The 111044-nt window shown below is 73.1% G+C and carries 112 protein-coding genes and 1 pseudogene (2 of these 113 only partly in view); 68 read left to right on the forward strand and 45 right to left on the reverse strand.

Translation table 11 applies throughout. The annotated features are described in order from the left end of the window. Positions 1–291: the 5' portion of a nuclear transport factor 2 family protein gene (locus tag ACQPZ4_RS27375; protein ID WP_433041084.1), read on the reverse strand. 117 nt of this gene lie to the left of the window's left edge; the window shows 291 of its 408 coding nt (coding positions 1–291); it begins with the start codon at positions 289–291; its stop codon lies beyond the left edge, outside the window. Between the two features lie 69 nt (positions 292–360). Between ACQPZ4_RS27375 and ACQPZ4_RS27380 the strand changes: the two genes are divergently transcribed. The 4 genes from ACQPZ4_RS27380 to ACQPZ4_RS27395 are packed head-to-tail and all read left to right on the forward strand — an operon-like array spanning position 361 to position 3323. After that, positions 361–693, forward strand: a complete 333-nt coding sequence (locus ACQPZ4_RS27380) for a PadR family transcriptional regulator (protein ID WP_433041086.1) — start codon at positions 361–363, stop codon at positions 691–693. Beyond that, a complete protein-coding gene (locus tag ACQPZ4_RS27385) occupies positions 690–1634 on the forward strand; it encodes a permease prefix domain 1-containing protein (RefSeq protein WP_433041089.1) in 945 nt (314 codons plus the stop codon). Before ACQPZ4_RS27380 ends, ACQPZ4_RS27385 begins: the two co-directional genes overlap by 4 nt. Then, a complete protein-coding gene (locus tag ACQPZ4_RS27390; RefSeq protein WP_433041091.1) occupies positions 1631–2617 on the forward strand; it encodes an NAD(P)-dependent alcohol dehydrogenase in 987 nt (328 codons plus the stop codon). The genes ACQPZ4_RS27385 and ACQPZ4_RS27390 overlap by 4 nt, the downstream gene beginning before the upstream one ends. Beyond that, positions 2610–3323 (forward strand): esterase family protein, encoded by a 714-nt coding sequence (locus ACQPZ4_RS27395; protein ID WP_433041094.1) that lies wholly within the window; start codon positions 2610–2612, stop codon positions 3321–3323. Before ACQPZ4_RS27390 ends, ACQPZ4_RS27395 begins: the two co-directional genes overlap by 8 nt. Before the next feature lie 4 nt (positions 3324–3327). Here ACQPZ4_RS27395 and ACQPZ4_RS27400 read toward each other — a convergent pair whose 3' ends face one another. After that, positions 3328–3867 (reverse strand): DinB family protein, encoded by a 540-nt coding sequence (locus ACQPZ4_RS27400; protein ID WP_433041097.1) that lies wholly within the window; start codon positions 3865–3867, stop codon positions 3328–3330. A 51-nt stretch (positions 3868–3918) separates the two neighbouring features. Here ACQPZ4_RS27400 and ACQPZ4_RS27405 point away from each other — a divergent pair, with 51 nt between their 5' ends. The 4 genes from ACQPZ4_RS27405 (at position 3919) to ACQPZ4_RS27420 (ending at position 15371) form a co-directional block, all read left to right on the forward strand. Then, positions 3919–4725, forward strand: coding sequence for a hypothetical protein (locus tag ACQPZ4_RS27405; protein ID WP_433041100.1), 807 nt, complete (start codon positions 3919–3921; stop codon positions 4723–4725). Positions 4726–4814: 89 nt separating this feature from the next. Continuing rightward, positions 4815–12272, forward strand: a complete 7458-nt coding sequence (locus tag ACQPZ4_RS27410; protein WP_433041103.1) for a hypothetical protein — start codon at positions 4815–4817, stop codon at positions 12270–12272. Beyond that, on the forward strand, positions 12269–14599 hold the full coding sequence (locus tag ACQPZ4_RS27415; protein WP_433041105.1) for a right-handed parallel beta-helix repeat-containing protein: 2331 nt from the start codon (positions 12269–12271) through the stop codon (positions 14597–14599). Before ACQPZ4_RS27410 ends, ACQPZ4_RS27415 begins: the two co-directional genes overlap by 4 nt. Beyond that, positions 14583–15371, forward strand: a complete 789-nt coding sequence (locus ACQPZ4_RS27420) for a ricin-type beta-trefoil lectin domain protein (protein ID WP_433041108.1) — start codon at positions 14583–14585, stop codon at positions 15369–15371. Before ACQPZ4_RS27415 ends, ACQPZ4_RS27420 begins: the two co-directional genes overlap by 17 nt. A 1-nt stretch (position 15372) precedes the next feature. On the opposite strand, the gene ACQPZ4_RS27425 is transcribed toward ACQPZ4_RS27420, so the two are convergent. Continuing rightward, positions 15373–15600, reverse strand: coding sequence for a hypothetical protein (locus tag ACQPZ4_RS27425; RefSeq protein ID WP_433041111.1), 228 nt, complete (start codon positions 15598–15600; stop codon positions 15373–15375). Between the two features lie 249 nt (positions 15601–15849). Beyond that, positions 15850–16176 (reverse strand): nuclear transport factor 2 family protein, encoded by a 327-nt coding sequence (locus ACQPZ4_RS27430; protein ID WP_433041114.1) that lies wholly within the window; start codon positions 16174–16176, stop codon positions 15850–15852. Positions 16177–16335: 159 nt separating this feature from the next. On the opposite strand from ACQPZ4_RS27430, the gene ACQPZ4_RS27435 reads away from it, so the two are divergent. The 3 genes from ACQPZ4_RS27435 to ACQPZ4_RS27445 all read left to right on the forward strand — a co-directional run bounded on the left by ACQPZ4_RS27435 (position 16336) and on the right by ACQPZ4_RS27445 (position 19802). Next, the gene (locus ACQPZ4_RS27435) at positions 16336–17739 is read left to right on the forward strand and encodes a glycoside hydrolase family 6 protein (protein ID WP_433041117.1); all 1404 of its coding nucleotides are present in this window, start codon (positions 16336–16338) and stop codon (positions 17737–17739) included. Positions 17740–17846: 107 nt separating this feature from the next. After that, a complete protein-coding gene (locus ACQPZ4_RS27440) occupies positions 17847–19250 on the forward strand; it encodes a calcium-binding protein (RefSeq protein ID WP_433041120.1) in 1404 nt (467 codons plus the stop codon). A 39-nt stretch (positions 19251–19289) separates the two neighbouring features. Beyond that, a complete protein-coding gene (locus tag ACQPZ4_RS27445; RefSeq protein ID WP_433041123.1) occupies positions 19290–19802 on the forward strand; it encodes a VOC family protein in 513 nt (170 codons plus the stop codon). Here the strand turns inward: ACQPZ4_RS27445 and ACQPZ4_RS27450 are convergent. From ACQPZ4_RS27450 to ACQPZ4_RS27465, 4 genes are all read right to left on the reverse strand, one after another. After that, entirely contained in the window at positions 19786–20352 is a 567-nt protein-coding gene (locus ACQPZ4_RS27450; RefSeq protein ID WP_433041126.1) for an AAA family ATPase, read from the reverse strand. The two genes, ACQPZ4_RS27445 and ACQPZ4_RS27450, sit on opposite strands and share 17 nt — an antisense overlap. Positions 20353–20362: 10 nt before the next feature. Continuing rightward, on the reverse strand, positions 20363–21397 hold the full coding sequence (locus ACQPZ4_RS27455; protein ID WP_433041129.1) for a hypothetical protein: 1035 nt from the start codon (positions 21395–21397) through the stop codon (positions 20363–20365). Continuing rightward, a complete protein-coding gene (locus tag ACQPZ4_RS27460) occupies positions 21394–21888 on the reverse strand; it encodes a SigE family RNA polymerase sigma factor (protein WP_433041132.1) in 495 nt (164 codons plus the stop codon). The genes ACQPZ4_RS27455 and ACQPZ4_RS27460 overlap by 4 nt, the downstream gene beginning before the upstream one ends. A 73-nt stretch (positions 21889–21961) precedes the next feature. Continuing rightward, positions 21962–22603, reverse strand: a complete 642-nt coding sequence (locus ACQPZ4_RS27465; protein ID WP_433041135.1) for an NADPH-dependent F420 reductase — start codon at positions 22601–22603, stop codon at positions 21962–21964. A 76-nt stretch (positions 22604–22679) separates the two neighbouring features. Here ACQPZ4_RS27465 and ACQPZ4_RS27470 point away from each other — a divergent pair, with 76 nt between their 5' ends. Next, a complete protein-coding gene (locus ACQPZ4_RS27470) occupies positions 22680–23246 on the forward strand; it encodes a PadR family transcriptional regulator (RefSeq protein ID WP_433041138.1) in 567 nt (188 codons plus the stop codon). Next, on the forward strand, positions 23243–24514 hold the full coding sequence (locus ACQPZ4_RS27475) for an MFS transporter (RefSeq protein ID WP_433041141.1): 1272 nt from the start codon (positions 23243–23245) through the stop codon (positions 24512–24514). Before ACQPZ4_RS27470 ends, ACQPZ4_RS27475 begins: the two co-directional genes overlap by 4 nt. Here ACQPZ4_RS27475 and ACQPZ4_RS27480 read toward each other — a convergent pair. Then, positions 24496–25413: an SDR family NAD(P)-dependent oxidoreductase gene (locus ACQPZ4_RS27480; RefSeq protein ID WP_433041144.1), complete on the reverse strand. Its 918-nt coding sequence runs from the start codon at positions 25411–25413 to the stop codon at positions 24496–24498. The genes ACQPZ4_RS27475 and ACQPZ4_RS27480 overlap by 19 nt on opposite strands. Before the next feature lie 114 nt (positions 25414–25527). Here ACQPZ4_RS27480 and ACQPZ4_RS27485 point away from each other — a divergent pair, with 114 nt between their 5' ends. The 7 genes from ACQPZ4_RS27485 to ACQPZ4_RS27515 all read left to right on the forward strand — a co-directional run bounded on the left by ACQPZ4_RS27485 (position 25528) and on the right by ACQPZ4_RS27515 (position 34281). Further along, positions 25528–26193: a TetR/AcrR family transcriptional regulator gene (locus tag ACQPZ4_RS27485; protein ID WP_433041147.1), complete on the forward strand. Its 666-nt coding sequence runs from the start codon at positions 25528–25530 to the stop codon at positions 26191–26193. Between the two features lie 131 nt (positions 26194–26324). Further along, positions 26325–29066 (forward strand): hypothetical protein, encoded by a 2742-nt coding sequence (locus tag ACQPZ4_RS27490; protein ID WP_433041149.1) that lies wholly within the window; start codon positions 26325–26327, stop codon positions 29064–29066. Beyond that, entirely contained in the window at positions 29063–30274 is a 1212-nt protein-coding gene (locus tag ACQPZ4_RS27495; RefSeq protein WP_433041152.1) for a hypothetical protein, read from the forward strand. Before ACQPZ4_RS27490 ends, ACQPZ4_RS27495 begins: the two co-directional genes overlap by 4 nt. Before the next feature lie 59 nt (positions 30275–30333). Beyond that, positions 30334–30939, forward strand: coding sequence for a hypothetical protein (locus ACQPZ4_RS27500; RefSeq protein ID WP_433041155.1), 606 nt, complete (start codon positions 30334–30336; stop codon positions 30937–30939). Positions 30940–31130: 191 nt separating this feature from the next. After that, positions 31131–32720, forward strand: a complete 1590-nt coding sequence (locus ACQPZ4_RS27505) for a serine/threonine-protein kinase (RefSeq protein WP_433041157.1) — start codon at positions 31131–31133, stop codon at positions 32718–32720. A 77-nt stretch (positions 32721–32797) separates the two neighbouring features. Continuing rightward, positions 32798–33610: a hypothetical protein gene (locus tag ACQPZ4_RS27510; RefSeq protein ID WP_433041160.1), complete on the forward strand. Its 813-nt coding sequence runs from the start codon at positions 32798–32800 to the stop codon at positions 33608–33610. Further along, the gene (locus tag ACQPZ4_RS27515; RefSeq protein ID WP_433041163.1) at positions 33607–34281 is read left to right on the forward strand and encodes a class F sortase; all 675 of its coding nucleotides are present in this window, start codon (positions 33607–33609) and stop codon (positions 34279–34281) included. Before ACQPZ4_RS27510 ends, ACQPZ4_RS27515 begins: the two co-directional genes overlap by 4 nt. Positions 34282–34285: 4 nt before the next feature. On the opposite strand, the gene ACQPZ4_RS27520 is transcribed toward ACQPZ4_RS27515, so the two are convergent. Then, the gene (locus tag ACQPZ4_RS27520) at positions 34286–34879 is read right to left on the reverse strand and encodes an alpha/beta hydrolase (protein ID WP_433041166.1); all 594 of its coding nucleotides are present in this window, start codon (positions 34877–34879) and stop codon (positions 34286–34288) included. Positions 34880–34965: 86 nt separating this feature from the next. Between ACQPZ4_RS27520 and ACQPZ4_RS27525 the strand changes: the two genes are divergently transcribed. From ACQPZ4_RS27525 to ACQPZ4_RS27580, 12 genes are all read left to right on the forward strand, one after another. Next, a complete protein-coding gene (locus ACQPZ4_RS27525; RefSeq protein WP_433041168.1) occupies positions 34966–36201 on the forward strand; it encodes an NAD(P)/FAD-dependent oxidoreductase in 1236 nt (411 codons plus the stop codon). Further along, entirely contained in the window at positions 36198–36875 is a 678-nt protein-coding gene (locus ACQPZ4_RS27530; RefSeq protein WP_433041171.1) for a DUF1365 domain-containing protein, read from the forward strand. Before ACQPZ4_RS27525 ends, ACQPZ4_RS27530 begins: the two co-directional genes overlap by 4 nt. Further along, a complete protein-coding gene (locus ACQPZ4_RS27535; RefSeq protein ID WP_433041174.1) occupies positions 36872–38125 on the forward strand; it encodes a class I SAM-dependent methyltransferase in 1254 nt (417 codons plus the stop codon). The genes ACQPZ4_RS27530 and ACQPZ4_RS27535 overlap by 4 nt, the downstream gene beginning before the upstream one ends. After that, on the forward strand, positions 38122–39396 hold the full coding sequence (locus tag ACQPZ4_RS27540) for a class I SAM-dependent methyltransferase (RefSeq protein WP_433041177.1): 1275 nt from the start codon (positions 38122–38124) through the stop codon (positions 39394–39396). The genes ACQPZ4_RS27535 and ACQPZ4_RS27540 overlap by 4 nt, the downstream gene beginning before the upstream one ends. Then, positions 39393–40181 carry a DUF1295 domain-containing protein gene (locus ACQPZ4_RS27545; protein WP_433041180.1) on the forward strand — a complete coding sequence of 263 codons (789 nt, stop codon included), beginning with the start codon at positions 39393–39395 and terminating at the stop codon, positions 40179–40181. Before ACQPZ4_RS27540 ends, ACQPZ4_RS27545 begins: the two co-directional genes overlap by 4 nt. An 80-nt stretch (positions 40182–40261) precedes the next feature. Beyond that, the gene (locus tag ACQPZ4_RS27550) at positions 40262–40903 is read left to right on the forward strand and encodes a fasciclin domain-containing protein (RefSeq protein ID WP_433041183.1); all 642 of its coding nucleotides are present in this window, start codon (positions 40262–40264) and stop codon (positions 40901–40903) included. A gap of 56 nt (positions 40904–40959) precedes the next feature. Beyond that, a complete protein-coding gene (locus ACQPZ4_RS27555) occupies positions 40960–42468 on the forward strand; it encodes a molybdopterin-dependent oxidoreductase (RefSeq protein ID WP_433041186.1) in 1509 nt (502 codons plus the stop codon). 191 nt (positions 42469–42659) lie between these two features. Continuing rightward, complete coding sequence (locus tag ACQPZ4_RS27560) at positions 42660–43271, forward strand: STAS domain-containing protein (RefSeq protein WP_433041189.1); 612 nt, start codon at positions 42660–42662, stop codon at positions 43269–43271. A gap of 13 nt (positions 43272–43284) precedes the next feature. Beyond that, positions 43285–43524, forward strand: a complete 240-nt coding sequence (locus ACQPZ4_RS27565; protein ID WP_433041192.1) for a hypothetical protein — start codon at positions 43285–43287, stop codon at positions 43522–43524. Continuing rightward, complete coding sequence (locus tag ACQPZ4_RS27570; protein ID WP_433041195.1) at positions 43511–44908, forward strand: alpha,alpha-trehalose-phosphate synthase (UDP-forming); 1398 nt, start codon at positions 43511–43513, stop codon at positions 44906–44908. The genes ACQPZ4_RS27565 and ACQPZ4_RS27570 overlap by 14 nt, the downstream gene beginning before the upstream one ends. 33 nt (positions 44909–44941) lie before the next feature. Then, positions 44942–48406 carry a ricin-type beta-trefoil lectin domain protein gene (locus ACQPZ4_RS27575; RefSeq protein WP_433041198.1) on the forward strand — a complete coding sequence of 1155 codons (3465 nt, stop codon included), beginning with the start codon at positions 44942–44944 and terminating at the stop codon, positions 48404–48406. A 63-nt stretch (positions 48407–48469) separates the two neighbouring features. Then, on the forward strand, positions 48470–48754 hold the full coding sequence (locus ACQPZ4_RS27580; RefSeq protein ID WP_433041201.1) for a DUF427 domain-containing protein: 285 nt from the start codon (positions 48470–48472) through the stop codon (positions 48752–48754). Here ACQPZ4_RS27580 and ACQPZ4_RS27585 read toward each other — a convergent pair. After that, positions 48702–49079, reverse strand: a complete 378-nt coding sequence (locus ACQPZ4_RS27585) for a S26 family signal peptidase (RefSeq protein ID WP_433041207.1) — start codon at positions 49077–49079, stop codon at positions 48702–48704. The genes ACQPZ4_RS27580 and ACQPZ4_RS27585 overlap by 53 nt on opposite strands. A gap of 46 nt (positions 49080–49125) precedes the next feature. Here ACQPZ4_RS27585 and ACQPZ4_RS27590 point away from each other — a divergent pair, with 46 nt between their 5' ends. Beyond that, positions 49126–50892 (forward strand): ABC transporter ATP-binding protein, encoded by a 1767-nt coding sequence (locus ACQPZ4_RS27590; RefSeq protein WP_433041210.1) that lies wholly within the window; start codon positions 49126–49128, stop codon positions 50890–50892. A gap of 404 nt (positions 50893–51296) precedes the next feature. Next, positions 51297–51989, forward strand: a complete 693-nt coding sequence (locus ACQPZ4_RS27595; RefSeq protein ID WP_433041212.1) for a hypothetical protein — start codon at positions 51297–51299, stop codon at positions 51987–51989. A 237-nt stretch (positions 51990–52226) separates the two neighbouring features. Here ACQPZ4_RS27595 and ACQPZ4_RS27600 read toward each other — a convergent pair whose 3' ends face one another. From ACQPZ4_RS27600 to ACQPZ4_RS27625, 6 genes are all read right to left on the reverse strand, one after another. After that, entirely contained in the window at positions 52227–52682 is a 456-nt protein-coding gene (locus tag ACQPZ4_RS27600; RefSeq protein WP_433041215.1) for a VOC family protein, read from the reverse strand. Positions 52683–52724: 42 nt separating this feature from the next. Continuing rightward, complete coding sequence (locus ACQPZ4_RS27605; RefSeq protein WP_433041218.1) at positions 52725–53528, reverse strand: oxidoreductase; 804 nt, start codon at positions 53526–53528, stop codon at positions 52725–52727. Between the two features lie 23 nt (positions 53529–53551). After that, on the reverse strand, positions 53552–55015 hold the full coding sequence (locus tag ACQPZ4_RS27610; RefSeq protein ID WP_433041221.1) for an FAD-dependent oxidoreductase: 1464 nt from the start codon (positions 55013–55015) through the stop codon (positions 53552–53554). A 31-nt stretch (positions 55016–55046) separates the two neighbouring features. After that, positions 55047–55445 (reverse strand): YybH family protein, encoded by a 399-nt coding sequence (locus tag ACQPZ4_RS27615; protein ID WP_433041224.1) that lies wholly within the window; start codon positions 55443–55445, stop codon positions 55047–55049. A gap of 98 nt (positions 55446–55543) precedes the next feature. Next, on the reverse strand, positions 55544–56461 hold the full coding sequence (locus ACQPZ4_RS27620; protein WP_433041227.1) for an NADP-dependent oxidoreductase: 918 nt from the start codon (positions 56459–56461) through the stop codon (positions 55544–55546). 35 nt (positions 56462–56496) lie between these two features. Continuing rightward, positions 56497–56706, reverse strand: coding sequence for a hypothetical protein (locus ACQPZ4_RS27625; protein ID WP_433041230.1), 210 nt, complete (start codon positions 56704–56706; stop codon positions 56497–56499). 52 nt (positions 56707–56758) lie between these two features. Here ACQPZ4_RS27625 and ACQPZ4_RS27630 point away from each other — a divergent pair, with 52 nt between their 5' ends. From ACQPZ4_RS27630 to ACQPZ4_RS27640, 3 genes are read left to right on the forward strand one after another with little or no spacing between them, the layout of a single operon-like run. Continuing rightward, positions 56759–57397, forward strand: coding sequence for a helix-turn-helix transcriptional regulator (locus tag ACQPZ4_RS27630; protein ID WP_433041233.1), 639 nt, complete (start codon positions 56759–56761; stop codon positions 57395–57397). Next, positions 57394–58512 carry an alanine racemase gene (locus tag ACQPZ4_RS27635; RefSeq protein WP_433041236.1) on the forward strand — a complete coding sequence of 373 codons (1119 nt, stop codon included), beginning with the start codon at positions 57394–57396 and terminating at the stop codon, positions 58510–58512. The genes ACQPZ4_RS27630 and ACQPZ4_RS27635 overlap by 4 nt, the downstream gene beginning before the upstream one ends. A 2-nt stretch (positions 58513–58514) precedes the next feature. Further along, entirely contained in the window at positions 58515–59429 is a 915-nt protein-coding gene (locus ACQPZ4_RS27640) for an ornithine cyclodeaminase family protein (RefSeq protein WP_433041239.1), read from the forward strand. Here the strand turns inward: ACQPZ4_RS27640 and ACQPZ4_RS27645 are convergent. The 3 genes from ACQPZ4_RS27645 to ACQPZ4_RS27655 all read right to left on the reverse strand — a co-directional run bounded on the left by ACQPZ4_RS27645 (position 59426) and on the right by ACQPZ4_RS27655 (position 60813). Continuing rightward, positions 59426–59626: a hypothetical protein gene (locus ACQPZ4_RS27645; protein WP_433041242.1), complete on the reverse strand. Its 201-nt coding sequence runs from the start codon at positions 59624–59626 to the stop codon at positions 59426–59428. The genes ACQPZ4_RS27640 and ACQPZ4_RS27645 overlap by 4 nt on opposite strands. Before the next feature lie 61 nt (positions 59627–59687). Then, complete coding sequence (locus ACQPZ4_RS27650) at positions 59688–60434, reverse strand: STAS domain-containing protein (RefSeq protein ID WP_433041245.1); 747 nt, start codon at positions 60432–60434, stop codon at positions 59688–59690. Positions 60435–60633: 199 nt separating this feature from the next. Beyond that, positions 60634–60813 carry an antitoxin gene (locus ACQPZ4_RS27655; protein ID WP_433041248.1) on the reverse strand — a complete coding sequence of 60 codons (180 nt, stop codon included), beginning with the start codon at positions 60811–60813 and terminating at the stop codon, positions 60634–60636. A gap of 424 nt (positions 60814–61237) precedes the next feature. Between ACQPZ4_RS27655 and ACQPZ4_RS27660 the strand changes: the two genes are divergently transcribed. From ACQPZ4_RS27660 to ACQPZ4_RS27675, 4 genes are read left to right on the forward strand one after another with little or no spacing between them, the layout of a single operon-like run. Continuing rightward, positions 61238–61957, forward strand: a complete 720-nt coding sequence (locus tag ACQPZ4_RS27660) for a tetratricopeptide repeat protein (RefSeq protein ID WP_433041251.1) — start codon at positions 61238–61240, stop codon at positions 61955–61957. Then, positions 61957–62286: a hypothetical protein gene (locus tag ACQPZ4_RS27665; RefSeq protein WP_433041254.1), complete on the forward strand. Its 330-nt coding sequence runs from the start codon at positions 61957–61959 to the stop codon at positions 62284–62286. Before ACQPZ4_RS27660 ends, ACQPZ4_RS27665 begins: the two co-directional genes overlap by 1 nt. Positions 62287–62289: 3 nt before the next feature. After that, positions 62290–64527, forward strand: a complete 2238-nt coding sequence (locus ACQPZ4_RS27670; protein ID WP_433041257.1) for a CHAT domain-containing protein — start codon at positions 62290–62292, stop codon at positions 64525–64527. Next, the gene (locus ACQPZ4_RS27675; RefSeq protein ID WP_433041260.1) at positions 64524–65351 is read left to right on the forward strand and encodes a tetratricopeptide repeat protein; all 828 of its coding nucleotides are present in this window, start codon (positions 64524–64526) and stop codon (positions 65349–65351) included. The genes ACQPZ4_RS27670 and ACQPZ4_RS27675 overlap by 4 nt, the downstream gene beginning before the upstream one ends. Here the strand turns inward: ACQPZ4_RS27675 and ACQPZ4_RS27680 are convergent. The 4 genes from ACQPZ4_RS27680 to ACQPZ4_RS27695 form a co-directional block, all read right to left on the reverse strand. Beyond that, the gene (locus ACQPZ4_RS27680) at positions 65342–66322 is read right to left on the reverse strand and encodes a hypothetical protein (protein ID WP_433041263.1); all 981 of its coding nucleotides are present in this window, start codon (positions 66320–66322) and stop codon (positions 65342–65344) included. The two genes, ACQPZ4_RS27675 and ACQPZ4_RS27680, sit on opposite strands and share 10 nt — an antisense overlap. A gap of 63 nt (positions 66323–66385) precedes the next feature. Beyond that, a complete protein-coding gene (locus ACQPZ4_RS27685) occupies positions 66386–68101 on the reverse strand; it encodes an ABC transporter ATP-binding protein (protein ID WP_433041266.1) in 1716 nt (571 codons plus the stop codon). Further along, positions 68098–69792 carry an ABC transporter transmembrane domain-containing protein gene (locus ACQPZ4_RS27690; protein ID WP_433041269.1) on the reverse strand — a complete coding sequence of 565 codons (1695 nt, stop codon included), beginning with the start codon at positions 69790–69792 and terminating at the stop codon, positions 68098–68100. The genes ACQPZ4_RS27685 and ACQPZ4_RS27690 overlap by 4 nt, the downstream gene beginning before the upstream one ends. Positions 69793–69825: 33 nt before the next feature. After that, positions 69826–70041 (reverse strand): hypothetical protein, encoded by a 216-nt coding sequence (locus ACQPZ4_RS27695; RefSeq protein WP_433041271.1) that lies wholly within the window; start codon positions 70039–70041, stop codon positions 69826–69828. A gap of 53 nt (positions 70042–70094) precedes the next feature. Here ACQPZ4_RS27695 and ACQPZ4_RS27700 point away from each other — a divergent pair, with 53 nt between their 5' ends. From ACQPZ4_RS27700 to ACQPZ4_RS27730, 7 genes are all read left to right on the forward strand, one after another. Continuing rightward, a complete protein-coding gene (locus tag ACQPZ4_RS27700; protein ID WP_433041274.1) occupies positions 70095–70487 on the forward strand; it encodes an SRPBCC family protein in 393 nt (130 codons plus the stop codon). Between the two features lie 13 nt (positions 70488–70500). After that, positions 70501–70905, forward strand: coding sequence for a hypothetical protein (locus ACQPZ4_RS27705; protein WP_433041277.1), 405 nt, complete (start codon positions 70501–70503; stop codon positions 70903–70905). A 44-nt stretch (positions 70906–70949) separates the two neighbouring features. Further along, positions 70950–71747: a hypothetical protein gene (locus tag ACQPZ4_RS27710; protein ID WP_433041280.1), complete on the forward strand. Its 798-nt coding sequence runs from the start codon at positions 70950–70952 to the stop codon at positions 71745–71747. 35 nt (positions 71748–71782) lie between these two features. Beyond that, a complete protein-coding gene (locus tag ACQPZ4_RS27715) occupies positions 71783–72220 on the forward strand; it encodes a hypothetical protein (RefSeq protein WP_433041283.1) in 438 nt (145 codons plus the stop codon). 65 nt (positions 72221–72285) lie between these two features. Beyond that, the gene (locus ACQPZ4_RS27720) at positions 72286–72972 is read left to right on the forward strand and encodes a hypothetical protein (RefSeq protein ID WP_433041286.1); all 687 of its coding nucleotides are present in this window, start codon (positions 72286–72288) and stop codon (positions 72970–72972) included. Continuing rightward, entirely contained in the window at positions 72969–73400 is a 432-nt protein-coding gene (locus ACQPZ4_RS27725) for an SRPBCC family protein (protein ID WP_433041289.1), read from the forward strand. Before ACQPZ4_RS27720 ends, ACQPZ4_RS27725 begins: the two co-directional genes overlap by 4 nt. A 39-nt stretch (positions 73401–73439) precedes the next feature. After that, complete coding sequence (locus ACQPZ4_RS27730; protein WP_433041292.1) at positions 73440–74471, forward strand: DUF4034 domain-containing protein; 1032 nt, start codon at positions 73440–73442, stop codon at positions 74469–74471. Here the strand turns inward: ACQPZ4_RS27730 and ACQPZ4_RS27735 are convergent. Next, entirely contained in the window at positions 74461–75342 is an 882-nt protein-coding gene (locus ACQPZ4_RS27735) for a LysR family transcriptional regulator (RefSeq protein ID WP_433041295.1), read from the reverse strand. The two genes, ACQPZ4_RS27730 and ACQPZ4_RS27735, sit on opposite strands and share 11 nt — an antisense overlap. A 72-nt stretch (positions 75343–75414) precedes the next feature. On the opposite strand from ACQPZ4_RS27735, the gene ACQPZ4_RS27740 reads away from it, so the two are divergent. Continuing rightward, positions 75415–76302: a DMT family transporter gene (locus ACQPZ4_RS27740; protein WP_433041298.1), complete on the forward strand. Its 888-nt coding sequence runs from the start codon at positions 75415–75417 to the stop codon at positions 76300–76302. Between the two features lie 14 nt (positions 76303–76316). On the opposite strand, the gene ACQPZ4_RS27745 is transcribed toward ACQPZ4_RS27740, so the two are convergent. Then, on the reverse strand, positions 76317–77108 hold the full coding sequence (locus ACQPZ4_RS27745; protein ID WP_433041301.1) for a hypothetical protein: 792 nt from the start codon (positions 77106–77108) through the stop codon (positions 76317–76319). A gap of 24 nt (positions 77109–77132) precedes the next feature. On the opposite strand from ACQPZ4_RS27745, the gene ACQPZ4_RS27750 reads away from it, so the two are divergent. After that, positions 77133–79316, forward strand: coding sequence for a CHAT domain-containing protein (locus ACQPZ4_RS27750; RefSeq protein ID WP_433041304.1), 2184 nt, complete (start codon positions 77133–77135; stop codon positions 79314–79316). Continuing rightward, complete coding sequence (locus ACQPZ4_RS27755; protein WP_433041307.1) at positions 79313–80566, forward strand: hypothetical protein; 1254 nt, start codon at positions 79313–79315, stop codon at positions 80564–80566. The genes ACQPZ4_RS27750 and ACQPZ4_RS27755 overlap by 4 nt, the downstream gene beginning before the upstream one ends. Positions 80567–80940: 374 nt before the next feature. On the opposite strand, the gene ACQPZ4_RS27760 is transcribed toward ACQPZ4_RS27755, so the two are convergent. Continuing rightward, positions 80941–82935, reverse strand: a complete 1995-nt coding sequence (locus ACQPZ4_RS27760; RefSeq protein ID WP_433066677.1) for a heavy metal translocating P-type ATPase — start codon at positions 82933–82935, stop codon at positions 80941–80943. A gap of 90 nt (positions 82936–83025) precedes the next feature. On the opposite strand from ACQPZ4_RS27760, the gene ACQPZ4_RS27765 reads away from it, so the two are divergent. Continuing rightward, complete coding sequence (locus ACQPZ4_RS27765) at positions 83026–83418, forward strand: ArsR/SmtB family transcription factor (protein WP_433041310.1); 393 nt, start codon at positions 83026–83028, stop codon at positions 83416–83418. Positions 83419–83433: 15 nt separating this feature from the next. Here the strand turns inward: ACQPZ4_RS27765 and ACQPZ4_RS27770 are convergent, their stop codons facing one another. The 5 genes from ACQPZ4_RS27770 to ACQPZ4_RS27790 all read right to left on the reverse strand — a co-directional run bounded on the left by ACQPZ4_RS27770 (position 83434) and on the right by ACQPZ4_RS27790 (position 87179). Further along, positions 83434–84714, reverse strand: a complete 1281-nt coding sequence (locus ACQPZ4_RS27770; protein WP_433041313.1) for an MFS transporter — start codon at positions 84712–84714, stop codon at positions 83434–83436. After that, on the reverse strand, positions 84711–85148 hold the full coding sequence (locus ACQPZ4_RS27775) for a MarR family winged helix-turn-helix transcriptional regulator (RefSeq protein ID WP_433041316.1): 438 nt from the start codon (positions 85146–85148) through the stop codon (positions 84711–84713). Before ACQPZ4_RS27775 ends, ACQPZ4_RS27770 begins: the two co-directional genes overlap by 4 nt. An 18-nt stretch (positions 85149–85166) precedes the next feature. Next, positions 85167–85727, reverse strand: a complete 561-nt coding sequence (locus tag ACQPZ4_RS27780; protein WP_433041319.1) for a DUF6892 domain-containing protein — start codon at positions 85725–85727, stop codon at positions 85167–85169. A gap of 308 nt (positions 85728–86035) precedes the next feature. Beyond that, entirely contained in the window at positions 86036–86779 is a 744-nt protein-coding gene (locus tag ACQPZ4_RS27785) for an STAS domain-containing protein (protein WP_433041322.1), read from the reverse strand. A 136-nt stretch (positions 86780–86915) separates the two neighbouring features. Then, complete coding sequence (locus tag ACQPZ4_RS27790; protein WP_433041325.1) at positions 86916–87179, reverse strand: hypothetical protein; 264 nt, start codon at positions 87177–87179, stop codon at positions 86916–86918. 107 nt (positions 87180–87286) lie between these two features. Between ACQPZ4_RS27790 and ACQPZ4_RS27795 the strand changes: the two genes are divergently transcribed. Both ACQPZ4_RS27795 and ACQPZ4_RS27800 read left to right on the forward strand, forming a co-directional pair. After that, a complete protein-coding gene (locus ACQPZ4_RS27795) occupies positions 87287–87598 on the forward strand; it encodes a hypothetical protein (protein WP_433041328.1) in 312 nt (103 codons plus the stop codon). A gap of 310 nt (positions 87599–87908) precedes the next feature. Beyond that, positions 87909–88913 (forward strand): chemotaxis protein CheB, encoded by a 1005-nt coding sequence (locus ACQPZ4_RS27800; protein WP_433041331.1) that lies wholly within the window; start codon positions 87909–87911, stop codon positions 88911–88913. 55 nt (positions 88914–88968) lie between these two features. On the opposite strand, the gene ACQPZ4_RS27805 is transcribed toward ACQPZ4_RS27800, so the two are convergent. From ACQPZ4_RS27805 to ACQPZ4_RS27815, 3 genes are all read right to left on the reverse strand, one after another. After that, positions 88969–90336: a carbohydrate-binding protein gene (locus ACQPZ4_RS27805; protein WP_433041334.1), complete on the reverse strand. Its 1368-nt coding sequence runs from the start codon at positions 90334–90336 to the stop codon at positions 88969–88971. A gap of 148 nt (positions 90337–90484) precedes the next feature. Beyond that, positions 90485–91159: a substrate-binding domain-containing protein gene (locus ACQPZ4_RS27810; protein WP_433041337.1), complete on the reverse strand. Its 675-nt coding sequence runs from the start codon at positions 91157–91159 to the stop codon at positions 90485–90487. 133 nt (positions 91160–91292) lie between these two features. Then, complete coding sequence (locus ACQPZ4_RS27815; RefSeq protein ID WP_433041340.1) at positions 91293–91532, reverse strand: zinc-ribbon domain-containing protein; 240 nt, start codon at positions 91530–91532, stop codon at positions 91293–91295. Between the two features lie 112 nt (positions 91533–91644). Here ACQPZ4_RS27815 and ACQPZ4_RS27820 point away from each other — a divergent pair, with 112 nt between their 5' ends. Next, positions 91645–92646: an intradiol ring-cleavage dioxygenase gene (locus tag ACQPZ4_RS27820; protein ID WP_433041343.1), complete on the forward strand. Its 1002-nt coding sequence runs from the start codon at positions 91645–91647 to the stop codon at positions 92644–92646. Positions 92647–92710: 64 nt separating this feature from the next. Here the strand turns inward: ACQPZ4_RS27820 and ACQPZ4_RS27825 are convergent. After that, a pseudogene (locus tag ACQPZ4_RS27825) lies at positions 92711–93585 on the reverse strand (phosphotransferase). A gap of 35 nt (positions 93586–93620) precedes the next feature. Between ACQPZ4_RS27825 and ACQPZ4_RS27830 the strand changes: the two are divergent. Further along, positions 93621–94256, forward strand: coding sequence for a hypothetical protein (locus tag ACQPZ4_RS27830; protein WP_433066680.1), 636 nt, complete (start codon positions 93621–93623; stop codon positions 94254–94256). A 40-nt stretch (positions 94257–94296) separates the two neighbouring features. Continuing rightward, on the forward strand, positions 94297–95412 hold the full coding sequence (locus ACQPZ4_RS27835) for a cellulose binding domain-containing protein (RefSeq protein ID WP_433041346.1): 1116 nt from the start codon (positions 94297–94299) through the stop codon (positions 95410–95412). 40 nt (positions 95413–95452) lie between these two features. Here ACQPZ4_RS27835 and ACQPZ4_RS27840 read toward each other — a convergent pair whose 3' ends face one another. Further along, positions 95453–96046, reverse strand: a complete 594-nt coding sequence (locus tag ACQPZ4_RS27840; protein ID WP_433041349.1) for a TetR/AcrR family transcriptional regulator — start codon at positions 96044–96046, stop codon at positions 95453–95455. 126 nt (positions 96047–96172) lie between these two features. Between ACQPZ4_RS27840 and ACQPZ4_RS27845 the strand changes: the two genes are divergently transcribed. Further along, the gene (locus ACQPZ4_RS27845) at positions 96173–97009 is read left to right on the forward strand and encodes an SDR family NAD(P)-dependent oxidoreductase (protein ID WP_433041352.1); all 837 of its coding nucleotides are present in this window, start codon (positions 96173–96175) and stop codon (positions 97007–97009) included. Positions 97010–97016: 7 nt separating this feature from the next. Further along, positions 97017–97355: a hypothetical protein gene (locus ACQPZ4_RS27850; protein ID WP_433041355.1), complete on the forward strand. Its 339-nt coding sequence runs from the start codon at positions 97017–97019 to the stop codon at positions 97353–97355. A gap of 74 nt (positions 97356–97429) precedes the next feature. Here the strand turns inward: ACQPZ4_RS27850 and ACQPZ4_RS27855 are convergent, their stop codons facing one another. Next, positions 97430–97705, reverse strand: a complete 276-nt coding sequence (locus ACQPZ4_RS27855; protein ID WP_433041358.1) for a hypothetical protein — start codon at positions 97703–97705, stop codon at positions 97430–97432. Positions 97706–97986: 281 nt separating this feature from the next. On the opposite strand from ACQPZ4_RS27855, the gene ACQPZ4_RS27860 reads away from it, so the two are divergent. The 3 genes from ACQPZ4_RS27860 (at position 97987) to ACQPZ4_RS27870 (ending at position 100007) form a co-directional block, all read left to right on the forward strand. Continuing rightward, complete coding sequence (locus tag ACQPZ4_RS27860; RefSeq protein WP_433041361.1) at positions 97987–98151, forward strand: hypothetical protein; 165 nt, start codon at positions 97987–97989, stop codon at positions 98149–98151. A 224-nt stretch (positions 98152–98375) separates the two neighbouring features. Then, positions 98376–99245, forward strand: coding sequence for a hypothetical protein (locus tag ACQPZ4_RS27865; protein ID WP_433041364.1), 870 nt, complete (start codon positions 98376–98378; stop codon positions 99243–99245). A 105-nt stretch (positions 99246–99350) separates the two neighbouring features. Then, entirely contained in the window at positions 99351–100007 is a 657-nt protein-coding gene (locus ACQPZ4_RS27870) for a DUF402 domain-containing protein (protein WP_433041367.1), read from the forward strand. 85 nt (positions 100008–100092) lie between these two features. Here the strand turns inward: ACQPZ4_RS27870 and ACQPZ4_RS27875 are convergent, their stop codons facing one another. Together ACQPZ4_RS27875 and ACQPZ4_RS27880 are read right to left on the reverse strand one after the other, a co-directional pair. Then, a complete protein-coding gene (locus ACQPZ4_RS27875; RefSeq protein ID WP_433041370.1) occupies positions 100093–100785 on the reverse strand; it encodes a DUF6193 family natural product biosynthesis protein in 693 nt (230 codons plus the stop codon). Next, positions 100782–101546 carry a class I SAM-dependent methyltransferase gene (locus tag ACQPZ4_RS27880; protein WP_433041373.1) on the reverse strand — a complete coding sequence of 255 codons (765 nt, stop codon included), beginning with the start codon at positions 101544–101546 and terminating at the stop codon, positions 100782–100784. Before ACQPZ4_RS27880 ends, ACQPZ4_RS27875 begins: the two co-directional genes overlap by 4 nt. Positions 101547–101600: 54 nt before the next feature. On the opposite strand from ACQPZ4_RS27880, the gene ACQPZ4_RS27885 reads away from it, so the two are divergent. After that, a complete protein-coding gene (locus ACQPZ4_RS27885; RefSeq protein WP_433041376.1) occupies positions 101601–102869 on the forward strand; it encodes an MFS transporter in 1269 nt (422 codons plus the stop codon). Here the strand turns inward: ACQPZ4_RS27885 and ACQPZ4_RS27890 are convergent. The 5 genes from ACQPZ4_RS27890 to ACQPZ4_RS27910 are packed head-to-tail and all read right to left on the reverse strand — an operon-like array spanning position 102802 to position 106643. Then, positions 102802–103326 carry a DUF3500 domain-containing protein gene (locus ACQPZ4_RS27890; protein WP_433041379.1) on the reverse strand — a complete coding sequence of 175 codons (525 nt, stop codon included), beginning with the start codon at positions 103324–103326 and terminating at the stop codon, positions 102802–102804. The genes ACQPZ4_RS27885 and ACQPZ4_RS27890 overlap by 68 nt on opposite strands. Before the next feature lie 11 nt (positions 103327–103337). Beyond that, on the reverse strand, positions 103338–104147 hold the full coding sequence (locus ACQPZ4_RS27895; protein ID WP_433041382.1) for an ABC transporter ATP-binding protein: 810 nt from the start codon (positions 104145–104147) through the stop codon (positions 103338–103340). Further along, positions 104147–104914 carry an ABC transporter permease gene (locus ACQPZ4_RS27900; RefSeq protein ID WP_433041385.1) on the reverse strand — a complete coding sequence of 256 codons (768 nt, stop codon included), beginning with the start codon at positions 104912–104914 and terminating at the stop codon, positions 104147–104149. The genes ACQPZ4_RS27895 and ACQPZ4_RS27900 overlap by 1 nt, the downstream gene beginning before the upstream one ends. Next, on the reverse strand, positions 104911–105678 hold the full coding sequence (locus ACQPZ4_RS27905) for an ABC transporter permease (RefSeq protein WP_433041388.1): 768 nt from the start codon (positions 105676–105678) through the stop codon (positions 104911–104913). The genes ACQPZ4_RS27900 and ACQPZ4_RS27905 overlap by 4 nt, the downstream gene beginning before the upstream one ends. Further along, positions 105675–106643, reverse strand: coding sequence for an ABC transporter substrate-binding protein (locus ACQPZ4_RS27910; RefSeq protein ID WP_433041391.1), 969 nt, complete (start codon positions 106641–106643; stop codon positions 105675–105677). Before ACQPZ4_RS27910 ends, ACQPZ4_RS27905 begins: the two co-directional genes overlap by 4 nt. A gap of 155 nt (positions 106644–106798) precedes the next feature. On the opposite strand from ACQPZ4_RS27910, the gene ACQPZ4_RS27915 reads away from it, so the two are divergent. The 5 genes in view from ACQPZ4_RS27915 to ACQPZ4_RS27935 are tightly spaced (at most 8 nt apart) and all read left to right on the forward strand, a layout consistent with a single transcriptional unit that may run on beyond the window. Next, positions 106799–107491, forward strand: coding sequence for a 4-carboxy-4-hydroxy-2-oxoadipate aldolase/oxaloacetate decarboxylase (locus ACQPZ4_RS27915; protein ID WP_433041394.1), 693 nt, complete (start codon positions 106799–106801; stop codon positions 107489–107491). After that, positions 107488–108546, forward strand: a complete 1059-nt coding sequence (locus ACQPZ4_RS27920) for a PrpF domain-containing protein (RefSeq protein WP_433041397.1) — start codon at positions 107488–107490, stop codon at positions 108544–108546. The genes ACQPZ4_RS27915 and ACQPZ4_RS27920 overlap by 4 nt, the downstream gene beginning before the upstream one ends. Next, positions 108543–109508: a VOC family protein gene (locus ACQPZ4_RS27925; RefSeq protein WP_433041400.1), complete on the forward strand. Its 966-nt coding sequence runs from the start codon at positions 108543–108545 to the stop codon at positions 109506–109508. Before ACQPZ4_RS27920 ends, ACQPZ4_RS27925 begins: the two co-directional genes overlap by 4 nt. After that, the gene (locus ACQPZ4_RS27930; RefSeq protein ID WP_433041403.1) at positions 109505–110452 is read left to right on the forward strand and encodes an amidohydrolase family protein; all 948 of its coding nucleotides are present in this window, start codon (positions 109505–109507) and stop codon (positions 110450–110452) included. Before ACQPZ4_RS27925 ends, ACQPZ4_RS27930 begins: the two co-directional genes overlap by 4 nt. Before the next feature lie 8 nt (positions 110453–110460). Further along, positions 110461–111044 carry the beginning of a tannase/feruloyl esterase family alpha/beta hydrolase gene (locus ACQPZ4_RS27935; protein WP_433041406.1) on the forward strand. It continues 1000 nt past the right edge of the window, so 584 of the gene's 1584 nt are visible here — the first part of the coding sequence; its start codon is at positions 110461–110463; its stop codon lies off the right edge, out of view.

The raw sequence follows: 111044 nt of genomic DNA on the forward strand, positions 1-111044 counted from the left end.
GCTCACCTCGGCCCCGTCGCGGTCCCGGACGGTCGCCCAGTACTCGACCCAGGCGCGCTCACCGTCCACGACCGGAGTGTTGAACCAGACGCCGGCCACCGCGGACTCGTCGGCGAACGCGTCGCGCACGTAGGCCAGCACGCCCGCCCGGCCGTGGTGGGGCGCGCGGAACGGCAGCGAGCGGTGCACGCAGTCCGGCGCGTACAGGGCGGCGACCGCCTCGGCGTCATGGGAGCGCCAGGCCGAGACCCAGGTGTCGGCCCAGCGACGGGCGGCGGTACGGGTGTCCACGCATTCAGTATCGCAGACGCAGTGTTGTGCCAGTTGCAATAGTGTGCGTCGCACAGTAATGTTTCACGCATGCCCGACGATGAGTTGCTGGCCGCGCATCTGCAGGAGTTGCGGCGCGGGACGGTGGTCCTGGCGTGTCTGGTCGTGCTCGGGCGGCCGAACTACGGGTACGCGCTGCTCGACCAGCTCGAACGCGGTGGCTTCGCCGTCGATGCGAACACGCTGTACCCGCTGCTGCGCCGGCTCGAGAAGCAGGGGCTGCTCACCAGCGACTGGAACACCGAGGAGTCCCGGCCCCGCAAGTTCTACCGCACCAGCGCGCAGGGCGCCGCGCTCGCCGAGGCGCTGCGTGACGACTGGAGCGCCCTCGACCGCGCCTTCCACGCGCTGGACGAGCGATGACCGCCCCGCTCACGCTCACCGACCGCTACATCGACGCGGCGCTGCGACGGCTGCCCGAGCACCAGCGCCCCGACCTCGAGCAGGAGCTGCGCACCTCGATCGCCGACGCCGTCGACGCTCGCGTCGAGCGCGGCACCGAGTTCGCCGAGGCCGAGCGGGCCGTGCTCACCGAGCTCGGCGATCCTGCCCGGCTCGCCGCCGGGTACGCCGACCGGCCGTTGCACCTGATCGGGCCGCAGCTCTACCTGGAGTACACCCGGCTGCTCACCACGCTGCTGGCCGTCGTCGTGCCCGCCGTGGCGGGTTTCGTCGGCCTGCTGCGCACGCTGTCGGGCGAGTCGACGGCGTGGGAGATCGCGCTCGCGACGGGCGGGGCGGTGGTCACCACGGCGGTACACGTGGCGTTCTGGACGACGTTGCTGTTCGTCCTGCTGGAGCGGGCCGGATCGCGCGGCCGCGCCTGGACGCCGGCGGCACTGCCCGAAGAGCCTCCAAAGCGGCTACGGTACTTCGAGCTGACGGCCGAAACCCTCCTGCTCGTCGTGATCTCGGCGTTCATCCTGCTCTCCCCGTACGTCAGCCCGCAGTCCACTGCGGACGGTGCGCCGATCGGCCTGTTCGCGCCGTGGCTGTGGAAGACCGGCGTGGTCTACCTGTTCATCGCGCTGGCGGGCGCGAACCTCGCGGCGTCCTTCGCGAAGTACCACATCCGCTGGAGCGTGCCGCGAGCGCTGGCCGGCTCCCTGGTCGGCGTCGCGGGCGCCCTGGTGCTGGTCTGGCTGGCGGCCCGCGACCGCCTCGTCAACCCCGACTTCGCCGCCGCGGCCGGGTGGGGCGCCGGCGTGACCCGATGGATCAACCTGGGCCTCGTGATCGCCGGCACCCTGTCCGTGCTCAGCGCGGTCCTCGAGCACCTCAACCTCGCGAGGAGACGCTCATGAAAGCCATGACCCAGCATCGGTACGGTGACGCGAGCGCCCTGCACTACGCCGACGTCGACCGCCCGGAGCCCAGCGCCGGCGAGGTGCTCGTCAAGGTGGCGGCCGCCGCCCTCAACCACGCCGACCGCGTCGACGTGCACGGCCTGCCCGCCATCGCCCGGCTGGCCTTCGGCGTCCGCCGCCCCCGCCGGCCGATCCCGGGCCGGGCCGTCGCCGGCACGGTCGAGGCCGTCGGCGCGAACGTGCACGCCTGGACACCGGGCGCCGCGGTACTGTGCGAGACGAGCAAGGGCGGGTTCGCCGAGTACGCGACGGTGCCGGCGAACCGCCTCGCCGCCAAGCCGGACGGCGTCACGTTCGAGCAGGCGGCGACGCTCCCGGTGGCCGCGACGACCGCCCTGCAGGCCGTCCGCCTGGCCGGCCTGGAGCGCCGCCCCGGCCTGTCGCTGCTGGTCAACGGCGCATCCGGCGGCGTCGGCACGTTCGCCGTGCAACTCGGGCGGCTGTTCGGTGCGCGCGTGACCGCGGTGTGCAGTGCGCGCAACGCCGAACGCGCACTCGCGCACGGCGCGACGACCGTCATCGACTACACCCGCGAGAACGTCACCCGCGGCCCGGAGCGCTACGACGCCATCATCGACCTCGCCGGCGGTCACCCGACCGGGGCGATGCGCCGCCTCCTGCGCGCCAACGGCGTGTACATCGCCTCGTACGGCGCCGGCGGCCGCATCCTCGGCCCGCTCCCCCGCCTGCTCCCCCTGGCCGCGAGCTCCGCCACCCACGGTGGCCGGCTCAAGCTCCTGGTGGCCAGGCCCGACCCCGCCGACCTGGTCACCCTGGCCGCGATGGTCGCCGACGGCCGGCTCACCCCGCACATCGAGCGCGTCTTCCCCCTCAGCGCCACCGCCGACGCCCTGCACCGGCTCGAAACCGAACACGCCCGCGGCAAGACCGTCATCGCCGTATGGTCACCGGATGCGTGAAGTACAGCTGTCCGCGGGGCGGATCGTGCAGTACGGGCACTGGGGCCGCCCCGTGCTCGTGTTCCCGTCCGAGGGCGGCGACGCCCACGAGTACGCCGAGCGCGGCATGGTGCACGCCCTCACCCCGCTGATCGAGGCCGGGCGGATCAAGGTGTACTGCGTCGACTCCCGCGACGCCGGCTCGTGGTCCGCCCGCCACCTCCCCCTCGAGGAGCGGGCGCGGCACCACGAGCGGTTCGAGGCCTGGATCGTCGGCGAGGTCGTCCCGTTCGTGCACGACGACACCGGCCCGGACATCATCGCGACCGGCTCGTCGCTCGGCGCGTACCACGCCCTGAACCTCGCCCTGCGCCACGCCCACCTGTTCCCGCAGGCGATCTGCCTGTCCGGCAACTACGACGCCGGCTCGTGGGCGGCGTGGGGCGAGCGCGGCGACGCGACGTACTTCAACAACCCGGCCGACTACGTCCCCGGCCTGCACGGCGCCCACCTCGACTGGCTGCGCTCCCGGCTGTCGCTGGTCCTGGTGTGCGGCCAGGGCCAGTGGGAGGACACCACCGGGTCGCTGGAGCAGACCCGCCGGATGGCCGCGATGCTGCACGACAAGGCGATCCCGTGCGAGCTCGACGTGTGGGGCCCGCAGTGGCCGCACGACTGGCCGTCATGGCAGGCGCAGATCGCCAAGCACCTGCCCCGCTTCTGCTGAAAGCTCAGCCGGTGTACCCGCGGTCGCCGGGCATGGCCCGCACCCTGACCCCGCCGGCGGTGAGGAACTGCCGGATCTGGGCGGCGTGCTCCACGACGTGCAGCGGCAGGCTCCCGACCAGAACCCCGAAGAGCATGCCATGGTACCGGTGGGAGCTTGGCAGTTCCCGAGCCGCCAGTTCCTCGGTGAGCCCGTCGAGGGACTGGCGCGCGCGGTCGCGGCAGCACTGGACGTACCGGAGAAGCTCTGGCTTGGAAAAGGCGCGGTTGGGAAAGCCCCAGGTGTTGTCGTCAAACGGCGGCGGGGGCGCCCACGGCTCGAACTCGCCGGCCAGGTCGTAGTCGAGCGTGCTGAGCGCGTGATAGCCGAGGAACCAGGGCGCCGAGCCGTGCAGTCCCCCGTGCGGCGCGGGCGCGGTGGGCGCCTCGTCCGGCCACAGGTCGACCTCCCACAGCTCGTCGGGGCAGTCGTGGAGGCCGGCCTCCATCAGCCGCAGCGCCTGCTCGAAGTTCTGGGCCATGCTCTGCACGAACACATTCGACACACTGCCGGTATACCGCACGGCGGCACGGGTGGCATGTGCTGGACTGGCGGCATGCAGATGCGTCCCGTGGAGTTGGCGGCGATCCGGGCCGGCGAGGTCGACCTGGCGTTCCGGCGGTGGGACCGGCCGCGGGTCAAGGTCGGCACCCGGATGCGGACCGCCGTCGGGCTCGTCGAGATCACCTCCGTCGACCGGGTGGCGCCGAGTTCGCTGACCGCCAAGGACGCGCGCCGGGCCGGAGCGGGGTCCCTCGCAAAGCTCCGGGAAGGGCTGGACCGGGTGCACGCCGAGCGGCCGGTGTACCGGATCGGGCTGCGGTACGCGGGCGACGACCCCCGGCTCGCGCTGCGCGAGGCGGTGCCGGACGCGGCGGAGATCGAGACGCTCGTCGCCTGGCTCGACCGGCTCGACCACGCCTCGCCGACCGGGCCGTGGACCCGGGCGACGCTGCTGCTCATCGACGCGCAGCCGGCCCGGCGGGCGCCCGACCTCGCCGAACAGGTGGGGCGGGACACCGCGTCGTTCAAGATCAATGTGCGCAAGCTCAAGGAGCGCGGGCTGACCGAGTCGCTCGACATCGGGTACCGGCTCTCGCCGCGGGGCGCCGCCGTGCTCGACCACGAGGGGCATCCGCGGGCGAGCGCCGGGCGGCCCGAGCCGGAGCCGGGCATCCCGCTGCCGCGGATCGGGGCGGCCGCGAACCGGGCGCTGACCGCGCACGGGGTGGTCCGGCTCGAACAGGTCGCCGGGCTCACCGAGGCCGACCTGCTCGCCCTGCACGGGGTCGGGCCCTACGCCGTCCGGCAGCTGCGGGCGGCACTGGAGGCGGCCGGGCTGGCGTTCCGTCACGGCGCGTGAACGCAGGACGCAGGTGAACCGGACAGGGGCCTCGATCGTGGACGTGCTGAGGCCGGACAACCCGGGGCACATGCGAAGGAGGCGAGGCCGTGGCTCGCCCGACCGACTGGGACAAGGTCGGCCTCGGATCGGACCCGACGCCGGGGGACCCGGGGCGGATCGACGAGGTCATCGCGTCCATCCGTGAGCTGGGGCAGGTCGCCCGGGACGTGGACGACGGGCTCGCCGGGGTGCTGGAGACCGCCGGGCCGAACGCGTTCGTGGGGCAGACCGCCGACGCGCTGCGGGAGAAGATCTCGGATCGGCTGCGCGGGTTCGTGCAGAGCCTCGCCGAGGCGTTCGAGTGGTCGGTCACCGCGCTCACGACCTACAACACGACGCTGCGGGATCAGCAGTGGCGGGCCGACAACGCGCTGAACCAGGGCCGCGGGATGGCCGAGGACGACCCGGCGCGGCAGAGCCTGACCGACACCGCCAAGAACGCGGGCACCGCCGTGTCCGATGCCGCCGGTACCGCATCCAGCAGGATCGTCGAGGCGTACGAGCACATCAAGCAGCCCATCTCCGGCTGCGAGGAGTTCTGGGAGATCTTCAAGTGGATCGCGATCGCGCTGATCCTGCCCGCACTCGTGTTCGGCGGACCGATCGCCCTGGTCGCGCTCGGCGTCAACATGGTGCTGTTCATCAAGACGGCGGTCGACTTCGCCCAGGGCAAGGCCTCGGCGCTCGAGTTCTTCCTCTCGGCGCTGGGCATCCTCGCGCCGACGACCCGCGCGGTGCCGATCTTCCAGCTGATCAAGACCGGGGCGCAGCTGGCCTGGAACGGGCTCAAGGCCGGCGCGTTCGCGGTGTTCAAGTTCTTCGGCAACACCTTCAAGGGGATCGTCTCCCACCCGTTCGTGCTGTTCCCGGGCCTGCACGACATGGTCGCGCTCAGCGGCAGCTGGGTGAAGGGCGCCGGGCTGTGGGTGCAGGCCGGCATCAAGGACCTGCCGTCGTTCATGGCGACCACCCTGAGCAAGGGCGGCCTGTTCGTCGTCAACGGCGTCAAGGGCATCGGCAACGTCGTCGCCGCCACGCCGAGCTTCCTGGCCAAGATCGGCAGCTCGACCTGGGCGTTCCTGGGCCGCGAGTTCGGCGGGAACCGGTGGCTGCGGCTGTTCCTGCCGGCCGAGGCCGACGAACTGCACCTGGGCGTCTGGCAGGCGACCAAGCTCGCGGTCTGGGACCGCGGCGTGCTCGGCAAGCACATCTTCGGCCTGCCCAAGCCGCACCCGGTGCTGCCGGAGCGCGGCGTCGACATCCCGTCGATCAAGTTCGCGGAGATGCGGGCCGGGGATCTGGCGGTACCGCCGCGGCTGCAGTTGCCGAAGATCACGGACTTCGGCGGCCTCGGGCACCTCGGGCAGCACTTCACCCCGCCGACGATGCACATCCCGACCACGTTCGGCGACTCGCTGCACTTCAGCGGCGATGCGGTGCGCAACCTCGACGCGCTGCTGCTCTCGCCGATGGACACGATCTCGAAGGTGCGCATCGAGGCGTGGGCGGAGCGGGCCGTCAATCCTGTCCTGACCAACGTGGACCACATCACGGGCATCAGTTCCGCGGTACACCTCCAGCCCCCGACCGTCGCGCACCTCGCCGGCGGGACGGGCTTCTCCAGTACCGTCCACGCGCTCGACCTGCCCAATCTGCACATGCCGCCGATGGCCAACGGCGTGAACCACCTCAACACGCTGCACGCCCTGGACCTGCCGAACGTCCACGTGCCCGCCGCGACCAACGGCGCGATCGGCGCGCACGCGGTGACCATGCCGAGCGTGCATCTGGACACGCCGGCGCTGGGCAACGTCGGCTCGCTGCACGTGGGCGCGGTCCCGCCGGCGCCGGTGCACGCCATCGACGCGATCGGGTCGGCCGCCGTCACGCCACCCGCGTTGCATCTCATGAACGGGATGCCGACCTCGGCGCTCAACGGGGCCGGGGCGCGGATCGCCGACCACACCAGCCTGGCCATCAACGCGCAGCACGTCTCCATGGACCTCGGTACGATCGGCCGGCACCTCGACACGCCCGCCGTGCACGTCGAGGCGCCCGCGGTCAACGCAATCGTGACGCCGCCGCCGGTCGCCAGCATCGCGTCGACCGCTCCCCCGGCCCCCGTGGCGCCGATCGCGTCCATCGCCCCGCCGGCCCCCGTCTCGCACGTCGGGGCGGTGACGCCGCCGGCGTCGGTGAACCACATCGCGACCACGGCGCCGCCGCCGGTCACGCACCTGGTCCAGACCCCGCCGGCGATCATGCACAGCGACATCGCGGCGCACGTGGCGGTGACGCCGCCGGCCGTGCACGCGAACCCGACGCCGGTCAGCGCGATCCAGACGCCGCCCGCCATCGCGCACACGGACATCACCGCGCACGTCGGGGCCACGCCGCCGGCGGTGCACGTCAACCTGCACCCGATCGAGCGCACGCCCACCATCGGCGCCGGCCACATCGAGACGGTCGCCCACCCGGCGCCGTCCCACCCGGCCGCCATCCACGCGATCGACACGCCGACCTTCAGCGCGGGCACCGTGCCCACCATCCACACCGGCAACGTGCCGACCGTCCACACGGGATCGGTCCCGACCGTCCACACCGGATCCATCAACGCGGTCCACACCGGCGACTTCAGTCCCGCGCACATGGCCGGGGCGCCGAAGGTGGACGAGCTCGTCGTCACCGCGCCCGGGGCGGCGATGCCGAAGACGGTCGACCGTACGCCGCCGACCGTCAACCCGGCCCACAACGCCGGCGCCGACGTCCACGCCGGGGCCGGCCCGCTCGACCCGATCAGCGCGACCGCCGTCGTCGGCCTGGTGCAGACCCAGCTCGCCGGGGCCGGGCGCCTGGCCAGGGCCGAGACCGGGCTCGACAACGCCATCCACGCCGCCGGCAGCCCCGGCAAGGCGGTCAGCCTCCCGGGCAGCGGCCTCGAGGCGGCCTGGCGGCGCGACAGCGACCGGATCGGCGAGCTGTTCGGCGGCGCCGACGACCCGCTGCGCAGCAAGAAGATCGAGACGTGGGCGCAGTACACGCGGGCGCGCCACGAGCTCGGCCGGATCGAGCAGGCCTGGAACGACCTCATGGACCGCCCCGGCGGCTCGTCGAAGGGTCCGACGGCGGTCGAGGTGCGGGCGGAACGCACGTACGCGGCGGCCATCACCCGGGTCGACCGGATCGTGCGGGACCTGAAGACCCTGGGCGTCGACCCGGTGACGATGGACCTGCGCATCGCCGAGCTCACCGCCGAGTCGGTCAAGGCCCGGCCCCGGCTGCTCGGCGGCGGCCAGCCGTTCTCCAAGCCGGTCCCGGAGGCGTTCGACCCGCACGTCCCGCTGCGAAACGCCGACGGTTCGGCCTCCGACCTGCGGGTCGAGATCCAGCTGACGCACGGCACCGAGTCGTTCCGGGTCGTCGACGCGCTCGACGCGCCGATCCCGCACTTCCAGGCCACGGCCCACGGCGACATGGGCTTCCAGATCACGGACCTCCGCACGGCCGGGGATTTCCGCCGGTACGACGATGCCGGCAATCTGCTCGCGACCGGCCGCCCGATCCAGGGGCACCCCGGCTGGTCCCATGTCGACCCGGCGGGCGGCCAGCCACACCTGGAGGTTCCGGCCGGCTACCAGGCGAATCCCCACGCCGCTGGATTCCAGGTCGACAACCTCAACAACGCCGGGCATTTCGAACGCTTCGACGTCAACGGCACCCTCACCCACACCGGCCGCCCGATCCAGAACCACCCCGGCTGGTCCCACGTCGACCAGGCCGGTGGCCAGCCCCACCTGGAGGTCCCCGCCGGCTACCAGGCGAATCCCCACGCCGCTGGATTCCAGGTCGACAACCTCAACAACGCCGGGCATTTCGAACGCTTCGACGTCAACGGCACCCTCACCCACACCGGCCGCCCGATCCAGAACCACCCCGGCTGGTCCCACGTCGACCAGGCCGGTGGCCAGCCCCACCTCGAAGTCCCGGCCGGCTACCAGGCGAATCCCCACGCCGCTGGATTCCAGGTCGACAACCTCAACAACGCCGGGCATTTCGAACGCTTCGACGTCAACGGCACCCTCACCCACACCGGCCGGCCAGTCCAAGGCCACAACGGCTGGTCCCACGTCACACCCACCGGCGGCGGCCAGCCGCACCTGGAGGTCCCCGGCGGCTACCAGGCCAATCCCCACGCCGGTGGATTCCAGGTCGACAACCTCAACAACGCCGGGCATTTCGAACGCTTCGACGTCAACGGCACGCTCACCCACACCGGCCGCCCGATCCAGAACCACCCCGGCTGGTCCCACCTCACCCCGACCGGCGGCGGGCAGCCACACCTGGAGGTCCCCGGCGGCTTCCAATCCAACGCCCACGCGGGCGGAGGGTTCCAGGTCGACGACCTCACCAACGCCGCGCACTTCGAGCGGTTCGACGTCAACGGCACGCTCACCCACACCGGAGTTCGCGCCGACGGGCTCACCGGGGCCGTCGAGCACAACCTGGTCCAGCCCGCCGGCGGGGCCTGGCACGCCGAGGACCTCGCGACCGGGGCGCAGATCCCGCACCTCAACGTCCAGCGCCTCGGCAACAACGACTTCCGGGTCACCGACACGCGCGGGCTGCACAACGGCGAGTACAAGGTGCACACCCCCGACGGCGCGGTCCGCTCGCAGGCGTTCAACGTGATCCGCGACGGCGCGCCGACCACCCGGCAGTTCGTCGTCGACGTGCCGGGCGGGTCGTGGCGGTTGCATGACGGCGGCGCCGCGGTACCGAATCCGGGCCCCTTCCAGCGCGGCTCCGCGGACCTCACCGGGGCCGGGAACGGGCAGATCAAGCTGCTCACCGACACCAAGGCGGAAATGTTCAACCGGCGGGTCGTGCCCGGCACCACCCAGACCCTCGACGTGTTCCGGACCGTCGGCCACGACCTGCGCGGCGGGCAGCGTCCACAGTGGGCGAAGTTCGACCAGAACGGGGTGCTGCTCGACCACGGCATCCGGCGCTTCGACAACTCCGCGGTCCAGTGGCGCGACATCAGCCACACCGGCGCCCCGAAGCACACCATCCGCACGTCGCTCGGCGGTGGCGAGGTCATCGCCACCCGCGACGCGCTCGGGCAGTGGACCTGGACGCGGCTCGACCCCAACGGCGCGCCGCTGGGCAACGGCACCCGCACCCTCGACCTCGACGGCGGCTGGACCGACACGGTGGCGGGCGGCGGCATCGCCCAGCGCCAGTTCGGCAAGTGGCACGGACCGGACAACGCCGGGATGTACAAGGAGTACGACCTCGGGAACGGCACGTGGAAGTCGCAGTCGCCGCACGGCAAGGACGCCGGGAAGCTGCAGAACCTGCCCGGCGGCGGCACCCTGGAGACCGCCCGCTGGTCCGAGCAGCGCCCGCCGCAGTGGGTACGCCGGTTCGTGACCGGGGTGCCGGACGCGGTGTTCGGCGCGCACGGCAACCAGTTCCTGCGCACCGACACGAAGTTCCAGCTGTTCACGTGGACGAAGGTGGACGCCGCCGGGGTGCGCACCGACGGGTTCCGGTTCGTGTCGATGAACGAGGCCGTGTACGACGTGGCGCGGGACGGGCGCTTCGTGCGGTACCAAGGGAAACTGGAACACGGCAACGCGCTCAGCGTCGGGCATGACCTGCACGCACCCCCGCCGGGCGCGCACGTGCCGTGGTCGGAGGGGCCGGGCAACCTCAGCGGCACCCGGGTGTTCTTCGGCCGGGGCGCGCACGCCGACGGGCGGGTGTGGGAGGACCAGTTCATCGACGCCGGCAACGTGCGGGTGGCCCGGGCCGGGTTCGCCGACGGGTCGGTGCGCGAGTTCCAGCGCCCGCCGGCGGTCGGCAACGCCACCGGGGCGCAGGCGTCCCGGCTCGACGCGTTCGAGGCGCCGAACCGGCCGTGGGTGCAGCGCAACATCCACGGCGAGATCGTCGGGCGCTCCGACGACTTCCCGGCGATGGCGCCCGGCGGCGGCCCGGACGTGCACGTCCAGGCGACCGGCGGGGCCACGACGCGCAAGTGGACCTGGAACGACGGCACGAACTCCGGTACCCGCGACTGGGGCCGCAACTTCAACGGCCCGCACGCCACGTTCGACGACAGCTTCCGGGACTTCCAGCGCATCAACGGCGTCGACCAGCTCGTGCGGGAGCGGCGGATGGTCGACGGCGGGTCCTATGTGGACGCGTGGCGGGTCGACAACGCGGCCGGCGGGCACACCTGGGAGTGGCGGCGGGTCGACAGGCACGGCAACGTCACCGCCCCGGGCGGCGCGACCCGCGAGTGGTGGAACGGCAACGCGTGGCAGGCGCAGTGGACACCGGGCGCGGTTCGCTTCCGCGACCTGACGCCGTCGGCCGCCGGGCCGGTGCTGACCCGGGAGGTGCCCGCCGGCGACATCGCCCGGGTTCGCGAGTTCCGCGGCGGCGACCGGGGCGTGTGGAAAGAGTTCGACATGGGCGCCGTGGTCCGGGAGCGCAAGCCGCTGCCCGGGGTCGGCTTCCTGGAGACCGACGCGTGGCGCGGGCAGTGGCGGCAGTACGACAACCTGGGCAACATCGTCGCCGGCCGCGACGACGCGGGCTGGGTGCACGTGCCGGGCGTCGGGCGGGGCATGGACCTGGCCGGGCGGGAGCTGGACTACCGCGGCTGGGCGTCGGAGATCCGCGGCTGGAACCGGCGCATCCGGGAGAGCAACCGGATGGCCTGGGGCGGCGAGCTGCACGTCGGCAATCTCAACGAGGCGCTGTACAAACCGTACTGGCAGCACGCCCTGCAGAAGATCGCGCTGGAGTTCGCGCAGGAGTTCCTGCTGGAGTTCACGGCGAACCTCATCGTCAACGCGATCGTCGACGCCATCGCCGGCAAGCAGTTCAACGGCCAGGACGCGCTCAAGGCGTTCGCGAACGCGGCGGTCGGCTCGGCGGTGAAGAGCGCGGTCGGCTCGCTGATGCACGAGAACCGGTTCGGGCCGCTGCAGCGCACCGCGGACTTCAAGGCGGGCCTGGGCAACATCGACGGCGGCAAGTCCTGGTTCCGCAAGCCGATCAACCACGACAAGCACTGGAGCAACGAGTGGGCCGGCAACGAGACGGCGACCCGCTGGCGCGGCGGCACCTATGACTTCGCGTTCAACGTCCCGGTCGCCGGGCTCACCGGCTTCGTCAACGGCGCGATGAACGCCTCGGTGTTCGGCATCACCAACGCCAACGGCGACACCATCTACCTGTCGGGCGGGGCGGCGGCGTTCGACGGGCTGCTCGCGGCCGCGTCCGGCGTGACCGGCGCGGTGACCACAACAATCGGCAAGACGCTGTTCAACTCCGGCCTGGGCGGGCGGGCGTTCCACCGCCAGGGCCTGGCCGAGTTCGGGTTCCAGCTGCCGTGGAAGGTCGTCGAGAAGGTCGTCACCTCGGAGCTGCTCAAGGCGTTCCGGGCCAGCGACAACCCGTGGTACTACCAACCCGGAGGCTGGGCATGACCGTCCATCTCGTGGCTCCCGGCCGCCGCGGCGCGCACCGCGACCTGGCCACGGCGCTCAAGGCGGCCGCGCCGGGCGACACGGTCGTCGTGGCCCCGGGCCGGTACGCGGAGTCGCTGCGCCTGGACAAGCCGGTCACGCTCCAGCCGGAGGCGGGCACCGGGAGCGTCGAGCTCACGCCGCCGGGGGCGGAGCCCGTGCTGACGGTGACGGCCGACTGCGTGGTGCACGGCTTCACGATCCATGGCACCAGTCCGGCGCAGGTCCTGGTGTCCACAGTGGATGGCGGCGGTCTCGCATTGCATGACGTGTCAATCAAGTGCGGCCGCGTCGAGGCCCGCGACGGTGCCGCCCTGCTGCTGCAGGACTGCGCCATCGAAGGGGCCAAGGGCGCCGCCCTGCACGTGGCCGGCCCCGCCCGCGCCGAGGCCACCGACGTGCGCATCGGCGACGGGGCCGGCGTGGTGGTGTCCGGCGACGCCCAGTTCTCCGCCACCCGCCTGCGCCTGTTCGCCACCGAGGGCTCCGCAATCCGCCTGCGCGGCACGGCCCGCCTCGCCCTGACCGACTGCCGCATCGACCGCGCCGGGCGCACCGGCCTGCTGCTCGAGGACGCCGCCACCGCCCTGGCCGACCAGAGCAGCATCGCCGAGGCGGGGACTGCCGCGGTACAGGTGAATGGCGCTTCAAGGGCGAAGCTGACGGAGTGCCGGATCACCGGACCGGGCGCCAGCGGCCTGGTCGTGGCCGACGACGGCGAGCTCGTCGCCGAGGACTGCACCGTCCGCGACGCCGGCGCCAACGCGCTGCTCGTCACCGGCGCGGCCAAGGCGCTGCTCACCGGCTGCCACCTGGTCGGCTCGGCGTTCGGCGCGGTGCACGGGGCCGGCACCGCGGTCCTGAGACTGGAGCGCTGCCGGGTGCTGCGCGGCGCCGAGCACGGCGTGCACGCGGCCGACGACGCCGCCGTCGAGCTGTCCGGCTGCGACCTGTCCGACCTGGCCCTCAGCGGCGTGCACGCCACCGGCCAGGCGCGACTGTCCGCACGGGACTGCCGCGTCGACGGCGCCGACATCGGGGTGCAGCTCGCCTCGGCCGCGGCGGCGACCGTCACCAACTGCACCGTAGTACGTCCAACAAAGGTTGGATTCGAGGTCACCGGCACCGGCGCGGTCGCCCTGGCCGACGTCGCCGTCCGGGACGCGGGCGCGGCCGGGATCGTCGTGCAGAGCGCGGCCGACGTGCGCATCGACGGCGCCACGGTGACCGGCGGCGGCGGCTCCGGCCTGGTCGTGTGGACGGGCGCGAAGCCGGTCGTGTCGGGGCTGCGGGTGCACGGGGTGGCCAAGAACGGGGTCTTCGTCGCCGACGACGCCGCGGCCACCATCGACGACTATCGCATCACCGAGCCGGGGTTCACCGCGGTCCACGTCGGCGAACGCGCGACACTGGCTGAAAAAGCGGCCGTTGTACCGCATGATGCTCCGACCCCGGACGAGGAGAGCCTCGACGACCTGCTCGGCGAGCTCGGCGTCCTCGTCGGCCTCGACCGCGTGAAGCGTGACGTGCACACCCTCGTGAAGCTCATGCAGACGGTCAGGATGCGCCAGGAGGCCGGGCTGCCCGCGCCGCCGCTGAGCCGCCACCTCGTCTTCGCCGGCAACCCCGGCACCGGCAAGACCACCGTGGCCCGGCTCTACGGCCGGCTGCTCAAGGCGCTCGGCCTGCTGCGCCGCGGGCACCTCGTCGAGGTCGACCGGTCCGCGCTCGTCGGCGAGTACGTCGGGCACACCGGCCCGAAGACCGCCGCCGCCGTCACCAAGGCCCTCGGCGGCGTGCTGTTCATCGACGAGGCGTACTCCCTCGTGCCCCGCTTCGGCGACGACTTCGGCCACGAGGCGATCGCGACGCTGGTGAAGATGATGGAGGACCACCGCGACGACGTGGTGGTCATCGTGGCCGGGTACCCCGACGAGATGGCCCGGTTCGTCGGCGCCAACCCGGGCCTCGCCTCCCGCTTCACCCGCACCCTGCACTTCGACGACTACGACACCGCCCAGCTGGTGGCGATCGTCGAGCACCAGGCCGGCGAGCACCGCTACGAGCTCACCGGGCCCGCCACGGCCGGCCTGTCCGCGTACTTCGACGCCCTGGAGCGCGGCGAGGGGTTCGGCAACGGCCGCCTCGCCCGCCAGGTGTTCCAGGAGCTGACCGAGCGGCAGGCGCAGCGCGTCGCCGAGCTCGACGGCGCCGGCCCCGACGACCTCGTGCTGCTGCTGCCCGAGGACCTGCCTTCTGTGAGGAGCGACCGTGCCCCAGTCCGATGACACCTTCGCCGCCGCGTACGCGCGCAAACCGGCGACCGCGGCGCGCGGGCTGCTGCCGGACCGCCGCGTGTGGATCGCCGCCGGCGGGCTGGCCGTGCTGGCGGTGCTGGTGGCGGTACCGCTTTCGTGGAGCCGCCCCGCCGATCGGCCTCAGGTGGCCGAGCCGCCGCAGTACGCCTTCCCCGCCGCGGTCACCCAGGCGGTGCCGTCGCCGAGCGCGACCACCGCCGTCCCGACGTCACCCGCCCCGGGCAAGTCGGCCACCCCGACCGCCGCCAAGCCTCCGGCCAAGACCGGCGGTGCGGGCGCTCCGGCGACGACGAAGGCCGCCCCGACCACCGTCGGCGCCCAGGGCCAGAAGCCGCCGCCGGCCACCACGAACGCCCCCACCATCCCGGGCCGCGCCATCGTCGGCGTCCAGTCGGGCCTGTGCCTGAGCGCGAACGCCGGCAAGGACGGCAGCGCCCTGACGATCGCCCGCTGCGACGGCTCCGCGGTGCAGCACTGGGAGCAGCTCGGCGACGGCACGATCCGCACCGTGTCCCTGTGCATGGACGCCGCCTGGGCCTCGACCGACGACTACACCCAGATCCAGGTCGCCGGGTGCAGCGGCAACCAGGCCCAGCAGTGGCGCCTCAACGGCTCCAACGACCTGGTGGGCAAACAATCCAACAAGTGCGCCGACGTCTTCGGCGAGAAGACCGCACCGGGCAGCGCCATCAAGCTGTGGCCGTGCAACGGCAAGAACAACCAGAAGTGGTACTGGAAGTGACTCAAGCGTGGCAGCGCACCCTCACGAGGACCGTCTCGGGCGGGACGGCGTCGATGTAGGCCGACAGCGCCGCGGCGTGCACGTCGGCGCCGCGGTCCCCGGTCGCCTCGCTGAGCCAGTCCCCGTCGAGCGTGACGTACACGTACGTCGACAACGCCTGGGCCGCGGCCCGGGCGAGATGCGCGTCCCGGCCGCCGGACCACAGCCGCCGCAGACCCCGCGGCCGCACCGGCAGCGCCGCCCCGCCGCCGGCCGGCTCCCAGCGGTCCCAGGTGGCCGCAGGATCGTACGGCCCGCGCGTGTAGTCCGGTCGTACGGCGCGAGCGCCGCACCGACGGCCGCCGTCACCTCGTCAACGGGCGTCGGCGGCAGGAAGACGGTGGCGTAGAAATGCACAGCGCGGCATCCTACGGCCGGCGCGCGCCCGCACGCCGCAGGCATTGCCGCCCGGCCGGGTGTCGATCGGCGGGCTGGCCGCTCAGGGCTCGATGACCAGCCGGGCGATGGCCGGGCCGCGCAGCGTGAAGCGGTAGTGCAGGTCGACGACGCCGCCGGGGAAGTCGCCCTCGAGGTGCTGCACCACGTCGTACCGCTCGTCGTCCAGCCGCGTGGCCGAGACCAGTTCGGTGGTGTACGTGTATTCCGACGCGGCACTGCCGAGCCATTCGCGGATGGCGTCCGTGCCGTGGTGGCTGTGGCCCTCGTCGACCACCTCGGCGTCGGGCGTGAACCAGGCGATCGCCCGCTCGGTGTCGCGGGCGTTGTGCGCGGTCAGGTAGGTCGCGATTGCCGGAGAAAGATCCATACGCCGACCGTAGAAGCTCTCCCGGGGAGAGGGTCAACACCGCGTGCATGTTCACGCGCGCGACGCGGCCGGGGCCTCGCGCCGGGCGCTGTGATGGACCGTTCGGCGGGACGGTGGCGATGATGGGCGCCATCCATCCCGTTCGACGAAGGAGTTTCCGTGTCCATTCGCCGTCATCGGCGCCGGGTCGTGGCCGCCGTGGCTGCGGCGGCGGGTGTCGCCTTCGCCGCCGGCTGGTACGTGGTCGGGTCGGCGGCGGCGGGCACGCTGTCCGGCACCCTGTACCGCGACCCTGACTCGCAGGTCGTCCGCTGGGTCGCCGCGAACGCGAGCGACTCGCGCATGCCGGTCATCCGGGACAAGATCGCCAGCCAGTCGCAGGCGCGGTGGATGGCGAACTTCAACATCTCGACTATTCAGTCCGAGGTTTCCTCGTTCGTGGGCGCGGCCAACGCCGTGAACCAGGTGCCGGTGCTGACGAGCTACGCGATCCCGAACCGAGACTGCGGCGGGGCGAGCGCGGGCGGGGCGCCGGACCTCAACCAGTACCAACAATGGATCAGCGGTTATGCCAGGGGCCTCGGCAACCGTACCGTCATCGTGATCATGGAAACCGACGCGCTGGCGCTGCAGACGTGCCTGAGCTCGACCGAAATCCAACAGCGGGCGCAGGCGATCAGCACGGCGGTGCAGACGCTGAAGTCGGGCAACCCCAACGCGAAGGTGTACCTCGACGGCGGGCACTCGGCGTGGAACTCCGCGTCGGAGCAGGGTTCGCGGCTGGTGGCGGCCGGCGTGCAGTACGCCGATGGATTCTTCACCAATGTCTCGAACTTCCAGCCGCTGGGCAACGAGCAGGCCTACGGCCGGTCGATCATCTCGTACCTGCAGAGCCGGGGGATCAGCGGCAAGCGCCAGGTCATCGACACCAGCCGCAACGGTGGCGCGGCCGGCGACTGGTGCGCCGACGACAACACCGACCGGCGCATCGGCAACTACCCGACCCTGAACACGGGCGACGCCAACATCGACGGGTATCTGTGGATCAAGCCGCCCGGTGAGGCCGACGGCTGCAGCTACGCCGCCGGCAACTTCGTCCCCGCCCTGGCCTACAGCCTGGCTTCGAGCGCCCCGTACCCGCCGGCCGGCTCCCCGACCCCCTCGGCGTCGGCGTCCCGTTCGCCCAGCGCGAGCGCCTCGCCGTCGGCGTCCCGATCCCCCAGCGCGAGCACCTCGCCTTCGCCGAGCCGCTCGACCGGCGGCGGTGGCGGGGCGTGCAGCGCGGCGTACCAGACGACGAGCTCCTGGCAGGGCGGCTTCCAGGGCAACGTCACCGTCACCGCGGGCGCTTCGGCGATCAGCGCGTGGACGGTGACCTGGACCTTCGCGGGCGGCCAGTCGATCACCCAGCTCTGGAACGGCACCCTCACGACCAGCGGCGGCAACGTCACGGTGCGGAACATGCCGTACAACGGCGCACTGGGCGCGGGCGCCTCGACGCAGTTCGGCTTCACCGCGAACGGCAACGCCACGACGCCGACGGTGAGCTGCACCGCTTCCTGACCCGCCGGCCGGCGCGCGGGCGATCGTCGCCCGCGCGCCGGTGGTTGGCGCATCGGGTTCCTGACTCCGGTGGTCCGCACGCCTCGGGCCCGTGGCACCGTGCTGCCATGGGACGCCTGGCGAGGATGACGGTGGCGGCGGTGGTCGCGGCGAGCGGGGCCGTGCTCGGCATGTCCGGGCCGGCCCACGCCGCGGTGCCCGGCACGGTCGCGATGGACTATCCGTGGCGCCTGCAGTACCTGGCCGCCGCCCACCAGACCAACACGATCACGGTGACCGAGTCCGGCGGCTGGACCTACGTCGACGACGTCTACGCCATCGCCGCCGGGGCCGGGTGTTCGGCGGTACCGATGGATGCCACCAGGGTGCGGTGCGCGAGTGCCCCGATCACCGCGATCGTCGTCAACGCCGGCAACGGCAACGACACGATCACGATCGGCGGCAGCGTCGACGAGTCGGTGACCACCAGCCTGCTCGGCGGCGACGGCAACGACACCATCAACGGCGGTGCCGGGCTCGACGGCATCTGGGGCGGTCCGGGCGCCGACACCATCAACGGTGGCGGCGGCCTCGATGCGGCGATGTACAACGAGCCCACCCGCGCCGCCGGCGTCCACGTCGACCTCGACGGCGCGGCGGGCGACGACGGCGAGCCGGGCGAGGGCGACACCGTCGGCGCCGACGTGAAGAGCGTCTACGGCACCGCCCACGACGACGTCCTGACCGGCAACGCCGCCAACAACCAGATCGTCGGCGACGGCTATCTCCCCGGCGCCACCGGCAACGACACGATCACCGGGCTCGGCGGCGCGGACACGCTGCAGGGCGGTCCGGGCAACGACCTGATCAACGGCGGGACCGGCGCGGACGTCATGCACGGCGACGAGGGGCTCGACACCGTCACCTACGCCGGGCGCGCCGACGCGGTCGTCGCCGACCTCGACGGGGTGAACGGCGACGACGGCGCGCCCGGCGAGGGCGACACCATCGACGCCGACGTGGAGAACCTGACCGGCGGCCGCGGCGACGACACGCTGACCGGCAACGCCGGCACCAACGTCCTGATCGGCGGCCAGGGCGTCTGCACCCTGCTCGGCCCGTGCACGACCGGCGGCGACGACATCCTCGACGGACAGGGCGGCAACGACCGGCTCGACGGCGGGCTGGGCGCCGACGTCCTGATCGGCGGTACCGGCATCGACTTCGCCGACTACGCGGGCCGCACCGCCGCGGTCACCGCCGACATCGACAACGCCGCCGACGACGGCCAGCCCGGCGAGGGCGACACCATCACCACGTCGGTGGAGGGCATCCTCGGCGGCAGCGGCGACGACGTGCTCACCGGCAGCGCCGGGGACAACCTGCTGTCGGGCGGGGACGGGTCGGACTCGCTGTACGGGCTGTCGGGCAACGACATCCTCGACGGCGTGGCCGGGGCGGCCGACTTCGCCGACGGCGGCCCCGGCGTCGACACCTGCGTCCACACCGACGCCGCCGTCAACTGCGAGTGAGGACAGGAACTGACCGCAACCGGCCGTAGCCTTGCCGGCATGGACACCTACGCACCCAGTGGATACACGACCGTCGCGCCCTGGATCGTCACCCCGGACACCGGGCGGCTGCTGGACTTCATCACCGCGGCGTTCGGCGGCGTCGAGCTGGGGCGGGTACCGCTGCAGGACGGCACGATCGGGCACGCCGAGATCCGGGTCGGTGACACCGTCGTGCTCGCCTTCGACCAGCGGCCCGACTGGCCGGCCATGCCCTCGCTGGTGCGGGTCTTCGTCGCCGACGCCGACGCGGCGATCGAGCGGGCCGTGGCGGCCGGGGCCCGCGTGGTCACCGCGCCGGCCACGCAGGCGTTCGGGCAGCGCGGCGGGCGGGTCCGCGACCCGTTCGGCAACATCTGGTGGGTCAGCGCCGTCGTCGAGCAGGTCGACCCCGAGGAGGGCATGCGCCGCCTCGCCGAACCGCGGTACGCCGAGGCGATGCGCGACGCCCAGGAGACCTACGACCGCGAGATGACCGGCCGCCCCGGCAGCGCCGTCAGCGCGCCTCGCTGAGCGGCCCGAGCAGCCACCGGCGGATCTCCGCCCGGCTGCGCAGCCGCACGACGGGCAGGTCGGGCCGCCGTACGGCGAGGTCGCGCACCCGGGCCGCGCTCGTGCCGTGGGTGGTCCACGCCCACCGGATGATGTGCTCGGGGTCGTGGAAAATCGTCCAGAGCGGCGGCTCCACGTTGCCGTTCCACAGCCGCCGCCGGTTGACGCTGCGGTCCACGGTCCGCCGCACGACCTGCCGCATGACCCGGTGCCGGGGCAGGTCGAGCCACACCAGCAGGTCGGCCCGCTCGGCGAGCAGGGCCCGGACGCTGCTGTACTGCCATTCCGTCACCCACCGCGGCCCGGCGCTGAACCGGTCCACGTCGTCCTCGAACGAGGGCCGCGGGGTCCAACCGCTGCCGTGGTACAGCCCGTCGATCTCGATGTGCGGCACGTCCAGCGCGGCCCCGATCCGGCCGGCGAGGGTCGTCTTGCCCGACCCGGACGTGCCGGCGACGAGGATCCGCCGCGGCCGGCCCGGCAGCGCGTCGAGCGGGCGGAGCAGCGGCATGCCGCCCACCCTACGGCGTCGCCGGCAGCCAGCGGTCCGATGCCGTGGCATCCGCGGTGAACCGGACGGCCTCGCCCATGTCCAGCACCTCGGCCTCGGTCGCATTGCGGGAGGTCGTCAGGCTGACGCTCAGCCCGCCGACCGCCTCCAGTTGCAGCTGCATCCCGTCCTCGGCCGGCACCAGCGCCGCCCGAAGGCCGGCGACGCGGCGGTCCTTCGGGGCGCCCAGCCGCTCCGCTGGGTCCTCCCCGGCGACGATCAGGATGATCCGGTGCGCGGTGCCCGCCTGGCCGTAGTCCACGGTCGCGCCGACCAGGGCGGCCCCCGGCTGCCCGGGTGACAGTTGCAGCGCCACGTCGCAGTCCTGCACCGCGTACCCGGCCGGCAGGGTGACGGGCGCGGCCGGGGTCGCACAGTGGGTACGCCGGTCGAAGCGCACATGCCCGGCCAACTCCTCGGCGAGCGCGTCGCTGCCGGCCGTCACGTGCATCCACACCCCGTCGCCGACCTCCCACACGATCCGGTGGAACTGCTCGAACCGGTACAGCGTGGCCGGCCACTGCCCGACGCTGAGCGCCTCGGTGCTGTCCGCGGGCTCGATCGGCTCCCGGTGGTCGAGCAGCTGCAGCTGTGCGCCGGCCCCGCCGCCGTCCCGCAGCAGCAGGCCCTGGCCGGCGCCGAATCGTGCGTCGATCAGGCTGTACACCTGGGGGATGCGATCGAGCGCGTAGAACAGTTCGTCGGGGTCCCCGGCCGTCACCTCGGCCCGGGTCGGCAGGCGGTCGGCGGCGGTCGTGGGCAGGCCGGGCACCCCGGGCACGGCCTCCAGCGGCGAGACGGCCACCGGCGGAGCCGCCCCGGGCCGGTTCAGCGCGATCCCGGCGACAAGAACAAGTGCCACGACCGCCGCGGTACCGCCAGTGATGACCCGCCGCCGCACGATGCTCCGCCGCCCGCGCACCACGGCCCGCTCGGCGAGCACGGCGAGGTCGGCCCGGTGCTCGGCCCGCTCGCGGAAGGTCTCGGTCAGCAGCTCGTCGATCACGTCGCGCTCCTCGAGGTCGCATTGGCCGGGAAGTGCGCCCGCAGCGTCGCCAGCCCGCGCATGGCATGGGTCCGGACGGTCACCGCCGAGCAGGACAGGATCTCCGCGATCGCCGCGTCGCCGAGGTCCTCGTAGTACCGCAGCACGAGCACCGCGCGCTGCTTCGGCGGCAGGGTGCCGACCAGGCGCCACATCTGGTCCCGGTCGGCCACGGCCTGCTCGTGCTCGTCACCGCCCCGCCGGTCGGGGACGTGGTCGGTGCTCACCTCCCGGTTGGTGAGCCGCCGCCACCACGAGATGTTGGCGTTGACGAGCATCCGCCGCACATACACGTCGGGCCGGTCGGCGCTGCTGATCCGGCCCCACTTGGCGTACGCCCCGGCCAGCACCTCCTGCACGAGATCCTCGGCGCGGTGCGGGTCCCCGGTGAGCAGGCTGGCCAGCCGCAGGAGCGCGGGCCCGCGGGCGTACACGTACTCGTGGAAGTCCATCTCCCGAACAGACGCATCCGGTCACCGCGAACGTTGACCCGCACGGCCGCGATTCGTCGCGCGCCGCCCGGCGTCAGATCGTGCGGGGTGCTTGCGCGAGGTTCGCCTCGAGGGCGGCCTTGTCCTGCTTGCTGACGTACGCCGGGCGGTCCCGCTCGACCCGCCAGGACTCGCTCAGCGGACTCACGTCGACCGTGTCGAACCCGATCCGGTCGTACAGGTCGGCGGCGAACGCGGCCGCCTCCGGATAGTCGGAGGACACCGCCAGCGCGCGCCGGCCGGGCGTGCCGGACGGGGAACCGCCGGCCGTGATGTCGGCCGCGCCGATGTGGTTGAACGCCTTGACCACCTTCGACTCCGGCAGGTGCGCCTGCAGCAGCCCCGACGTGGTCGCCTCGCCGCGGTCCAGCTCGCCGAACCGGCCGTCGCGCTCCCAGTAGTAGTTGTTGGTGTCGAGCACGATCTTGCCCGCCAGGGGCTCGACCGGCACGTCGCGGAACCTGCCGAACGGGACGGTCACGACCACCACGTCGCCCGCGGCGCCCGCCTCCTGGGCGGTCGCCGCGCGGGCGGACGGGCTGAGGTCCTCGATGAGCGCGGACAGCGTCTCCGGCCCGCGCGAGTTCGCGATCACCACGTCGTGCCCGAGCGCGATGACCGCCCGGGCGACCTGGCTGCCGATGTTGCCTGCCCCGATGATGCCGAATGTCGTCACGGTCGGCCCAACCGGGCCGGCGATCTGGGTATTCCACTGGGCTTGCGTTTTCACATAGCTTCAATACATTAGATTCATGAATCTAACCCGACTGGTCGTCCTGGGACTGCTGGCCGAGCGCGGCGCCCAGCACGGTCACCAGCTGCGCCACGACATCCGGCTCGCCAAGGCCGACGAATGGGCCGGCGTCGGGGCCGGATCACTCCATCGCGAGCTGCGCAAACTCGCCGACGAGGAACTGATCGAAGCGGTGCGCGTCGAACGGGTGGAGCGGCGGCCGGAACGGACGATCTACCAGATCACCGACGCCGGGCGCACCGAGCTGGACCTGCTGCGGGAGCAGGCGTTCACCTCGCTGCAGGCGGCCACCGATCCGGTGGCCGCCGCGCTGGTCTTCACGGGCACCACCGCGGCCGCAGCGCTCGGCGACCTGCTCGCGCGGCATCGGGCCGCGGTCGAAGCCGAGCTCGCCCGGCTCGCCGCCGAGCGGGCCCGGGGCGAGGCCGAGGGCTTCCTGCGGCCCGAGGTGTCCGCGCTGCAGGCGGCCGCGTTCCGCCGCAGCGAACTGCGGGCGCAGGCCGAACTGGCCTGGCACGACGAGTGGGACCGCGTCTTCGGCCCGGCCTCCGGAGCCCCGAGATGATGGCGCCGCCCGCGCTGCGGCATCCCCTCTTCGTCCGCGTCTGGGCCGGAGGCATCGTGTCCGCCGTCGGCACGCAGATGAGCAACGTCGGCAAGGCCTGGGTGCTGTACGCGATCACCGGCTCGGCCGTCGCGCTCGGCATCGAAGGGCTCTGCTTCAGCCTGCCGATCATGCTGCTGCCGCTGCTCACCGGCCCGCTCACCGACCGCCTGCCGCGCGCCGCGGTGCTGCAGACCACGATGGCCGCCGAGGCGGTGCTGGCCACGGCCCTCGCCGCCACGGCCGCGACCGGCACGCTGCGGCCCTGGATGCTGTACCTCACCGCCGCGCTGGAGGCGAGCCGGCTCGCGCTCGACATCCCGGCCCGCAACGCCCTGATCGCCGGCCTGGTCCCGGCGGCCGACCTGCACAGCGCCCAGTCGCTGTCCTCGGTGGTCTACAGCTCCTCCGCGCTGATCGGGCCCGCCCTCGGCGGCGTCCTGCTGGCGGTCGCCGGCCCGGCGCCGGTGTTCGCGCTCAACGCGGTGAGCAGCCTGCTCGCGCTGATCGCGTTCCGCCCCGTCTCGGCCCGGCTCCGTCAACCGGCAACGGCGAAGGCGACGGCACCGGCAACGGCACCGGCAACCGTCGACAGCCCGTCGAGGCCACCGCGGCTGTTCGACGGAGCCCGGTTCGCCGGCCGGAACCCGGCGATCCTCCGGCTGCTCGTGGTGCTGTTCAGCACGAGCACGCTGGTGATCGGCACCGAGACGTTGCTGCCCGTGCTCGACCAGACCCGCTGGCACGGCGGCCCGATCGGCTACGGGCTGTTGCGCATGGCCCCCGGCATCGCCGCCCTCGTCACCGGGGTGTTCCTGTCGCTGCGCCCGCAACCCGCCTCCCCCGGCCGGGCCATCCTGCTCAGCGGCGTCGTCGCGGGCGCCGCACTGGTGGCGTTCCCCCTGGCGCCCCGGCTGTGGATCGCCTTCGCGCTGCTGGCCATCGGGTCGGTCGCGGTCAGCGCGGCCCAGGTGTTCATCCTGACCGGCCTGCAGCAGCGCACCCCGGACCGGGTTCGCGGCGCGGTCGGCGGCTTCACCGCGATGACCCAGAGCGGGTTCGCCGGCATCGCCGCCGCCGGCATGGCCCTGGGCGCCGGCGGCATCCCGGCCCCCGCGGTCATCATCGCCGTCGCGGCCGCCACCGCGGCCACCGCCGTCCTCGGCAACCGGCTCCAGCGCGTCGCCCCACAGGATGCGGAGCCGACCAGTCACGCCGACGCGGGCTGAAGCGCCGGGAACGTCACCCCGGTGAGGTCCTCGGAGACGCTCCACAGCCGCTGCTGTACCGCAACGTCGTACGACTCCGGGCTGGAGGTGACCAGCCGCGGGTACCCCTTGATCTCGTTGCGGCCGCCGGGCCCGTAGTACTGGCCGCCGAGCACGGCGGGGTCGGTCGCCGCGCGCAGGGTCGGCAGCGCGCCCATCGCCGGCGTCTGGGTGATCACCGGCGCGACCCAGGTCAGCGGCAGCCGTACGGCCGCCGGGGTGTTGCGGGCCAGCTCAGTGCTGGACATGCCGGGGTGCGCGGCGACCGCGACGGTGGTGCCGTGCACGGCGAGCCGGCGCTGCAGCTCGTACGTGAACATCAGGTTGGCGAGCTTCGACTGGCCGTAGGCCCCGGCCCGGCTGTACGAGCGCTCCCACTGCAGGTCGTCGAAGTGGATCGCGGCCCGGATCCGGTGGCCGGTGCTGCTGACCGTCACCACGCGGGAGCCGGGCACCGGCAGCATCAGGTCCAGCAGCAGCCCGGTGAGCGCGAAGTGGCCGAGGTGGTTGGTGCCGAACTGCAGCTCGAAGCCGTCGCGGGTGGTCCGCTTCGGGGTGTACATCACGCCGGCGTTGTTGATGAGCAGGTCGATCCGCTCGTACCGGGACCGCAGCGCCTCGGCCGCCGCCCGGACCGAGTCGAGGGCGGTCAGGTCCAGCGCCTGCACGGTCACGTCGCCGGGCATGCGGGCCGCGGCCTGCGCGCCCTTCTCGACGTCGCGCACGGCGAGCACCACGGACGCCCCGCGCGCGGCGAGGGCCTTGGCGGTCTCGTATCCCAGTCCGGTGTTCGCCCCGGTCACCACGGCCACCCGCCCGGCCTGGTCCGGAATGCCTGCCGCAGTCCACGTCGCGCTCATGTCGTGCCTCCAACATCATTAACGTACCGTCGGTATCTTGCACCTCCAACGCTAAGGTACCTGCGGTACGTTGTCAACGTACCGGGGGTACGTAAGGTGCGGTAGGCTGGCCGCGTGACGTTCCAGCGGGCCCGGACCGACGAGCAGCGCGACCTCCGCCGGCGGGCGATCCTCGACACGGTGTCGTCCATGCTCGGCGAGATGCCCGTCGCCGCCGTCACCCTGAACGAGCTCAGCCGGCGGGCCGGCCTGGCGAAACCCAACGTCCTGCGGTACTTCGAGTCCCGCGAGGCGATCCTGCTCGAACTGCTCGACCGCTTCCTGCAGGACTGGCTCACGGAACTGGCCGGCGAACTGGCCGCCGGCGTCGACGAGGCACTCCCCCTGGCCGGGCGCGCGTCCGCGGTGGCCGAGATCCTGAGCCGCTCCCTGTCCAGCCGCACCACGCTGTGCGAGCTGTTCGGCGCGCAGTACAGCGTGCTGGAACACAACGTGTCCGTGGAGGTCGTCGCACGGTACAAGCGCGCCTCCCTGGAGCGCCTGACCACCATGGCCGCCCTGCTCCAGCGGTACCTGCCGGAACTGGGCGAGCAGGCGGTGCTGTTCAGCCTGCAGACCATGGCCACGGCCGGCGCGGTGTCGGCCTACAGCACGCCCCCGCCCAGCCTGCAGGCGGCCTACGCGGCCGAGCCCGACCTGGCCCGCTTCCACCTGGAGCCGGACGCGTACCTGAGGCTGGCCGTCACCGCGACGCTCCTGGGCGTGCTGCCGCGCCCCTGACCGACCCCGCACGCTTTGTCACCATCCGAAATCGCGGGGTCACCAAGACATCGATGCGCGTGGCACAATGTCGGCTGTCGTGATCCTTCGGCAGGACGCCCGCGGGGGGCAGGATCAGGGGTGCTTTCGGCATGAGCTCGTTCGCTCAGGAGTGGCTGGTCGCCGCGGCCGGGGTCGATCCGTGGAAGCTGCGGGACCAGTTCGCCGCCGGTGATCCGGAGGAGATCTACGCCGTGGCGCGCGGGTTCAACGCGGCCGCGGCGCAGCAGGGCGACGCCGTCACGCTCGCCACCAAGGGCCTCGAAACGGCCGGCGACGGGTACAAGGTGAACAACGCGACGCCGATCGACGTCGACGCGCAGGTGAGCCAGGTCAGCAGGTCGCTGGGCAACGACGGCGAGAAGCTCGGGAAGATCGCGAAGCTGCTGTCGGAGACCGCCAGCGACCTCGCCCAGCGTACGGCGACGGCGAACGCGCAGGTCACGCAGCTGGTCGGGGACGTCAACGGGATCATCGCGGAGTGGAACGCGCTGGCCAGGAAGCACTCCTACGACCCGGACTTCCACCAGCAGTACGAGACGACCAAGGCGAAATATGTCGCGCGGGCGGTGCGGAAGGTCCAGGACTACTCGGGCCCGCTGAGCAGGTCCATCACCGAGTACGAGCAGTTCCTCGCCGGCCACATCAAGGCGATGGCCGACCTCGGGTACCTCCCGCCGACCGAGCTCGACGAGGGGCCGGGCGGCATCGTCGTGCCCGACCCGACCCAGGCGGCCTACGGGACCCTGGCCGCGACGAAGACCGCCGACCAGCAGCTGGCGCTGGCCATGTTCAGGTCGAACACCGAGTACCTGGACCTGCTCAACGCCAAGCAGCAGGCGGGCGGGCAGCTCACCGAGGCGGAGAAGAACTGGCTCAAGCAGTACTACGAGCAGCTGACCCCGCACTTCGGTGAGATCAAGGACTGGGCCGACAAGCAGCTCGGGCTCCATCCCGGCGAGAAGCCCCGCCAGGACCATCCGCTGGTGAAGCTGGTCGACCGGGTCGGCGACGGGTTCCTGACGCTGTCGCAGAGCGTGCCGTACGAGGAGCTGCCGAAGTCCGCGCAGGACATTCTGGCCCTGAACCTCGGCGTCACCGACCCGAACGACCAGCCCGGCCTGTTCCGCACGCCGGGCGAGCGGCACATCGCCGAGCCGTGGCCGCCGCAGACCGACCCGAACCTGATCAGGGCGGCGGGCTTCGTCGGGCTGCTCAACGACTACTCCAGCGACTACGCGGCGCCCAGCGACGGGCTCGCGACCCACCTGAAGGACGCGTCGCTGCGCTGGAAGCACCAGCTCAACGTCATGTACGCCAACTACCAGGCGGACTACCCGATCGCGAAGGGCTACTACGCCGACCACGGGCCGCAGCTGACCGAGGCCGAGTGGAACAAGCTCATGCCGGACGAGCTGGCCTCCGACGCGCTCGGCGTGGTGGCCCGCAACCGCGACTTCACCAACCACTGGATCACCGACAACGCGGCCGAGCGCCGCCAGGTCATGGGCATGAACTGGCAGTCCGGCCAGGGCGCGGCCGACGTCATCCTCGCGGCCACCATGCGCGGGCACGGCCTGTCCGACGAGCAGGCCGCCCGGGCGGGCCTGGCGATCGTGCAGGACGCCGCCACCGACTACAACGGCCTCGCCGGCATGGCCAACAGCAAGGTCAAGGGGGCGATCGCCGACGTCGGCATCTTCTACCTCGACTCGTTCGCGCGTCACGACAACGCCACGCCCGGCACCGAGGGGTACATCACGATCACGCTGCCGGACGGGTCGCAGATCTCCGGCTTCTCGATGGACGCTGAGACCCGCGGCAACTTCCTGAAGTTCGTCGCCGCCAGCGACAAGGACATCTACGAGCACTTCCGCGAGGCGACGCTGGTACGGGGCACCCAGTACCTGGAGATGGCGCTCGAGCACGGGCACGCCGACCCGAGCGACCCGGCGTACGCGAAGGCCCTGGACAACGCGATCCGGCTCACCGCCGCCACCGACGGAGCCGCCGCCGGCGTCCTGCTCGACGCGGTGAAGGAGGGCGCCGGGGACAAGGAGATCACGAAGATGCGGGAGGACCTCGCCTACGCCCAGGCGATGTCCGACTACAACGTCAAGAAGGGCAACATCGACACCATCAACCGGATCCTCGGCGTGGCCGGCATGGTCGAGATGTCGTTCGACGCCGGCGTGGGGTACCAGGTCGGCTCGACCGCGTTCGGCCTCATCACCGGCGCGGTGCTCGAAGCGCCGACACCCCCGAGCCAGGACGAGTACATCAGCGGCCTGCTGGGCTACGTGCAGGACCTGGCGGGCGCGCAGACGGCCGAGGCGGCGGCCCAGTCACGCGGCATGAGCAACGTCCTCACCATGACCATCCAGGCCCATCAGTACGCCAACCAGCCGATCATGTACACGGACGAGCACGGCAACCAGGTGCAGGTGACGACGAACGACGCCGGCCAGTACCCCGAGGAGGTGAAGCGGCCGCTGCTGAACCAGCTCGGGGTGTACGACACCGAGCTCATCCACGAGTCCGTCAACGCCATGGTCGGCAGTTCGGCCTCGCACCCGGACAAGCACGGCGGCGGGTACGACACGCAGTTCAGCCAGTACGCGCCCGGCACCGGACCGGAGCAGATCGGCTCGCTCGGCGACGCGGGCGGCAACTGGTCGAACACCGACGACCAGTACCGCATCTACTACGGCGACGAGGTCCGCTGGCGCTACATCGAGCCGACGAACACCGAGGGGGGATACCTCAAGACCGACGTGCCGGACGACAAGGGTCCCACCCGCACCGCCGATCCGAAGGTACCGAAAGCCGGATGAACCGCACCGTCGCGCTCCTCGCGAGCGTCCTGCTGCTGGCCGCCTGCACCCCGTCCGGCCCGCCACCCAAGCCCGAGCCTGTGCCGAGCACGGCACCCGCGCCCTGCCGGACCGAGGTCCTCGCCGGCTGGAGCAGCGCCGGGCTGGCCGTCCTGTGGGTCGCCCGCCCGATCTGGGAGGACCCGACCAGGATGGGAACGGTCCGGCTGCCCACCGCGGTCACCGCGATCGACGTGCGCACCGGCCAGGTCCGCTCGTACTGCCCGCTGCCCGCCCCGCCGACCGGCCCGGTCGTGCAGGAGGATCACAAACTGGCCATGCGGCAGGGCGGGACGGCCTACCCGCCGTACCTGACCGACACCGACCTACTGCTGCGCACCCAGTACTTCTCGCCCGACTTCCGTTGGTTCGCCGCGCCCGGCCTGCCGCTCATCGACGTCGCCACCGGCCGGCCCGTCCCGACCGACTGGCCCGGCACCGCCGTCGGCCTGAGCCGCGACCTGGCCCTGATCAAAACCGGCGCCTCCGCGCCGACCTGGTGCACCCGGTCCCTGCCCCCGAAGACCGGCGAACCCTGCACCCCGCTCACCGTGCCCGCGAGCGAGGGCGCCTTCGTGATCGGATCCGCCGGTACCCCCACCTGGGTCCCGGCCGCCACCCAGCCCTACGTCTTCGGTGCCGTCACCGGCTACGCCATCACCGACGGCACCCGCATCTACGGCGCCGAGGACATGCCGGCCGCCGAACGCGCGCTCCAGACGGACGGCCCCAGCCCGGCGAACGCCCCCATCGACATCGACCCGGCCGGCCTCGGCGGCTTCATCACGATCGTGGCGGAGCAGCCCCCGGCTATCCGCCGCGCCGACGACTGGTTCACCGTGGAGTCGGTCGGCGACGGGCAGATCCGCACCCGCTACCACCACACCACGGCCCGGGGCGTCTCGGCCGGCTTCTACTGGATGTGGGGCGACCCGACCAGCGCGTCCCGGGCGATCGCCGACGGTGGCAAGGTGGCCGTCACCACCAGCATGGAGTTCCAGAACGGCCACCGCAGCACCCGCTTCGGCGCGCTGGTCGACGGCACCGACCAGGTCATCGACCTCACCCAGGACCGCGGCCTGCACTGCCCGCAACCGGACGCGTTCTGCCACATCCTCGCCTGGCCCGACGGCAGCATCGGCACCACCGATGACCCGCCCCAGCTATAGCGGCCGACCGATACGCTGGGCGATCGGGCCCGACGGGGGGAGACGAATTGTTCGAGGTCATGACGCGGCTGCACCGGCACCGGGCGCTGCTTGCCACCGTCGGTGCGGCAGCTGTACTGACGGTCGCGACCGCGTGCTCCGGCTCACACCCGACGGCGGAGGGCACGACTCCCCCGCCCGCCTCGACGGCTCCCACCGCGGCACCCAGCACGGCCGGCCCCTCCCCGACACCGGCGGCGAGCTACACCAAGCCCCCGCCGCGCAACCTCACCCGCCCGCCGGGCGTCGGCACGATCTCCGGTTCCACGTGCACGTACGCGGTCAGCTCCATCCACATCTTCGCCGCCTCCTGGGCGTCGAATCAGGTCAGCGTCGTGCAACGCGGCCGGCAGGTGCCCGACGACGTGTGGGCCGAGACCGCGCGAGTGACCGACGACTACCACACCGGCATCGCCACCACGCGGTCCCGGCTGAAGGACGCACACATCCCGGAGAGCTTCCCGTTGTACGCCGACCTGGCCGACGCGGACGCGGCCATCACGGAGGCAATCACCGCGGCCCAGGCCAAGGACAGCTCCCAGGTGATGCCGATCTACTTCAAGGCCCTCACCGCCGAGGACCATCTGGTGGAGTCCTGCTCGGCCCTCGAGACAACAGCGCGCTGACACAGCCCATGACCGGGCTGGACATCACTGACCTGGCCAGCCGCACCCTCGCCGCGGCGAAACTGGCCCACGACGTCGACCCGGCCACCCAGGCGGCAGCGCGCCGTGGCCATTCCCGCGCCGATTGACATTCTCTCCGCACAACCTCACGCGCCACCCATCCGCTCGCCGTCCGGCTCCGAATCCCCGTCATGGCAGTCGACGGCGGGGCGGAGGAAGGGGTCGTGGCCGGCCGGTACCGGCTCCTGCGGGTGGTCGGCCGGGGCGGCATGGGCCGGGTCTGGCAGGCGCGCGACGAGGTCCTTGACCGCGAGGTCGCGGTCAAGGAGATCCTGCCGATCGCCGGGGTGGCGCCCGGCCGGACCGACATCTGGGAACGCACGATCCGCGAGGCGCGCACCGCCGCGCGGCTGCGGCATCCGAGCCTGATCCGGGTGTACGACGTGCAGTTCGCCGACGGGCGCCCGTGGATCGTCATGGAGTACGTCGAGGGCCGTTCCCTGCACGCGACCGTGCGCGACGACGGGGCCCTCCCGGTGGCGGCCGCGGCGAAGGTCGGTCTGGCCCTGCTCGACGGGCTCGCCGCCGCGCACGCCGCCGGGGTGCTGCACCGCGACGTCACGCCGCGCAACGTACTGCTCACACCCGATGGGCAGGTGCTGCTGGGCGACTTCGGCGTGGCGGTGTTCGCCGAGGAGAGCTTCCGCACGAACGCGACGCGGGAGGACGTGCTGCTCGCCTCCCCCGCCTATGTCGCGCCCGAGCGGGTGACGGCCGGCGAGTCGAGCCCGGCCACGGACCTGTGGTCCCTCGGCGCCACGCTGTACCTGGCCGTCGAGGGCCGGCCGCCGTACACGCGGCCGAATCCGGTCGAGCAGCTGACCGCGCTGATGCGGGAATCACCCGACGTGATGCTGCAGGCCGGGCCGCTCGAACCGGTCATTCTCGGGCTGCTGGGCCGGGAACCGGGCAAGCGGCTGACCGCCGCGCAGGCCCGCCCGCTGCTCGAGGCGGCACTGCACGGCCCGGACCCGGCGTGGCAGCCGCCGAGGCCTCGCCTCCCGCTGGACGACGCCGAGCGCACGGTGGCCTGGAAGCTCCCGCGCCTGCCGGTGCTGACCGCGCGCCGGAGGCTGCTCGTGGCGGGGACGGCCGCGGTGATCCTGGGCGCGGGCGGCGTGGGTGCCTGGGCCGCCGCCCGCCCGCCGGACCGGAGCACCAGCGCCCCGGCGGTCGCGCCCTCGGCGTCGGCATCGGCGCCGGTGTCCGCGCGCCCCGTGTTTCCGGCGCCGCTGCGGTGCTCCGATGCCGTCGATGCCGGATCCGGCCGGGAGGACGGCGGGTTGCCGGCGGGGTGGCTGCGGTACGACCTCGACGGGTTCAGCACGCCGGCGCCCGGGAGCTTCGCGCGCGCCGCCGAGGGCAAGGTCGTCTGCTTCCTCAGCGAGGCCGGGCGGCAGGGCTTCACCGTCGATCCGACGCCGCCGCCGGACGAGGACCGGGTGGCGTACTGGACGGAGCAGGAACGGCAGCTGCTGGCCGGGCCTTCCGCGCCGGCGGGCTACCGGCGGATCTCCATCAGCGTCGCGCTCTATCAGCAGGGGGCGGCGGACTGGGAGTACACGTTCGACGAGGACGGCACCCGCTGGCACACCCTGCGCCGCAACTTCGCCACCGCCAACGGCCACGGTTTCGTCGTCTCCTGGACCGCGCCCGACGCCGGCTGGGACGCCGCACTCGACGGCCTCCGCACCGTCTTCACCGGCTTCGACCCGCACTGAGGAAAAGTCGTTCCCATCCGAACGGTCGGCCGCCCCGAATCACTCCTGTCACAACCCCATCCGAACGGAGACCCCTCATGAACCTCAAACGAGCCGCCATCGCGGTCCTGCCCGTCGCGGCGATCGCGCTGACCGTGCCGCTCGTGACGCCGGGGCCCGCGTTCGCGGCCGAGGCCGTCGCGGTGGACCTGCAGGAGATGGGCAACACCGGCGCCAAGGGCACCGCGACGCTCACCGCGATGGACAACGGCGACCTGAAGATCGCCATCAAGTCGACCGGGATGACCCCCAACTCCCCGCACGCCCAGCACCTGCACGGCTCCGCCGCCGGCATGGACTTCCACTGCCCGACCATGAAGGACGACAAGAACGGCAACGGGTACATCAGCGTCGAGGAAGGTCTGCCGATGTACGGCGACATCTTCGTCTCGCTGACCACCTCCGGCGACACCACCAAGGCCAGCGGGCTCGCGGTCGACCGCTTCCCGACCGCCGACGCGCAGGGCAACCTGTCCTACGAGCGCACGATCCCGGCCGCGCAACTGCCGGCCGGCACCATCGCGCACCTCAAGGACCTGCACATCGTCCAGCACGGCATCGACGCGAACAAGAACGGCAAGTACGACCTGGACGCGCTCGGCGAGTCGACGTTCGCCAAGTCCCTCGGCGTGCCGAACATCCCCGAGGAGGCCACGGACGTGGCGACCTGCGGCATGGTGTCCGGTGCGGCCGCCGGCTCGGTCCCCGCGGGCGGCGTCAACACCGGCGACGGTTCCTCGCTGCAGCAGAGCGGCCCGGACCCGGCGCTGATCTACTCGATCGGCGGCGCCGCGGTGGTCGGCACCCTCGGGCTGGCCTTCTACCGCCGCCGCAAGGGCGCGCAGGCATGAGCCGTCGGGCCGCGGTCGCCGCGGTGTCTGCGGCCCTTCTGGTGGCGGGGTGTTCGGCCCCGCCACCGGCGGCCGGCCCGGGTGCGGGCCAGTCGGCGGCGGCGAGCCCGTCGGCGGCGGCGGCGCCCGGGGCCGGCCACCCGGCCGAGCTGACCTCCGGGCCGCTCATGGAGTCCTCACCGCCGCAGAACGTCAGCATCCCCAGGCTCGGCGTGACCAGCAAGCTGGTCGACCTCGCCACGCAGCCCGACGGCGCCATGCAGGTGCCCGACGACGCGAGCACCGTCGGCTGGTTCACCGGCGCCCCCACCCCGGGCGCGCTGGGACCGGCCGTGCTCGCCGGCCACGTCGACTGGAAAGGCACCAAGGGCGCCTTCTACCACCTGGCCGACCTCGCCCCCGGCGACGAGGTCAGCGTGACCCGCCTCGACGGCAGCCGCGCGGTCTTCGCCGTGACCAAGGTCGGCCGGTACCCGAAGAACGCCTTCCCGACCGACGCCGTCTACGGCCCGGTCGACCACGCCGCCCTCCGCCTGATCACCTGCGGCGGCGAGTTCGACGCCGCCACCGGCCACTACCGGGACAACATCGTCGCGTTCGCCGACCTCAAGCAGGCCCAGCCCGGCCCCGGACCGCAACCGTCCTGGCCGTCGGCGGCCGCATCCCGCTGAGGCGTCACAGCGATGCCGCGACGAACGCCGTGACGAGGCGGTTCCAGGTGCGCCAGCGCCGCAGCATCGTGTGATCGTCGCCGCGGACCAGCTCGAAGCGGCCGTCGTGCGCGGCCGCGAACCGCGCCGACTCCACCGGGTCGGTGATGCGGTCGCGGTCGCCGTGCGCGATCAGCAGCGGGCGGCCTGGTTTCGCCGGCAGGCCGCGGTCGGGCGGCTCGATCCACGGGGCGAGGGCGCAGATCCCGGCCACGCCCGGGTCGGTGGCCACGTGCAGCGCGACCCGGCCGCCCATCGAGTGCCCGACCAGGATCACCGGCACGCCGGGGTGCCGGCGGGCGGCCCGCTCCAGCGCCCACCGGGTGTCGGCCACCGGGTGCCGTTCGGGCTCGTTCCAGCCCCGGTAGCGGTACCGCAGCCGCCACACCGCCACCCCGGGCCCGGCGGCCGCGGCGGCCCATCCGAACGGGAGCATGCGCAGGTACGCGACGCCGCGTGGCGCGGCCGCGAGGCTGTCCGCGCGGCCGCCGTGCAGCAGCAGGACCAGGGCGCGGGGAGTACGGGCACCGCGGGTGACCAGGTGGGGCCGGTTCGCCATGTCCGCGATTCGCTGCCGGCGGCGACCCGGACGGGTGAGAAGTGGATCACACCAATCCGGCGGCCGGGCGGGACCGAATCACCGGTATGAAATCCGTAGTCGTGATCGGGGCGGGCGTGGCCGGCCTCACCGCCGCGTACGTGCTGCGCGACGCGTACGACGTCACGCTGTTCGAGGCCGAACCGCGCCTCGGCGGGCACGCGCACACCCACGACGTGGCCGACGGGCCGGCGACGCTCGCCGTGGACTCCGGGTTCATCGTGCACAACCGGCGGACGTACCCGCATCTGCTGCGGCTGTTCGACGAGCTGGGTGTGCCGACGCAGGAGACCGAGATGAGCATGTCGGTGCGCTGCCTCGGGTGTGGGCTGCAGTACGCCGGGGCCAAGGGCGCCCGGGGCCTGTTCGCCGGGCCGCCCCGGCCGGCCTACCTCGCCACCCTGGCCCAGGTCCCGCTGTTCCACCGCCGGGCCCGGGCGCTGCTGGCCGGCGAGGACAACCCGACGCTCGGGGAGTTTCTGCGCCGCGGGCGGTACTCCGCGCATTTCGTGCGCCACTTCGCCGTGCCGCTGGTGTCGGCCGTCTGGTCCTGCGGGACCGGCACGGTGTCCGACTATCCGGCCCGGTACCTGTTCGCGTTCCTGGCCAACCACGGCATGCTGTCCGTCACCGGCTCCCCCACCTGGCGTACCGTCGTCGGCGGCTCCCGCACCTACGTCGAGCTCCTCGCGAAGGAGCTGCGCACGGTCCGGGCGGGCGTGCCGGTCCGGGCCGTGCACCGCGGGCCGGACGGGGTGCGGGTCCGCGACGACGCCGACGCCGAGCAGCGCTTCGACGCGGTCGTGCTGGCCACCCACGCCGACGACGCGCTGCGGCTGCTGGCCGACCCGACCCCGGACGAGCGGGCCGTGCTCGGCGCGTTCACGTACAGCGTCAACGACACCGTGCTGCACACCGACGCCGCGGTCCTGCCCGACCGGCCGGGCGCCCAGGCGAGCTGGAACTACCTGCTGCCCGGCTGCGACCCGGCCGACGGGCCCGCCCGCGTCACCTACGACATGAACCGCCTGCAGCGGCTCGAGGCGCGGCGACGGTACCTCGTGACGCTCAACGGCGACCGCGTGCCGGACGAGGCCGTGCTCGCGCGGATGCGGTACACCCATCCGATCTACACCCCGGAAGCGATCGCCGCGCAGCGCCGCCTGCCCGATCTGCACGACGGGACGACCGCGTTCGCGGGGGCGTATCACGGCTGGGGCTTCCATGAGGACGGCTGCCGCTCCGGCGTGCGGGCCGCCGAGTCGCTCGGGGTGGCCTGGTGAGCGGCGCCGCGCTCTACGAGTGCACGCTGCGGCACATCCGCACCGCGCCGGTCCGGCACGCCTTCGCGTATCGCACGTACCAGTGGCTGGTCGATCTCGACGACCGCCCGGACCGGCGGTTCCGGGCCCGCGACCACTTCGGCGACCCGGCCGCGACCATCCGGTCCAACGTGGAGCGTTTCCTGGCCCACCGCGGCGTCGTCGCCGACGGCCGGATCCTCATGCTCACCAACGCCCGCGCGCTCGGGCACGTCTTCAACCCCCTCACCGTGTACTGGTGCCACGACCGCTCCGGGCGCCTGACCGCCGTCATCGCGGAGGTGCACAACACCTACGGCGAACGGCACTGCTACCTGCTGCACACCGATCCCGACGGGCGGGCCGAGACCGGCAAGGCGTTCTACGTCTCGCCGTTCTTCGGCACCGGCGGCCGCTACCGGATGCGCCTGCCCGAGCCGGCCGACCGCCTCGCGCTCACCGTCGCCCTCGACCGCGACGGCGGCCCGGTCTTCACCGCCACCCTGCGCGGCGTCCGGCGCCCGGCCGGCCGGCGGCATCCGTTCACCGCGCTGGCCGTCAGCGCGCGAATCCGGCTCCAGGGCATCCGGCTGCTGCTGCGCGGCCTGCCCGTGCTCCAGCGCCCCCGGCACCACCTCCAGGAGGACGTCCGATGACCTCGACCGTGTCCCGCCCGGCGATCGACCCGGCCCGCTGGCCGGACGTGGCCGCCGTACCGGACGCGCGGCTGCGCGCCCGCATCGCCGCGGCGCTGCTGCACCGGGTCGCCGCCCGGCTCCCGCTGCGCGTGCGCTACCCGGACGGCACGACGCTCGGCACCGCCGGCCCGCAACTGCTCCTGCACCGGCCGGGTGCGTTCCTGCGGCGGCTCGGCGCCGCCGGCCTCATCGGGCTCGGCGAGTCCTACCAGGCCGGCGACTGGGACACCGACGACCTCACCGGCCTGTTCGCGGTCTTCGCCACCCACGTCGGCACGATCGTCCCGCGGCCGCTGCAGGTACTGCGCCACGTGCACGGCGCCCGGGCGCCGCGGGCGACGCTGAACACCGCCGAGGGCTCCCGGCGCAACATCCACCACCACTACGACCTGTCCAACGAGCTCTTCGCCCTGTTCCTCGACGAGACCATGAGCTACTCCGCGGCCCTGTTCGACGCGGACCCCGCCGCCGCCACGTGGGAGTGCCTGCCGGCCGCGCAGCACCGCAAGATCGACCGGCTGCTCGACGCGACCCGGGTCGGCCCCGGCACCCGGCTGCTGGAGATCGGCACCGGCTGGGGCGAGCTGGCGATCCGGGCCGCCCGGCGGGGCGCGACCGTCCACAGTGTCACCCTGTCCGTCGAGCAGCGCGACCTCGCGCTGCGCCGGGCCAGGGCGGCCGGCGTGGCCGACCGGATCGACGTGCGGCTGTGCGACTACCGGGAGATCGCGCCGCTGGCCGGCGGCTACGACGCGGTGCTCAGCGTGGAGATGGTCGAGGCGGTCGGCGAGCGGTTCTGGCCGGACTACGCGGCCACCGTCGAGCGGCACCTGGCACCCGCCGGGCGGGCCGGCCTCCAGCTGATCACCATGGCGCACGAGCGGATGCGGGCGACGCACTCGACGTACACCTGGATCCACAAATATGTCTTCCCTGGAGGGCTCATCCCGTCGGTCCGCGCGATGCGGGAGGCGTTCGCCGCCCGCGGCCTCGGCGTCGCCGACGACCTCGCCTTCGGCCGGCACTACGAGGCCACCCTGCGCCTGTGGCGGGAGCGGTTCACCGCCCGCGCCGGCGAGCTGGCCGCGCTCGGCTTCGACGACACGTTCCGCCGCACCTGGGACTTCTACCTGGCGTACTGCGAGGCCGGGTTCCGCACCGGCTACCTCGACGTCCACCACCTCATCCTCGAAAGGGGCTCCCGATGACGGTCGCCGAACGCCTCGGCTCCCTGGTCAGCGACGTCGCCGGCGGCGCGCTGCCCGTGCGGCTGCGCGCCTGGGACGGCAGCGAGACCGGCCCGGCCGGCGGGCCGACCCTGGTCGTACGGGATCGCACGGCTCTGCGGCGGATGCTGTGGCACCCCAACGAGCTGGGGCTGGCCCAGGCGTACATCACCGGCGAGATCGACGTCGACGGTGACCTCGCCGACGGGCTGCGCCAGGTGTGGCAGCACGCGCGCACCACCGGCCTGGCCGGTCGGGGCGTCAGGGTCGGGACGGGCGACCGGCTCCGGGCCCTGCGCACCGCCGCCCGGCTCGGCGTCATCGGGCCCCGCCCCAAGGCCCCCGAGGCGCAGGCCAAGCTCGACGGGCGGCTGCACACGAAGACCCGCGACCGGGCGGCGATCAGCTACCACTACGACCTGTCCAACGAGTTCTACGCGCTGCTGCTCGACGAGAACATGGCGTACTCGTGCGCCTACTGGACCTCCGACGCCCCCGGCTACGACCTGGCCGCCGCCCAGCGCGACAAGCTCGACCTCATCTGCCGCAAGCTCGGCCTGCGCCCCGGCATGCGGATGCTCGACGTCGGCTGCGGGTGGGGCTCGCTCACCGTCCACGCCGCCCGGCACTACGGCGTCGACGTCACCGGCGTCACCCTCTCGGCGCAGCAACGGGACTACGCGGCCGCCCGCATCGCCGCCCTCGGACTCGGTGCGCAGGCCCGGATCCGGCTGCAGGACTACCGCGACGTCGCCGACGGCCCCTACGACGCCGTGGCCACCGTGGAGATGGGCGAGCACGTCGGCGACGCGCAGTACCCGGCCTTCGCCGCCGCGCTGCACGGGCTGCTCGCCCCGCAGGGCCGGCTCCTCGTCCAGCAGATGTCCCGCGGCCGCCGGGCGCCCGGCGGCGGCGCGTTCATCGAGGCGTACGTCGCCCCGGACATGCACATGCGGCCGGTCGGCGAGACGGTGACCCTGCTCGAGTCGGCCGGCCTGGAGATCCGCGACGTGCACGCGCTGCGCGAGCACTACGTGCGCACCGTCGCCGCCTGGCTGGAGACCCTCGAACGGCGCTGGGACGAGGTCGTCGACCTGGTCGGCGAGCCGGTCGCCCGGGTCTGGCGGCTGTACCTGGTCGGCGGGGCCCTCACCTTCGAGGAGGGCCGGATGGGCGTCGACCAGATCCTCGCCGTCCGCCCCGGGCCGGCCGGCGCGAGCGGCGTGGCCCCGCTCGGCGAGGCGTGGCGGTGAACCCGCCCGCCTTCCTGGCCGCGACCCTGGGCGCCGCGCTCGCCGTCGTCCTGGTCTTCTTCGCCGTCGGCACCGCCACCAACCGGCACCGGGTGGTCGACGTGGCCTGGGGCACCGGGTTCGCCGCGGTCGCGCTCACCGGGCTGCTGCTGTCGCACGGCCGCGGCGCCGACGGCACCCGCTGGCTCGTCACGGCCCTCACCGTCGGGTGGGGCCTGCGCCTGTCCATCCACATCGGACGCCGCAGCCGCGGTGCCCCCGAGGACCCGCGCTACGACGAGTTGCTGGCAAAGGCGAAGGGCAGCCGGATGTGGTACGCCCTGAGGTCGATCTACCTCCTGCAGGGCCTGACCCTCTGGTTCGTGTCGCTGCCGGTGCAGGCCGCGCAGTACTACGGCCGCGGCCTGACCCCCTGGGCCGCGATCGGCGCCGCGCTGTGGCTGCTCGGCTTCGCCTTCGAGACCGTCGGCGACCGGCAGCTGGACCGGTTCCGGGCCGACCCGGCCGGCCGCGGCCGCGTGCTGGACACCGGGCTGTGGCGCTACAGCCGCCACCCGAACTACTTCGGCGACGCCTGCGTCTGGTGGGGCCTCTACGCCCTCGCCGCCCTCGCCTGGCCCGGCCCGCTCACCGTGCTGTCGCCGCTGCTGATGACCTGGCTGCTGGCCGCGAAGACCGGCAAGCCGCTGCTCGAACGGCATCTCACCGAGCGCCGGCCGGGATACGCCGCCTACGTCGCCCGCACCAGCGGCTTCGTCCCCTGGCCGCCCCGGCGAAAGATCTAGAAATATCCGGAAAATTCGACCCATCCGGACCTCGCGCGACCCCGAATCACCGGTGACCGAACCGAATGAGGGGATCACCCATGTACCGCACCAAGCTCGCCGCCATCGCCGCCTCCGCCGCCCTCGCGCTCTCCCTCACCGCCTGTGGCAGCAGCGGCGACGACAGCACCACCGCCGCACCCGCCACGTCCGTCGCACCGATGACGACCGCCCCGGCCATGTCCAGCGCGCCCGCCATGTCCGGCGACCAGTTCGGGGCCGGATGCGCGTCCGTGCCGAGCGATCCGTCGAATCCGGGCAGCTTCGACGCGATGGCCAAGGTGCCGGTCGCCACCGCCGCCTCCGGCAACCCGCTGCTGTCCACCCTCGTCACCGCGGTCAAGCAGGCCAACCTGGTCGACTCGCTCAACTCGGAGCCCGCGGTCACCGTGTTCGCGCCGACCAACGACGCCTTCGGCAAGATCCCGAAGGCCGACCTGGACAAGGTCCTCGCCGACCCCAAGACCCTGACCTCGGTCCTCACCTACCACGTGGTCTCCGGCAAGCTCACCCCGCAGCAGCTCGCCGGCACCCACAAGACCCTCCAGGGCACCGACGTCACGGTCACCGGCTCCGGCACCAGCTTCACCGTCAACGGCACTTCCATGGTCGTGTGCGGCAACGTCCAGACCGCGAACGCCACTGTCTACATCGTCGACACCGTCCTCATGCCGAAGATGTGATCCCTTCGCCGCGGGCCGGGCATGCACCTGCCCGGCCCGCGCTTGGAGGTGATCCGGTGCCCAACCGCCTTCGCGCCGCCCTGACCGGGCTGCTCGCCGCCGCGACCGGCATCGCCGTCGCCGAACTCGTCGCCGCACTGATCAATCCGGCCGCCGGCCCCGCCGTCGCGGTCGGCTCCGTCCTCATCGACGCCGCACCGACGCCGGTCAAGACCTTCGCCGTGCGCACCTTCGGTACCGCCGACAAGCCCGCCCTGCTCGCCGGCATCGCCGCCGCCCTCGCCGCGGTGGCGATCGCGGTCGGCCTGCTCGCCGCCCGCCGCCGCGCCTACGGCCTGATCGGCGCCGCCCTCTTCGCGGCCGCGGGTGCCGCGGCCGCGCTGTCCCGCCCGGCCGCCGTCCTCTCCGACCTCATCCCGTCGCTGACCGGTGGCGCCGTCACCGCCGTGGCGCTGATACTGCTCAACCCGCGCCCGGCCGTCCGCTCCCCCGAGGCGCCGGCTCCGGCCACCTTCGATCGCCGCCGGTTCTTGACCGCCGCCGCCCTGGTCTCGGCCGCCGCTGTCGCCGGTGGCAGCGCGGTGGCCGTACGCCGGGCCCGCGGTGGCGCCGCCAAGCGCTCCCGCGACGCCGTACGGCTGCCCGCTCCCGCCGACCCCGCACGACCGCTACCCACCGGACAGGACCCCGGTTTCGTCACCGCCAACCGCGACTTCTACCGCGTCGACACCGCCCTCACCGTGCCCCGGGTCGACCTCGACAGCTGGCGGCTGCGCATCCACGGCCAGGTCGGGCATCCACGCACCCTGACCTTCGCCGACCTGCTCGACCGGCCCCTCACCGAACGGCACATCACCTTGAACTGCGTCTCCAACGAGGTCGGCGGCCCCTACATCGGCACCGCCCGCTGGCTCGGCGTCCCCCTCGCGCCACTCCTGCGCGAAGCCGGCATCCGCCCCGGTGCCGACCAGGTCGTCGCCCGCTCGGTCGACGGCATGACCATCGGCACCCCGCTGACCACCGTCCTGGAGACTCCCGACGTGATGCTGTGCGTCGGCATGAACGGCGAGCCGCTGCCGCTCGAGCACGGCTTCCCCGTCCGGATGCTCACCCCCGGCGTCTACGGCTACGCCGGCGCCTGCAAATGGCTCACCGAACTGGAACTCACCACCTTCGACGCGTTCGACGCCTACTGGGTCGTCCGCGGCTGGGCCGCCCGCGCCCCGGTCAAGACCGCCTCCCGCATCGACCGCCCCGCACCCCTGTCCCACGTCCCCGCCGGCCGCGCCACGATCGCCGGCGTGGCCTGGGCTCAGGGCCGCGGTATCACCGCCGTCGAGGTCCAGGTCGACGACGAACCCTGGCAACGCGCCGAACTGCTCCCGGTGCCGTCCCACGACACGTGGGTCCAGTGGCGCACCACCCGGACCGTTCAGCCCGGGCTGCACACCATCCGGGTCCGCGCCACCGACGGCACCGGCGCCGTGCAGCCCGACCAGCGCGCCACCCCGTTCCCCGACGGCGCAACGGGCTGGCACACCATCACCATCACCGCAGACCCGTGACCGGACGAACCGGTCCGGGCGCCGTCCAGGTGGACGACGAGGTCGTGAGCCTGGCCGGTGTGCTCGAGGCGACCGCCGTCAGCGACGGGGCGCTACTCCGGGATCGTCATGGAAACGTCATGCGGCTGCGGGCGGATCGTCGTACGCGCGACAGATAGTTGCATGATGCACATGGTTGTATGGAAGCAAGTATGACGGCACTGGTCAGCCGGGACGGGACGGACTTCAGCCTCGTCTGCGACGCCTGCGGGGCGATCGTGGGGAATCTGGCCGCCTCGACCGGCGGCTGGGACGTGGCCTGGCGGCTGTTCGGCCTCGACGGCTGGACGGGCAGCGAGCTGGCGATCGGGCCGCACGCCTGTGGCCGGTGCGGGCCGCCGACCTCGCTGAGCGGGATCGTCGCGCGGTCGTTGGACGCACCGTCCGTACAGCCGGCCGGTCGTGGATCGTCGCGCCTGGTGGTGCAGCTGCTGGCCGATGTCCGGGCGGTCTACCTGCGCGGCGAGCTGCTCTGCGCGGACGATGCCCGGCTCTGGAACCTGCTCAGCGGGGACCCGGGGCCGTGCCGGCACCTCATGGTCGACGTCAGCCGGATGCACCGGCTCTCCTCCGCCACCGTCGACGTCCTCGTCCGGGCGGCCGGACGCGCGGCGGAGCGGGGCGGCCGGACGTGTCTCGTCGGCCCGGCGGCGGCGGTGTCCGCGGCGCTGCGGCTGCTGTGCCTGGACGACGTCCTGCCGGCGCACGCCGACCAGGTCAGCGCGCTGGAGTGGCTGCGCGCGGCGCAGCCCGTGGCCTGCTGAGCGGAGGACGGACATGACCGCGATGTACGCGCACGAGCGCACGGATTTCAGCCTGGTCTGCGACGAGTGCGGCCTGATCGTCGGCCGGCTGGCCGCGAACCTGCACAACTGGGAGCTCGCGTGGAGCTTCTTCAGCCGGCACGGCTGGGTCGGCGAGCGCGCCCCGGAGGGACCGCACCGGTGCCCGCGCTGCCTGCTGGACCGCTCGCCGGTGGCCGCGGCCGGAGGCGGGGCCGCGGTTGCGTCCCGCTGACCCCGGCGCCACCTCCGGCCGGCACGCGCTGGTGGTGGTGACGAGCCTGCTGCCGGCCGATGACGCCGCGTGGGCCCGGGCGCTGCGGCCCGTCCTGGCGGACCGGGGCGGGGCGTGGGTCGGCTGGGACGGCGGGACCGGAGCACCGCCCGGCGCGTTCGAGGGCGTGGCGCTGCGGCCGGTCGGGCTCTCGGCGGCCGAGGTCGCCGATCACCTCGAGGGGCAGTGCGCGTCGACGATCGTGCCGCTCTACCACGACGCCGTCGAGCGTCCTACGTTCCACCGGCGGTGGCGGCGGGCCTATCGGGCCGTGAACGAGCGCTACGCGGCGGCCGCGACCGGCCTCGCCGCCCCGGGCGGGACCGTCTGGGTGCACGGTCACGAGCTGCAGCTGGTACCGGCCGTGCTCCGAGCCGTCCGCCCGGACCTCACCATCGGCTGCTACCTGCCGCTGCCGATCCCGCCGGCCGAGCTGTTCGGGCGGATGCCGATGCGCAAGGAGATCGTCGACGGCCTGCTCGGGTCGGACGTCATCGGCGTTCCCGACCGGCGCAGCGCCGACAACCTGCGGCGCCTGGCCGCCCGGCACGGCGGCCCCGAGCACGACGGCCGGGTGCGCGTCGAGGCGCTGCCGATGGGCGCCGACGCCGGCCGGGTCGAACGCCTCGCCGGAAGCCCCGATGTCGCCCGCCGGCTGGAGGACCTGCGGCGCGAGCTGCGCGGGCCGCGCGCCGTCCTGCTCGCGGTGGACCGGCTCGACGCGACCAGCGGCGCCGAGCAGCGGCTCGCGGCCTTCGGGGAGCTGCTGGCCGACGGCCGGCTGCGGGCCGACGACTGCGTGCTCGTCCAGGTCGTCGTGCCCGCCGCCCGGCAGTCGGCCGGGAAGGCCCGGATCCGCATGCGGGTCGAGCAGCTGGTCGCGCGGATCAACGGCGCGCACAGCGCGGTCGGCCGGCCCGCCGTGCACTACCTGCACCAGCACCTCGACCCGGTCGATCTGGTCGCGCTGTACCGGCTGGCCGACGTGTTCCTGGCCACCCCGCTGCGCGACGGCGTCAACCTCACCGCGAAGGCCTTCCTCGCCGCCCGCCTGGACGACACCGGTGTTCTCGTCCTCAGCGAGTTCAGCGGCATCGCCGACGAGCTGCCGGAGGCCGTCGGCGTCAACCCGTACGACGTCGAGGATCTCAAGCGGGCGATCGCCGAAGCCATCGATCCGCACCGCACCGCCGCCGGCGACCGCGCCGCGATGGCCCGGATGCGCCGCACCGTGCGCCGCCACGACGTGCACTGGTGGACCGGCAGCGTCGTGGCGACCCTCGACGGGGCCGCCGGAAACCACACGCCGGCGCGTTCTGTCAACAATTCCCAAAACATCCATTGACAGGTTTCATTTCGAAAGCGTTCCCTGGGAAGCGTGCCCAGACGCCGCCATCTGCCGTACGCATCCGCCCTGGTCGTCGTGGCCGGGGCGCTCGTCGCGCTCGCCGCCGCCGCGAGCCCCGCCCAGGCCGCCACCAACGTCGTCACCGACGGCAACGCCCGCTTCGAGGTCCTCTCCCCCACCCTCGTCCGCCTCGAGTACGCCGGGGACGGCGCCTTCCAGGACGCGACGTCCTTCAACGCGGTCAACCGGAACTTCCCGGTGCCGTCCTACACGACGAGCGCGACTTCCGACGGGTACCGCGAGATCCGCACGAGCGCGCTCACCCTGCGGTACAAGCAGGGCAGCGGCGCGTTCACGGCCGCGAACCTCTCCGTGGCCCTGTCCACCGGCGTCACCGCGCAGCCGGCGTTCCCCTCGTACTGCGCGTACAACACGGCGTGCGAGGGCGAGAACGCCCTGCTGACCGGGAACGCGACGCCCGCCTACGACCACAGCGGGTACACGGGATCCGCCTTCGTCGCCGGGATCGAGAAGACCGGATCGGGGCTCGCCGTCGACGTCAGCGGGGTGCCGGCGGCCGGGAACTACAAGCTGCAGGTGCGCTACGCCAACGCGACCGGCGGGGACGGGCAGAACACCACCCGGACACTGTCCACAAAGGTCAATGCCACCGCCGGGCCGGCCCTGAGCCTGCCCAGCACCGGCAGCTGGGACACCTGGGGCACCGCGTCCACCACGGTCAGCCTCCCGGCCGGGACGAGCACCGTCACCGTGGTGCAGAACGCCGGCAACTCCGGCCGCGTGAACATCGACAGCATCGCGCTCACGCCGACGTCCGCCACCGCGTTCCCGGCCGCCTCGACGGCGCTGCTCACCACCGGCTACGGGGCCGGGCCGAAGGACGCGCTCGGCGGCTGGTCGCGCTCGCTGGACAACCCGCGCACCATTCCGGTGCCCGAGCACCCGGGGATTCTCGCCCGGTCCGGCTGGTACCTGCTCGACGACTCGCGCACCGCGCTGTTCAGCGCCGCGCACGTGCTGAGCGACCGGCCCGCGCACGGCAGTCAGCCGTACCAGGACGGGTACTTCTTCGGCTACGGGCAGAACTACAAGCAGGGCCTGGCCGACCTCAACACGCTCACCGGCGGCTCGGCGCTGCTGCCCCAGTCGGCCTACGGCGTGTGGTACTCGCGCTACTACGGCTACAGCACCGCGGACTACCAGAACTCGCTGCTGCCGACGTTCCGCAGCACGTTCACGCCGATCGACTGGCTGGTCATCGACACCGACTGGAAATCCCCGAGCCAGTGGAACGGCTGGAACTGGAACACCGGGCTGTTCCCCGACCCGCAGGGCTTCCTGAACTGGACGAAGCAGCAGGGGCTCAACGTCTCGTTGAATATTCACACCAGCATCGCCGGGAACGACCCGAAGTTCGCGACGGCCAACAGCCAGGCCGGCGGGCTCGCCTCCGACGGCAGCAACTACGTGTTCGACTGGTCGAACCCGGCGCAGCTCAGCGCGTACATGAACCTGCACAAGCCGTTCGAGCAGCAGGGCGTGCGCACCTGGTGGCTCGACTACTGCACGACGTGCGGCGCCTCGATCGCGTCGAACCCGCACGTGTCCGCCGACACCTGGATCAACCAGGCGTACGCCGACGCGGCCGCGGCGCGGGGGCTGCGCGGGTTCTCGTTCGGCCGGATCGGCGGCGCGGAGTACGGCAACGACGACTCGAACTTCGCCGTCGGGCCGTGGGCCGAGCGGCGCAACACGATGCAGTTCACCGGCGACACCCCGGCCACCTGGGACATGCTCGCCTTCGAGGCCCGGTTCACCCCGGACGCCGCGGCCGCCGGGTTCTCCAACGTCAGCCACGACATCGGCTCGTTCCACGGCGGGCACCTCGCCGACGACCTGTACGCCCGCTGGGTCCAGCTCGGCACGTTCCAGCCCGTCGACCGGCTGCACTCCGACCACGGCGACCGGCTGCCGTGGAACTACACCGGCGCGGCGCAGGCGAGCGCGGAGTCGTTCCTGCGGCTGCGCGAGGCGCTGGTGCCCTACACGTACACCCTCGCCAAGCAGGCCAACGCGACCGGGGTGCCGATCACCCGGCCGCTGTACCTGAACTACCCGGGCAGCAGCGAGGCGTACACGAACCCGACGGAGTACCTCTACGGCGACAACGTGCTCGTCGCGCCGATCACCAGCAGCACCGGGTCGCGCTCGATGTGGGTGCCGCCGGGCACCTGGACCGACTACTTCACCGGCCAGGTCTACAGTGGACCGTCCACGGTGACCGTCTCGGCCGGGCTGGACCGGATGCCGGTGCTCATCAAGGCCGGCGGGATCATGCCGACCCGCACCGACTACGTCGACAACGCCGGGCAGCGGCCGCTCAACCAGCTCACCCTGGACGTGACCGCGGGCGCCGACGGCAGCTTCGCGCTCTACTCCGACGCCGGCGAGGGCACCTCGACCGCCTCCACCACGGCGCCGCTGGCCTGGACCGAGGCGTCGCGCACGCTCACCATCGGCGCGCAGACGGGCTCCTTCACCGGGGCGCCGACCTCCCGGCAGTACACGCTGCGGCTGTCGAACTCCAACGCGCCGACCGCGGTCCTCGTCGACGGCGTGCAGGTGCCCGAGACGGCCTGGGCGTGGAACGCCAACCGCCGGGTGGTGACGGTCACGACGGCCGCGCTGCCGCTGAATGCCGCGCACACCGTGTCGCTGAGCGGGTCGGCGACCGCGAATCCAACATCCGGTGAAATTCTCGGCGCGGGCGGGCTGTGCCTGGACGTGCGCGGCGGGACGGCCACCGACGGGACCGCGATGCAGCTGTACGGGTGCAACCACACGGCCGCGCAGACGTTCGCGTACGGCGCCGACAACACGGTGCGGGTGCTCGGCAAGTGCCTGACCGCCGGCCCCGGCGTCACGATCAGCACCTGCAGCGGGGCCGCCACCCAGCAGTGGGGGCATCAATCCAACGGGGCACTGACGTCGGGCGGGCAATGCCTCGACGTGCCGAATTCCAACACCACGCCGGGCGCGGTGCAGCTGCAGCTGTACGCCTGCAACGGCAGCGGCGCGCAGGTGTGGAAGCTGCCGCCGGGGCCGCTGACCGGGCCGGGCGGGCTGTGCGCGGACGTGGCCAACGCCTCGCCGGCGTCGGGGACGGCGGTGCAGCTCTACGGCTGCAACGGCAGCGACGCCCAGCGCTGGTCGGCCCCGGGCGACCAGACGATCCGCACGCTGGGCAAGTGCCTCGACGTCGTCAACGGCGGGACCGCCAACGGGACCGCGGTGCAGCTGTGGGACTGCAACGGCACCGGCTCGCAGACCTGGACGACCCGGGCCGACGGCACGCTGTTCAACCCGCCGTCGGGCCGCTGCATGGACGACCCCAACAACAACCAGAAGGCCGGTGACCTGCTGCGCATCTGGGACTGCAACACCACCGCGGCACAGAGGTTCCGGCTGGGCTGACGCGGTGCGCGCACGGGGCCCGACGCCGCCACAACCGGGCCCCGTGCGCGTTACGGTGGGATCATGCCCAAAGCAGTCTGGAACGGAACGGTCATTGCCGAGAGCGACGACACCGTCGTGGTCGAGCGCAACCACTACTTCCCGCGCGCCGCGGTGCGCGAGGACATCCTGCGCGAGTCCGACACCCACACGGTCTGCCCGTGGAAGGGCACGGCCTCGTACTACTCGCTCGAACTGGACGGCATCCGCAGCCCCGACGCCGTCTGGTACTACCCGGAGCCCAAGCCGGACGCCGCTATGATTCGCGACCGCGTCGCGTTCTGGAAGGACGTCCAGGTCGTCGACTGACCGCAACGCCGACGGTGCTGCTGACGGGGACCGGGCCGAAGATCCGGGAGTCGTACCCGGGGCTGTCCCCCAGCACCACCATCGACTCCGGGTCGACGAGTTCCGCCACGCGTTTCACGAGCAGCCCCGAGCGCTGCGGGGCGACGGGACCCGCCTCGACGTGCACGCCCGGTGGAAGTTCCACGGGCCCGGTCGGCCGGCGCAGCACGACGATGTCGCCGACGTGCAGGGGCTGGCCGCGGTACCGGCGGGCCAGCAGCAGCGCACCGTCACGCAGCGCCGGCTCCATCGAGCCGCCCGACACCCGGACCAGAATCCAACGCACGCCGACCGATGTACCACATCGACGATGATCGCGATACCGTCCGCGGATGATCGCTGACGCCTGGCACGCGGTCCGCCTCGGGGTCCGGGCCGCCGCGGGGCGCCTCGCCGGCGGGGTGGCCGTCACGCTGCTCGCCGCGGCCGTCCCGGTCGCGACCGTCTGGCTCCTGCGCGGCCTGCTCGACGCGCTGTCCGGCGGCGGCGGTACCGCCCGTGCCCTGGCCTGGTTCGTGCCGGTCCTCGTGCTCGCCGCCGCCCTGCCGTCGCTCGCCACGTTCCTGGAGCACGAGGTCGGCCGGGTGGTCGGCCGGCGCGCCCAGTCGGACCTGTACCTGGCCACCGCCCGCCTCACCGGCCTCGCCCGCCTCGAGGACCCCGCCTTCCACGACCGGCTGCGGATGGCCCAGTCGGCCGGGCGCACCGGGCCCGGCCAGGTCATCGCCGGGCTGCTCGGCACCGGCCAGCTCGTGGTCACCCTGGCCGGCCTGGTCGCCGTGCTGGCCGCGATCAGCCCCGCGATCGCCGCCGTCACCCTGCTGGGCCTGGTCCCGGCGCTGGTGGCCGAGATCCGGCTCAGCCGCGAGCAGGCCGCGATGCTGTGGAGCATCAGCCCGCACGAGCGCCGCGAGTTCTTCTACGCCGAGCTGCAGACCAGCCTCCCGGCGGCCAAGGAGGTCCGGCTGCTGGGCCTGTCGGAGCTGTTCCGGCTGCGGATGCTCGACGAGCTCGCCGCGGCCGACGGGCAGCGCCGCCGCCTGGACGCCCGCACGCTGCGGGTGCAGTTCGCGCTGGGCGTGCTCTCGGCGCTGGTGCTCGGCGGGGCCCTCGCCTGGGCGGCGCTGTCCGGCACCTTCTCCGTCGGCGACGTCTCCGCGCTCGTGGCCGGGATCGCGGCGCTGCAGGCCACCCTCGCCTCCCTGGTCGCGCGGGTGGCGTTAATCCATCATGCGTTGCTGTTGTACCGCCATTTCCGCGCGGTGTTGGATTCCGAGCCCGACCTGCCCCTGGCCACGGCGCCGGTGCCCCCGCTGCGGCGGGAAATCCAACTGCGCGACGTGTGGTTCCGCTACTCACCCGAGCACGAGTGGATTCTGCGCGGCGTGAACCTGGTCATCCCGCACGGCTCGGCGGTCGGCCTGATCGGGCTGAACGGCGCCGGCAAGAGCACGCTGGTGAAGCTGCTGTGCCGGTTCTACGACCCGGACCGCGGCGCGATCCTGTGGGACGGCACCGACATCCGCGAACTGTCCCTGCCCGGCCTGCGCGAGCGGATCGGGGCCCTGTTCCAGGACTACATGTCCTACGAGCTCACCGCGGCGGAGAACATCGCGCTGGGCGATATCCACGCCCCGTTGGATTCCGTGCCGGCGGCCGCCACGCGCGCGGGCATCGACCCGGTCCTGCGCGCCCTGCCCCACGGCTACGACACGATGCTGTCGAGGCTCTTCGCCGAGGAGGATGCCGCGGGTGTACTGCTCTCCGGTGGCCAATGGCAGCGCCTGGCCCTCGCCCGCACGTACCTGCGGGACCGGCGCGACCTGCTGATCCTGGACGAACCGAGCTCGGGCCTGGACGCCGAGGCCGAGCACGCCATCCACCACGGCCTGCGGGCCCACCGCGCGGGCGCGACGAGCCTGCTGATCTCCCACCGCCTCGGCGCCCTGCGCGACGCCGACGTCCTCGCCGTCCTCTCCGGCGGCGTGGTCATCGAGCGGGGCACGCACGCGGAACTGCTGGCCCTGGACGGCGAGTACGCGCGCCTGTTCCACCTGCAGGCCGACGGCTACCGCCCGGAGTCCGAGCCGGTCGGCTGACGCGCGCTGCTCGGCTGACGCGCGCCGCAAGGTTGACGCGCACCGCGCGATTGAGGAACGCCTCCTCGAGCTCGGCGCGCGGCGGGCCGAGCACCAGCCGGGCGAGGGCCGCTGGACCGTCACGCGCACCGCCCGATTGACGCGCACCGCCCGGCTGACACGCCACTCGGTTGACCGCGCGCCACTCGGTTGACCGCGCGCCACTCGGTTGACCGCGCGCCACCCGGTTGACCGCGCGCCACCCGGTTGACCGCGCGCCACCCGGTTGACCGCGCGCCACCCGGTTGACCGCGCGCCACCCGGTTGACCGCGCGCCACCCGGTTGACCGCGCGCCACTCGGTTGACCGCGCCGCTCCGTTGACGCGCTCCCCCGTCGGTTGACGCGCGGCCGTACCGTGCGGGCATGCGATCGTTGGTCAACCGGGCCGGATTGCGCTACCTCGCCGTGTTCGTCGCGACCGCGCTGCTCGGCACGGTCGTCGCCACCGTCTGGGTCCCGCCGCCCGCCGTGGTGTTCGTCGGCACGCCACTGTGGATCGGCGCGCTCATCGCCGCCGCGCTGCTGCCCCGCCCGGGCGGCGACCTGCGGGTGGGCCTGCTCGCCGCCGCCTGGCTGGTCTCGGCGCTGCTCATGTTCCTGGCCCCGGCGATGCTGTGGGCGACGGTCCTAGGCGTCCGCGGCGAGCGGGTCGAGGCCACCGTGACCTCGATCGAGGGCGCGACGAAACGCAACCGCCACCTGTACTACCACCTGACCGACCCCGCCGGCACCCCGATCCCCGGCGTGCTGGGCCGCTGGCCGGACGAGAACGCGGAGGGCACGGTCGGCGCCCGGGTCACCGTCGTGCGCGATCCGGGCGGCCTCGTCGACCCGCGGCTGCCGGCCGAGCTGGACGAGATCCGGGTGACCGCGCCGCTCGTCACCCCGATCGTGCTGGCCGCCCTGGCCTGGCTGTGCGGCCTCGCCGGGCGGCCGCGAAAAGTGCCCGACGCCGTGTCGCACGCGTTGCGCGCCGTCGAGTCCGAGCGACCCCCGTCCTGGCAGCGGCCGGCCCGCCGACGCCGCCGCCCGGGCCGCCCCCCGCGACGCCGCTGACCCGGCCATCCACCGCGACGCCGCTGAGCCGCCATCCAACCGCGACGCCGCTGAGCGCGGGCCGCCCACCACGACACCGCTCACCGCGCGCCACCCACCGCGACACCGCTCACCGCGCGCCACCCACCGCGACACCGCTCACCGCGCGCCACCCACCGCGACACCGCTCACCGCAGGCCACCCACCGCGACACCGCTGAGCCCGCCGGTCACCGCGGCGCCGTTGAGCGTCGGTCCGCTAATCCAACCGCTGTGAGATTTCGAAGAAGTTCCCCCACGGGTCGCGGAAGAACGCCAGCCGCGCGCTGATGTCGTCGAGCTCGAACGGCTCGCCGACGACCTCGACCCCGCGCGCCCGCAGCTCGGCCACCGTCGCGTCGACATCGGACACCGACAGGCAGACGTGGTTGAGCCCACTCATCAGCAGGCTCTCGCCGACGTCGGTGAACTGTGGCTGCGGCACCGCGCCGGGCCCGGCCAGGATCTCCAGGTGGAAGTCGTCCTGGTCGGGCGGCATGACGTAGGCGAGGGTGAGGCCGCCGTACGGCCAGATCTGCAGCACGCGCCAGTCGAGCTTGTCCACCCAGAACGACAGCGCGTCCTCGAAGCGCGGGTACCGGATGCCCGTGTGGTGCCCGCGCATCGAGGCGAACGGCGACCCGGGACTGCGCGGCGGATCGGCGGGAAGTGGCATGCCCGCGACGCTAACCGCCGCGAAGGTGAGCGCATGGCCGGATCAGCCGAGTTCGGCCAGGTCTTCCTCGGTGAGGCCCAGGCCGGCGGCGGCGATGTTCTCCTCCAGGTGGGCGAGGGAGCCGGTGCCGGGGATGAGCGCGATGTTCGGCGACCGGGCCAGCAGCCATGCCAGCGCCACCTGCGCCACCGTGGCGCCGTGCCGGGCGGCGACCGCGTCGAGGGCCGCGCCGACCAGCGGCTGGAAGCCGCCGACCGGGAAGAACGGCACGTAGGTGATCCCGGCGGCCGCGCAGGTGTCGACGAGCGGGTCGTCGTCGCGGGCACTGATGTTGTACAGGTTCTGCACGCAGACGATCGCGGCGGCGGCCCGGGCCCGGGCGACCTGGGCGGCGGTGACGTTGGAGACCCCGAGGTGCCGGATCAGGCCCTCGTCGACCATGGTCTGGAGGGTGGCGAGCGCGGTCTCGAGCAGTTCGTCGGACGGGCCGCGGTCGCTGAGGCGCAGGTTGACCACGTCGAGCCGGTCGACGCCGAGCGAGCGCAGGTTGGCCTCGACCCCGCCGCGCAGCTGCTCGACGTCCGCCGGGTTGACGAGCGCCACCTTGGTGACGATCACCAGATCCCTCTGGTACGGGTACAGCGCCGACCGGATCAGCTCGTTCGCGGCCACCCCGTCGCGCGCGTAGTAGTCCGACGTGTCGAGGTGGTTCACGCCGAGCTCGACGGCCCGGCGGAGGATGGCCAGGGCCGTGTCCCGGGGCGGTGCCTCGCCCCGGGGCCAGCCAGTGAGTTTCATCGTGCCGTACCCGATGCGGTTGACCCGCAGGTCCCCAAGCGTTCCCATGATGCGTCGAGGGTACTGCGCGCTCAGTGGGCCACGGCGACCCGCTGCGGCCCGGCGTGCTGGGCGATGCGCTGGAAGACCTCGGCCTGGGTCGGGTAGCAGTGCACGGTGTCGGCGAGCGCCTGCAGGGTGAGCCGGTTCGTGATCGCCAGGGTCAGCTCGCTGATCATCTCGCCGGCGTGCGCGGCCACCAGGGTGGCGCCGACGATCTCGCCGCTGCCGCTGCGGGTGTGGATCGCGCCGAAGCCCTCCTCCTCGCCGTCGATGAAGGCGCGCTCCACATTGGACAGGTCGAGCCGGTACGTGTCGACGGCGACGCCCTCGGTGCGGGCCCGGCGCGGGGTCAGGCCGACCTCGGCCACCTCGGGATCGGTGTAGGTGCAGTGCGGGATGACCAGGTCCTTGGCCGGGCGCTGGGCGCCGTAGAGCGCGTTGGCCACGCTGAGCTGCGCGGTCGCGTTGGCCGCGTGCGTGTACTTGAACGGGAACGTCGCGTCGCCCGCGGCGAAGATGTCGGGGTTGCCGGTGCGCAGGTACGCGTCGGTCTCCACGCCGTCGGGGCCGGCGTGCACCCCGGCCGCGTCCAGGTCCAGGCCCTCCAGGTTCGGCTTGCGGCCGGTCGCGATCAGCAGCGCGTCGTACGGCAGCTCGCGCGTCCCGGCCGGGCCCAGGGTCAGCAGGCGGCCGGCGTGCGCGCGGGCCGCGGTGTACCCCAGGTGCAGGCTGATCCCCTCCTGCTCGAACCGGCGGCGGATCAGCTCGCCCGCCTCCGGCTCGTCGTTGGGCATCAGGCTCGTCGGGTGGCTGACCAGGTCCACCTCGCTGCCGAGGCGGCGGAAGGCCTGCGCGAGCTCGCAGCCCATCGGGCCGTTGCCGACGACGACCAGCCGCGCCGGCAGTTCGGTCAGCGCGAACACGGTCTCGTTGGTCAGGTACTCGCCGTCGCGCAGCCCGTCGATCGGCGGCACCGCGGGCCGCGATCCGGTGGCGATGATCGCCTTGCGGAAGCGCAGCTCCCGGCCGTCGACCGTCGCGGTGTTCGGCCCGGTGAAGCGCGAGTGCCCGAGGTAGACCTCGACCCCCGCCTGCTCGGCGGCCTCGACCGCGTCGATGGAGCTGCTGCGCGAGCGGATGCGGCGGACCCGGTCCATCACCGCGCCGAAGTCGACCACGGGTGGGGCGTCGAGCCGGAAGCCGAACTCGTCGCCCCGATTCGCCTCGTGTACCGCACGTGCGCACCGGATCAGCGCCTTGCTCGGCGTGCAGCCGAAGTTGACGCACGTGCCCCCGGTCAGCCGCTGCTCCGTCATCGCGACGCGGTGCCCGGCCGCGGCCGCGGTCGTGGCGGCGGTCAGGCCGCCGGGTCCGCCGCCGAGCACCACCAGGTCGTAGTCCCCGCCGTCGCGGTTGACCCACTCGGGTGGATGGCCCTGCCGGATCGTGCGCCGGTTGTGCGCGTCGTCGGGGTACAACTTGATCGTCGTCATGGCGCATCCTCCCTTCGGGAGCTGCCGCGGGTCACACGGGCCGGCGCACCGCCGTGCCAAGACGGTTGTCGATCAGGTAGCGCCAGCGGCCGTCCGAGCCGCGCCGGGCGACATCGGCGGCCGTGCCGGCGACGTGCACGTGCCGGCCGTCGGGGCCCTTGCCGTCGATCGCCCAGTCCACCACGATCTGGGCGATGTCGCCGTTGACGTTCACGTGGCGGGCCTTGGCCTCCAGCGGCAGGCCGAGCTTGATGTCGCGCTCCAGCGCGGCGGCCACCTCGCCGCTGTCGGTGATGGTGTGTCCGTCGTCCTCGACGAGCACGGCCCCCTCGTACAGGGACATCATCTCGCTGACCTGGCCCGAGTTGAACCGCTCGACCAGCGCCGGGATGACGCCGGAGGCTTCGGTGGGGAGCGTGAAGGTCGGCATCGCGGGCCTCCTGTTCGTTTCGGTTGAGCCGCAACGGGTCCCAAGCTACTGCGGGGGTGACGTCCCGGCCGGATGAGGGCGCGGGTGATGGCCGGGCGTCAGGGGCGGACGCGGACGATCGTCTTGCCGCTGATCCGCTTGGTCGGGTTGAGCGCGGCGACGGCGTCGTCGAGGGACGCGACGTCGCCGATGTTCGTGCGCAGCCGGCCGTCGCGCACCCGCTGGACGAGCTCGCGCAGCTGGGTGCGGTCGGACTCGACGACGAAGTCGACGGCCAGGCCGTCGGCGGGCTTCGCCTCGGCCGGTCCGACGACGGTCACCAGGATGCCGCCGGGGCGGATCAGGCGGGCGGAGCGGCGCTGAATGTCGCCGCCGATGACGTCGAAGACCAGGTCGACGCCGCCGATCTCCTCCAGGGCGTCGCCGGCGAGGTCGACGAACGCGTGCGCGCCGTAGTCGAGCGCCTTCTGCTTGTCGGCGGCACGGCCGGTACCGATGACATAGGCCCCGGCCTCGCGGGCCAGTTGCGTCACGACGGTCCCGACCGCACCGGCCGCGCCGTGCGCCAGGACGGTCTGCCCCGCCCGAAGCCGGCCGTGGTCGAAGAGCCCCTGCCACGCGGTCAGGCCGGAGATCGGCAGGCTCGCGCCCGCCGCGAAGTCGACGTCGCCCGGCAGTGGTGCGAGGTTGCGCGCCTCGACGGCCACGAACTCGGCGAGGGTGCCGTCGCGGTGCCAGTCCGTCAGGCCGAAGACCCGCTGGCCCACCGAGAGCCCGGTCGTACCGTACCCGAGCGCGTTGACCACGCCGGCCACCTCGTGCCCGGGGATCGACGGCGTCCGGTCCTTGCCGGCGCGATCGGTCCACGTCGAGGGCCACTCGATCTCGGTCGGGACGTATCCCGAGGCGTGCACCTCGACGACGACATCGTTGATCGCCGGCGCCGGCTCGGGCCGCTCCGTCAGCGTCATCCCGCCCGGTCCGGCGGCCTGGTCGGTCACCACGATCGCCTTCATGTCCGGCTCCTCCCGCTCCACGGCAATCAACGACGCTACCCGGGCGGGCCGGACACAAACGGCTCGGCCCAGCCCGGTGGCCGCGCGTCGGACCCGTGCGCCGTTTCGCCCACGGCGACCGCCTCGGCCGGGCGGCCCAGGGCGACCAGGGCCCGCGCCACCAGGCGCAGCGCCGCCCCCGCGCGATCCGGGTGGGCCTCGAGGCGCAGGGCCGGATCGTCCACGCTCGCGGTGTCGCGCGCCACGGCACGTGGTTTGGACTTTCCGTCCAGGCTCTGGACGGTTACTATCGGCGGCGTGGCTGATGCGATCCTGGACGCGCTGCGGCCGGTCATCGAGGGCATCGCGGCCACGTTCGGGCCGACCTGCGAGGTGGTGCTGCACGACTACCGGCTCGGCGAGCAGTCCGTCGTGGCGGTGGCCGGCGCGGTGACCGGGCGGGCCGCCGGCGGGGCGATGAGCGAGATCGGGCTGGCGATGCTGGCGCGCGGCGACGCGGCGGACAACGACCTCAACTACCTGTCGCGCACCAGCGACGGGCGGGTCGTGAAGTCCTCGACGATGCCCCTGCGCGACGCGGACGGCCACGTCTTCGGGGCGCTGTGCATCAACGTCGACGTGACGGCGCTGCGCCAGGCGGGGGATCTGCTGATCGCGCTCGCCGGTGCGGTACCGTCGCAGCCGGTCGACACCACGTTCAGCAACGACTTCGACGACGTCGTGGACGCCCTGGTGCGGGGCGAGGAACTCGCGCGCGGCCGGCCCGCCGCCGGGCTGGGACGGGCCGAGCGGATCGCGTTGCTGCGCGCCCTGGACGAACGGGGCGTGTTCCGCGTCCGCAATGCCGTGCCCCGGGTCGCCGACCGGCTCGGGGTGTCCCGCTCCGCGGTGTACGCGGACCTGGCCGAGAGCCGCAAGGAGGCACCGCGCACATGAGCACACTCGAGCATCCGGAAACACCGTTTCTCGCGCTCGACCCGCACCGCGTGGACACGAACGTGCGGCGGCTGCGCCGGCACCTCGACCGGCTCGGGGTCACGCTGCGCCCGCACGTGAAGACGGCGAAGTCCCTCGAGGTGGCGGCGCTCGTCGACGGCGGGGCGCGCGGTCCGATCACGGTGTCGACGCTCGCCGAGGCCGAGGCGTTCGCCGGCGCCGGGTACCGCGACATCCTCTACGCCGTCGGCATCGCCCCGCAGAAGCTCGGCCGGGTGCGCGCGCTGCGGGAGCGCGGGGTCGACCTCGTCGTGCTGCTCGACAGCGTGGAACAGGCCTCGGCGGCGGGGGCGGCGGGCGTACCGGCGCTGATCGAGGTCGACTGCGACGGCCACCGCGGCGGGGTGCCCGCCGACGACCCGGCGCTCGTGGACATCGCCCGCGCCCTGGAGCACCGCGGCGGCGAGGTGCGCGGGGTGCTCACGCATGCGGGCGAGTCGTACTTCGCCGACGGCGACGAGCAGCTGCGCGCGGCCGCCCAGCACGAGCGGGCGGTGGCCGTCGAGGCCGCGCAGGCGCTGCGCGCGGCGGGCCTCGCGACGCCGGTGGTGAGCGTCGGGTCGACGCCGACCGCGCACTTCGCGACGGATCTGACGGGCGTCAGTGAGGTACGAGCGGGGAACTTCGTCTTTTTCGACCTGGTGATGGCCGGCATCGGCGTGTGCACGCATGCCGACCTGGCGTTGTCCGTGGTCGTCACGGTCATCGGGCACCGGCCCGACAAGGGCTGGATCATGACCGACGGCGGATGGATGGCGACCTCGCGGGACCGGGGCACCGGACGGCAGCGCGTCGACCAGGCGTACGGGCTCGTCTGCGACCTCGACGGCACCCCGTACGACGACCTGCTCATGGCCGACGCGAGCCAGGAGCACGGGATGCTCGCGCTGCGGCCGGGCAGCACCGCGAAGCTGCCCGATCTGCCGGTCGGCGCGCGGGTGCGCATCCTGCCGATCCACGCGTGCGCGACGGCGGCCCAGCACGACCGGTACCACGTGCTCGATCCGGGCTCGCGCGGGCTGACCGCCGAGTGGTCCCGCGTGCGGGGGTGGTGAGCGTGCGGTTCCTGTCCGAGGCGGAGTCGGCCGCGCTCGTCGACGAGCAGCTCGCCTACACGGCGGTGCGCGCGGCGCTCGTCGCGGCCGTCGACGAGCGGGCCGAGGTGTTCCCGGCGGTGCTCGCCCACGGTTCGGACCCGCGCAACCGCTTCACCGTGAAGTCGGCGGCGTCGGCGGACCTGGCCGGGCTGAAGGTCGGCAGCTACTGGCCGGCCGGCGAGCCCCGGCACAACTCGATCGTGCTGCTGTTCGACCAGGACACCGGCCGGATCGCCGCGGTCGTGGAGGCGGGCGTGGTCAACGCCTACCGCACCGCCGCCGCCGACGCGGTCGCCGCCGACGCCCTGTCCCGCCCGGACAGCGCGACCCTGGCCGTGTTCGGAACCGGGCACCAGGCGCTGTACGAGTGTGCGGCGCTCGCGCGGGTCCGCCCGATCAGCAGCATCCTGGTCGTCGCGCGCAGTCCTGAGCGCGGCGAGCAGTTCCTGGCCCGGCTGGACGCGAAGGGACTGCGCGCGACGGTCACCTCCGCGCGGGAGGCGTGCGGCGCGGCCGACATCGTCGTCACCGCCACGACGTCGACGGCGCCGCTGTTCGACGCCGCCTGGGTGCGTCCGGGCACGCACGTGGCGAGCATGGGGTCGGACGCGCACGGCAAGCAGGAGCTCCCACTGGCATTGCTCGCCACGGCGCGCTTGTACTGCGACCTGCCGTCCCAGTCGCTGCGCATCGGCGAGTTGCAGCACGTCGCGGGGTTGGTGGAGGCTGGGACGGCACACGTGACGGCGCTTGGAGCGGTTTTGACCGGACGTGCCGAGGGCCGCCGGTCCCCCGAGGACATCACCGTCTTCGACAGCTCCGGGATCGCGCTGCAGGATCTGTTCATCGCGGACGCGCTGCTGCGCGTCGGCTAAGCGGCGGCGTGCAGCGGCTCGGCGGCGGGCACGGGAGCGGCCGCCAGGACGAGGTCGGCGTGCCGGGCCGCCGGGCACGGGGCGGGCCAGCCGCACGCGGTGCAGATGCCGCCGCTGTCGGAGTCGGCGCTGTGCCGCGCGAGCAGCTCGGCGGCGGTGGTGGCAAGGACGCTGTCGGAACGTACGATGTGAGGCACGGCGCGCCTCATACCCCGCGCTGACCTGCGCCAATCAATCTTGCCCGGCGTCGTTGAGCGCTCACGGCACTCGCGGCGGCCGCCGGACCGTGGCCCAGACGATCTTTCCGGTGGCGGTGGGCGCGCTCCCCCATGACGTGCTGAAGCCCTCGACGATGAACAGGCCGTGACCGCCGGTGTCCGGGTCCGGGAGCCGCATGCGGGGCAGCTCATGGCTGCCGTCGCGCACCGCCACGATGACGTAGAAGCGCCCGAGTTCCACGGAGAGGCCGATTTCGGTGCCGGCGTGGTGCACGGCATTGGACACCAGTTCCCCGGTGATCATGAGCAGCGGGTCCAGCACCGCCGCCACGTCCCAGGCCAGGCACGCCTCCTCGACGATCGAGCGGGCCTGCTGGACCGACGTCGACAGCGGCAGCAGGAACGCGTGCCGCCGCCGCGGCGCCGGGTGCGCGGCGGCCCCCGCGAGCGCGACCCGGATCGACGGCGCCGTCGGCAGCCCCCGGCACACGGCGACCCGCTTGAGCGAGGCGGCCAGCGACGGCGTCGCCCCGCACAGCACGAGCACGGTGCCCTCGTGCTCGCAGCGCCGCTTGAGCGCGGCGAACACGGCCAGCACGAGATCGCCGTCGACGCGCAGCCCCGACACGTCGACGAGCACGAGATCGGGCCGGGCGGTGAGCGCCTTGCGCAACGCCTGGCGCAGCACGGGCGCCGTGGCCCGGTTCAGCAGTCCGTGGGGCTTGAGGACGGCCAGCGGGAAGTCCTCGACGACCGGGCATCGGAACCCCTCGCGGCCGGCATGCATGCCTGCCCCCTCACGACGGACAAACTCCGTAAGCCCCTTTTCTCAGCAGATGATCGGTAAACATCCCGCTCCACAATGCGCACATCGCGGACGTCCCGCACGCGAAACGACGGTGCCGTGCTGATGTTCGCACAGGCGGCAGGGCCGGCCGCCTCAGCGACCGGCCCTGCGGAGATCCAATGTGGAACGTGCGTGGCACTCAGCGGCTGGTGTCGCCCTGCCCGGTGCGCTCCTGGGCCATGTCCACGCCCTTGTCGATCTGGTCGGAGTACTTCTCACCGGTGCGCTTGTCGACCTGCTCGCCGGCCTTGTCGAGGCCCTGGTCCACCTTGTCGTCGTGCTTCCCGGCGAATTCCTTGGCCTTGTCGATGAGACCCATGCGCTTGCACCTCCCGCTGCTTCTTTCGTTCTCGGGACCTTGATCGTCTACCCGCCCTGCCCCGGGGTACTCCACCAACCTGCAAGATCCTGTTCGACGCGCGCCCGCGCTGTCGTCATCACCGGCGCGGGGCCCAGATCGAGGTGATCCCTGCCGGATAGGTGGTCCGCACTGATCTCCTGGGCGCGGCAGCCGTGGCCCGGGTGGCTCTGCGGCAGTTCCGCGCCCAGCACCGAGGCGTACTCACCTTCGCCGGGTCGCCGCCGGGCGTCGGACCGCAGCACCTCGCCCGGAAGGCGGTGACCGTTCGGCATCCGGAGCCGTTCGTATGTACGACCTCGTGTGTCCGGTTTGCGGTTGTTCGCGCCTGCAACCATGTGCCAGCGTGCATGTGCCGCCAGGGGCAGGGAGGACGCGAGGCCTGATGGACGAAGCTCGCGCACAGCCTGTGGCCGGCATCGCCCAGGCGGTGGAGGTGCATCGCCTCGCGGTGGCCGGGCGGGAGGCTGACATTGCCCGGCAGGTCGGTCGCCGGGTGGCGCGGGTCTGGTTACGCACGTCCCGGTTCGCGGATGTCGATGCGCTGACGAGCGCCACGCTGCATCTCGGCCCGGATTCCCGTGCGTTCTACGACCGCGGTCGGGCCCGAAGCGCCACTGGCCGGCCGCACCTCGCGCTGGCCGACTATGAGCAGGCATTGTCCCTGTACCGCGACGCCGGCGACCGCCGCAACACCGCCGCCAGCCTCAACAACATCGGCCTCGGGTTCAGCGGGCTCGGCGATCACCAGCGGGCCCTGGCCCACTTCGAGCAGGCCCTGGCCATCCTTCGGGACGTCGGCGACCGCGCCGGCGAAGCCACCACCCTCAACAACATCGGCGGCATCAAGTTCGGGCAGGGCGATCTGGACGGCGCGTTGAAGACCCTGCATCAGGTCTTGGACCTCGTGCGCGCCGTCGGCGATCGCGGGACCGAGGCGGCGACAAACTTCAACATGGCAGCGGTACTCGCGCGGATGGCACGGACACGCGATGCCATCGACATGCAGCTTCGGGCGATCTCGCTGGCCGAGGCGACCGAGCACCCGGACCTGCCGGCGATGCGGGCATATCTCAAAGAACTTCAGGACCAGAAGGGACATTGATGGGTACTGCCACAGTCGAGGTGTCGGGCGCGCAAGCCACCCAGTGGGCGGCTGAGCTGCACGGCGTGCTCGCGGCCAACGCCGAACCCGGCGAGCGGGTGTCGCCGGTCGAGGTGGAGCGATCCGCGGCCGTCGTCATCGCCGTCATCGGGCTCGTGTTCTCCGGCGTCGGCACGGCCAAGACCATCTGGGAGTGGTGGCACCCCAAGCGCGACAAAGGCGGCACCGTCAAGATCCAGCTCGCCGACGGTATGTCGGTCTCCCTGTCCAATGTGAGCCTGGAGCAGCTGGAGATCGCGTTCCAACGGGCCGACACGCCGCAGGGGTGAGGGGTGCAGCCGTTGGGCACGTTCGAGTTGGAGATCTTCGAGCAGACCTCCACCTACTGCGAGCTGCGCCTGTCCGCCGACGGGGCCGCGCCCAAGACCCGCGGCCTGGATCGGGCGGCGGTCGAGCAGCTGATCGAGCTGGTGGAGCGGGACTACACCCAGAACGTGCATGCCCAGCGGGTGCACAGTTCGCCGCGGCTGCGTGAGCTCGGCGCGCAGCTCGCAAAGTTCGTCGACGGGGACGAGCGCTGGCTGGATTCGATCCTGGGCAGCCCGCCGGGTGTGACCCTGCGGATCACGGCGGAGCAGCGGCTGCGGCATCTGCCGTGGGAGTTGCTGTTCCAGCAGGACTCGTTCCTCGCCGTCGCCACGCCCACGCCGCTACTGCCGGTACGGGCCGTCGGTAACGGTGCGGCGGCCCAGAATCCGGGGAACAGGCCGTTGCGGGTGCTGTTCATGGCAACCTCGCCCGAAGGCGTCCAGCCGGTCCTCAACTACGAGGGCGAGGAGGCGGCCATCCTCGCGGCGACCGCCCGCACCGGCACCGACCTGGTCGTCGAGGAGAGCGGCACCCTCGCAGGCCTGCGGTTCCTCGCGGAGGACTACGGCGCCGGCTATTTCGACGTACTGCACCTCAGCGGCCACGCCACCACCGCCGGCGGCGAGCCGACGTTCGTGGTCGAGAGCGAGTTCGGCGGGCTCGCCACCGCCACCGCCGGGCAGATCGCGCAGGCCATGGCCGGGCACTGGCCGCGGCTCGTCTTCGTCTCCGGCTGCCTGACCGGCAACGCCCCCGACCGTGGTGCGTTTCCGTCGATGAGCGAGAGTCTCGTCAAGGCCGGGGCACCCGCAGTACTGGGCTGGGCGCTGCCCGTCGGTGACGTCTCCGCGACCGAGTTCGCCGCGGCGCTCTACCGCGCTCTGGCCGCCGGGACGGCGCTCGACCGGGCCGTCATCGAGGCCCGCCAGCACCTCTACACCAACCAGCTGGGCAGCTGGCACCTGCTGCGCGTCTACGCCGACCGCTCGCCGCTCGGCCCGCTGGTCACACCGCTGCGTACGCCGGGGCGCAAGCGGATCCAGGTACGCCCGGCCGAGCAGGAGTTCCTCGACCCGCAGACGCGGCTGTCGCGGGTCGCGGGCCGTGCCGCGTTCGTCGGGCGGCGGCGGGTCATTCAGCGCTGCCTGCGTACGCTCAAACAGCCCCTGCACGAGGCCGGCGGCGCCGAGGCGCTGGTCCTGCACGGGATGGGCGGGCTCGGCAAGAGCAGCCTCGCCTCCCGGCTGCTCGAGCGCATGCCCACGCACCAGCGCGCCGTGTGGTTCGGGCGGGTCGACCTCATCAAGTTCCGGGAGCTCACCACCAAGGTCCGGTTCCCGGCGATCGAGCAGCAGGTCGAGGCGGACCAGGTGCTCGGCAACGACCAGGTTCCGCTCGCGAGCCGGCTGCGGTACCTCCTCGACGTCGACGGGCCGCTCGGGCAGACGCCGTGCCTGTTCGTGTTCGACGACTTCGAGGACGGCAACCTCGACGAGCGCGACGGCGGGCACGTCCTCGCGCCCGCGATGGCCGAGATCCTGCCGGCCCTGCTCACCGCCATCCGTGAGACGGACAGCCCGAGCCGGGTCATCGTCACCAGCCGGTACCTGTTTCCGACCCCCGCCGGTGCGCAAGTCGCCCGGGAGGCGCTGGAGACGCTCATCGACGTCGAGCAGGCCAAGAAGATCGCCAACCTGCCGAACCTGCGGTACGGCTCGCTCCTCGACCCCGGCATCCGGGACCGGGCGATCGCGGCCGCGGCCGGGAATCCCCGGCTGCTCGACTGGCTCGACCTGATCGTCGCCGACGCGAGCCTCGACGTCGACGGGCTCATCGCCGCCATCGAGCACGGGGCCGAACGGTTCCGCGAAGCGATCTTCGCGGCCAAGCTGCTCGAATCGCAGGACGCCGAGCTGCAGCGGATGCTCGCCAAGGTCAACGTCGTCGAGCTGCCGGTGCCCGCCGCGACCGTGCACGCCGTGCACGGCCATCCGGACACGGACCGGCACATCGCCCGGGCGACGCAGCTCGGGCTGCTCGAAGCCGGCACCGACCCCGAGACCCGCGAACCCCGCTACTACGTGTCCAACATCCTGCGGCCGCTCGTCCGCCCGCTGCTCACCGAGGACGAGTACGTCGAGGCCTGCGCCGCCGCCGCGCGCTCCCTGCACGCCATCTGGATCGCCGGGCCCGCGTCATGACCACCGTCGCCCAGGCCGTGGAGGTGCACCGGTTGGCGGTGGCCGGCCGCGAGGCGGTCATCGCCCGGCAGCTCGGCCATCGGGTGGCTCGCTTCTGGCTGCCGAGGTCCCGGTTCGCGGACGTACTGGTGCTGGCCAGTGCCACGCTCACGCTGGGCCCCGATGCCGGCGCGCACTACGACCGCGGCTGGGCCCTCAACTCCACCGGGCAGCCGCTGCCGGCGCTCGAGGACTATCAGCAGGCCCTGGCCTTGTACCGCGCGGCCGGCGATCGCGGCAACACCGGCGCCTCGCTCAGCAGCATCGGACTCGTGTACGACGGGCTGGGGGACCACGAGCAGGCCCTGACCTACTATGAGCAGGCGCTGCCCATCCTGCGGGAGGTCGGCGACCGGCTCGGCGAGGCCGCCACCCTCAACAAGATCGGCAGTGTGTACCACGACCGCGGCGACTACGAGCGGGCCCTGGCCTACTGCGGGCAGGCGCTGTCCATCCAGCGTGAGGCCGGCGACCGGGCCGGGGAGGCCGCCACCCTCAGCAACGTGGGCGTCGTCCATCACACGCTCGGGGACAACGAGCAGGCGCTGGTGTACTTCCTGCAGGCGCTGCCGATCCGGCGCGAGGTCGGCGACCGGGACGGCGAAGCCACCACGCTCACCAACCTCGCGACGGTCCACCGCGCCGCGGGCAACCTCGACCAGGCGATCGTCGAACTCGAGTGCGTGGTCGAGCTGGATCGGCAGGTCGGCCGCCCCGGCCTCGCGTCGGACGCCGCCTTCCTCGAGCAGGTACGCCAGGAGCGAGCCAGCCGGGATCAGACGTAGTGCTGGAGCTGGCGTTGCAGGGCGCTGATCGCCGCCGCCAGGTCGGCCAGGGCGCGGGCCTCCGGCGAGCCCGGCGGGCACTGCCGGCGCAGCTTGGCCACATCCCCGGCCAGCGGGGCGAGCGAGCGCCGCGCGTTGCTCGCCTCGAACGAGGAGATGGGCCTGCCGGTGTACGTCGACACGATCGCGTTGTGCCGCCCGATCAGCTCGCGGGCGCGATGCACGCGCAGGTCCGCGGCGACGCGGCGGGACAGGTGGTCGATCGAGGCGCGCAACGCGAGGGCCCGGTCCCGGAACTCGGGGGCGTCGTCGAGGCGTTTCAGCAGCTCGGAGGCGCGGCGGAGATCCGCCAGCACCGGGCGCAGCGCCACGCCCGAGCGCGGCGGGCCGGTGACGACGGCGCGGTGGATCGCGTCGGCCTCCAGCAGGGCGGCGTGCCGGCTGCGGGAGTCGATGGCGTTCGCCCGGTCGAGGGCCGCGCGGGCACCGACCGCGTCCGCGCGCTCCAGCGCTGCCGTGGCCTCCTCCAGCTCCTCGCGCAGCAGCCAGTCGAGCACCTCGCCTGACGGGTCGCGCCCGCTCACGTACGCGCAGATCAGGACGAACAACCGGTCCTGGGGACCGAGTTCGGCCACCCCGCGCAGGATCGTCCAGGCCGTGCCGCGGTCGTGGCGGCGCAGCGCCGACCGGGCCGACTCCACGCGCGCGGCCGCCACGGCGCGGAGGCACTCCCCCAGCACGTCCTGCGCGAGGGAGCCGTCGGACGGGCGCGCCAACCGTGCGGCCGAACGCGCCGCCTCCAGGCCGAGCTCCGGGTCGCCGGCGAGCAGCAGGCACCGGGCGCGCAGGGCCAGGGCGGGCACGGAGCCGGGGGCGTCTCGAAGCGCGGCGCCGATCAGCGTGGCGGCGGCCGAGAACTGCCGGGCATCGAGCAACGACGAAGCCCGGTGCAGCAGCTCCGCAAGCGACATCGCGGCCCCGTCATCGGGGCCGCGGGCGCGAAAGGGGAGCTCAGGCATCACCAGCCACCGATGTTAACGCGTTTCCCAGGCCCTCCACAGCCGCGCGTACGCGCCGTCCGCCGCGACCAGCGCGGCGTGCGTCCCCGACTCCGCCACCCGGCCGCCGTCGAGGACCACGATCAGATCGGCCGCCGCGGCCTGGGTCAGCCGGTGGGCCACGATCAGCGTCGTGCGCCCCGCGGTCGCGGCCAGCGCCGACTCCTCCAGGTCCCGCGCGCCCAGCGAGCCCGCCTCCGCCGTGGCCTCGTCGAGGATCGCCACCGCCGGATCGGCGAGGACGACGCGGGCCAGGGCGAGCTGCTGCGCCTGCGCGGCCGTGAGCGGATGCCCGCCCTCCCCCACGACGGTCGCCAGGCCCTCCGGGAGCGCTGCGGCCCAGGTCAGAGCACCGACGGTACCCAAGGCGGCCGCTGTTTCTGAAACAGTTGCAGCGGGACGGGCGAGCCGCAGGTCCTCCACGAGGGGGCCCGCGAAGACGTGCGTCTCCTGCGTGACGATCGCGACGTGCGGCGGACCCGGTGGCATCCCGCCCACCGTGACCGTGCCCGACGCGGGCCGCAGCAGCCCGGCGGCGATCGCGGCGAGCGTCGACTTCCCCGCCCCGGTCGCCCCCACGAGCGCCACCCGCGCCCCGGCCGGGACGGTCAGCGACACGCCATGCAGCACGTCCTCCCCGTCGTCGTACGCGTAGTGCACCCCGGAAAGCGCCAGCTCGACGGGGCCCTCGACGGGCGCCCCCGCAACCTCCCCCGCGGAAGGCACTCCCACCACGCCGACCAGCCGGGCCAGCGCCGCACCCGCGGCCTGGATGTCGGCCGCGCTGAACAGCAGGCCCCCGATCGGGTTGAACAGCCGGTGGAACAGCACGGCGGCCGCCGCCGTCTCGCCCACCGTGACCGCGCCCGCGCGGACCAGGTAGAAACCGGCCACCACGATCGCCGCCACGCCGAACAGCTCCGCGCGGTTGACCCGGCCGACGAGGCGCGTGAACAGCTTGAACACCGAGTACTCCACGTCCCGCGCCCGCGCGGAGGCGACGTCGATGCCGCGCAGGTGCCGGTCCTCGAGCCGGTACGCGTGCACGGTCGCGCGGCCGAGCATGCTCTCCACGAGCAGCCGGGCGCGGTCCGCGATCGCGACGCGCTGTTCGCGGTACCCCGGCGCCGAGCGCGGGAGGTACCAGCGCAGGCCCAGGACGTACAACGGCAGCGAAACGGCGCCGGCGAGCCCCAGCCGCCAGTCGATCCCCGCCATCGTGACCAGGCTGAGCACGGCCAGCAGCACGGAGGAGATCATGGTCGGCAGGATCTCGGCGACCACGCGGTGCACGGCGGCCACGTCGGGGCCGACCCGTGCGAGGAGGTCGCCGCGGCCGGCGCGTTCGAGGGTGGCGGTCGGCAGGCGCAGCGCCCGCTCGACGGTGGCCTCGCGCAGGGTGGCGAGGAGCCGTCCGCCGGTACGGGCGACGAGGTACGCCGCCAGCCCGCCCGTCAGCCCGGCCACGAGCGCGGCGACCCCGATGACCGCGCCGATGCCCACGATCGTCGACGGCGCCGCCCCGGCGCGGACGCGGTCGACGAGCACGCCGAGCGCGGAGACGGGCACGATCGCGGCGCCCGCCCCGACCAGCCCGACGGCGACCGTTCCGGAGACCTCCCACGGCCGCGCCCGCAGCTGCCCGCGCACCCAGCGCCACGTGTCGCGCGGGGTCGCGGTCGGCAGCGTCATCGCAGGACCGCCCGCGCGTAGCCGGCGTCCGTCGCGCCGAGCGAGGCGTGGGTGCCGGTGGTGTGCACGCGGCCGGCGTCGACGACCACGACCCGGTCGGCCACGGCGAGCAGGGCCGGGCTGCTGGTGACGACGAGCGTGGTGAGGTCCTTGCGCAGCGCGCGCACGCCGAGCGCGACCGACTGTTCGGTGACCGCGTCGATCGCCGTGGTCGGGTCGTGCAGCACCAGGATCGGCGGCCGGGCGAGCAGCGCGCGGGCCAGGGCGAGCCGCTGCCGCTGGCCGCCGGACAGTCCCGCCCCGCGCTCGTCGACGGCGTGCTCGAGGCCGGCCGGGTGCGCGGCCACCACCTCGTCGGCGGCCGCGGCCCGCAGCGCCGCGTCCACCTGCTGCGGGCCGGCGCCCTCGGGGGCCAGGTTCGCGGCCAGGGTTCCGGCGAACAGGTCCGTGTGGTGCGGTTCGACGTGCAGGAGTTCCCGCGCGGACTCCAGTTGCTGCAGGTGTACTCCACCAAGCCGCACGGTCCCGCCGAACTCCTCCGGTGCCACGCGGCCCGCGAGGAGCCGGACGAGGGCCTCGGCGTCGGCCGGACGGTAGGCCACCAGCCCGACGAACTCGCCGGGCCGCAACACCAGATCGAGGCCGTCGAGGCTGCCGTGCCGCGCATCCGCGACTTCCAGGGTCGTGTCCCCGGCCGCCGCGAGCGTGGGCTCGGGCACCACGTGCGGCGCGTTGACGACGAGGGCCACGCGCTCGGCGGACCCGCGGGCCTCGGCGATCCAGCTCGGTACCGCGGCGAGCATGGCCAGGGGCTCCATCAGGAACTGGGCGAGCCCGATGACCGCGATGAGCTCGCCGACGCTGATCCGCCCGGTGAGCGCGAACCAGCCGGCGAGCACCGCCACGCCGCAGGCGAGCAGGCCGCTGGTGGCGGTGGACGCGGCCAGGTACGCGCCCTGGGTGCGGGCCGCCCGCAGCGACGCGCCGAGCGAGGCTTGGCTGACCGCGTGGTACCGCCGGGCGGCGGCGCGCTCGGCCCCGATGCCGCGCAACGGGCGAATCCCGGCGACGAGGTCGGTCGCGAGCGACGAGGCCCGCCCGGCGAGGTCCTGCTGGGCCTCGACCCGCCGCGCGATCCGGGGCCCGGCCAACTGCAAAACGCCGAGGACCACGGGTGTACCGGCGAGCACGGCCACCCCGAGCCGCCAGTCGAACGACACGAGCGCCACGGCGCAAATGAGCGTGGCGGTCACGGCGCCGGCGATGCGCGGTACGTAGTCGAGCAGGTACGACACGTTGTCGGCGTCGGTCGAGGCCACGGTGAGCAGCTCTCCCGCCCGCAGCGGCGTCCGCAGGCCGCGCGGGTGCAGGATCTTCGCGGCGAGTTCGTCGCGCAGGTAATAGGCCTCGTCGGTGATCGCGCGCATGAGGTGCCGCCCGCCGAAGCGGTACGCCATCGACAGCAGCCCGAACAGCACGGCCAGGGCCGCGACCCAGACCAGCAGCGCCCGCCCGTCCCCCGGCGCGACCGCGCGGTCGATGCCCACGCCGATGAGGATCGGGACCAGCGACTCACAGATCTGGTGGCAGCAGTACAGCAACGTGCCCAGGCCCAGGTGCCGCCGGTTGCGAGCCACCGCGCGGCGCAGGATGCCGGGGGCGCGCAGGGGTCCGGCGTGCGAGATCACCACCGGGGTGAGGGTAGCCTAACTCGCCCGGCATGATCAGACCGGGCGCGGCTCGACCTGCACCCGCACGACCACGGAATCGCCGATCTTGATCACGTCGTCGTCCCGGAGGGCTTTCTTCTCGCCGGCCTCGACCCGCACCCCGTTGATCTCGGTTGTACCGCCTGTGTCGCTGATCCACGCCCGCCCGTCGCCCGCCGTCCCGATCACAACCGCGTCCCCGACGAACAACGTCACATCGAACCGTCGCATCTACGTCATTGTGGCGGTGTTTTGCACGCGAACGGCCGGGTAAGCGGCAGCGAATGAACATCGATCGCGCGTACGGCTTCGACGCGCCGCCGGAGGTTGTGTTCAACACGCTCACCGACCCCGCGCGCCTCGACCGCTGGCTGCCGCGCGGCACGCGCAGCGAGCAGGCCGGCCCGGACACCATTCGCATCCGAACGGCCGGCACGGTCCTCGACTGCGCCATCACGCTCGCCCCGGCCGACCTGCGCCTGCAGTGGCGCCTGCCCGACCGCGACGGCGTCCACGGCACCGTCCAGGCCGCCGACGGCCCGGCGGGCGGCACCGAACTCCACGTGACGATCTCCGCCCCGGACACGGCCCTGGACTCGGCCCGCACGGGCCAGTTGCTGGCCGACGTGATCCGCCGCTTCCAGAGCGACGTCGAGGAGAACCTGACGCCGGGCTGACACAATGGCCGGCATGCCGTACGTTCCCAACGCGCTGCTGGGGCGGCTCGTCGGCTTCCGGCTCTACTCCGTCCAGTTCGTCATGGACTACGTCCAGCTGCACTTCGACGGCCCGACCCAGGACATGCCGATCCTGACGTGCGACGTGCTCCCGGTCGTGGAGACGCCGGCCGGCCGTGTCGAACCGGGACAAATCGGCTGGGCCGACGCGTTGCGCGCGCTGATACCGGCCCAGGTCACCGCCACTTCGGAGCAGACGGGCCGGGGCCTGCGGATCGACTTCGACAGCGGCACGATCGCTCTGCATCCCAGGCCCGACGAGGTGACGGGGCCGGAGATCGCCCTGCTGAACGGCTTCGAGGACCGGCGCTGGATGTGCTGGCGCCCCGGCGAGGACTCCTTCGAGGACCTCGCCTGAGGGCTTTCACGTGGCCGAGCCTGCCACATGCGGTGCGGCGGCTCGTGACCGCCGGCGCGCGCATGCGTCTACCCTTCCCGGTCGTGAGCACCCATCACTCGATCGTCGTCGCCCGGTCCGCGACCCCGCTGCCGCTGCTGCCGGAGGTGCGCGGCGCGTTCGGGACGTCCTGCTTCGGCCTCGTGCGCCACGACGACGGCTGGCAGGTGGCCAGGATCAACGTCCGGCCGCATCAGTGGGCCACGGTCGGGGCCGGGCCGGGGCCGATCGCCGCCGCGACCGGTTCACCGGTGCTGGCCGCCTGGATCTCCGACTTTGCCTGCGCCCAGATCGCCGCCGCCGTACCGGACGGTCCGTCGTGGGCCGCGCACCTCATCACCGGGGGCGACGAGAACTGCGGCTTCGACCACAAAATCCAAAACACATTGCGCGCGCCGGGTCCCAAGCAGCCGCCCGCTGATCCCGCCCGGCTCGCCGCCGATCTGGCCGCGTGGTCCGCGGCGGGCGGCCGCACCGCCGCCGCGGAGCGCATCGAGGCGCGGCTGCGCGACGAGAGCGGACTGCTGCAGGACCGGTATTTCGCGATGATCGGCGAGCTCGGCCCCGGCGACGGCGTGCCCTTCGACATTCCCGACTGGGACGACGAGCGCATTCGTGAGGCGTGGCACGAAGCGCTCAACGCCAGCTACGACATCCCGACGCCCTGGAACGCCCGGAAAGCCGCCTCGGCGCGCTCCGTCGCGCTGGTCGCGTGGGGCGAGTTTCACGACTTGGCCGAGTTCGATCCGGCGATCACCGAGGCCGAACTCGTCGCCCGGGCCGAGCAGGCGCTCGCCCTGTGACGCCCGCTGGGCAGTCGCGGTCCGGCTCCTGGAACGTGAACCGATCGCAGGTGACGCGGTACACCCGGCAGGAGGCCGGGCTGGCCTACCTCGCGGTCACGCTCTTCATCGACTCGCCCGACGGCCGGCGCTACCTCGAGTTCCAGCTCGGCGACGAGCCGGGCGATCGCGCGTCGGGCTACTGCATCGTCGACGGCCCTCCGACCCGCTTCCAGCCCGGCGACGGCATCGAGCAACTGGTCACGATGCTGTCCAGCCACGCCTGCGTGTACGGCGGTCTGCTCGCGGCCCGGCTCGACGGCCCGGACCTCGTCCTGGTGTTCGACGAGGAAGCCGCACGCGTCTTCGGGTGGCCTCGTGAACTGCCGTTGCACCTCGCGATCACCGACGACGACCGTGCTGGGTTGCTGGCGGGTCTCACGGAGGTCCTAGCCGTGGGACCAAACGGGACGACGCCCGTCGTCGCGCTCTGATCTCGGACCGCGAAACAGCGGTCACGGCAGGGAACCCTGCGGGTCCCGGCGTGGTCCAATCGGGCATGCGGAAGCGTCGGGCGGTGCTCATCAGCGTCGCCGCGGCCGTCCTGCTCTCGGCGGCGGTGACCTTCGTGGTCTTCGCGGTCGGCAAGACGGACGCGGCCTGCGGGTGCAGCGTCGTGCCCGACGTGCGGGGCCCCGCGCAGGACGCGGCCGTACGGTTCGAGGGCCTGGTCCGCCGCGGCGACGTCGGCGGCGCCTGGGCCATGCTCAGCGACGAGGCCAAGGCCCGCTACGTGGACCCGGCCGGCCTCCGGCCCGTTCTCGACCGTCTCGGCGCGTCGCTCGCCGGGTCCGATGCCCGCTGGCTCGCGGTAGACGAGAAGGTGCGCTACGACCAGCCCAGCGAGGTCGTGGTCGTGCGCAACGAGACCGCGCCGCTGCTGGTACTCGTCCCCCTCGGGCACGTCGGCGAGGAGCGGATCGATCCCGGGGTACCGCCGCTGCAGCTGACGGCCGAGGGCGACGGCGACGGTGTCCGGGTCGAGCTGCCCGACGGCGACCCGGACCGGACGAGGTTCGTGGTGATCGACGAGGCCGAGCAGATCATGCTGCCCAGCCGTCAGCAGCTCACCGAACGGGCGGAGCGGCTGACCTGGCGTGCCCCGAGACGCGGCCCCGTCGTCGTCATCGGGATCGAGCGGACCGACTCCGGCCCGCGCGTCGGCGTCGCTACTGTCAACGGATGAGCGCACTCATCGAGGTCGTGACGGACATCGACGCGCCTCCAAGCGTGGTCTTCGGGCTCGAACTCGACATGGACGTGCACGCCGCCTCCCTGGCCGGCAGCGACGAGACCGCCACCACCAGTACCGGGAAGCGGCAGGTCGGGCTCGGGGACGAGGTCACGTTCCGGGCGCGGCACTTCGGGATCGTGTGGCGCATGACCAGCCGCATCACCGCGTACGAGCCGCCGCACCGGTTCGTCGACGAGCAGGTGCGCGGGCCGTTCCGCGCGATGCGGCACGAGCACCGGTTCGACGAACTGCAGGACGGGCGGACGCGGATGACCGACCGCATGACGGTGCGGGCGCCGTTGCACAGCGTGGTCGTGCCGTACCTGCGACGGCTGTTGGTAAAGCGCGCGGCGCACGTCAAACTGCTCAGCGAGGCATAGCGTGCCGGCGGGAAAGCGCGAGAAACGGGGACGTCGGCCATGGGGCTGCGCAAGTGGTTGGGCCGGGGCGAGCCGGAGGAGCGCACCATCGACCCCGCGGCGTACGGCTACGTGCCCCGCCAGCACATCCGGGCCGACCGGGCCGGGCCCGCGCCGGACTTCGATGTCGTCGATCCGCTCGTGGCGCGCGGCAACTGGCCCGAGCTCGCCGCGTTCCTCAGGACCGTGCCGATGGTGTCCGAGCGGCGGTTCGCGCTGCTCACCAGGCTCGGCAACGCCGCCACCGCGAACGACGCCTGGCTGCGGCAGTGGCTCGCGGCGGACCCGCGCAGTGTCAACGCGCTGTGCGTCTACGCGGAGTCGCAGGTCAACAAGGCGTGGGAGATCCGCTCCAGCGACTGGGCGAAGAACGTCAGCCGGGAACAATGGCAGGGCTTCTTCCGGGTACTGCGTGCAGTGCCCGACATCTGCGCCGCCGCCATGGAACCCGAGCCGGCCGATCCCGCACCCTTCATCGCGCTGCAGACGGCGGCGCTGGGGCTGCGGTGGTCCAACGACGAGTACCGGAAACTGTGGCGCGAAATCTCCGCGCGGGCGCCGCACTCGTTCACGGCGACGCACCGGGCCTGGAACTACTGGCGGCCGCGCTGGTACGGGTCGCTGGAACTCGTGGAGGAGTTCGTCGAGACCGCCATCGCCGCCGCGCCGCCCGGCTCGGTGCTGACGATGAACCGGATTCAGATGCTGCATGAGGAGTTCCGGCCGAAGGACGGCGACGAGCGGGCGGCGTTCGACCGCGGCGACCGCGTCAACCGGGCCCTGAGCGCGGGCATCGCCGACGCGGCCGCCGCCGACCCGGCCGACATCAAGCTGCCCTACCTGCGGCACTGGCTCGCCGCGCGGCTGGTCCGGGCGGGGCGGCACCGCGAGTCGATGAACCAGTTCTGGGCCGTCGGCGGGTACTGCGGCGCCGAGCCCTGGGAATGGTTCGACGACCCGCTGGACCAGTTCTGCGCCGTCCGGGCCGAAACCACCCTGGCCTGGGAGGACGCCGGACGGCCTACCTCGTAGCGAGGTCCCGCAGCGCGGCGAGGACCGTGCGCACGGTGGCCCGGTGCAGGCTCTCCGGGCGGGCGAGCACGTCGATGTGCCGCCCGGCCGGCAGGTCGGCCAGCGGGCGCAGGACCACGCCGGGACCGGGACGGCTGGTGTACCCGGGCAGCAGCGCGAGCCCGCCGCCCGCCGCCACGATCGCGGCCACGACGCTGAAGTCGTTGACCCGGTGCACGATGTCGAGCGGTCGACCGGCCGCCGCCGCGATCGCCGACAGGACGCCCTCGAGCGGGAAGCCCTCGTGCACGCAGATCCACGGCTCGCCGGCCACGTCGGCCGCGGTCAGCGACGGGCGGGCGGCCAGCGCGTGGCGGGCGGGCAGCGCGACGTACAGCGGCTCGAACACCAGCGGCACGACCGTGAGCCGGTCCGCGGGCCACGGCGGGCTGTGCGCCAGCCGATGGGCCAGGACCAGGTCGTAGTCGGCGACCAGTGCCGGGAAGTCGGCCTGGGCCACGTCCTCGTCCGAGCAGCGCACCGGCGGCAGGCCCGCCCGGCCGAGCAGCGGGCCGAACCAGGTGAGCCCGGCGCTGTGGAACGCGGCCACGGTGACCGGCGCGGCCGGGTCCTCGAGGTACGCGTCCACGGCCCGCCCGGCCCGGTCCAGCGCGGTGGAGACCTCGATCGCGGCGGCGGCCAGGGCGCGCCCGGCTTCGGTCAGGACGAGGCGGCGGCCGGCGCGCTCGGTCAGCGGTACCCGCGAAGTGCGTTGCAACGACCGCAGCTGCTGGGAGACCGCGGACGGCGTGATGTGCATCGCCCGGGCCACGGCGGCGAGGCTGCCGCGGTCGCCGAGTTCCCTGAGCAGGCGCAGGTGATGCAGATCCATGAGGCCTTCCTACACTATCGGTTTAGCAGGTCGCGCCTTGTCTTCACGATGGTCCGGCTCCAGGCTGCGATCATGTTGTTGCTGGTCGTCGCCGTGGTGTGGGGCAGCAGCTACCTGGCCGCCCAGACCCTGGTCCTGGTCGGCGGGGTGCTGGCCGTCCTGGCGCTGCGCTTCCTCGTGTCGGCGCTCGCGCTGACGCCGGTCATGGCCCGCCGCCGCCCGAGCCGCCCGGAGCTGCGGGTCGGCGCGCTGCTCGGCCTCACCCAGGCCTCGGTGCTGGTCCTGGAGACGTACGGGGTGTCGCTGACCAGCGCGACCAACGCCGGCGTGCTGATCAGCCTGACCATCCTGCTCACCCCGGCGATCGAGGGAGCCGTGCACCGGCGGTGGCTGCCGGGCCGGTTCTTCGCGGCGGCGGCGGTCGCGGTGGCCGGCGTGACCCTGCTCGTCGCCGGGCCGGGCCTGCGCGCCCCGACGGCCGGTGACGCGCTCATGCTCGCCGCGGCGGTCGTGCGCTCGCTGCACGTCGCGCTGTCCGGGCGGCTCACGGCCGGCCGCCGGTACGACACGGTCACCCTCACCTGGCTGCAGACCGTCGTCGGCGCGGTGCTGTTCACGACCGTCGCCGCGCCCGCCCTGCCCGCGGCGGTGCGGGCGTTCGGGCCGCTGGACTGGCTCGGCATCCTGTACCTGGCGCTGGGCTGCAGCGTGTTCGCGTTCCTGGTGCAGCTGTGGGCGATCCGCCGCACCTCGGCCGCCCGCGCGAGCCTGTTGCTGGGCACCGAACCGGTCTGGGCGGTGCTGATCGGGGTCGGCATCGGCGGCGACCACCTGACCGCGGCCGCCGTCGCCGGGATCGCGCTCGTCCTCGGCGGCACCTGGTACGGCCAGCGCGTCGAGGCCGAGGCCAGGCGCCGCGCCACGGTCGAGACCCGCGAACCGGAGCGGGTGGCGTCGTAACGAAGCGCCGCCGTTCAGACCCGGCGGCCGGCAACGGTGGCCTCGTAGCGGACCAGGTCGCCCGAGGGCAGCCGGCCCGCCGCGGTCACCTCGCCGGTCAGGCCGCCGTCGCTCAGCCGCAGCCGGATCACCGCCGCCGTCGCCGCGACCGGCGTCGCGGCCAGCTCGGCGAAGACCAGCAGCGACGGCGGGGCCTGGCTCGGGGTGGTGAACGTGACCGCCGCCGTGCCGGCCGGGGCGTCGACGCGGCCGATCAGCTCGTCGCCGGAGACCGTCACCGTGCACTCGTCGGCGTCGGTGATCCACATGAGCTCGCCGACGCGGAAGATGTCCGCGCCGCTGATGAGCAGCACCGCCGGTGGACGGTCCAGCGACAGGTCCAGTTCGATCGGGCCGAAAGCCGCGTCACCGGTACGGCCCGTCAGCGCCACCCGGTACGCCGCCGGCACGACGTCCGGCGTCGCCGCGGCCCCGACGCCCAGGCGGTGCCGGACGTCCACGGTCTGCTCGCCGGTCGGGCCGAACGCGTGGTACGTGACCTCGGCCGTCCACGCCGCGCCGCCCGGGTCGGCGACCAGCCGGCCCATCAGCGTCGTGCCGGACTCGTCGACCGCCGAGACCATCAGCGTGCCGGGCTGCTGCTCCAGGTACCGGCCGGCGAACGCGACGTCGTTGCCCGTGACGTCCAGCCGTCCGTCGGGGCCGAACCGCCAGCCCGCGCCGCGCAGGCGGGCCGCGAGCCGGTCGGTGTGCCGGAAGCCGGCACGCACGGTGAGAACGGGGTCAGCCTGCGAGCGCAGCTCCATGCCCGCCGATGATATGAAGGCGGCGTGCTTGCGCTGCGCGCGCCCGGCGGGGTGCTGCTCGTGCTCGATGCCGGCGGTACCGCCGCCGGACGCTTCGCCGACGTGGACCTGGCCGGTGGCTGGGCCGAGCACGGCGGCTCGCGGCTGATCCAACTGGGCGGCGGCGGGCGGGCCGTGGATGGGTTGCTGTCACCCGATCGGGGGACGTTCCGCGGCGTGCACGTCGGCGCCCGGGTCGAGTGGCTGGACCTGCCGCTGGAACCGGCGGGCGAGGTGCCGCCGGCCCTGGCCGCCGCCGCGCTGTTCGGGGTGCCCGGGCCGGCGCCCTACCCGGACACCGGGGAGCTGCTGGAGCCGGTGTTCGAGCTGGCGGTACACCCCTGGGAGGACGGAGTCGCGCATCCGGCCGTCACCGCCACGCTCATGCTGCTGCCCACCGGCGCGGCGTGGACGACGGACGGGCCGATCGGGCCGGGCTGGGTGCGCTGGGACGAGCGGGCCGGTCCGGCGACGGTCTACGCCGACCGGGAGCGGGCGGTCGAGGGACCGGGGGTGCTCGAGTTCGCGCTGGACCGGGAGCGGCTGACCGTCGCCGGTTCGCTGCGGGTGGAGGGCGGCGGATCGCGTTGGATCATGCGGTACACGGGAAGGGTCCGGGCCCATCGCGTGGAGGCCCTGCGGCGGCGCATCGCCCGCCCGTCGCTGCGCGGCGCGTGGACCGGCACGCTGGAGATCGAGCTCGGCGACGGGGAGCGGGCGGCGCTGCCGGCCGGCGGGTTCGTCCGGCTCGGGTCCACAGTGGACGAGGCGGTCGGGCTCGCCGCCGACGGGTCCCCGGTGCGGCTGCGCCGGGTCCGCGGCGACTGGACCGCGGCCGAGCACACGGCGCTGCGGTTCCTGGCCGCGGAGGCGGAGGCGGCCGGGCGCGCGGGCGACGCGGCGGCGCTGTACGCGGCCGCTCCGGACGAGTTCGTCACGCCCGGCGCGCGGGTGCGCGGCGCCTATCGCACCCGCGACTACCCGGCGCTCATCGAGGCGCTGGGCCGCGACCCGGCGACGGAACTCCTGGAGAGCTGGCGCGACATGCTCGCCACCGACCCGGAGCGGATCGCCGCCCTGGAGCTCGCCGCGCCCGTGTACGAGCGGCTGGTGTCCACCCTGGACGATCCGCGGGAGGCGCTGGTCGCCGCCGAGCAGAGCCGCGCCCGCGCGTTCGCCGACCTGCTGCACCGCCCCGCCCGCACGCCGCGGGTCACGCCGTCCACCGTGGACAGCGTGGACCGCCCGTTCGTCACGTATTTCCGGGACCCCGGCCGCATCACGGTCTGGACCGGTGACGGCCGGGGTGCCGTCACGAGGTCCACGGTGGACTTCCCGCTGGTGGAGCCGGACGTCGTCGCCGTGCGGGAGCTCCTGGAGACCGAGCACCCGGACCGGTCCACGGAGGCGGCGCTGACCGGCCTGCTGGAGCGCCTCGGCGACCTCCTCTGGGATCCGGTCGACCAGCGCCTGCTGCCGGACGATCCGGACGAACTCGTGCTCGTGGTGCCGCACCGCGAGCTGATGCTCCTGCCGTTCCCCGCCCTGCGCCCCGGCGGCCGCGCCCTGGTGCACCGCCACGCCCTCGCCGTCCTGCCCGCCCTCACCGTCCTGCCCAGGGAACCGATGGCGGTCCCGCGTGACGTGACCGCCCTCATCGACGGCCGCCTCCGCCTGACCGCCGAGTGCTTCCCGGATGTCGCCGCCTACTATTCGCGGTCGACCGTCCACACCAGACCGAGTGCCTCGCTACTTGGGCAGCCGTTGCCACCGGGCGGCGTGCTCTACCTCGGCACCCACGCCGTAGTTGGGGACGACGGCACCGACGGCTACATCGAGCTGGCCGACGGCCCGCTGCGCGCCGCCGACCTCAGCCTCGACGCGGGCCTGGTGATCCTCGCGATGTGCCGCAGCGGCCACGGCGTCGCCGGCGCCGACGGGGTCGTCGGGCTCGCCCGCGCGTTCCTGGCCGCCGGGCCGCAGGCGCTGATCACGGCGCTGGGCACGGTACGAGAGGATGCGGTTCTGGAAATCGTGCTGCGCCTGCACGAGCACTGGCTGGGCGAGGGCCGGACGCTGGCCGCGGCGTGGCGACACGCGCAGGCCGGGCTGGCCGGCGGCTACCATCACGGCTGGGCGCCATTCGTGCTGTTCGGGAGACCCGCGTGACCGACGACTCCGAGGTGTTCGCGACCGCCGAGCTGCGCTCGTTCGAGCAGGTGCTGGGCCCGTCACCGGTGCGCTCGACACCCGAGGGCGAGATCCTGTTCGGCCACGTCCAGGCCCGCGAGGTCCGGCCGGAGCTGTTCCCGCCGGCGTTCCGCGCCCTGACCGACTTCGCCGACTGGCGCTACGTGCGGGTCGTCGTGCCGTTCGAGCTGCCCGCCGGCCCGGCCGAGTTCGCCGACGCCACCGTCGCGATCCTGCGCCCCGGCCCGGACGCGATCGTCCTCGACCTCGAACCGCCCAGACGCGCGGACGACGGCGGCCTGATCCGCGCGCTGGCGGCCACGGCGGTCCCGGTCGCCTACGACTCCGGCGGCGACGGGCGGGCGCTGCCGGACGGGATCGCCGTCGGTACCAGCGGCCAGGGCTTCAACGTCATGCGCTGGACCCTCTCGTCGTCGCGCGGCGGCCCCCTGCCCCCCGGCGGCTTCGTGGTCGCCGGCGTCGTGCAGCTCCCCCGCGCCCGCACCGTCCTCACCGGCGAGTTGGCTCCACAAGCCGCTCTGGTACGCCCAATGCTCCGCCTCCGCCGCCCGATCCCCACCCGCACCCTCGACCCCATTCCGTTCACGGTCCCGATCCTCGGCGCCCCTTTGGCTCAGCGCCTGTCCACTGTGGACAGCGGCGACGGCACGCAGCGGCTGTGCGTGGCCGTCGACATCGAGTCGTACAGCCCCCGCACCACGGCCGGCCACCTCGACGCCCAGCGCCGCCTCGTGCGCGCCCTGGACCTCGCGGCCGAGCACGCCGGCATGACCCGCGACCTGTGGCAGAACCAGCCGCAGGGCGACGGCCTGCTCGCCGTGCTGCCGCCGACTCTCAACGCTCCCCGGTACCTGCCGGACCTGCTGCACGAACTGCGCATCGCCCTGAAGGAGACGAACCGCTTCACGCTGCCCGAGGCGCGCATCCGGCTGCGGCTGGGCCTGCAGCTCGGCCTGGTCGCCGACGCCGCCAACGGCTGGGCGGGCGCCGCCGTGGTCGAGGCGTGCCGCCTGCGCGACTGCGGGCCGGCCCGCGACCTGCTCCGCGACGACCTGACCACGGACCTGGTCATCGCCGCGTCCCAGCGGGTCTTCGACGACATCATCCGCGACGAGCCCCGCCACCTGCGCCGAGCCGACTTCAAACCGGCCGAGGTGGAGCTCAAGGGCAGCGGCCAGTCGACCGCCTGGCTCTCCGCCACCGCCTGACCGGCCTCGGTTCGCGCCGCTGCTTGCCGACCGCCGCGCCTCAGCCACGTCCCGGTCAACCAGCGCCCGCTCGCCGCGTGCTCGCGGAGCGGGATCACGCGCCGCGCGGGACCACGAACGCGCCGCGGGCGATGCGCATGGGCTCCTCGTCGACGGCGGCGACGGCGTCGGAACGCGCGGTGCCGCGGGTCCGGCGCCGGACGGGTCGGCCGTCGGCGCGGTAGGCGGCAGCGGCCGGATGGCGTTGGCGTCGAGGCAGTCGCCGGCCCGGGCCGCGGGCGGCCCCGGCAGGCCGTCGCGGCCCGCCGGCTGGGGCTGTCGCCGGGCGAGCCGCGGCAACCCGGGGCCGGTTGTTCCCGGGTTGCCGCGGCGGGTCATGGGGCGGCACTGCGCGCCGCGCGCCGCCAGGCGGCGTCGGTCAGCAGGCGCAGGCCGTTGAGGCCGACGATGACGGTGGAGCCCTCGTGCCCGGCCACGCCCAGGGGCAGCGGCAGGTGCCCGAGCAGGTCCCAGGCGACGAGCACCGTGATGAAGACGCCCGCGACGGCGAGGTTCGCGACGACCACCCGGCGGGCCCGGCGGGACAGGGCGATCAGCGGGGGCAGGGTGGTGAGGTCGTCGCGGACGAGGACGGCGTCGGCGCTGGTGAGGGCGAGGTCGGAGCCGTGGCGGCCCATGGCGACGCCGAGGTCGGCGACGGCCAGCGCGGGCGCGTCGTTGACGCCGTCGCCGACGAGCATGACCCGCCGGCCCTGCTGCTGCAGGGCACGAACCCGGTCGACCTTGTCCTCGGGCAGCAGCCCGGCGTGGACGTCGGCGATGCCGGTGTCGGCGGCGAGGCGGCGGGCCGCGCCGGCATTGTCGCCGGAGAGCAGGACCGGTGCGGTGCCGGTGAGGTTGGCCAGGGCTGCGACCGTGGCAGCGGCGTCGGGGCGGACCTGGTCGGCGAGGGCGATCACCCCGGCCGGCCGGCCGTCGATGACGACGGCGACCGCGGTGCGCCCGGCCTGCTGCGTGTCGGCCACGACGCGGCGCACCTGCGCGAGGTCCGCGTCGCCGGGCCGGGCCGGGTCGGCGGCGTCGAGCAGGGCGGGCTTGCCCACCTGGACCTGACGGCCGCCGACGGTCGCCTCGACGGCGTGGCCCGGCCTGGAGCTGAAGCGCTCGGCCGGCGGAATGTCCGAGCCGTGGTCCCGTGCGGCCGCGACGATGGCGGCGCCGAGCGGGTGCTCGCTGTGGGCTTCGACGCCGGCCGCGAGGCGCAGCAGGCCGGTTTCGTCGAGTCCGCAGGTGGCGGTGGGGAGGACGGCGGTGACGCGGATCGCGCCGGTGGTCAGGGTGCCGGTCTTGTCGAACGCGACCGCGGTGACGCCGGCGAGCTGTTCCATGACGACGGCGGACTTGACCAGGACACCGTGGCGGCCGGCGAGGGCGATTGCGGACAGCAGCGGCGGCATCGTCGCCAGCACCACGGCACACGGCGAGGCGACGATCATGAACGTCATCGCGCGCAGCAGTGTGGCCCGCAGGTCGGCTCCGAGCAGCAGCGGGACGGTGAACAGGGCGAGGGTGGCCACGACGACGCCGATCGAGTACCGCTGCTCGACGCGCTCGATGAGCAGCTGGGCGCGGGACTTCGTCGCCGTCGCCCGCTCGACCATGGCCACGATCCGCGCGATGACCGAGTCGCCGGCCTCGCGATGCACGCGGACGGTCAAGGAGCCGGTGCCGTTGAGCGTGCCGGCGAACACCTCGTCGCCGATGGTCTTCGCCACCGGCAGCGACTCGCCGGTGATGGTGGCCTGGTCGACGTCGCCGGCGCCCGTCACGACGATCGCGTCGGCGCCGATGCGTTCTCCCGGGCGGATGCGGATCAGGTCGCCGACGGCGAGGCCGGCGGCGGGCACCGTGGTCTCGGTGCCGTCGGGGTCGAGGCGGGTCGCCTGGTCGGGGGCGAGGTCGAGCAGGGCCCGGACGGAGTCGGCGGTGCGCGCGGTGGCGGACGCCTCGAGCGCGCCGGACGTGGCGAAGATGACGATGAGCAGCGCGCCGTCGAAGACCTGTCCGATCGAGGCCGCGCCGATCGCGGCGACGATCATCAGCAGGTCGACGTCCAGGGCTCGTGCTCGCAGGGCGCGCAGGCCGGCCAGGGCCGGTTTCCAGCCGCCGGTGACGTAGCAGGCCAGGTACAGGCTCCACCACACGCCGGCCGGAGCTCCCGCCAGCTGCGTCAGCCCGCCCGCGGCGAACAGCACCGTGGCGATCGTCGCCCAGCGAATCTCCGCCAGGGCCCACATCCGCGCGCCGAGGCGGCGGGGCCGGGCGGCGGACGGCGCGGCCGTCGTGGCGGCCGCCGGTGTCGAGATCATGGTCACGGGCAATCACCATACCTGCGTAGGTACGTAGATAGCCAGACAGATGAGCAGACAGCTTGCGGAGCATGCCGGTACGCTGGCCGGGTGCACACCGAGCTGCCCGATTTCCGGATGCCGAACGACGAGCAGGTCCACCTGGCCGCCGAGGGGTTCCGGCTGCTCGCCGACCCGACCCGAATCAAGATCCTGTGGGCGTTGCTGCAGGGCGAATCGTCAGTGGCGTGCCTGGCCGAGCTCGTCGGCGCGGCCCCGACCGCCGTGAGCCAGCACCTGGCCAAGCTGCGGCTCGCCGGGCTGGTCAAGGGGCGCCGGGAGGGCACGTTCGTGCACTACTCGGCCGCGGACGCGCACGTGCGGGCGCTGCTGGCCGAGGCGTTGTTCCACGCCGACCACGCCGACCGGGACCTGCCCGACCACGCCGGCGGCGACCACGTCCCGCACCAGCACGTCGAGGCCGCGCCGAGCACCCGGGCCTGACCGCCCAGCGGCGGCTCAGGCGGCCCGCGGCGCCGCCAGGAAAGCGACCTCGCCGTCATCGGCGGCCGGGGCGGCACCGGTCCGGCCGGCATCACCACCGCCGGTCCGGCGGAGGGCGGGCAGCAGGGCCAGGCCGATGGCGATCGTCGGCGCGCCGCCCGCGATCAGGCCCCAGCGGCTGCCGAACGTCTCCGCGATCCAGCCGACCAGCGGGCCGCCGAGCACGGTGCTGCCGGTCCACGCCAAGGCCCACAGCGCCATCACCCGGCCCCGCATCTCGGGGCGGGCGGCCAGCTGCAGGGCCGTTTTGGCCGTCGCGTTGAAGGTGATGCTGCCGTACCCCACGATCGCCAGCGCGCCCAGGCAGAGCGGCAGGGTCGGGGCGACGCCCGCGGCCAGGATCGCGATGCCCCAGCCGATCGCGGCGATGCTCAGCGCGGCCGGGCGTCTCGGCGTCGTGCGGGCCGCCGCGACCAGGCCGCCGATCACCGCGCCGCCGGCCATGACCGCGGCCATCAGGCCGTAGGTCGCGGCGGTGCCGTGGAAGGCGTCCGTGGCCAGCAGCGGCAGCGTGGTCGGGAACTCGTACGCGAGGATGCCCGTCACGGTGAGCATGACCAGCGGCAGCAGGAGTTCGGGGGTACGCGCCGCGTAGCGCAGGCCCTCGCGGACCTGGCCGGCGGCGCGCGGGGCGCGGACCGGGGGCGGCAGCGAGGGGTCGCGGCGCATCCGGGCCAGGCTGACCAGGACGGCGCCGAAGGAGGCGGCGTTGATGAGGAAGCACATCGGCACGCCGACCAGCGCGACCAGCGTGCCGCCCAGGACCGAGCCGGCGATGCGGGCGACGTTGAGCGAGACGGAGTTCAGGACGACCGCGTTGGCCAGGGTTTCGCGCGGTACGAGGTCGGCGATCAGGCTCTGCCGCGCCGGGTTGTCGAGCACCGCCAGCGCGCCGATGACCAGCGACAGCGCCACGACGAGGGGGTACGTCGCGGTGCCCGTCCACGCGAGCAGCGCGAAGAGCAGGGCGCCGAGGCCGGAGGCGGACTGGGTGACGTACAGGATCCGGCGCTTGTTGCCGCGGTCCGCGATGACGCCGCCGAGGGGGCCGAGCAGGACGAAGGGCAGGAAGCGGGCGGCGGCCGTCACGCCGACCGCCGTGCCGCTGCCGGTGAGGTGCAGGACGAGGAAGGCCAGCGCGAGGGCCTGCATGAAGGTGCCGGCGGACGAGATCGACTGGCCGACGAGGTACAGGCGGTAGTTGCGCACGCGCAGGGCGGCGGTGGCGCGTCTCATCGGCGCGGCTCGTACGCGGCGAGGCGGGCCAGCAGGTCGCTCGCCTCGGCCAGGACCTGCTGCTCGCGCTCGGTGAGCAGGTCGTCGATGGCGGCGGCGAGCCAGGCCTCGCGCGCGCCGCGGCTCTGGGCGACCAGGCCGGCGCCGGCGGGCGTGAGGCTGACGTTGACCCGGCGGGCGTCGGTGTCGTCGCGGTCGCGGGCCACCAGGCCGGCCGCCTCCACCTCGCGCAGGGTGGCGGCCACGTTCGAGCTGGTCATCTGCGTCTCGTCGGCCAGGCGAGCCGGCTGGGCGACCCCGCCGAGGCGGTTGACGGCGGCGAGCAGGCGCATCCCGGACTGGGACAGCCCGGCCAGGGCAACGCGCTCGCGCCGCTGCCGGCGCCACAGCGCGCCGAGCCGCTCGAGCAGGAGCCGTACGTCCTCGCGTTCCACGATTCCTATGTTACATAGCTATTTCGCATAGACAAGTACGCCGCGGGACCGGAGGCGCTCGGGCACGGCCGGGTCGTCGAGGCGCGCATAGCGCACGTTCAGCTCGCGCAGGTCTGGCATCGCCTCGAGGACGTGCGCGGATGAGCAGGAGCCCGTGAGGTACAACCGCGAAATCAGCGGACACTCGGCGAGCGGGGCCAGGTCGAGGACGTGGCTGCGGTAGCCGTGGCCCTCCAGGCTCAGGTCGCGCAGGGCGGCCATCGCGCCGAGGCCGGCCAGGGAGCCCACGTTGTGGTCGTCGGTCTCGCCGCCGGTGTCGTAGTCGAGCTCACCCTCGATGGCCATGTACACGCTGTTGCCGCCGTCGAAGTCGAGGCGCTCGATCGCGGCGACCGCATCCGCCGGGAGCGCCAGCGCGTGCAGCCCGTCGAGCGCGGCGGTGAGCCGCTGCTGCCCGGTGCCGGTCAGCGTCTCGAAACCGGCCACGATCTCGGCGCGGCTGATCACGCCCCGGTCGAACAGGGCGCCGAGCACCCCGATGTGCAGCCCGCGGTCCGGAAAGATCACCTGCGTGTTCATCCTGCGACGGTACCGCCGTCAAGATCCGTCAATATTGTTTGGTTGACGGCCGGCGTGGCGGGGTAGCGAGCGCTCAGCGTGCGGCCCATCGATCGCTACGCCGCCTTCCTGGCGGGGTGGGTCGTACGCCCCGATGGGCGCTCCGGCCGGGATCCATCCGTCCGTCCCCCCTCCAGGCCGGGGCGCTCATCGGCGCAGAGGCTCGCGCGCCGGCCGGGTGACCCGGTGCGCACGGCACGCGGCGAGGACGCCCCCCGTCGCCGCGTGCCGCACCCGTGGGGAACGGCGGCCGGGTCGCGGGGCGACTCCTATGGGCGGCCTGGTCGCCGGCTCACCGCGACGGTGCGTTTGTTCAGGGCCGCCCACACGGTGCATCCGCCGGCGCCCCGGCTGACCACGATGCGCACGCCCCGGACGGGCAGCGGCCGCGACGCCCTGTCCGACGGCACCGCCACCGCCGGCGTCCGGCGGCACCCGGCGTTGAGCCGCAGCATCCAGTGCCACGGCCGGTCGTCGATCGTGATCTCCACCGCCGGCGCCGCGCAGTCCCGCACCACCGACACCAGGTGGTCGGCGACGAGCAGGGCCGGGTCCACCAGCGCCTCCAGGTCCCACTGCACGCACGTCTGCTGCACCAGTTCCCGCACGCAGGCGCGCAGCCGCCGGCCGGCCGGTTCGCGCCGGTACACCCAGCGCGGCACCAGGTCGCCCGCGAGCACCGCGGCCCGGGCGTCGGCGAGGGTGCGGTACCGGCGGAGGGTGGGGCACAACACGCGCAGGCGGCGGGCGAGCTCACCGCGGTCGCCCACCACGGCGAAGGGCACCCCGGCCCGCCCCGCCTCCTGCTGCAGGACCAGGACGCAGACGTGCCCGGCCGGGTCGGCGAGCCGGGCCGCGCCGAGGTCGAGCACCACGGCGCCGGGCCCGTCGGCGAAGCACTTGCGCACCGCGGCGAGCACCCGCGGCCGGGTGGCCCGGCCGAGCTCCCCGGCGGCGGTCACCACCGTGAGCCCGGCCGCGTCGAACCGTACGGTCCCGATCGACAACTGCACGGACGCCCATGTGATCCCCCGACGGGCGGCCGAAACAAATTCGCGATCGCCACCGCGCCGATAACGTTCCCCACGCTCGGCATGGCCGGAAAACGCACGTCACGCACGCAGGGAGCGATCGTTCGGGAACAAACCGTCACGGCTCCGGGAAGGTGTCGTGCACGCCGCCCTCGGGGGTCTCGGCGCCGGGCATGGCGCCCTTCGGGTCGATCTCGCCGTCGTAGTTGAACACCTGATACGAGCGGTCGTCGCGCTCGCGCTGCTGGGTGGTCAGGATGTAGCGGTGGATGAAACCGCCGATCTCGTACTCCACGACGGCCGAGCCGCCCGGGTCGATCGTGGCGCCGTCGCGCGGCCCGCCGATGAGGACGGCGTCGCTGCTCCCGCTGCTGCGTTCCATGGCGCCCCGCTTCCCGGCCGCGCGGCCGTCAAACAACGGTGTCGCGACCGCCGGACAACGCCGCGGCAGCCGGGTTGCTTCCGCGTGCGGGAGGGTAGGGCCACGCGATGAGCGATGAGCATCCGCACACCGAATCGGCCGAGGGGTACAAGGACCGCCGCTTCCACGGGGGCGCGCCCGAGCACCTGGACGACGACGAGCTGCAGCGGCGCGCCGCGGCCGAGCGGGCCGAGGCCGGCGTCACCGCGTACGACCCGGACGACGTGCCGCCCGCGACCGACGACCCGGTGCCGTACGACCCGGACGCCGACGAGCTCGAACAGGACATCCGCGGGACGGCCGCCCGGCAGGAGGCCGAGGGCGAGAACGCGCGCGTCGACCGGGACCACCCGTACCCGCCGACCCGATACGCCGAGTGAGCGCGCGCCGGCCCCCGACGTGATCGCCGTCACGCCCGGGGCGGGATTGCCCGGGGGCACCCGCCGGTTATGCAGAGCGTCGGTGTGCCTGTGTCCCAGGGCCTCAACTAGAACTGCCTTCGCGGAATACCGTTCGGCTGGAGCCGCGTCGCGCCACTCGCCATTAGGCGACCTGCGCACCGACCTTGCGTGCGAACGGCCCGGCGGACCTCCCGCCGGGCCGTTTCGTTGTGTGCCGGGCGAGCGTCGCGTCCACCATCGTGGCGGCCAGGTTTGTTTGCCCGGCCGCCGAACGGATAGTGCACCGGCTATGGCAAATCGCGACATCGTGGTCATCGGCGGCTCCGCGGGCGGTCTCGAGGCGATGTGCCAGGTGGTCGCCGGGCTCCCCGCCGACCTGCCTGCATCGGTGCTGCTCGTGCTGCACATGCCGCCCGACGCGCGCTCGGCCGCCGCCGACGTGCTGAGCCGGTGCGGGCCGATGACGGCCGCGACGGCCCGGGACGGGGAGCCGATCGTGCCGGGGCGGATCTATGTGCCCGTACCGGATCGGCATCTGCTCGTGCATGACGGGTCGATCAGGCTCAGCCGGGCGCCGCAGCAGAACCGGTCGCGGCCGGCCGTCGACGCGCTGTTCCGCAGTGCGGCGCGGTGGTACGGGCCGCGGACCGTCGGGCTGGTGCTGTCGGGCGCGCTCGACGACGGCGCGGCCGGGCTGGCGACCATTGTGCAGCTGGGCGGGGTGGCACTCGTGCAGGATCCCGCCGACGCCGTGTACGCGGGGATGCCGCAGGCCGCGCTCGCGGTCACGCCCGGGGCCGAGGCGGCGGCCGCCTGGGCGCTCAGTGCGGCGCTGATCCGGTTGGTCGGGGAGCCGGTGCCCGCGGCCGGCGAAGCGCCCGACCCCGACCTGGTCACGGAGGTCGAGATGGCCATCAGCGAACGTCCGACCGTCAGCGGGTCGACCTTTCCCGGCCGGCCGGTCGGGATCGGCTGCCCGGACTGCGGCGGCGGCATGCACGTGCTCGGGGCCGCCCCGGCGATCCACTACCTGTGCCACATCGGGCACTCCTGGTCGCCGTACACGCTGCTGGCCGCGCAGCACGACAAGGTCGAACAGGCGCTGTGGACGGCGGTGAGCATGCTCGAGGAGCAGGCCCACGTGCACCGCCACCTCGCCGAGCGGGCGGCGGCCGGCGCGGCCGGGCGGACCGTGCGCCACCAGCTGGACGCGGCGGAGGAGATCCTGGCCGCCGCGTCCGTGATCCGCAAGCACTTCCCCGAGCTGCTGCCGGAGGGCTACCACGAGGAATGACCGGTGGCCACGGCGCCTTCAGGAGCAGCCGTGACCACCGGGGCCGGGGAGAACCTCAGCGGCGGAACAGGAACCAGTCGACGTTGACGAAGTCGGCCGGCTGACCGCTGGTGAACCGCAGGAACACCGTGTGCTTCCTGGTGACCTGCGCGGTGAGGTTGCCGGGCACCTCCTTGAAGGTGCTCCAGCCGCCCGTGTTCGCGATCGAGAACGACGCGACCGGGCTGTTGCTGACGCTGTCGATGCGGACCTCGACGGTGCCGCTGACGCCGCCCGCCGCGCCGGACGATACGCGGGCGAGGAAGTCGCGCGGGGAGGCGGTACCGAAATCGACGTTGTCGTACTGTGCCCAGTCGCCGTTGGCGAGGTAGCCGATCTGGTCGCTGCCCGGCACGACGCCGGACTGCGCGTCGTAGCCCTCGGCCTGGATGGTCGAGTAGGCGCTGCGCCCGGTGCCGCCGCCGCTGGTGGCGGTCGGGGTCGGCGTCGCGGTACCGCCGCCGCCTGTGCCCTTGGTGTAGACGGCGACGTAGTCGACCAGCATCGGCACGCCCGACGCCGTGCCGGAGGTGGGGGTCGAGGAGCCGGCGACGCCGTTGGGGAACGCGCCGCCCATCGCGACATTGAGCAGGATGAAGTACCCCTCGTGGCCCGTCATGTCCGCCCAGTACGAGCCGACCTGGTTCTGGGTCACGGCGTGGAACTGCACGCCGTCGACGTACCAGCGCAGCACCTGGGGGCTGACGCTCGCGTCCCACTCGATCGCGTACGTGTGGAAGTTGCCCTGGCAGTTCGAGCCCGGGCAGGCCCGCACCGCGCCGAGGCCGTTGGTCTCGTTGCACGGCCCGCCCGGGTTCACGCCGCAGTGCAGGGTGCCCCAGACCTGGTTGAGCCCGTTGACGTTCTCCATGATGTCGAGCTCGCCGATGCCGGGCCAGTTCCAGTAGTTGCCCCGGTACGGCGATCCGAGCGCCCAGAACGCCGGCCAGTACCCGGCGGCCGCCCCGCCGGTCACGTTCGGCATCTGCAGGCGGCCCTCGATGCGCAGGACCCCGCCGGACGGGGGCTTGAAGTTGCTGCGCTTGGTCTCGATGCGCGCCGACGTCCACGCCGAGCCGCTGCGCACCGGGGTGATCCGCAGGTTGCCGGCGCCGTCGAGGGCGAGGTTGGAGCTGCTGGTGGTGTACGTCTGGATCTCCCCGGTGCCGAAGTTGGCGGGGCCGCCGGGGTACTGCGTGCCGGTGATGTAGTTCCAGTTGCCCGACGAGGGCAGGCTGCCGGCGTTGCCCGTGAAGTCGTCGCTCCACTGCAGGGTCCAGCCCGACGGCGTCGTCGGGACGGAGGCGTACGCGTTGATGACGGTTCCACCCAGCACCGTGGCGGCGGCGCCGAGCAGGAGTACACGTCGGAGGGCGGGTTGCATGACAGCGAACCTCCAAAGAAGCGTCGTGAGAGCGCTCTCAAACATTTCTAAGGGGTTACGAATTCGCCGTCAATAACTGATTTACCTGTTCAGAAGGTTAACAGTAATGGAGATCGAATCGCGCTCGGTCCTATTCAGAGAGCGCTCTCTACTCAATTTTCGCAGGTATTTCCACTCGCAACGGACCGTCATTCCGGCCGTCCAGCAGACGCATGAGCACGGTCGCGGCAGTCGACCCGAGCTCGGCCCAGGGCTGCCGCACCAGTGTCACCTCCGGATGGGCGAGCGGCCCCAGCCCCGCGTCGTCGAAGGCGGCCACGGCGAGCGCGACCCCGCGCTCCCGCGCCACCCGCAGCGCACCCGCCGCGAGGATCTCGTCGGCGCAGATCAGCGCGCTCGGCGACGCCGCCGCCTCGACCAGCCCCTCCCCGTCCGGCTCGCGCCGGTGCCCGCGCACCGGCGGTTCGAACGCGTCCACGATCTGGTCGGCGTCGGCGGCCCGGTCGAGCCGGGCGATCCGCCGATGCCCCAGCCCGCGCAGGTGCTCGACCAGGGCCTGCGCCGCCGCCTCCCGGTCCACCCACACCGCCGCCGCCACCCCCTCGGGCGGGGGCCGCATGCCGACCTCGACCGCCGGGTACGGCACGGGCACCCCGCCGCCGATCAGGATCGCGCCGCACACCGCGTCCCGGTGCGGCGCCGGGCCGGTGCCGAGCATGGCCACCGCGCCGTGGCTCTCCAGACGCTCCACAATGGACCCGACGACGAGACCGTACGGGCCGGTCATCGGATGCGGGCAGCGCACGAACACCACTCGGGCCATGACTCTCCTTCTCCCCGCGGATGGACGAGAGAGCGCTCTCCGCCCCCTCCACACCGTTGTTTCGCAACGCCTGAGAGCGCTCTCACCGCACGGTTGTAGCCGCGCCACGCGCGGGGTGTCAAGACAAGTGCGCTTACCGTGACGTCATCGATGCGGCCTCGTCGCCGCTGAGCCTCGTCCGGGCGCGGCAGGCCGGGTTCTGGCATTCGACCAGGTGGCGCTCGCGAATCGGGAACAATGGGATGAAGAAGAGGCTGAGCTTGGTGACCTCACGCACGAGCGGCATCCGCATCGGCTGCCCGCAAACGCGGCACACAAACGAAACCCACCCCAGCACCGCGCGCGAGGTCCGGAACCCGAAAATCACCAGCACGGCTTGAACGTACAGCCCGCTCACAGGTTGCGCAGAGCCCCCTGCCAGCCGCCCCCGCCAGCCTGGGTCCACAGCAAGTGGTCGACGTGAATCCGAGCAGGAGGTTCCGGACGTGAGAGACGACAGGCGGCCGACATACGAGGGGCGGCCCTTCGCCCGGCCGGACGAGGAACTGGTGGACCAGGGTCTCGGCTTCGACCTGGGCACCATGCTGCAGCGCCGGCACCTGCTGCGCGCGTTCGGCCTCGGCGCGGCGGTCGTCGGCCTCACCGCGGCGTGCGGCAACGACTCCACCACCACGACCCCGTCGACGAGCGCGAGCGCGACGAGCGGCGGCACCGCGAGCGGCGAGATCCCCGACGAGACGGCCGGACCCTACCCGGGCGACGGCTCCAACGGCCCCAACGTGCTCAACCAGAGCGGGATCGTCCGCAGCGACATCAAATCCAGCTTCGGTACCGCCAGTGGCACCGCCGAGGGCATCCCCCTCACCATCGAACTGTCCATCGTGGACATGGCCGGCGGCAAACCGTTCGCGGGCGTCGCGGTGTACGTCTGGCACTGCGACCGCGAGGGGCGCTACTCGCTGTACTCGCAGGGCATCACCGACCAGAACTACCTGCGCGGCGTGCAGATCGCCGACGCGCAGGGCAAGGTGACGTACACGAGCATCTTCCCGGCCTGCTACTCGGGCCGCTGGCCGCACATCCACTTCGAGGTCTACCCGGACCAGGCGAGCATCACCGACTCGACCAAGGCCATCGCCACGTCGCAGGTCGCGCTGCCCAAGGACGTCTGCGACACGGTGTACGCCACGACCGGGTACTCCGCCTCGGTGCAGAACCTCTCGCAGGTGACGCTGCAGAACGACAACGTGTTCGGCAACGACGCCGGCGCGCTGCAGCTGGGGACCGTCACGGGCAGCGTGAGCGCCGGCTACAAGGTGGCGCTCACCGCCAACGTCGACACCCGCACCACCCCGACCGGCGGCGCGGCCCCGGGCGGCGGCGGGGACGGCACGCCGCGCGGCGCTCCCCCGTCGGGCTTCCCGGGCGGCGGCCCCGGCGGCACTCCCCCGTCCGGTGCGCCCGGCGGGATGCCGCCCACCGGCTGACGCATCGACGGCCGGCGAGGATGGGGCCGAGCGTGCGGCGGGCTACCGTGCACCGGCCGGCGGGTCAATCCGCGGCGGCGAGGATGCGGCCGAGCGTGCGGCGGCCGGTGCGGGCCATGGCCGGATGGCTCGACTCGTAGTACCAGACCAGGCCCATCGACTGGACGAACGCCCACGCCCGCCCGCGCGCCCACTCCGCCTCGCCGCACCCCAGCCGCGAGCGCAGCACGGCGCGCGGGCCGGCGTCGAGCAGGTGCCAGGCGCCGATGAGCTCCAGCGCCGGGTCGGCCGGGCCGAGGCCGCCGACGTCGAGCACCCCGGCGAGCCGCCCGCCCTCGACCAGGACGTTGCCGGGCATCAGGTCGGCGTGGCACATGACGTCCGGGTCGGCGCCGCGCGGCAGCTCGCGCAGGACCGTCCACAGTCGACGCAGCCGGGGCACGTCCAGCAGTCCCGCGCTGCGCTCCAGGCAGGTCGCGATCCACTCGTCGTGCTGGGCGATCCGCCCGCCACGGCCGGTACCGGCGAAGGTCTTGCCATGGGTGGGAATGGCGCGCACGTCGGCGATGAACCCGGCCAGGTCGCGGGCCAGGGCCTCGGAGCCGGCGGCGGTGTCGTCGGCGAGCGCGCCGGGCAGCCAGGTGAGAACCGCCCACGGCAGTGGATAGCCCGGCCGGGCGCGCCGACGGCGACGGGCCGCGGCACCGGGACGCGGGTGTGGGCGGCCAGCAGCCGGGCCGCGGCCAGGTCGCGCGGGATGTCGTCCTGCGCGCCGGGGCGCAGCGGGAACCGGGCCACCAGGTCCTCGCCGATGCGGAAGACGGCGTTGACGGTGCCGGGATGCTGCTCGCGGACGGGCAGCCCGGCCCACTGCGGGAACTGGTCCGCGACGAGCCCCCGCACGAGGTCGGCCGGCACGCTGAGCTGGTCGGAATGCATCCGCACACCGCAGGTTCGCCGATACTGGCGGGGTGATGCAACACGTTTACTGGATCGGCGGGGGCAGCGGGGCCGGCAAGTCGGCCGTCGCGCGCCTGCTCGCCGACCGGTGCGGCCTGCGCCTCTACGCGACCGACGACGTGATGGGCGACCATGCGGCCCGCGCCCCGGCCGCCGGCGCCCCGATGCTCGAGGCGTTCCGGGCGATGTCGATGGACGAGCGCTGGCTGCTGCGGTCGCCGGGCGAGATGCTGCGGAGCTTCCACTGGTACCGTGGCGAGGCCTTCGAACTGATTCTCGAGGACCTGCGGCGGCTGCCGGACGGGCCCGGCGTGGTCGTGGAGGGTTTCCGGCTGCTGCCGTCCCTCGTCGCCCCGCACGCCGCGCCCGGGCACGCGGTGTGGCTGCTGCCGACGCCGGACTTCCGCCGGACCGCGTTCGAGCGCCGGGGTGCACTGTGGACGATCGCCGGAAAGACCAGCGATCCGCAGCGCGCGTTGCACAATCTGCTGGAGCGGGACCGGATGTTCACCGACCGGCTGCGCGCCGCGGTCGCCGCGCTCGGCCTGCCCGCCATCGAGATCGACGGCACTGAGGATCTCGACGCCGTCGCCGCCCGGGTCCGGGAAACTTTCACGGCCGCGCCCCGCTCACCGGGCGATATATGTTGATCACTTGACTACGCGCGGCGGGCGCGGCGAGGGTCGGCGCATGTCCAGGACTCGTACGTTTTCCTCGACGGTGCGGCTGGCCGGGGTCGCCGCGATCGCCCTGATCACGGGGGCCCTGCTCATCGCCGTCACCGACGCGAGCGGCAGCACCCCGGCGCCGCCGATCCCGTCCGGTTCGGGTACGCCGAACACCTCGCCGTTCCCGCCGTCCACCCCCACCAACCTGCAGGCCACCACGGTCACCACCACGTCGGTCACGCTGACGTGGACCGCCTCGACCCGCGGCTGCTGTGCGGTGAGCGGGTACGACATCACCTATCAGCAGGACTTCAACGACATCGTCTGGGTCACGAACCTCGGCACCGTCACGACAGCCACCATCACCGCGAACATCCGGCCGGGGCAGCAGTACCGGTTCTGGGTGTCCGCCCACGACGACCTCGGGCACCGCTCCGGCAGCTCGAACCAGGTCGTCCTGGTCACCCCGGTCGCCACGTCGGGCGACACGGTGCCGCCGGGCGCGCCCACCGGCCTGGCCGCGAACCCCACCAACGGCCCGAGCACCACGCTGACCTGGTCCCCGTCCACGGACGACGTGGCGGTGACGGGCTACAACGTGTACCGCTTCGACGGCGTGTTCATCTCCACGCTGCTCGCCACCGTCCCCGGCACCACGTACCAGGCCGCGGTCGTCTCGCCCCGCGACCAGTTCTACGTCCGCGCCCGCGACGCGGCGGGCAACGTCTCGATCGCCTCCAACTCGGTGACGGTGACGGGCGGCTCGCGCCCGCCGAGCAGCCCCGCCGCCAGCCCGTCCTCCCCCGCCCCGCCGGCCCTGTCCTGCCGCGCGTCGTTCACGTTCACCTCGGTGTGGGCCAACGGCTTCGTCGCCGAGGTCGCTGTCACGAACACCGGCACGACCCCGATCGTGGACTGGGTCATCACGTTCACGTTCGCCGGCGACCAGCACATCAGCCAGTCGTGGAACGGTTCGTTCAGCCAGACCGGCGCGAACGTCACGCTGAGCGCGGCGAGCTGGAACCGCATCATTCCGCCGGGCGGCTCGGTCACCGTCGGCATGTACGGCACCCGAACCGGCTCCACTCCCACCCCGCCGACCGCCATCCTGGTCAACGGCGTGCCCTGCTCGTCCTGACGCGCACCTGGGGGTCCTCGGCCGGCAACGGCCGAGGACCCTACGCGTCTGCGGGAGGGGCGGCCGCCATGCCGGCGAACAGCATGTCGAGCATCCGATCGACGAAGTCGTGGCCCACGGACTCCTGGGTGATCAGGAACCTGAAGTAGAGGGGCCCGGACAGCATCGCCATCGCCATGTCGAGATCGAGGTCGGGCGAGACCTGACCCCGATCCATGGCCGTCCGGATGCGGGCGAGCAGCGCCTCCTCCTGAGGGCGGATGAAGCGCTTGTTGAGATCGGCGGCAACCATCGGATCCTGCTGCGCCTCGCCCAGCATGGACCGGAAGAGCGGCCCCCACGGCGGCCGGCCCAGGAGATCGACCGCCGCGTACGTCTGGGTGCGCAGGTCGGCCACGATGTCGCCGGTGTCGGGGAAGGCGAAGGCCGGCTCGTGCTGCGACAGCAGCGCATCGAGGAACAGCAGCCCCTTCGAGGGCCAGCGGCGATAGACCGTGTGCTTGCCGACGCCGGCCCGGGCCGCGGCCTTCTCGATGCTCAGCTTGGCGAAGCCGGCCTCTTGGGCCAGATCCAGCGCCGCCCGCCGAATGGCATCGGTCCGGTCGTCGGCGCGCGGGCTTTGGCGGCTGGTCATGACGTCACCCTAACAGCACGGCACGTGCCGTGTTGACAAACAGACGCTGGGGAGCGAGGCTTTCTCGGGAACGGCACGGCACGTGCCGTTTCGGTTCGCCACTTGTACACACAACGGAGCGTCGTCATGAGCAAGGTCTGGTTCATCACCGGTTCGTCCCGCGGCCTCGGCCGCTGCTTCGTCGAGGCCGCGCTGTCGCGCGGCGACCGGGTGGCCGCGACCGCCCGCAGCGTCGAACGACTGCAGGATCTGGTCATCACCTACGGGGACGCCGTACTGCCGCTGGCGATGGACGTCACCGACAGGGCCGCCGTCGGCGCGGCCGTGCAGCGGGCAAAGGAGCATTTCGGGCGCCTCGACGTCGTGGTCAACAACGCCGGCTACGCCCAGATCGGCGCCATCGAGGAGCTGACCGGACAGGAGCTGCGCGAGCAGCTGGAGACCAACCTGTTCGGCGCGCTGTGGGTCGTGCAGGCGGTGCTGCCGCACCTGCGCGAACAGCGGGCCGGGCACATCGTGCAGCTGTCCTCGGCCGCCGGCCTGATGGCCATGCCGCTGGGCGGCGCGTACCACGTCTCCAAGTGGGGCGTGGAGGCCCTGAACGAGGCCCTCGCCCAGGAGGTCGCGGAGTTCGGCATCAAGGTGACCCTGGTCGAGCCCGCCGGCTTCGCCACCCGGGACGGCAAGAACCCCGATCCGCTCGCCAACGGCCACATGGCCCAGACCAACCCGGCCTACGACGGCCTCCGCCAACGCCTCGCCGCCGTCATGAGCAAGCAGCCCTCGGGCGACCCGGCCGCCGCCGCCCAGGCGCTGTTGAAGATTGTCGACGCCGACAACCCGCCCCTGCGCGTGCTGTTCGGCCAGGGCTTCTACCCGATGCTGCAGCAGGTCTACGCCGAGCGGCTGCAGACCTGGGCCGACTGGCAGGAGCTGTCGGCCGAAGCCCAGGGCGCCCGCTGATCCCGGCGTGGAGATCCTTCGGTACGCGCTGCTCGTCTTCCACCTGTTCGGGTTCGCCGCGATCATGGGTGGGCTCTTCCACCAACTGCGCAGCAAGGACCTGGTGATCGGCGGCTACGTGGCGACGAGCACGGTGGTGCAGCTGGTCACCGGTGCTGGGTTGATCTGGTCGCGCAGCTCCCTCGGCCTTCCGGTGGATCACGCCAAGCTGGGCGTGAAGCTGGCCCTGGACGTCCTGATCGCGGCCGCGGCGCTGGTGGGCATGCGCAACAAGGAGGCGTGGGCCTTCTACGCCGTGGGGACGTTCACGGCGGCCGCAGTCGTCGTTGCTGTGGCGTGGCGGTAGCGCCTCGGCCGGCGTAGCCCGCCGGCGCCTCGGGTGCACGGTTCGCGCGGTCGATCGCCTGGACCGCTCGAACCTCACTCGTCGGCGGGCTCGTCCAGATCCTGAATCTTCTCCGCGGTGGCGGCCCGGCGGACCCAGGTGCCGAGCTGCTCGGAATCGGTGCACTCGGCGATCCTGGAGCGCGTCTCGTCGGGGACCTCGATACCGCGGGCCTCGAGGATGGCCAGGAGCGACTTGGCCTCGCCGCGGGCTTTGCCTCGGGCCTCACCCTGGGCCTCACCCTGGGCTTCGCCCTGGTCGAAGTACCGGCGGGCGAATTCGCTGTGGTACTTGTGGCTCGTGGCGGTCATGAGTTCCTCCAGAAAGGCCTTGGCCCAGCACCACGACCGCACTGTGGAGCCGCGCGTGCAGCGTCGTCAGATACACGGACCAGCTCAGCCGCTTGCGCGGGTCGACCCGGAGCTGCGTCTCGATGACGACCGCCAGCACCATCTCGTGGCCGTGTGATGGGGGCACAGCGGAAACCTAGCGGCGCCGATCACCACGAGCCAAACGTTGTATCAGGCAACGTGAACCAAGTTGACCCTGGAGCTGCGGCGCGGGTCGCACCATTGTCGTCCGGGCCCGCCAGGTGCGCACCGAGTACGAACCACACCACATCGACACGCGGCCGGTCGGCCGCTGCCGGGACTTCCGGGGCAACTGGCATCTGGTCCTCGTCGCCCCGCAACGGGTCGTCGGCGACGGCGAGTGCGGGGTGCTGACCCGGCGGCCCAACGGCATGCCGTGGCTGTGACGCCGCACCGGCGGCGGCCATCCTGATCAACGGAATCCCTGCTCGTCATGACGCTCGGCAGCCGCTGACACCGCGGTGGGTCCCCGGCCCGCGCCGGCCGAGGACCCACCGCCGGGCCGCCGTCGAGCCCCGGCGCCCTCCGCCAGCGCAGCTCCAGGTCAACTTGGTTCACTTTGTGTGACACGACGTTGGCCCATTGTGATCGGCACCGCTAGGTTTCCGCTGTGCCCCCATCACACGTCCACGAGATTCTCATCGAGATGTTCCGAGGCCGACCGAAGCTGGCTGCCGACCTCCTGACCGACTCGCTCCACATGATGGTGCCGCCGTTCGAGGAGGCACAGCTCTCCCCCGCCGACCTCACCGCCGTTGCCCCCACCGAGTACCGAGCCGACGCCGTGGTGACGCTGGACGGTCATGACGGCACGGCGCTGGCGGTCGTCATCGAGGTGCAGCTCCGGGTCGATCCACGTAAACGGCTGAGCTGGCCCGTGTATCTGACGACGCTGCACGCGCGGCTCCACAGCCCGGTCGTGGTGCTGGTCTTGTGCCACTCCCGGCAGGTCGCCAACTGGTCCGCGGTACCCATCAGGATGGGACCCGGTTCGGTGGTGACACCGATGGCCCTCGGTCCGGATCGGATCCCGGTCGTCACGGACCGCCATACGGCCCGCCGCGTCCCGGAGGTCGCGGTGCTTTCGGCCATGGTCCACGGCACCGGTCCCGACCCCACACCGATCTTCGAAGCCCTGCTCGCAGCCCTCGACGTGATCGATGAAGACCATGCCAACCTGTACAATGACCTCGTGTTCTCGGTCCTGCCGGACACGGCCAAGGCCCTTCTGGAGGAACTCATGACCGCCACGAGCCACCGGTACCACAGCGATTTCGCCCGCCGGTACTTCGACCAGGGCGAAGCCCGCGGCGAGGCCAAGTCGCTCCTGGCCATCCTCGAGGCCCGCGGTATCGAGGTCCCCGACGAGACGCGCTCCAGGATCGCCGACTGCACCGATTCCGACCAACTCGGCACCTGGGTCCGCCGGGCCGCCACCGCGGAGAAGATCCAGGATCTGGACGAGCCCGCCGGCGGGTGAGCTCAGTGAAGCGACTGCAACCGGTGATCTCCGACAGCTTGGACCTTGGAGAGCCGAGCCGCCGGGGACTTCGGCCTACCGGAAGTTCCGATAGCGTTCGCAGTCATGGCCTTCACCGCTGGGCGCGACGTGCTCTATCGGGACTTCCGCGGCAACGGGCAGCTGGTCCTCGTCGCCCCGCAGCGGGTTGTGAACGACGACCAGCGCGGCGTGCTGACGTGGCGGCCCATCGGCACGCCCTGGCTGTTCCGCCGCACCGCCGACGGCCGTGACCGGCGCGAGATCCCGTTCGAGCAGCGGCACACCGTCGAGTGGCGGCTCACCCCGCTGACGTGGAGCGGGGTGCACGTGCTGCACCTGTTCCGGCCCGGCCGGGCGCACTCGGTGTGGTGGATGTTCGACCCCGACTTCAGCCTCAACCGCTGGTACGTCAATCTCGAAGCGCCCCCCGCCCGCTGGGACGACGGCGACGTGGCCGGCATCGACACGTTCGACCACGCCCTCGACATCGTGGTGCCGCCGGACCGACGGTGGCGGTGGAAGGACGAGGGCGAGTACCTCGAACGGGCCGGCCACCCCGACTACTGGACCGTCGAGCAGGCCGCCGCCATCCGCGCCGAGGGCGAGCGCGTGATCGAGGACATCGAGGCCGCCGCGTTCCCGTTCGACGGTACCTGGTGCGACTTCCGCCCGGACGAATCCTGGCCGCTGCCCGTCCTGCCCCGCGAGGGCTGGGACCGGCCGCGGGCGAGCGGCGAATGATCAAAGGGCCGGCCATACGGGCGGGGAGGCGGCCTGGCCGCGCTGCCACTGGCCGCCCCGCGGTACGCGGACTGAGCCCGATGCGTCAGTGGCCGGGCGTCACCGGTCCCAATCCGGGCGGCAGTTGCCGCACGGCGATGGCCACGGCGTCGTCGGGCGTCGTGGCCGAGCCGATCACGTCGCCGAGATAGCGCGAGCGCACCACATACGTGTCGTCGGCCTCGGCCCACAGGCTCAGGCCCACGTCGTGCAGGAACGGCCGCGTCGTGGTGGAGAACTTCAGAACCCAGTGGCTCGTGTACGGATACAAGCCCCGCAGCTCCGGCGAGGCGTACGCCGCCTCGGTGATCGCGCGCAGGCGGTGCAGCCCCGGCTCGGCCATCTCGACCAGGACGCTCTGCCATTCCGACAGCGCGAGCGCCACCGGGTCGCCGGAGGGGACCTCGAAGCGCCCGGTCGGCTGCAGCCACGGCGCCAGTTCGCACAGCTCCGGCAGGGCGACCCCGTCGCGCCAGGCGGTGGCGACGGCGGCGATGTCGAGCGGGTCGGCGGTGTACCCGGCCACGAGCGGCAGGTGCTGGTGCGACTCCCCGCCGACGACGGACCACCGCCGCTCGTGCCGGATCGCGCTGACCTCCAGGTCGTTGCGGTACGGCACCGGCGTCGGCAGCGTCGCCCGGTACATCGGGTCGCGCTCGTCCGCCGTGGCCGCCACGCCCAGCGCCCGCAGCAGCCCGGCCAGGCTGCCGGCCGTCTGGACGTCCGGATAGAAGCTCAACCCAGCACCCCGGAGCCGAGCACAGCCGCCGTCGGCAGCACCAGCGCACCGTCGTCGTCGAGGTACCGCGAGGCCAGCCGCTCGTACTCCCGCCGGGCCGCCGCGACCGTCGCCGGCGGGGCGTCCTCCAGGGCCTCCCCGAGCGCCCCCATCCCGTTGGCCGGCCCGATCCACCAGGTGTCCAGATCGGTCCGGTGGCCCCATTCGAGGCGCACGCAGGACACATCGCGCAGCCCGGCCTTTTCGAGCAGCCCGGTCACGCCCGCGACGTCCCGCGAGAAGTTCAGCTCCGGCGCCACCAGCGGCGGCGACGGCTCCAGCCCGACCGCGGCCATGATGTCGAACCACAGCTGCTGCAGCGGCGGCGCCGGGTACGGCCACACCGTCAGCGCCACCCGCCCCCGGGACACGCGGGCCAGGTCGGCCACCGCGGCGCCCGGGTCCGGGACGTGGTTGACCACGAAGTTCGCGACCACCGCGTCGAACGAGCCGTCCTCGAACGGCAGCTCCGGCAGCCGCCCCAGCCGCACGTCGGGCACCGCGGACCGGGCCATGTCCACCATGGTGGGCTCGGCATCGACGGCCACCACGTCCGCGCCCCGTTGCAGAGCCAAGGCCGCCACGGTACCCGTACCGGTGCCCACATCGAGCAGCCGAACCCCCGCGGCGACCCCGGCCGCGTCGAGCAGCTCGGATGCGGTGTGCCCGCACAGGTGGGCGTAACTGTCGGCGAACGCCGCCGCGCGGCCGGTCCATTGCATCCCAGCAGCGTAAATCAGGTGCCCGGGCGACCGGCGCTCGCTACGCTGCCCGCCGTGCTGAGACGGCTGCGACACCTGCGCATGGACCTCCGGCCGCTGCGGCACCGGGACTTCCGGCTGCTCATGGCCAGCGGGGCGATCACGATGTTCGGCAGCTTCATCACCATCGTGGCGGTGCCGTTCCAGCTCAAGCAGCTCACCGGCTCCTACGTGGCGGTCGGCGCGGTCGGCGTGGTCGAGCTGGTGCCGATGGTGCTCACCGGGCTGTGGGGCGGCGCGATCGCCGACGCGGCCGACCGGCGCCGGGTCATCCTGTGGTGCGAGCTCGCGATGGCCGCGTGCACCGGGGCGCTGCTGGTCAACGCGCTCCTGCCGGACCCGGCGATCTGGCCGCTCTACGTCGTCGCCGGGTGCGTCGCGGCGCTCGACGGGCTGCAGCGGCCCTCCCTGGACGCCATGACCCCCCGGCTGGTACCGCGTGAGGAGCAGACCGCCGCCAACGCGATCTCCAGCGTCCGGTGGCAGGTCGGGGCGGTCGGCGGGCCGGCGGTCGGCGGCGTGCTGGTGGCGGTGGCGGGCGTGCCGGTCGCGTACGCGGTCGACGTGCTCACCTTCCTGGCCTCGATCGCGCTGATCTGGGCGCTGCGCCCGGTGCCGCCGTCGGCCGGGGCGGAGCGGCCGAGCCTGCGCGGGATCGCCCGCGGCGCCCGGTACGCCTGGTCGCGCCCGGAACTGCTCGGCACCTACTTCGTCGACATCGCGGCGATGTTCCTGGCGATGCCGGTCGCGCTGTACCCGTTCGTGGCCGACGCGCTGCACGCGCGCTGGGCGCTCGGGCTGCTGTACGCCTGCATCCCGATCGGCGCGATGCTCGTCTCGCTCACCTCCGGGTGGGCGTCGCGGGTGCACCGGCACGGGCTGGCGGTGCTCATCGCGGCCGCGGTCTGGGGGCTGGCCATCGCGGGCTTCGGGCTCGCGCCGAACATCGGCATCGCGATCGCGCTGCTCATCGTGGCCGGCGGGGCGGACATGGTGTCGGGCCTGTTCCGCTCGACGATCTGGAACCAGACGATCCCGGACCACCTGCGCGGCCGCCTGGCCGGGATCGAGCTGCTGTCCTACTCGATCGGGCCGACCTCGGGCCAGCTGCGCGCCGGGCTGATGGCGCACGCGGTCGGCCTGCGCGGGGCGATCGCCGCCGGCGGGCTGCTCTGCACGGGTGCGGTCGCCCTGTGTACCGTCCTCATGCCCGGCTTCACCCGCTACGACGAGCGGACGTCGCCCCATGCGAAGGAGCTCCAGCCGACGACGGCGGCGGCGTAGGACTGGCCCCGCAGACCGCCGAGATCGCGCCCCCGGCGACGGCGAGATGCACGCTGAGCCTGGGGCCGGTGAAGCGGACCACCCAGGTGCCGCCGGACTCGGGTGTGCCGTCGAGCCCCACGCGGTACCGGTCGATGCCGTCCGCCGCGGTGGACTTCGCGATCTGCTGGTAGCCGCCGTCGCTGAGCCCGGCCTTGAGCACGGCGAGCACCGCGGCCCGCTGCACGTCGCTCAGGTCCGTGAGCGGCAGCCCGCCGTCCCGGGCCCGCGCGGCCTGGTCGTCGTCGAGGGTGCCGAGCAGGGACTTCGTGGCCTCCAGGACGTCCCCGGACACCGCGCTGGACGCCGGGGCGGGCGCGCAGGACGGGACCGGCGGCGGGGTCAGCCCGCTGTCGGCCGGCCCGCAGGCGGCGGTGGCGGCGGCCAGCACCAGGCCGGCCACGAAGCAACTGCGCACAAATCGCCACTTTAGCCCCGCAACGGCCCACCGTCCTGCTGAGAGCGGTGTGAATCGCGCACCAACCCCCAGACATGGGTGCGCAGTTCGGCGAACCGCGGCGACGATCGGGTCCGCAGCTGGTCGCGATCCCCGGGGAGGTCGATCCGCACATCCTCGAGCACCACCGTCGGCCGGTTGGACAGCACCAGCACCCGCTGCCCCAGGTACACCGACTCGTCGATGTCGTGCGTGACGAACAGGACGGTCACCCCGAGCCGGCGCCACAGCGTGCGCACGAGGTCCTCGAGGTCGGCGCGGGTCTGCGCGTCCACGGCCGCGAACGGCTCGTCCATGAGCAGCACGCTCGGCTCGTACGCCACGGCCCGCGCGATCGCCACCCGCTGCTGCATCCCGCCGGAGAGCTGCCACGGGTGCGCGTCCGCGCTCTCGCGCAGCCCGACCGCGTCCAGGGCGGCGCCGACCCGCGCGGTCCGCTCGGCCCGGCCGAGCCCCTGCTCCTTGAGCGGCAGCTCGACGTTGCGGCGCACGGTCAGCCACGGGAAGAGACTGCGCCCGTACTCCTGGAACACCACCGCCATCCCCGCCGGCGGCCCGGTCACCGGCTGCCCGTCGAGGCTGATCCGCCCGCCGCTCACCGGGAGCAGCCCGGCGATGCAGCGCAGCAGCGTGGTCTTGCCGGCCCCGGACGGGCCGACGATGCACACGAACTCGCCCTTGCCGATGCGGAACGTCAGCTCGCGCACCGCCTCGACCGTGCGGCCGTGGCCGGTGTAGGTCTTGGCGAGGCCGTCGACGTCCAGGGCCACAGAATCGTTCATCACACTTCCCGTTCGGCTTGGCGCTGCCCGCGGTACCAACGCAGGGTCTTGTGCTCGACGAGCCGGAACAGCGCCGACAGCGCGACCCCGAGCAGCCCGAGCAGGATGATGCCGGTCCACATCTGCGGGATCGCGAACCCGCGCTGGAACTGCACGATCGCCGCGCCGAGGCCGCGGTTGGCGCCGAACAGCTCGCTGATCACCATGAGGATGACGCCGATCGAGAGCGCCTGGCGGGCCCCGGTGGCGATGCGCGGGCTCGCCGCGCGCAGGATGACGTGCCGCAGCGTGGACAGCCGGCTCAGGCGGTACGAACGCGCGGTCTCGCGCAGGACCTCGTCGACCGAACGCACACCGTCGACCGTGTTGAGCAGGATCGGCCACAGGCAGCCGAGCGCGATCGTCACCAGCTTCGGCGTCCACCCGGTGAACCCCGCGAACAGCGCGATGACCGGAATGAGCACCGGCGGCGGCAGCGCGCGGAAGAACTCCAGGGCCGGCTCGCTCAGCGCGCGCAGCACCGGCGACGAGCCGATCGCGGTGCCCAGCACAACCCCGAAGACCAGGGCGATCGTGTACCCCACGACGAGCCGCCCCACGCTCGGCAGCACGTCGTGCAGGATCGGATCGGCCGTCCACGTCTCCGGGAAGGCGCGCAGGATCGCGGACAGCGGCGGCCAGAAGAAGTTCGTGCTGCCGGCCGAGGCGAACCACCAGGCGGCGACGAGCACCGCGGGCAGCCCGAGGGCGGTCAGGACGCGTCTCATGCCTGCTCCCGGACCGAGACGTGCCAGCGCAGCGCCCGCCGCTCGACCGCGCGGGCCGCGAGGTTGACCAGGACGCCGAGCACGCCGACGACGATGACCAGCGCGTACGTCTCGGCCACCGCGCCGGAGCTCTGGGCCACGCCGATCGACTTGCCCAGGCCCGGCACGCCGATGATGAGCTCGGCGGTGATCTCCAGGATCAGCGCGACGGCGGCGGCGAGGCGGAACCCGGTGACCACGTAGGGCAGCGCGGTCGGCCAGACGACGGTGCGCACCGTGCCCCAGCGGGAGAAGCGGTACGACCGCGCGGTGTCGCGCACGACCGGATCGACGTCGGCGACGCCGTACAACACCTGCACGAGCACCTGCCAGAAGGACGCGTAGACGACGAGCACGAGCGCGGACTGCATGCGGCTGCCGTAGATGAGCACGACGAGCGGGATGAGCGCCACGGACGGGATCGGGCGCAGGAACTCGATCGTCGAGGCGGTCACCGCGCGCAGCACCGGCACGCTGCCGATGAGCACCCCGAGCGCGATCCCGGCCGCCATCGCGATCGAAAGGCCCAGCGCCCAGCCGCGCAGGGTGTCGCCGAGCGCCGCCCAGAAGTCGGCCCCGCCCAGGACGCGGCCGAGCCGGGCGGCGATCGCGGTGAACGGCGGCAGGTAGTCGGGGTCGACGACGCCCAGCCGTGGCGCCGCCTCGACGACGGCGGCGACCACGGCCAGGCCCAGCACACCCAGTGCCGATCGGTGCAACGTCACGGCAGCAGCGCGTCGAGGGTCAGCGGCTTGGTGATGAGCCCGTCGGTCTTGGCCAGGTCGCCGAGCAGCTGCACCGAGTCGCGATCGACCGCGGCCGGCCATTTGGGCAGCGTCAGGCCGGCCTGCACGGTGGGGTCGAGCTTGGTGTAGGTGCTGAGGATCGCGCGCACCTCGTCCGGATGGGCGCCGGCGTACTGCACCGACTGCTGCATGGCGGCGGTGAAGGCGGCCACCACCTTGGGGTTCTGCGACGTGAACTGCTGCGAGGTGAAGTACATGCCGACGGTGAGGTCCGGGTCGGTGCCGGCGTAGTTGGAGACGACCTGGCGGTACCCCTGGCCCATGGCGATCGTCAGGAACGGCTCGACGACCTGCCCGGCCGCGACGTCGCCCTTGCCGACGGCCGCGGTGATGTCGGGGAACGCGAGCTCGGTGAAGGTGATCGTGGACGGGTCGCCGCCGTCCTTCTTCACCACGTTGTTGATCGTCGTGGTGTTGATGTTCTTGAGGGTGTTGACCGCGACCTTCTTGCCGGCCAGGTCCTTCGCGGTTTTGATCGGGCTGTCGGCCTTGACGATCACGGCGCCGAAGTCCTTGCCCGGCGTACCGGTGGAGGCGACCCCGGCCGCGACGACCTTCAGCGGCAGGCCCTGGGAGTTGGCCAGGAGCAGCGACGTGGTGTTGCTGAAGCCGAACTGGTACTGCCCGCTGACCACGGCCGGCACGATCGCCGCGCCGCCCTGGGCCGTCTCCAGGGTGACGTCGAGGCCCTGGGCGGAGAAGAAGCCCTGCTTGACGCCGAGGTAGATGGGGGCGACGTCGACGATCGGGATGACCCCGACCTTGATCTTCGTGACGCCGCCCGAGGTGGCGGGGGCGGCGCCGCCCCCGTCGCCGCACCCGGCGAGCAGGACGGCGGCGGTGGCGGTGAGGGCGAGGAAGGTACGGCGGCGCATGGGGGGCATGAGGTCCTCCTTGGACACTCGCAGAGCCGACGACGCGGACGTTACACAGATCGTCAACAATTGTGAAGCGGCGTTTGCGAGCGACTTCTGGTTGACATCATCGATTGCCGGGTGAATTGTTGACAATCGAACCCGAGCCTCCCGGAGCTGAGCCCATGGCAGCGCACTACGTCGTCCGGTCGATCGACCGGGCCGATCCCGAGGTCATCGCCGCCCTCCGCGCGGCGGGGGTGGCCACCGCCCACGAGGCCGCCGGGCGCACCGGCCTGCTCGGCCCCGAGATCCAGGCCCGCCAGGCCGGGTCGGCGGTCGGCGGCTCGGCGATCACCGTCTCGTGCCACCCCGGCGACAACCTCATGATCCACGCGGCGGTCGAGGTGTGCCGCCCCGGCGACGTGCTCGTCGTGACCACCACCTCGCCGTCCACCGACGGCATGTTCGGCGAGCTGCTCGCCACCTCGCTGCGCGCCCGCGGCGTGCTCGGCCTGGTCATCGACGCCGGCGTGCGGGACCTCGCCGAGCTGCGCGCGATGGGCTTCCCGGTGTGGTCCCGGGCCGTGCACGCGCAGGGCACCGTGAAGGCCAGTCCCGGCTCGGTCAACGTGCCGGTCGTGGCGGCCGGGCAGCTCGTGCGGCCGGGCGACGTCGTGCTCGCCGACGACGACGGCGTCTTCGTGGTCGCGCCCTCCTTCGCCGGTACCGTCGCCGCCTCCGCCGCCGCCCGCACCTCCACCGAGGCCGCGAAACGCGAACAGCTCGCGCAGGGCGTGCTCGGCGTCGACCTCTACGGGCTCCGGCCGTTGCTGGAGCGGCTCGGCGTGCAGTACGTGGATCGGCTCCCCGAATGAGCGACGGCATTCGCTGCATGCTGATGCGCGGCGGCAGCTCCAAGGGCGCGTACTTCCTCGCCGCCGACCTGCCCGCCGGCCCGGCCGAGCGGGACGACCTGCTGCTGCGCCTGCTGGGCTCGCCGGATGCGCGGCAGATCGACGGGCTGGGCGGCGGGCACCCGCTGACCAGCAAGGTGGCGGTGCTCTCGCCCTCGGCGGACGGCGAGGCCGACGTGGACTACCTGTTCCTGCAGGTGCTGCCGGACCGGGCGCTCGTCACCGCCGCCCAGACCTGCGGGAACCTGCTGGCCGGGGTGGGGCCGTTCGCGATCGAGCGGGGCCTGGTCCCGGCGTCCGGCGACCCGACCACGGTGCGCATCCGGATCGTCAACCCGGCGGTGAGCCTGGTCGAGGCGCGCGTGCGGACGCCCGGAGGCCGGGTCCGGTACTCCGGCGACACGGTCATGGCCGGCACCCCGTTCCCGGCCGCGCCGATCGACCTCGCCTTCCCCGGCGGTCCTGGCCCGGTCTTCCCGACCGGTGCGCTCACCGACGAGCTCGCCGGGCTCACGGTCACCTGCGTGGACGCCGGCATGCCGGTGGTGGTGCTGCGCGCCGCGGACCTCGGGCTCGACGGGGCCGAGGACCCGGCCGACCTGGAGGCGCGGGCCGAGCTGCGGGCCGCCCTGGAAGCGGTGCGGCTGGAGGCCGGGGCGGCGATGGGGCTCGGCGACGTGCGGGACACGACGGTGCCGAAGCTGAGCATCGTCTCCCCGCCCCGCCATGGCGGCACGGTCGCGACCCGCACGTTCATCCCGCACCGCGTGCACGACGCGATCGGCGTGCTGGGCGCGGTCTCCGTCGCGGTGGCCGTGCGCACGCCGGACACCGTCGTGCCGTACCCGGGCGGCCCGGTCGTGCGCATCGAGCATCCCAGCGGCACGTTCGACGTCGGAGTGGAGCTCGAACCGGACGGCGCGGCGACCCGGGTGCGGCGCAGCACCGTGGTACGCACCGCGCGCAAGATCTTCGACGGGCTCGTGTGGCCCCGCAGCGGAAGGGCGACCGGATGACGTTCGCGCACGATCCCGACGGCCGGCGCGACATCGCGCACGTCGGCCCCATCGAACTGTTCACCCCGGTCCTGGAGGAGTCCGCCGAGTTCTTCGTGCGGGTGATGGGGCTGCGGGCCGTACACCGGGATGGTTCTTCGGTCTATCTGCACACCTGGGACGACTATCAGTCCTGGACGATCCGGCTCGTGCAGCGCGACCGCGCGGGCATCGGGCGCACGTATCTGCGCGCGGCCGGCCCGCAGGCGCTCGAACGGCTCACCGCCGGTCGCTCATGCTCGGTTGTGCGCGATGTGCGCGGCCTCGGCGAGGTGCGGGTGCTCACCGACCCGGACGGCCACGAGTTCGGCCTCTACTGGGACGTGGCCTGGTACGAGGCCGACGACACCGACCGGCCGGCGCTGAAGAACCAGGCCGCCGCGTACCCGGGGCGGGGCGCCAACCTGCGCCGCCTCGACCACGTCAACTACCTCACCGCCGACGTGCCCGGCACCGTCGCGTTCCTGCGCGACGTGCTCGGCGCGCGCTGCACCGAGCAGATAGTCAAGGACGACGGCAGCCCGCAGGCGATCTGGTTCTCGCTGGGCAACAAGACCTACGACCTCGTGTACACCGAGGACTGGACGGGTTCGCGCGGCCGGCTGCACCACATCGCCTTCGCCACCGACACCCGCGAGGAGATCCTGCGCGCCGCCGACGTCTGCCTGGACGCGGGCGTGCACATCGAGACCGGCCCGCACAAGCACGCGATCCAGCAGACCTTCTTCCTGTACGTCTGGGAGCCCGGCGGCAACCGCATCGAACTGTGCAACGCGGGCGCGCGCCTGATCCTGGCCCCGGACTGGAAGACCATCAGCTGGACGGCCGCGGAACGGGCCAAGGGCCAGGCGTGGGGCCTGAAGACCATCGACACCTTCCACACCCACGGCACCCCGGTGCTCGCCCCGGAGCCTCCTGCATGATCATCGATTGCCACGGCCACTACACGACGGCGCCGGCAGCCCACTCCTCCTGGCAGCCGGGCTCGGTGTATCCGAACATCTCGGACGACGAGCTCCGCGAGTCCGTCCAGGGCCAGCTCACCCTGATGCGTGAACGCGGCGTCGACCTGACCCTCTTCTCGCCCCGCGCCTCGGCCATGCGCCACCACCTCGCCCCCTCGTCCTGGTCGGAGCACTGCAACGACCTCGTGCACCGGGTCTCGCGGTTGTACCCCCGGCAGTTCGCCCCCGTCTGCCAGCTCCGCCAGTCCCCGGGCGTCCCGATCGCGGACGCCATCCCGGAACTGCGGCGCTGCGTCGAGCAATTGGGGTTCGTCGGCTGCAACCTCAATCCGGACCCGAGCGGCGGCCACTGGACCGCGCCGCCGCTGACCGACCGTTCGTGGTACCCGCTGTACGAGGCGCTGTGCGAGCTGGACGTGCCGGCCATGGTGCACGTCTCGGCGGTCACCAACCCGAACTTCCACGCCACCGGCTCGCACTACCTCAACGCCGATACGGCCGCCTTCATGCAACTGCTGCAGGCCGACCTCTTTCGCGACTTCCCCGCGCTGCGCTTCGTCATCCCGCACGGCGGCGGCGCCGTGCCGTACCACTGGGGCCGGTTCCGGGGCCTGACGGACATGCTCGGCCGCCCGCCGCTGTCCGAATCCTTGATGCACAACGTCTTCTTCGACACCTGCGTCTACCACCAGCCGGGCATCGACCTGCTCTTCGCGGTCATCTCCCCGGACAACCTGCTGTTCGGCTCCGAGATGCTCGGCGCGGTCCGCGGCCTGGACCCGCAGACCGGCCACCACTTCGACGACACCCGCCGCTACATCGACGCCCTGCCCCTCAGCGAAGCCGACCGCGCCAAGGTCTACGAGCACAACGCCCGCCGCGTCTACCCCCGCCTGCCGTGAGGATTGCCATGATCCGTGCAGTTCTGGCTCTGTTGCTGACCCCCGTCTTCGCCCCGGTCGCGTCCGCCTCCGCCCCCGTCTCCTGTGGCGACCTTGCCGCCGTCCGGCTCCCCGGCGTCACCATCGCCTCCGCCACGGTGATCGGGTCCGGCTGCGAGGTCCGCGGCACCATCGCCCCCGCCGGCACGCTCGTCGTCCGGCTGCCCGTGCGTGGCTGGAGCGGCCGGTACGTGCAGACCGGCTGCGGCGGCCTGTGCGGCTCGGCGAACATCGCCTACACCCAGGCCGCCAACTGCAAGCCGATCGCCGACGGCACCGTCGCCGCCGCCACGACGGACATGGGCCACCAGGGCCAGAACGACGGCTCGTGGGGCGCGGACAACCCGCAGGCGCACATCGACTTCGCCTACCGGGGCGTGCACGAGACCGCCGTGGCCGCCAAGGCGCTCATCAAGGCGTTCTACCACCGGGCGGCGCGGTGGTCGTACTTCGACGGCTGCTCCGACGGCGGGCGCGAGGCGCTCATGGAGGCGCAGCGGTACCCGGACGACTTCGACGGCATCGCCGCCGGGGCGCCCGCGAGCAACATGGC

It is taken from the genome of Dactylosporangium sp. CS-033363 (assembly GCF_050942475.1).
In the GTDB taxonomy this organism is placed as follows: domain Bacteria; phylum Actinomycetota; class Actinomycetes; order Mycobacteriales; family Micromonosporaceae; genus Dactylosporangium.

What these genes read in the sequence shown, in the direction of transcription:
- ACQPZ4_RS27380 (WP_433041086.1), top strand. Translation starts at nt 361, where the DNA reads ATGCCCGACGATGAGTTGCTGGCCGCGCATCTGCAGGAGTTGCGGCGC.
- ACQPZ4_RS27385 (WP_433041089.1), top strand. Translation starts at nt 690, where the DNA reads ATGACCGCCCCGCTCACGCTCACCGACCGCTACATCGACGCGGCGCTG.
- ACQPZ4_RS27390 (WP_433041091.1), top strand. Translation starts at nt 1,631, where the DNA reads ATGAAAGCCATGACCCAGCATCGGTACGGTGACGCGAGCGCCCTGCAC.
- ACQPZ4_RS27395 (WP_433041094.1), top strand. Translation starts at nt 2,610, where the DNA reads ATGCGTGAAGTACAGCTGTCCGCGGGGCGGATCGTGCAGTACGGGCAC.
- ACQPZ4_RS27405 (WP_433041100.1), top strand. Translation starts at nt 3,919, where the DNA reads ATGCAGATGCGTCCCGTGGAGTTGGCGGCGATCCGGGCCGGCGAGGTC.
- ACQPZ4_RS27415 (WP_433041105.1), top strand. Translation starts at nt 12,269, where the DNA reads ATGACCGTCCATCTCGTGGCTCCCGGCCGCCGCGGCGCGCACCGCGAC.
- ACQPZ4_RS27430 (WP_433041114.1), bottom strand. Translation starts at nt 16,176, where the DNA reads ATGGATCTTTCTCCGGCAATCGCGACCTACCTGACCGCGCACAACGCC.
- ACQPZ4_RS27440 (WP_433041120.1), top strand. Translation starts at nt 17,847, where the DNA reads ATGGGACGCCTGGCGAGGATGACGGTGGCGGCGGTGGTCGCGGCGAGC.
- ACQPZ4_RS27445 (WP_433041123.1), top strand. Translation starts at nt 19,290, where the DNA reads ATGGACACCTACGCACCCAGTGGATACACGACCGTCGCGCCCTGGATC.
- ACQPZ4_RS27450 (WP_433041126.1), bottom strand. Translation starts at nt 20,352, where the DNA reads ATGCCGCTGCTCCGCCCGCTCGACGCGCTGCCGGGCCGGCCGCGGCGG.
- ACQPZ4_RS27460 (WP_433041132.1), bottom strand. Translation starts at nt 21,888, where the DNA reads ATGGACTTCCACGAGTACGTGTACGCCCGCGGGCCCGCGCTCCTGCGG.
- ACQPZ4_RS27470 (WP_433041138.1), top strand. Translation starts at nt 22,680, where the DNA reads ATGAATCTAACCCGACTGGTCGTCCTGGGACTGCTGGCCGAGCGCGGC.
- ACQPZ4_RS27475 (WP_433041141.1), top strand. Translation starts at nt 23,243, where the DNA reads ATGATGGCGCCGCCCGCGCTGCGGCATCCCCTCTTCGTCCGCGTCTGG.
- ACQPZ4_RS27480 (WP_433041144.1), bottom strand. Translation starts at nt 25,413, where the DNA reads ATGAGCGCGACGTGGACTGCGGCAGGCATTCCGGACCAGGCCGGGCGG.
- ACQPZ4_RS27490 (WP_433041149.1), top strand. Translation starts at nt 26,325, where the DNA reads ATGAGCTCGTTCGCTCAGGAGTGGCTGGTCGCCGCGGCCGGGGTCGAT.
- ACQPZ4_RS27495 (WP_433041152.1), top strand. Translation starts at nt 29,063, where the DNA reads ATGAACCGCACCGTCGCGCTCCTCGCGAGCGTCCTGCTGCTGGCCGCC.
- ACQPZ4_RS27500 (WP_433041155.1), top strand. Translation starts at nt 30,334, where the DNA reads ATGACGCGGCTGCACCGGCACCGGGCGCTGCTTGCCACCGTCGGTGCG.
- ACQPZ4_RS27505 (WP_433041157.1), top strand. Translation starts at nt 31,131, where the DNA reads ATGGCAGTCGACGGCGGGGCGGAGGAAGGGGTCGTGGCCGGCCGGTAC.
- ACQPZ4_RS27510 (WP_433041160.1), top strand. Translation starts at nt 32,798, where the DNA reads ATGAACCTCAAACGAGCCGCCATCGCGGTCCTGCCCGTCGCGGCGATC.
- ACQPZ4_RS27515 (WP_433041163.1), top strand. Translation starts at nt 33,607, where the DNA reads ATGAGCCGTCGGGCCGCGGTCGCCGCGGTGTCTGCGGCCCTTCTGGTG.
- ACQPZ4_RS27520 (WP_433041166.1), bottom strand. Translation starts at nt 34,879, where the DNA reads ATGGCGAACCGGCCCCACCTGGTCACCCGCGGTGCCCGTACTCCCCGC.
- ACQPZ4_RS27525 (WP_433041168.1), top strand. Translation starts at nt 34,966, where the DNA reads ATGAAATCCGTAGTCGTGATCGGGGCGGGCGTGGCCGGCCTCACCGCC.
- ACQPZ4_RS27535 (WP_433041174.1), top strand. Translation starts at nt 36,872, where the DNA reads ATGACCTCGACCGTGTCCCGCCCGGCGATCGACCCGGCCCGCTGGCCG.
- ACQPZ4_RS27540 (WP_433041177.1), top strand. Translation starts at nt 38,122, where the DNA reads ATGACGGTCGCCGAACGCCTCGGCTCCCTGGTCAGCGACGTCGCCGGC.
- ACQPZ4_RS27550 (WP_433041183.1), top strand. Translation starts at nt 40,262, where the DNA reads ATGTACCGCACCAAGCTCGCCGCCATCGCCGCCTCCGCCGCCCTCGCG.
- ACQPZ4_RS27560 (WP_433041189.1), top strand. Translation starts at nt 42,660, where the DNA reads ATGACGGCACTGGTCAGCCGGGACGGGACGGACTTCAGCCTCGTCTGC.
- ACQPZ4_RS27565 (WP_433041192.1), top strand. Translation starts at nt 43,285, where the DNA reads ATGACCGCGATGTACGCGCACGAGCGCACGGATTTCAGCCTGGTCTGC.
- ACQPZ4_RS27580 (WP_433041201.1), top strand. Translation starts at nt 48,470, where the DNA reads ATGCCCAAAGCAGTCTGGAACGGAACGGTCATTGCCGAGAGCGACGAC.
- ACQPZ4_RS27590 (WP_433041210.1), top strand. Translation starts at nt 49,126, where the DNA reads ATGATCGCTGACGCCTGGCACGCGGTCCGCCTCGGGGTCCGGGCCGCC.
- ACQPZ4_RS27595 (WP_433041212.1), top strand. Translation starts at nt 51,297, where the DNA reads ATGCGATCGTTGGTCAACCGGGCCGGATTGCGCTACCTCGCCGTGTTC.
- ACQPZ4_RS27600 (WP_433041215.1), bottom strand. Translation starts at nt 52,682, where the DNA reads ATGCCACTTCCCGCCGATCCGCCGCGCAGTCCCGGGTCGCCGTTCGCC.
- ACQPZ4_RS27605 (WP_433041218.1), bottom strand. Translation starts at nt 53,528, where the DNA reads ATGGGAACGCTTGGGGACCTGCGGGTCAACCGCATCGGGTACGGCACG.
- ACQPZ4_RS27610 (WP_433041221.1), bottom strand. Translation starts at nt 55,015, where the DNA reads ATGACGACGATCAAGTTGTACCCCGACGACGCGCACAACCGGCGCACG.
- ACQPZ4_RS27615 (WP_433041224.1), bottom strand. Translation starts at nt 55,445, where the DNA reads ATGCCGACCTTCACGCTCCCCACCGAAGCCTCCGGCGTCATCCCGGCG.
- ACQPZ4_RS27620 (WP_433041227.1), bottom strand. Translation starts at nt 56,461, where the DNA reads ATGAAGGCGATCGTGGTGACCGACCAGGCCGCCGGACCGGGCGGGATG.
- ACQPZ4_RS27635 (WP_433041236.1), top strand. Translation starts at nt 57,394, where the DNA reads ATGAGCACACTCGAGCATCCGGAAACACCGTTTCTCGCGCTCGACCCG.
- ACQPZ4_RS27650 (WP_433041245.1), bottom strand. Translation starts at nt 60,434, where the DNA reads ATGCATGCCGGCCGCGAGGGGTTCCGATGCCCGGTCGTCGAGGACTTC.
- ACQPZ4_RS27655 (WP_433041248.1), bottom strand. Translation starts at nt 60,813, where the DNA reads ATGGGTCTCATCGACAAGGCCAAGGAATTCGCCGGGAAGCACGACGAC.
- ACQPZ4_RS27660 (WP_433041251.1), top strand. Translation starts at nt 61,238, where the DNA reads ATGGACGAAGCTCGCGCACAGCCTGTGGCCGGCATCGCCCAGGCGGTG.
- ACQPZ4_RS27665 (WP_433041254.1), top strand. Translation starts at nt 61,957, where the DNA reads ATGGGTACTGCCACAGTCGAGGTGTCGGGCGCGCAAGCCACCCAGTGG.
- ACQPZ4_RS27675 (WP_433041260.1), top strand. Translation starts at nt 64,524, where the DNA reads ATGACCACCGTCGCCCAGGCCGTGGAGGTGCACCGGTTGGCGGTGGCC.
- ACQPZ4_RS27680 (WP_433041263.1), bottom strand. Translation starts at nt 66,322, where the DNA reads ATGTCGCTTGCGGAGCTGCTGCACCGGGCTTCGTCGTTGCTCGATGCC.
- ACQPZ4_RS27685 (WP_433041266.1), bottom strand. Translation starts at nt 68,101, where the DNA reads ATGACGCTGCCGACCGCGACCCCGCGCGACACGTGGCGCTGGGTGCGC.
- ACQPZ4_RS27695 (WP_433041271.1), bottom strand. Translation starts at nt 70,041, where the DNA reads ATGCGACGGTTCGATGTGACGTTGTTCGTCGGGGACGCGGTTGTGATC.
- ACQPZ4_RS27700 (WP_433041274.1), top strand. Translation starts at nt 70,095, where the DNA reads ATGAACATCGATCGCGCGTACGGCTTCGACGCGCCGCCGGAGGTTGTG.
- ACQPZ4_RS27705 (WP_433041277.1), top strand. Translation starts at nt 70,501, where the DNA reads ATGCCGTACGTTCCCAACGCGCTGCTGGGGCGGCTCGTCGGCTTCCGG.
- ACQPZ4_RS27720 (WP_433041286.1), top strand. Translation starts at nt 72,286, where the DNA reads ATGCGGAAGCGTCGGGCGGTGCTCATCAGCGTCGCCGCGGCCGTCCTG.
- ACQPZ4_RS27725 (WP_433041289.1), top strand. Translation starts at nt 72,969, where the DNA reads ATGAGCGCACTCATCGAGGTCGTGACGGACATCGACGCGCCTCCAAGC.
- ACQPZ4_RS27730 (WP_433041292.1), top strand. Translation starts at nt 73,440, where the DNA reads ATGGGGCTGCGCAAGTGGTTGGGCCGGGGCGAGCCGGAGGAGCGCACC.
- ACQPZ4_RS27735 (WP_433041295.1), bottom strand. Translation starts at nt 75,342, where the DNA reads ATGGATCTGCATCACCTGCGCCTGCTCAGGGAACTCGGCGACCGCGGC.
- ACQPZ4_RS27740 (WP_433041298.1), top strand. Translation starts at nt 75,415, where the DNA reads ATGTTGTTGCTGGTCGTCGCCGTGGTGTGGGGCAGCAGCTACCTGGCC.
- ACQPZ4_RS27745 (WP_433041301.1), bottom strand. Translation starts at nt 77,108, where the DNA reads ATGGAGCTGCGCTCGCAGGCTGACCCCGTTCTCACCGTGCGTGCCGGC.
- ACQPZ4_RS27760 (WP_433066677.1), bottom strand. Translation starts at nt 82,935, where the DNA reads ATGATCTCGACACCGGCGGCCGCCACGACGGCCGCGCCGTCCGCCGCC.
- ACQPZ4_RS27770 (WP_433041313.1), bottom strand. Translation starts at nt 84,714, where the DNA reads ATGAGACGCGCCACCGCCGCCCTGCGCGTGCGCAACTACCGCCTGTAC.
- ACQPZ4_RS27780 (WP_433041319.1), bottom strand. Translation starts at nt 85,727, where the DNA reads ATGAACACGCAGGTGATCTTTCCGGACCGCGGGCTGCACATCGGGGTG.
- ACQPZ4_RS27790 (WP_433041325.1), bottom strand. Translation starts at nt 87,179, where the DNA reads ATGGAACGCAGCAGCGGGAGCAGCGACGCCGTCCTCATCGGCGGGCCG.
- ACQPZ4_RS27795 (WP_433041328.1), top strand. Translation starts at nt 87,287, where the DNA reads ATGAGCGATGAGCATCCGCACACCGAATCGGCCGAGGGGTACAAGGAC.
- ACQPZ4_RS27800 (WP_433041331.1), top strand. Translation starts at nt 87,909, where the DNA reads ATGGCAAATCGCGACATCGTGGTCATCGGCGGCTCCGCGGGCGGTCTC.
- ACQPZ4_RS27805 (WP_433041334.1), bottom strand. Translation starts at nt 90,336, where the DNA reads ATGCAACCCGCCCTCCGACGTGTACTCCTGCTCGGCGCCGCCGCCACG.
- ACQPZ4_RS27810 (WP_433041337.1), bottom strand. Translation starts at nt 91,159, where the DNA reads ATGGCCCGAGTGGTGTTCGTGCGCTGCCCGCATCCGATGACCGGCCCG.
- ACQPZ4_RS27830 (WP_433066680.1), top strand. Translation starts at nt 93,621, where the DNA reads ATGCAACACGTTTACTGGATCGGCGGGGGCAGCGGGGCCGGCAAGTCG.
- ACQPZ4_RS27835 (WP_433041346.1), top strand. Translation starts at nt 94,297, where the DNA reads ATGTCCAGGACTCGTACGTTTTCCTCGACGGTGCGGCTGGCCGGGGTC.
- ACQPZ4_RS27840 (WP_433041349.1), bottom strand. Translation starts at nt 96,046, where the DNA reads ATGACCAGCCGCCAAAGCCCGCGCGCCGACGACCGGACCGATGCCATT.
- ACQPZ4_RS27845 (WP_433041352.1), top strand. Translation starts at nt 96,173, where the DNA reads ATGAGCAAGGTCTGGTTCATCACCGGTTCGTCCCGCGGCCTCGGCCGC.
- ACQPZ4_RS27855 (WP_433041358.1), bottom strand. Translation starts at nt 97,705, where the DNA reads ATGACCGCCACGAGCCACAAGTACCACAGCGAATTCGCCCGCCGGTAC.
- ACQPZ4_RS27870 (WP_433041367.1), top strand. Translation starts at nt 99,351, where the DNA reads ATGGCCTTCACCGCTGGGCGCGACGTGCTCTATCGGGACTTCCGCGGC.
- ACQPZ4_RS27880 (WP_433041373.1), bottom strand. Translation starts at nt 101,546, where the DNA reads ATGCAATGGACCGGCCGCGCGGCGGCGTTCGCCGACAGTTACGCCCAC.
- ACQPZ4_RS27895 (WP_433041382.1), bottom strand. Translation starts at nt 104,147, where the DNA reads ATGAACGATTCTGTGGCCCTGGACGTCGACGGCCTCGCCAAGACCTAC.
- ACQPZ4_RS27900 (WP_433041385.1), bottom strand. Translation starts at nt 104,914, where the DNA reads ATGAGACGCGTCCTGACCGCCCTCGGGCTGCCCGCGGTGCTCGTCGCC.
- ACQPZ4_RS27910 (WP_433041391.1), bottom strand. Translation starts at nt 106,643, where the DNA reads ATGCCCCCCATGCGCCGCCGTACCTTCCTCGCCCTCACCGCCACCGCC.
- ACQPZ4_RS27915 (WP_433041394.1), top strand. Translation starts at nt 106,799, where the DNA reads ATGGCAGCGCACTACGTCGTCCGGTCGATCGACCGGGCCGATCCCGAG.
- ACQPZ4_RS27920 (WP_433041397.1), top strand. Translation starts at nt 107,488, where the DNA reads ATGAGCGACGGCATTCGCTGCATGCTGATGCGCGGCGGCAGCTCCAAG.
- ACQPZ4_RS27925 (WP_433041400.1), top strand. Translation starts at nt 108,543, where the DNA reads ATGACGTTCGCGCACGATCCCGACGGCCGGCGCGACATCGCGCACGTC.
- ACQPZ4_RS27930 (WP_433041403.1), top strand. Translation starts at nt 109,505, where the DNA reads ATGATCATCGATTGCCACGGCCACTACACGACGGCGCCGGCAGCCCAC.